Raw genomic sequence first — 115,343 nt, 5'->3', positions numbered from 1 at the left:
AGGGCTTAATTTGTCCTATTCCCCTCACATAAAAGTCAATTGACGTTAATTCTAAATAGTCATCTTCCTCAACATTAGCTTTTGTATTAAGCCTTTCTTCACCAGTATTTCCGACAAAATACCATGCTGTTACTCCTTCAAAAACCATTTTATACTTTTTTTCATATCCATTATCTATTGTTTTCAACTCAAAACTAATTTTATTTTTCAAGATATCAAATTCATATCTTTCAATAACTGCAGCCCATAGTTCATTGAGTAAATCGGATAATCTATCCGCCATATTATCACTTTCCTTTATATGCTTTTATCATTATATCAATCAGTTTTAATGCGTCATCGGTTATATCAATATGTGTATGGCTTATATCATTGGATATTTTACCATCAATACTAAATCTAAAATATGGTTCATTTCGCCCCCAGAACCTGCTTCCATGACCCTTACTATAATAGATTTATCACCATTTGGCATTTCAACTTTATAACCTTTACCTTTAAATATCTATCCTATAAGATACATTTTTAATAAGTTGCCCATTTTTTAAATGTCCTTTACAAAGTGTACACTTTAAATGTGCCTCTATCGGTTTTAAGCGTTATCTCAAAATTTGTTCAATAGCACTTTCTAATCAATTACATAAGACACGGTCACAGGCGCTTTGTTCGAACTTCCCATTGTGACAACCCGTCCCTGAAAATGACCGCTTTCATATATTTTTAACAGTTCTGTATAAAAACCAACCCCAGTGTATGTGCTATAAGAATACTCCATCATTGACGAGAGTAACTTTATTCCTTGCTAGCTCTAGCCGTTTATCATAAATCCTACAGTAACCATTCCGTTTACGTTGGTCGCTTCTACCAAAATATCGCGTTGTATCAAAGTGTGTCATATTCCTCCGTACGTCTATCGGTATCACCACTATATTTTCCAAGCCTGTTTGTATATCATACGCTACATCACAGCTCACAAATTCTACTCGGCTTGCCCGCTTCCCTATCATCTCTAGTATTTCTCTGAAATGTGAGTAATGCTCAGGCCTTGTTTCAATCCTTAGGGTAGGTATGTAAGTGACCTTCTGTTTCTCTAAAGTTTTTAAAATATAGATGAATGTATACATCGTCACTTTTCCGCATGTGCAGTTCATAGCTATATGTTCCACTATAAATCTTCATTTTCACTTTATATTTCTGCACTCCCACCATAAAAACACGTAAAAATGCTGAATGTGGTACATCCTTATAATCTATAACAAATTTATCTATTGAAATCTCTATTTCCATCGCCTGTTCTTCCCCTTGTATGCTAGTACTTGTATAAAATTTAACACTTAGTACACTAATTAAATAAGCGCAATCTTTTCAATTTACGTATTTAAACATGCAAAAAAGCACTTGTCGCCTGTTATAGACAATCAAGTGCTTTAAGTTTATAAATTTTATAAGTTTATTAATCTTTGCAAGTTTTATAAGTTTTTTTAAAATTGACGTATGACATCTTTTTTACCACATGGCAAATGTAACGTTTAAACCCTTTAGCTTGTTTAATTTCTTGTGTTTCGTCCCTATGACATCCATAAGTGGTCCCTTGTAAGTAAAATGTCATCTCGCCAATTCTCGCTCGTATTGCTTAATTGTTAAAATAGCACTCCTTGATGGTCTAGCCTTCATGGGTTATTAATTCAAATTCAAGGATATCTTTAACTGTACACAATTAAAAAACTATTTATATCCTTGTTTATCGCCAAGAGATTGTCATTTTCGATAGTTTGTAGTTATTCCATATCATACTTCACTTAACTTAAAAATTTCATTTCGCCCAGTTCTCCCAGATGTAAAATAAAACACCATGATAGTACTGCCTGTGTAAACTCTCATTATGAATTACAGCTAGTAAATAAGTATCTTATAATTAAGAAGTTTCTACTACTGACAACACTTCAAAGCTTGCACAGAAAAACTTAATAATGTTATTCTCATAATCTTCTACTAAATATTTTTTTGGTAATTCAAAACCTTTATCTTTCAAATTATTAATTCTAAAGCCTGTTATTTGATTATAACTATTTCCAAATCCTAATAAATCTAAAGTAGTAACATCATTAAACTTCATTTTCAAAATAAACTTCCGACTATCAACTTCTAATAAAAAGCTAATTTCTAAAAATGAAACTTGATCATAATAAGAATTGTATCCAATAAAATAATGGAAATCAGTAATAAATTTAACATCAGTTGATTTGAAATTAGGAATTTTATTTTCTAACTCTGTTCCTTCATACCACTCATTTATCATTTCTCTTTCTCCTCAAAAAAATTATACCTGAATTCCTTACCCTTTTCAGAGTATCCAGGATCGTCAAATTTACGTTCATGTAAATGTGGGACGGAATGGTCTAGTGGCATACTATGGTCCGCATGATCTACCCGATAATGTTGTCTACCGAAGTCATCATAAATAACAGTGGATTTTTCTTCTTTTCCCTTATAATCTCTGTAATGCTCTATTTTTGAACCTGGCGTTGCATTATCGGGTGCTTTCCTTTGCCAATATTCATCAGGTACAAATGGCTCTTTTGCAAAGTCATCACCTTTACCCGTACCCTATGTTGTAATCTTAAAATCCACTAATAAAAAAACAATCTATCTTAAACCTTTTTAAACTACTTCTTCCTCTTTTATTATCGGTAATTCATAGGCTGTTTTGTGCTTCATCATGCCGTAAATAATGTTTACAAGCGTTCTCATGATACAAACTAATGCTTGTCCCTTTGTTTTGCCTTCTTTTAGCTTCCGTTGATAATATGCATGGAATACTGGGTTCCTTGGCAGCTTACTTCCTTTTGCCACTTGTACTTGCTGTACAGCTAAGTTGTAAAATAAAGCGTGTAGCGCCCGATTTCCCTGCTTGCTTTTTTGTTCCCTTCCTTTCCCACCAGAGCCAAAGTAAATCTAGAAAAAGAGGTGTTTTTATGTCTTCCACTATTCGTTTACGTCTTAATGAAATTTTAATCGAAAAACAAATAAGTCGTCGGCAACTTGCCAAGCAAGCATCCTTGCGTCCTAATACTGTCAACGATTTATGTACACAGCCTATACAACGTCTGCATATAAGCACCCTTTCAGCTTTGTGTGACACATTACATGTCTCTATCCAAGACCTACTTGTATTAGAGATGAACGATTAAATGACTCCAAGTACAGCCGAACAAGGTTCTTCTATCAATCTTTTCCACTCCACCCTTACTAATTCATCAAAGTCCAATCGATACTGGTGCGTAAGGGTCTTTTTTATTTCTCTCCGTATGTATTGCGTATACATATCTATTCCATCTCGCATGCTAACTATCCGTTCTTGTTGTTTTTTCTTCAATGCTTCCCAATCTATGACCACTGCCGCAAAATAATGTTCATTCTGTTTTGGTGGCCGTCTTATTAAATCTTTAAGCAATATTTTCTCATTTATCTTGTACACAATTTCTATTCGGCTTAATTCATGTGTCAAATAACCCCCTTTATTCCTTGCTAGCTCCAGCCGTTTATCATAAATCCTACAGTAACCATTCTGTTTACGTTGGTCGCCTCTACCAAAATAGCGAGTTGTATCAAAGTGTGTCATAACCCTTCGTGCATCTGTCGGTATTACCACTATATTTTCCAAACCCGTTCGTATATCATACGCTACATCACAGCTCACAAATTCTACTCGGCTTGCCCGCTTGCCTATCATCTCTAGTATTTCTCTGAAATGTGAGTAATGCTCTGGCCTTGTTTCAATCCTTAGGGTATGTAAGTGACCTTCTGTTTCTCTAAAGTTTTTAAAATACATATGAATATATACATCGTCACTTTTCCGCATGTGCAATTCATAGCTATATGTTCCACTATAAATCTTCATTTTCACTTGATATTTCTTCACCCCCAACATATAAACACGTAAAAATGCTGAATGTGGTACATCCTTATAATCTATAACGAACTTATCTATCGAAACCTCTATTTCCATCGTATTTTCTTCCCCTTGTATGCAAGTACTTGTATAAAATTTAATACTTAGTACACTAATTAAATAATCGTAATCCGTATTTAAACATGCAAAAAAAAAGCACTTGTCGCCTGTTATAGACATCAAGTGCTTTAAGTTTATAAATTTTCTAAGTTTAATAATATTCGCAAGTTTTATAAGTTAGTTTAGTATTGACAGTATGACATCTTTTATACTACTTGGCAAGTGTAACGTTTAAACCCTTTAGCTTGTTTAATCTCGTGTGTTGTTACTAATACCATCCATAAAGTGGCCCTTGTAAGTAAAATGTCATCTCGCCTATTCTCGCTCTTATTGCTTTATTGTTAAAATAGCACTTCTTGATGGCCTAGCCTTCATGAGTTATTAATTCAAATACAAGGATATCTTTAACTGTACACAATTAAAAAACTATTTATATCCTTGTTTATCGCCACGAGCTTTGTCATTATCGTTTATTTAGTCACTTTTCCATACAAAACTATCTCCTGCATGTAAAATGTCATCTCGCCTAATTCTCACACTTTTCTTTCTAGCCAATGTTTACATAGTACTCCTTGATGGCCCAGCCTTTATGAACTCTTGAATCAAATGTCAGATTATTTTTTAACCACAAACTTCTTTGAGTTAAGAAAAAACCTTGAAAGGCATTATGCCAATCAAGGTTTATATACTATCAAATAATATTTTGACGTTTAAAATCAACTAAATCAGGATCTAATTCCACTAGTCTATTTTCAAAGTCATCCCATCCATTTTCCTTAATAAATTTAGCTTCATCGAATGTGATTGGAAATAACCATGTTTGAATGATTGGTAAATCACCATCTACCTTAAATGCTTGAAATGTTTCAGGAAAATATACAGGAATCGAAGCATATAAAGCTTCAAAACTAGAGTGTTCAAACAACTTTCCATACGGACCTATTACATCACCTCTAAGATAGGCAACGTTATTATTAATCGCTTGTAATCCCACATGTTGCAGAATACCAGGTATATTCTTATCTCCAAAGTTAGCGTACGAAACAAATATTAACTCCTGTCTAATTTCTTTCTTTGAAATGGGAGAAACTAAATTCTGTTTACTTAATCCTAAAGTTGAATAAGTTACTGTTCCAGCAAACGGTCCCTTTTTATACTTTACAATTTGAAAAGGAAGTTTATTACCTTCAGAATCTTTATCCCATCCATATTCAATTTCACCGAGATGACCCTCTAAAAATTCAATATAATTATGCATTATTTTTTATCCCTCCTATTTCCTCCACTTCTATTACAACTAGGACACTCAAGTCTTGTTCCTTTCTGGTAGTTATCTAAAACTTCTTTTCTTGTAACGTTAGCAGGAAATTCTCTATTTTTCCATGCGGGGGTATGATCAATGTCCCAATCCGCTTGTCTACTTGGTTTCTTACCTCTCTGGCCTGCTGGTAATGCCCCCCATTCAAATTGAAGAGGATTAAAACCAGAAAAACCTTGAATAGTATCACTTTTGATGGTGTCACTATTCAAGGTTCAATATTATAGGATCGAATAAGCAAATATTTTAGTAAACAAAACCCTTAAAAGGACAATCAATCACCGATTAAACATTAAACGTTTAACTTATTAATGTGTATCCGTTCCTAACGGCATATTCATTAATTTTTGTATTTAAATCATCCCTATATATTGAAGTACAACATGAAATCTCCCTATGTCCATCATTAGAAAATATATACTCTAAGTAAATAAAAAAATTAAGTGAATCTATTTTTTTTATTATAAATTCATTTGCTTCAAATTCACCATTTCTAACATGTGGTGAATTAATAAAATCATAAATTTCTTCGTACATCTCTTGATCAGAAATCTCTATATCTAAAAATTTTTTTATTACATCCATATAGTTTCCTCCTTATTTTACTGAAATAACCGGAATACAGCTACCCTAGCACCATTATTATTCAACCAAAAAATAGTAGTACAAACCTAATCTTGGTTTGTACTACTATTTTTTTAGTTTGATAATCTGTCAAATTAAGTGCATATTTCAAGAAAATTCAATTGTGGAAACTACTCGGGACAAATATCTAAAATATCAAAAAACAAAGCATGTTCCACTGTAACTTGCGAACCAAAAAATGTAATTTCCTTACTAAACTCTAATTCACTAACTACTTCATTCATTTCCCTAAAGGATAATTGAGTAAATTCCTTTTCAATAAAATAGTTTTTGATTAATAATTCTAGATCTGCTTGTATATAGTTATATGGTTGAGTATCAAAACCATCCAGTGTGGGGTTAATACCATTCACATCTTTATTCACAACTTCAAACTCATGGTGTAGATAAAATACAGGAGCAATTTTAGAAATCATCAATCTACTATTATATATAACTTCAAATTCCCCCTTAACATATTTTTCATACTCAAAAATTATAGTAGATGACGGCCATATTTCTCCATTGTTCATTTCAGTAATTGAAATGTTATTATTTTCAATAAAGTCCTCTACTTCCTCAGGTAAAAAGAAAACTTTTTGACATTTAGAAAGATATTCAGATAAATCTTTTTTTCTATAGTACTTATCAATAGTTTTAGTAATTAAATCGTTCATTCCATTTCTCTCCTTATTTTACCTTCAAATCGTGACCACCAGATTTATCAGCTGGTTTAGTAGGATTTAAGTTAAAATCTACTTCTCCTTGATGTTTTCCCTTTTTGTTAACTACCTCAAATCTACCATGTTGTGTGTCTAAAGCATAGTAATTTCCTGTTTTATTATCATAATAAACAGTTCTACCGCCGTTTAGTTTGGTTAATTTAGAATCTTTCTTCCACCCCCGCTGATTTGCTATATCAATCGCAGTTGTTTTTATTAATGCTACTTTTTCATTAACATTCATATGATTAATATTTTTCTCAAAGGAAGCTACATCAAATTCACCCGTACCCTTATCAAGCAACTTCTTCGAATACTCTCCAACTTCTTGAATCTCTTTCTGAGTGTGGTGGGTTTTCTCCACCTTGTTTGCGTTATTGGCAAGATCACGAGCAGCTTCTAGACCTTTTTCCATATCTTTAAGGGCTTCCATACCTTTTTTTACTTTTCCAGCCTTACCAAAAGGGCTGATAAGTGAAAGAGTTGCTTCATTTTGTTCTCGGAGCGTAGAGTTTGGATTTCCGTATTTGACAATATCTTCGAATAGTAAAGCGTAAGCTATATTAGCACCTATTACTGTAAATGGAGCTAGACCATCTGGATTTACTGTTGACGGAACACTTAAGACTTTACGCAAGTCTGCAAGTGTTGTTTTGGGCTCTCCATCATGCACTGAATATGTTTTCGGTGCAGGACATGAATTTTTTAAATTGGTATACCTCGCTCGCGAATTTTCGACTTTCTGTCCAGTAATCATGTCTTTTCCAGTGGCCATTTCATATAGAGACTTAATATTTCCAAAAACAGGAATGTAATTTAATCCCATAGAAACTAGTTTAAGATTTTGAGCTGTTTCATTCTTTTTGATTTGTTTGACAGCAGCTTTGGTCGCATTGCTGGCCTTTTTAGTAGCCACATTAACATCATTTTTCTTTGCTTGTACTATTGTTTTCGTTGCAGTTTTAACCGTCTGAACAGCTGCCTTTGTTGCGGTTTTAACCGCCTTCACAGTTGTTTTTGCTGCAGTTTTAACCGCTTTTACAGTTGTTTTCGCTGCGGTTTTAACCGCCTTAACGGTTGTTTTTGCTGCCTTTTTAACTGCCTTAACCGTTGTTTTTACTGCCTTTTTAACTGCCTTAACAGCCGTTTTCACTGCCTTTTTAACTGTCTTTACAACTTTTTTAACATACTTCTTGGCCTTTTTAACTGCTTTTTTCACAGCCTTTTTAAACCTTTTGACCAGTTTGCTCTTGGATAAATTATTTTTTAGCTTCCTGGCTTTTGTCAAGACCTTGCCTAATTTTTTCTTGAGCTTTTTCTTCGCTTTTTTTAAGGCTTTCTTTAGTTTCTTTTTGGCCTTTTTGAGTTTCTTTTTAACGGACTTAGCCGCTTTTTTTACTTTCTTAACAACAGGGATACTGCCAAGGAAACTGCCAACTGCTCCGAAGAATCCTTTACCCTTCTTCGCCATTAAGCATCACCCCCACCAATAGGGATCATGCCCATGACGTCTAGTGCGGAGTCAAGGTCAGCGCCTTCTCCCGATGTATTAGACACGGTTACAGGTGCTTTGTTCGAGCCTTCCATTGTGACAACCTGTCCCTGAATATCGGTGATTCCATCAAAAACGAGACTGCTGGAGCCACATGTTAAGCGCATGGATTCTGTTGCGCTCATGGAGATGCTTTTACCTGCAAAAGTGATCATATCATTGGCTGTTAGTGTAAGCGGATGCTTACTATGTACTTCTACCCCGTTTCCCTGATCCAACTTTAGGAAAACGGCGCCTTCCTGTGCAGTAAATGTGACAGCTTGTGGGTCTAGCTTGATGTCCTTGCCTTTTGGCGTACCCCAGTAGGACGTTTTCGGATCGGCTGTTTTTGGATTCGAGTCGCCGCCCTTTCGTACACTGTGGCGGACAACGGCTGCTTCCTCACGGTGTGTCGGGAAGGCAAGATGAACGCTATCGCCTTCTTCTGGCGGGCTGTAAAAGCCACTATGTCCTTCTGCTGTATAAGGAGTAGCAAGTGAGAACCATGTGGCTTCTTCCTTTTTTTGTGCCTCATCAATGGATAGGTGCAGGCGTACTTGATCCTTTTTGACCTCTAATACCTTTCCCTCAATCGCTATGCCTGACAGTGAAGGAATGTTTAGTCTTTCATGACGAATACCTGCCTTGGACAGTAGATGATATTCATATGTAAGGACACCTTGTTGCATGCGTGCTATCGACTTGGCCACAACTAGCTTCTTGTTTTGGAGTTGGACACGGTCACCGAGTGCTAATGTTTTTTTGGACTCGATGACATAGGATACTGTATCATGCTCCTCCATTGGTCGCTCAATGTCATTTTGCAGCGTATGTAAATACTTGGAGCGATCTTTGGTGATTGTATAGCTAGTAACTGACAGCTTTTCTAGTCGCCCTTCTGGGAGACCGAACCATAGCTTAGGCTTATCAGCATCTACTGCTGGTACAAGCACTGTTCTAAAATGAGAGGCCATACGCTTTAGAAATTGCCAGTCCGTCTCCCTATATTGTAATATAAATTGCTTTAGAGGAGTAGCCTTTGAAGCAGTGTCAATAACATCGGAGCCTGGATAGTTAGCAAGTACTTTCTTGAGCATGGCATTATACGTCATCTTGTCGTGCTGGAAAGAGCGAACATTGCGTTTACAATCCAAGGTAAATGTAGATGACACCGCTTCTAGCTCAATTTGATACACGCCTCTCACCATACGAACGGCCATTTCGGATACTTGCCCCTTAAAAAGCGGTCGTACACGCTGTCCATTGCGTTTTTGATAGAGCTCTATTCGATCTGAACTGCTGGCAATCTGCATACAGCGATCTTTCTTCTCCTCTGGGATGAATCCCGTAATTGATAACCTTGCATGGTCATTCACAGTTTGGGTCAAGCTGAGATCATGCAACGTCTGAACCTCATAGGGAGATACGAGCTCAAGCTCTCCGTATCCAATCACTTCCTCATACGTGTTCACATGAATACCCTTCTTTCCTCAGTGGATAATGGCTTATTCTTGACCATCATCTTCTACCTTTATCGTCCCGCAATATATGCACATATTAGTAGATTGGTTGATAAGCGCGGGAGAATTCTCAATCAACTGATCGGACTTTCCGTTAATCCATGGCATTGTGACTACTGGTGTACACGGCATCGGTTTCAAGACACCATTATTAGCCGCGGTTGCAGCTGCCACAGTAGGATTAGATAATGTTTGACATAAACCAAAGGGCTGAATATTGACATAGGGCTTATAATCCATCGTGTTCATCTTTGCCTTGTCTTTTGTATAAACGCCGTGGCTTACAGGCATTTTTAATATGCTTGTCTGATCGCCTTGCGAGCACGATAATTTAGCACCAGCAACTACATAACTGCGCTGCTCATCGCCTTTTGTCTGCATTTCATCTGCCATTGAAAACCACCCTTTCTATAAAAAAAGTCCATTCACGTCGTTTCACACACTCGAAAATGAAGGATCTCGTTCCATTTGCCTTCCGTTTGCACTTTGCGTAATCGAATACCTCGAAATGATCGGCGCAATATACTTTCTGCTAACTCAATATTGACAATGATGTAATCCTCTTTAATACCTTCAATTTGAAAGAAGGTGTATGGTGCGGCTAAAGTCTCATCAATAACGAGCTTTTTCAGCGTTCCATCTAGATTGAATTCGGTTTGTGCTGAAAGACAGGCCACTTTTGGCGGAATGGAGAGCCAATATAACGTCTGTTTTAATTTCGGCATATCTACGAGAACAACTGCTTTAAATGGTAAGTGCGGCTCATATTTTTCCACTAACTGCTTCACTGGATCAGCTAAAAGAGCAATGGGCTTTTCGATAAAATCGATATAGACATTTTCACTTTTATCTAAAACAGGAAATTGACGCTCGAGCTCATCTAGCTCCGCCATTCTTTCCACTGTTAATAGTTCTTTTTTTATTACTTTCGATAGTCCAACTGGTTCTACAGCATTCGAGATACGCTCATCCTGAGATAGAATAAAATAGTTCATCTTTTAATCTCCTTTTTCACGACATCTATTTCCAAATGACACTCGCTATTTGGAATGGATCTAGCTTCAGATGCTCTCGTGCTTCCTTCGAGAACACAGCTTTTTCTAAATTGGCGCCTTCAAAACGGGCATTCTTGACGTTAGCGCCGATAAAGCAAGCACCTCGTAAATTAGCTAGCTCAAAATCAGCTCCCTCTAAATTAGCATCAGTAAAGCGCACTGAGAGATAGCCTGGCATTTCCCACTTTTGTCGATCAGTTAGTCCGCCTGCACCCTGAGCTTGTTGGAAGTTAGCACCTTGCAATTGACTATTGCTAAAATCTGCTTCATGAATCGTACTGAAGCTTAAATCAGCGTCCATTAGTTTACTATTCCTAAGATTGGCGCCAATGAGTAAGCAATTACGCATTTGACTCTGTGCTAAATTTGTTTTCTGGAAAAAGGCATATTGAATATCTAAGTCTTCATAGTTGCCACCAGAAAGATTTAAGTTGCTAAATACTTCATATGCATATTCATCCTCTAATTTTTGAGCTAGCCAATCCTTAATTTCTTCGATATCCTTCGAGGAGAAATCCTCGCTATAGACAACTTCATTGACATCCAGAAATTCACCTATACGAATTTCTACAGCAGCATCACGATCAAGTGATAAATATTCGGGGCATCTAATAATGTCTGGCAATGCATATCTAGCAAGGCTAATAACATATTGATGGAAATGAGTCGCTTCCTTTAGCTTAATTTGTTCAATATCCGCTTGGGTAATTGCTCCCATGAATGTTTTGCTGTATATATATATTTCCTCAACGAATTGCTCTAAAAAGCTCAGAGCCCAGCTTGCATCATAGGTAGTTAGAATAGGTCGCATGTCAAAGAACCATTCCTCATCTGTCCCCTCCACTAAATAGTGATGACGCCCCTCCAGTAGCTCTGTACGCAGCATAGAAAACGTGATATGTCCTATTGGACCTTTTTGTTGAAGAGATTGTTGCTCATGCAGCTGACGACAAATGGTTTGAAAGGATTTTCTAAATTCCTCAGCAAGCTCATCCTTTGAGGCTTGGAAAAAATCCTCTAATGCCAAGAGATGTTTCAACCGTCTTTTCTCTACTTCCGTTTCATAAAAATGCTGTAAAATTTCCTCTGCTTGCATATGTGTCTCCTTCTTTCTCTTCATTAAGAAACCCATCTATAGGGCTATTAATTGGCCTTTACTTCTTTCCCGAAAATTTGCACACTGCCATCCATCGTTATTTTACTTTCCTTGCATTTTAGTGAAATTTCTTCCTCTGCAGACAAAAGAATTTTCTTGCTTGCATTGACTGAAATATCTGCCTCGGAAATTAGTTTAATTTCCTTTTTACTAAAAATTTCAATACCGCTCGCTTCATTTAAACGGATAAAAATATCGTTATCCTGTGCTGTAATAACTATTTCCGTTGGACTCATTTTAATTTCTTTGCCAAAGGCTGTTCTGTAATATTTCGTCGAAGGATCATCTAGTTTATTGGTTGCGCTGCTGTCTGAATTTTTTCGAATTGAACTGCTAGCGATTCCCTCTTCTTCACGATAAGAAGGGAAATATACATGAACAAAGTCGTTAATTTCAGGCATACAATACCAGCCACTATGCCCTTCAGCTGTATAAGGCGTTGCATAAAGGAACCAATGCGCCTTCCCTTTATCCTGTTTTTCATCAATATTTAGATGGACCTTAATATGATCCTTGGCAACCTCTAACACTTTACCTTCAAGAGAGACACCAGAAATTTCATCGTTGAATACTTCTCTTTTGTTCATGCCATTCTTCGTTGAAAGTGTATAATGATGCTTTAGTAAGCCATCCTTCACCGACATATATGCTTCACAAACATAGAGTGTATATTTCTGGAAGGTTACGTAGTCGCCTATGGCAAGTACCTTATCGGTTTCTACTTCATAGTACAAAAAGTCATGCTCTCCCATACCACCATTGCCATTCTCTGTATAGACAAGATAGTCTGCTAGTTTTTTTCTTGTCGTATAATGATAGTCTTCTAGCTTTCCTTTTACTTTGCCGGCAGGGACACCAAAATGGAACTTTGGCTTATCGAAGGTAGCAGCAGGAACTAGTCCAGTGTTATAGCGGGAGGCAAGACGTTTTAAAAATTCCCAATCAGTTTCTCGGTACTGTAGAGTAAACTTGCCTAATTTTCCTCCCTTTGTAGCCTCATCGATCACATCGAGACCAGGGTAAAAGGGACTCAATTGTTTGAATAGAGATGAATAGGTCATCTCTTTATCCTGATAGGAGCGATTTTTCTTCTTAATATCGAGGAAGTAGGTATTGGAGGCAGCTTCGACTTCGATGTAGTAAATCCCCCGAATTGTATGTACCTTGACACCTAAGATAACCCCCTTAAATAATGGGGTAGGTGCACCTAAATGATCGAGTTGATTCACTTCGATTGCTGAATAGGATTCTGTCATTTCGACGTACTGATCCCGAACTTCCTCAGGAACAATACCCGTAAAACGTAATGTCGCGTGCTCATTCATTTTCTTTGTGAGTGTAAGCTCTTGAATGCTCACAAGCTTAAATGGCGATATTTGGATATTGTGATAAGCAGTTACTATTCCACTCATCGTAATACGCCCCCTTCCCTTCCGTTAGAAGCGAATTTCATTGTTTTCATCATCGCTCTAGCGATAGGACGCCAAATCTCAGTATCTTCCTCCGTACAATTGAACGTACCGATAAGCGCTTTCCCATCAATCGATACAAAGAACATTAAATTAAAAATCTCACCATCAATAGCAGGTGTAATGACCTCAATAAAGCCAACTGTTTTGTCATCTATTTGGATCACATCTGTATCAAACCATTCTGCTGCAGGCTGAGCTTGCTCTAGAACTTCAATCATATTTTCCTGAAACTCAGCTACACCTTCATCAGGTAAAGAATGTGATGTCTTGTTGAAGGCTAGATTGATAGTAGATGATTCATCCGTATAAATAATGTTTGGTCTTCGTTCTGAAGGGTATTTTAATGAGGCTAACTGAGCTGGCATAATTGAAAATATTTTCGGCATTCGGAACGAAATTTTCCCATCCAGGACATGCTGATCAATGACTGGCACTTCCTGCTCGTCTATATTGACAAAGTCCTTGTAAAGATCAATTGCTTCGAGTTCAGACTGTTCCTCCTGTAAAGGCTCCTCAGGCGGCGCTTGCTCCTCTTTTAAAGCTGCTTCCTTTTGAGCTAATTCATGTTGTTCCTGCTCTCGCATTTCATTTCTAAGAGCAATAATTTGTTCATCTAAATATTTCAACCCATTCACCTTCCATTTCTTGAACGTTCTTCATCTGCAGACCATCAGCTAGTCAACAATCATGCGCTTTGGTCGCCCTTGGCTATGCCCTGTCATACGACCACCGCGCTTTGATTCCAATAAAATACGGTTCAAGTATTTATGAATTTGACTATTAGAAAATGTTTGGTAGTCTAGCTCTAGCCGATTGCAAATATAAAAATCAATCGCATCTCGTTGTACCCGCTCCTGATTTATGCACTCTAAAGCAAAAGCTATATCATACGGATTCGCTGGGCGATTTTTTAACAGCTCTCGTGCAAAATAGCGCAAAATGATTGGATGGTATGTGCTTTTTTGAAAACCTGCATACTGACTGTGAAGATAATTAACCGTATTGTATTCAGTCGCAATATCGGAAAAATCAATATACTCCGAGCGCAGTTTTGCACCCGGTTTTAATTTAAAGCGCGCCAACTCTAGCTCATTATTTGCAAGTTCTAATGAATCATCTAGGTCTATTTCTGTCGTGAGGTTTCTAAAATCTAATTCATTCACTTCTTCAGTAAATCGTACTTTTAGAATCGTTTCGCTTCCTGTTGCCTCATAAGGAAGCTCATAGCTACTATGTAACATATAGAGCTTTCCGTTATGCTTGATAATGCCTTTCGCTATAATGAGGCTTGTATCTGCTACGATAATATTGGCACCAGCAATAATGCCATTTGAATAATCTTGGAAATATAAATCTAAAAATTCTCTTGGGTAATCCCGCAAATTTTCCAGCATTTCTCGCTTTAAAATTCGGCCCTTTTGAAAATGTGGATATTGATTGGCAAACAAGCTGTCACCCACCTCTTTTCTTGTTTTTCACTGATCAATTATGCCTCGGCATAATTGTAACTATCGCTTTGCTTTCGCGCAGATAAACATTGCGTCAGAAATCGCCTTTGTGCTTAGGCCTGCATGAGGGCCGACAAGATGTCGTCATTTCGGTAATGCCTCAAGACATGGCGTTTTTACCGATGCAGGTCAGCTAGCCGTTATCGCATTTTTAGGCAAATATCCTCTGGAAATCCAATGACTTCTCAGAGATACCTGATTATTTTCGGGGTTTACCCGATCACTTCTCAGGGGTACCTGATCACTTTCGCAGCTTACCCCATTACTTCTTAGAGTTACCTGATCACTTTCGGAGCTTACCCGATCACTTCTTAGAGTTACCTGATCACTTTCGGGACTTACCCGATCACTTCTCAGGGGTACCTGATCACTTTCGGGGTTTACCCGATCATTTAATAAATCCTTTTAATCCGTCGAACGTGTTACTTTAATCCATCAAAGAAATCTAGCTCAGACAAATCGGTTTCGAAGGCAAAGAATTCCTTGTTCCCGATAAACAGCTGCTCGTCTTTTCTTGCTACTGGAACTACATGGAAGCCCCAATTATCTTCGCCTGCAAAGACGAAGAACTTCACTTCTCCATTCATGATGGAATCCGTCTCGTCTTGCGGAATTTTATCTTGATAGTGCATGGCGATATTTTCATAAAGAACAGGCGCATAATCCTCCTGACGATTAAAGTAAGTGTATTTATACGATGTGTGATTGTCGCTACCCGTTAAGTAAAACTCCACCTCTTTTACACCCCATGGGCGAGAAATCGTACCGTGTATTTGATTCAGTCTTTCTAAGCTACTAATAAGTAATTTTTCCTGACGATTATGTGTAAAGGCACTGACAGCATAAGGCACGACAGGCGCATGGTTCGTCACTTCTGTTTCAATCATGCCGATTTTCTTAGCATTTAAATAACGAAGTGCTCCCCTTAAACAAGCAAGCTTTAACTCTGGGACTTTACCGATATTTTCAGCCTTTTGTCTAAATTCAATGCTGCGTCCTGGTACAAATTCCTTTAAAGCCTCGCGAAATGCGTCTATTTTACAGGACTGTCCCGTTAATTTAATGATAGAATAGTCACTCAGTATGCCAGTCTCATAAAATTCCTCTAAAAATTCTCGTACAATATCATAAATATCAGCCTTAATGAGATGATTGATTTCTTTTATGTTGAAGAAGACATTTGGGAAGTCATAAACTTCCTTAAATTGATTATTTTCTACTAACGATAGACACCAGCGATCTACTGCTGTCACATTTAAATCACTATCGTGCTGCATATCGCTATCCGCATAAAAACGACTTCTTAAAATACCTGTTTTACGGAAAAATTCCTTCTTCATCTCTTCCGCCATTTCCCATAAGAAATAATAATTATTGCGGACACGGAGATACTCATCACGTGTTCGATTTTCATATTCCTTAAAGCGTGTAGGGATAATTGATTCGGCATCTAAAAAGGCTTTTTCGAATTGCTCATACACTGCTTCTACGCCATGGTCGTCTACATATCGATAAATATCCTTACCTGGAATATCTATTAATGCATCGATATCATAATCATTTTTTCCTCGACTATAATAGTTGGCAAAGACGATTTTCATAAATTGGAAAATACGATAGGTAATATTGTTGCCGCCAAAATTCGTATCCCCGTTTTCATAGGTAGTATGAATATCAATTTTGTAAGAAATATTTCCGTCCTCTATTCGAAACTTACAGGAGGAAAGGTCTGTTGTTCCGCCTCCACAGTCGATGACAAGTGCTTTATATTCCTTGCCATCTAAAAAGCTATTATTCTCTATTTGATTGGCGATTGTATTATAAAGAACGGACATCCCTTCATCGAGGGCATGCTCAGTTTCGATTTGGTATTCAGGTAAAATCGCACGAAACATATCTAAAAATTGTGTTTTCAGCTTAACAGGGCTGGAGATATGTAAATGCTTGAAGCGACATTTAAATTGATGCTCCGCCATTCGAATAATATAAAGCATAAACTCTCTTAAAATTTGACTCCGTGGAACAAGTGCAGTATTCCCGTTGGCATCCATCACTTCTTCCAACTTGGCATAATTACTAACCCATCGTTTAATACCTTGGAATTTCGTCGCCAAAGATGTATAGCTATTTTTTTTCATCATTTTTAACGCTTCATAGCCGTAGTGATAGCTAACTTGGTCTGCATTTGAGCAATCTGCTACAGTCATGACCGTTGGTACTACTTCTATCCATTCGTTTTGATGAAGTGGATCTGGAAATTGTACAAAATTGATGCTATTTAGCTGAATTCTGTTATTTAATAAATCATGACTACAAGGAGAGGTTACATAATCACTCTCTAAATAGACACCAGCCGTAGTATTTGTTGTTCCAAAATCAATGGCAAGAATGGCATTGGTTGTTTCCAGCTGTTTAATCTCTAAATCTGGTATTGGAACCTTATAGTAATGAAGATTTGTTGGCGGAAGTGGGGTTTCCTGATAGTAAGTCTTATAGATATACTCGGAATCTTGTTTTCTTAAAAAAATAAAGCTGTAGTTTTTATTATTTGTCTTCCGAATACCAATTGCTTGATCAGCTGCGAAATAATATTGATTTGGAACTTCGTCGTCTTTAAGGATATTAAGAATGCCGCAAAGATCTAGCTGCTCATTTACTAGCAGTACATTGGATTCAACAAGAAAACCGCCTGTTTCTACGAAATACTGATCCGGTTTATCAATCTTCATCCCACTATATAAGCTCATTTTGGCAGGAATTTTAATGTCACCATTGTCAGTCATCGGCGTTTTTAAATACTCCTGCATGGCCGCTTCTACTCGTTCAAAGCCCCCATCCTTTTTTTCTCTAATAAGAGGGTTTTCTTCAGAGCCACGATATCTTAAAATCTTGTCGATTAACTCATCTCTAGTCAGTGTATTAATAAGGCCCGTCACAAGCTTTTCCTTATAGCAAATATTTCTAAGCTGGAAGGTTGTCATTTCCATTAATTCCACTCGTGTATAGGTCATATATTTCTTATCTGTATTACGCTTATTGGCATACAGCTTATATGAATAATTAGTTGTCATTGGAATACCTCCTCTGCCCTATTTAGTAAAGAGCTATTCGATCTAGCTTCATTGTTTCCTCTGCATCAATAATGCCAAAGTGATATTGCCAATAAACTTCCATATGAAAGCCTATTGGCAGAAAAATTTCTCGTACAAGCTGTACCTTTCGCTGATTCTGTTCTGTCTGCTTCTGACGTATGTATAAAAGCAGCTCATCCTGCTCCTCCGATTTCACATAAATAATGCAATTTTTAAAGAGTCTTTTCAGCGTATCCTTTAATAAGTAAATTTCTTCACCTGTCTGATAAAGCCTTAGCATGTTAAGCGCAACTATTTCTTGCTCCTTTTTCGTAAAGACATGAATATCATCACGTACCAATTTTCCAAATACATTGGCTTCGATTTCTCTTAAGATAAAGCGAATATAGAACTCTCGTTTATTCATGCCCTGCATTCGATCAATTTCAGCTAAAAAATGCAATAAGGTATCTAAAAGGTAATCCCTAGACTCAATATCTGAAGTATTATCAGGGTGGAAAAGATTATTAAAAATTCCGTAATAGCGATAATACGGATTTACTTCAACATGCTGTTCAATATCCTGTGCATTTAATAGTTGTGGACTAAGTTCCATATAAGGTGAATAGGTTTCGGCAAGATGAAAATGTATATCCTTTTTAGAAAGGCCTTCATCCTCAGCCTTAATGAGCAAATCCCAAATATAGTTCATAGCCAAACACCTACACATTCATATTCGAAGAAATGTCGTTGCACTTCTGATACGAGAAAGCTCAAAATATCGTTTGCAATAAAGTTTCTCTCCTCATTCGCCTTAAACTTTAGTAGCATCGTTTTTTTAGAATTATTTTCTCCTATCATTTCTGTTAAGAAAGTGTTCGCAGAATGAGTAAAGCTTGTTCCAGAATAGGAGTCCACTATTTCGACATCTACAAGCTCAAAGCTGTCAGCTGCCTCGAAGGAATTAATCATACGAGTAATTTCGCCCTTCGTTTTAACATTGGCCGTATACTTGTTAGCGAATTTGTGTATAAAATGCTCAATTCTTCTATTTGATACAAGCTCGTAATTTAATTTCCCTATTTTCTCATCTTCCATTTTTGCAATTTTTATTAGCTGCCAAACCCCTGACTTATCCCGGGGTGAGACAATTGTTAATTCATTGTCTGAACGTTTAACGTAACGAACATTATCCTCATCGGCCTCTACAAGGTAGCCATGCTCGTTGCCGATTTTACGTATAGAGAGGACATGCTCATAATTTACCTTATCGATTGCAGGAATGGGAAAACCGACATTTTTGACCTCATGGCGTTCAATATTCCATAGTGGAACCATATTCAGTCGTTTTTCTTGCTCATACTCCTCTAAGTCAACAATTATTTCTGTAATTTCGACATCCTCATTTAAAGGCGGGCAATTTACTAAATTTACATTAAAAAATTTATAGACAAACGGGTGATTAATGGTTTTCCATGGCAAACCATTTACTTGGAAAAGCGGATATAGCTTGTTAATCTCTTGTAAATAGTCAGTATTCTGCGAAAGACTGACTTTAATTTCTACTTGTCCTTCTGTCGTTACTAGCTTTCCATTAAAGAATCGCTGCCCAGCAAGTAATTGTTGGATTTTTATGGAGTCACATTCTAGAAATAATGTGAACAGTTCAACTGATTCATTGTTTTTAAACGCTTCAAGCATTTTTTTAAAATTAATTAATTTACTTTCTAAATCAGCTGGCCGCATTGGGAATAAGCATTCATGAATAGGGTCAACATCCTCCTTAGAACTTAACGTCACATAAATATCAAACCTATTTTCGACATCATCTATTTCGTTGAAAATGCGTTCCTCAAGCTTTTTGTTCATTTCATCCTGATAGTCGATTAAATTTACAAAAACGCCACTGACAATATCCTTTAGCAGTTGACGTTGCTCTAAATCCTCTATTTTTCGTAACCGTTCAATCATGAGCTCTTTCATCAATTTATTTTCCCTCTTTCATCACTTCAGCATCAGATGGCTCATTGGCAGCTGTCCCTTCATTCGGAGGCGGTTCTGCATTATCAGCAGCTTGTGCTTGGGGAGGAGGATTTAATTTATCATTGGCGTTCATAACCTTTCGCTCAAGACCTAAAACCTTCGACAGCAGTTCTGTCTCCTGATAAATTTCCTGTGCAAGTGTATAATATTCAATTGCTTTCCCGAACTCTTGGCGTGCATAGCTCTGATCTCCGCTTTTTTCTAAGCCTTCAGCCCTTAATTCCTTCTGGGCCTTTTTCAATTCAGCAATTTTAGCCTCTGTGTCTTCTATTTTTGTCTTTATTTCAGGTTCGCCAGTAAAGGCTATTGTCAGGGCTTTTTTTCTTGCCTTTTGATACGTTTCAAGAGCTCCATTGTAATCCTCTGCCTCAAATCGAAAATCTCCATCTTTCACAGCTTCAGCAATTTGTACAATGGTATCCATATTAGCGATTCTTTGTTCAACTACTTCTTTCCCAAAGTCTTTAATAAGCTTTCCTTCTTTTTTAGCCTTTTCATATGACTCCAGGGCATCGTTAAATTTACCTTCTTCCGCAAATTTATCTCCACTGATAATTAAATCGGTAACTCTTAATTTTTTAGCTAGTAAATTTCTATGTATTGGGTCCTTCAATTTTTTTGCCGCATTTCTGCCCTCACTATATTCCAGCAGTGCCTTATCATAAGTCCCATCTTGAAAATAAAGGTTTCCGCTCTTTTCATGATCTTTCATCTCGACGGTTAATTCAGCCATTTTTTTGGCTTGCTTTGCCTGATAAAAAATCGTGCCTCCACCTACGACTAAAGCTAGGACTAAAGCAGCAGCAATCATTTTGATGTATTTCATTTTTTTCTTATTTGTTTCCTGATACACCTTGTTAGCAAATATAGCTGCGATTGTGTAATTATTGACAACTTTCTTTTGCCTACTTAACAGTACCTCTTCTAATAGATCAATGTATTTCTCAGGCTCTTTAGCATCTTCCAACGCATCTGCCATTTCAATTTCATTGACATCCTCCCAAAAGCCGGCTGTACAAAGCACTAGTACATCGTCATCCATTAACTTCATTTTCTTTGAAACAAAAGGCTGAAAATCTTTTGGTTTGCCAAGATAATTTAGTAAATTGGTTCTTTCCTCGTGCTGACTTATATCGAGTGAACGGTTCCTAGTATTCACTATCTCTTGCGCTAAGCTTTGATCAGTGCTTTTAAACGATAAAGTACCATTACGAAAATGATACAATCTCGAATTTCCTGCAACTGCCACAATCATCTTTGAGTAATCTGATACGACAATGACAATACTAGCCTTCAATCTCACCCTTAAGCTTTGAGCTTGAAGTATATCTTGTGCATTTTTCAAATACTTTTTAATACTTCTTCTAGACATGGATGGCTTTTCCATGAATTTCTCTAAAATTGCCTTCACGGCAAGCTCCGCACTACTTATTTCCTGATCAGAATCTAACCCTTTTACAGCTACCCAGCAGGCTACATCATCCAGCTCTGTATAGGCAAAGTAATCTTTATTTTGCAAAAATGAGCCCGCTTCGGATAAAAAGCTTGTTTTAAAGTTGCTATTTTCCTTTCTCATGATTACTCCTCCTTATTTACTGACTCATTTAAAGACGACAAGTAAAATGATTACCATGTTTTTTCTAGAATAACGATGGTTGCATTATCTTGATTTTTTAAGCGTTTTTGTTCAACGGCTTTTATCATGTCTTGAGCAATATCATAGGGAGTAGCTTGCTGAGAGAGAATTTTCTCCATTTCAACCTCTGTTAAAGTATCATAGACTCCATCACTAAATAGACATACCTTGTCCCCTCTATTTAGCTGAATCGGACTTTTTCCTATATCCATATTTTTAAAGCCTTCATACCCTAAATAATTGATAAGTCTCTTTTTCAAAGGATTTTCCTGCACCTCAAGCTGAGATATTTCACCAGATATATATCGCTCAGTTAAAACTGATTCAAAAATATGCTTTTGATTGATCGCCTTAAATTCTCCATTTCGAAAAATGGTTATAACACTATCTCCAACAGCTCCCCAGTGAAGAAATCCGTTATCATCAATAACGGCTGCCACTAAAGTAGTACCACCGTTCGAGCCATTTAGATTTTCGACAATCATTTGATTACTTGCAATTGCAGCCTCCTTAAAAAATTTTTCTAGAGTATTTAGACCGCTAAGCTTTTTAAATTCTTCTATAAATGTATTGACAGCGACCGTGCTTGCCATCCTACCGTTTGCTAAACCACTGATACCATCTGCCAGGACAGCAATTGTCCCATCTTTCGTTTCAGCTGTAGAGAAGTAATCATCTTGCTCATCGCGTCTGCCAATTGTTTGACCATTCCCGATTTCTATTTTGTTTTTTTCATTTTGTTGCGCAAGCATGTTTCTAATGATTAATAAGGCAACTAGTACAACGATAAAAACAAGCGCAATTATGTATGGCAGTAGTTTCGGATCCATTTGTCATCATTCCTCACTATTGTTGTTTTCCCATTCAAAATGAACACCACATAAGGGAATAAAGAGAAACATACTTCTACCTAACTGAATAACATCATATGCCGCTAGCTCTGTTGGCGTATAAACCGCTTCATTGTTCAGATAAGCTAAGCCTGATGCATCACCTGGCAGTAGATAAAAGTTTCTTTTTTTAGGATCATATACAATAACTGCATGATTACGCTGAGAAATCGAATTATCTCCAACAATACGAATGTGCATATCCTCAGCTCTACCAATAAAGTTTTTTTCCGATAAAATTCGATAGTCTCGACCCATTTGAGGCCCTTCAATACAAACTAACCATCCCGTTACCGGATCAATGCCGTCCATTTCTCCGAGATATGGCATTGTTTTATCATCAAGCTCTGCTACAGCTGTTTGCTGACTGCTTGGTCTTTGCTCCTGTTCCACCATTACATTGCAATATGGACAAACATTTCTGTGTCTTCTTGAACTAAACATGTGACCATTCGTACATCTAATCAAACTCATTTTCGCTATCCCCCGTCTAAGTTACGAATTTACTTGTCTCTATTTCACTAAAATTCGCGTATTTGCTATGTATATCGTGTCTCCGTTACCAATTGGGTAAGGGTTTTCGTGTTGTATTCTATTTTTAACGCGCTTATGAGCTTTTTTTATACCAACACCATTTACCGAATCAATATCCTCTATGTACCATACGCCAGAAACATTGTTTAATACGGCATGTTCATAGTTAATAAGCGATTCATATTCTGTACCGCTTAAATCGATATCTGCCTTATTGTCAGCTGAACTTTTACCAATAAGTAATGATGTTTGGTCATCTATTTCCCATTCATCTATTTCAGCTCCTCGATCATTGAGGAGAACTAATTTTCGAATTTTCTTGTTTGTCACATCGTAATTTTTATCTCTTGCATCATACATAACAGCGCCATAAACAATTGCTAGTATGACCAACATAAGTCCAATAATTGTTTTCAAAATAAAATCCTGATTCATGACAAATACATAAAGAATGAAAAAGAAGGCGATTGTGACAATAATGATATCTATAACTTTTATAATCATTTGTTTTTTTGCGTTTTCAGTGTATGTATCCATTGAATTTTGACCATACATGGTATCACACTCCTTCATACTAGCTATGGCTTAGTTTTACTTGCTAAAAAAACGTTCAAATAAATCAGTTGTATCTAGTGGATTCTTCTTTGCATTCTTGTTAAGAGTAGATCCCGTTTCCTTTGTTTTAGGGTTAAAACCAAAAAAATGTTCAAAGTTCTTTTCAATATTGTTCATATTGAAATCTGGCTTTTTTTCAGTAGACTGTTGGCGTGTAGACTGTTTTTCATAATTCTGTCCATTACTCCAACTTTGACCAGCTCCATCTAGTCGAGCATCATATGCCTCTCTAGAAGCTTGATCCTTCAGTACTTTGTATGCCTCTGTCACTTCTAAAAAAATCTTTTCAGATTCTTTGTTTCCACCGCTCACGTCTGGATGATGTTTTTTTGATAGTTTTCGATAAGCGAGTTTTATTTGTGCTTGCGTGGCGTCTCTACTGACACCTAAAGTTTCATAATGCGTTTTCATGTTTTCATCCCCAGTATTAGGATTATTCAAAATTATCTAAGGAACTATGAAAGTCCCTTAGATAATGTGGAGTGCTATCAAGCAGCAATCTTAGACAGCGTAGCCGCCTTCGATTTTCGCCAAGTCTGTTTTGTCTTTCTTTTGCTTAATGTATAAGTAAAATTCACCAATACCTTCTGTGTCACCATATTTTTCTGTATAGTCAACAACGAAAGCATTTGGGAAGTGAATTTTTCTTACTACTTGATCAGCAGAAATAACTTCTAATGTTACTTTACGGTAACAGTCAGCCTTTTCAGCTGGTACTAGTGACCATAAACCTAATTTCATCGTATCATCAGAATTGTCACCGTCTGTTGCAGTAAGGATTTTACCTCTTATTTTTAAAGTTGCACCTACATCTGTAGAACGTGCGTTAGAGTCATTTGGAGTATCTGTTTCATACTCAACAGCCATAATGCTGTCTAACCCTAGTTCAATTGCTTCTGATCCTTCTACTTTTAATACAAAACCCATTTTTCGTACCTCCTAATATTTGTTGAATCGTCCAATGAATTGCTTTAGATGAAATTTATAACTAGCTGTATACATTCCTCCATGCCCAATGTAAATACATTAAGCATGTAGAAATATGTAATTGTTTCATCTCGCAATTTATGGAAGATTCTATTTATGTTAAAAGATTTATGAATAAATCTTAAACATACCACTTAAAAAGTTTTTGATTGTATGTTTAAACTTGTTAGGCCTTAACAGCACTGCTTGCCTTTGTAATCATAACTTCAAGGTTCTTCACATTACCGTTAAACACTAGGTCAATCTGACATGTGCTTGTTTTTTCATCGATAATGTAGCCGATGTCATCTCCATCTTGAATAATAGAGTTTACATAGCCTTTGTCATTAACCCATTTGCTTTTTTGGCTACTTGGATTATTACTAAAGAATCGAACGATATTTTCATGCTTAAAGTCACCAGATTGGAATCGTAAAATTCTTTCAATATACGTACTAACTTGTGTTTTGTAGATTGAATCGAATCCATCTTCTTCCATCGCTAGACTTCTAGCTTTGTACACTGTAATACGTTTAATATCTTTATCTTGAAGCTGTACATTCTCTGAAGAGAATACAAAGCCAAAGCTTCTGCTGTTAATAGCATCTTTAATATTATTAGTAAATCCAGAGATTTCTTTCGCCATTGTTGTAACGGCTCTAAGCGAGTTATCACCAGCTTCGATATCGAATCGTACACCTGGATAATTTCTCTGAACATTTCTAAATGAGTCTTTCAAATATTCTGGACATTGATATGCTGAAACAATACCTGCCGCTACATAGCTAGCACCAACGTAAACGCCATCTATCCAAAGCTTTAAAATATCCTCTTTTTCTTTAGATAATCGCGCTCCGTTTTCTGTTGTCTGCATTCTTGTATCAATGATTACACCTGATTTATCTTTAGGAATAATAGTGAAGTTCGGTAAACATGGTATCGCAAACTCACTATAATCTTTTCGAACAAGCACTGAGCATTTATCGATCAGGCGATCAATACCTGCTGTTGCAATTCCATTGAATGTTGTTTCTTCTTCTGCCATAAAGTTGAAGAAAATCTGTATTTTATAATCTTTCACAGTATCAAGAAGGATGGATAACGATTCCATTGTATTGCCGTCTTGCTTGGCAACCTTATCGTTCCCTTTAAATCTAGCTCTGCTTACTTTCATTTTTCCAGAAGCCTCTAGTTCTAGTGCAGGGACAATTCCGTACCATACCGTATCTGTAAAGTCATTTTTGGAGTTAACAGTGTTTAAATATGTGCGTAATCGTGGTAGATTATTACTTTTAACGAGCATATCTAACTTTGTGTTTGTTACAAGTAACGAGGGCTGCATACCTTTGTTTTTAGTTGCATACTGATCGAAGTACATTTTTACACCTAATAGTTTTTCAACTAACGGCTTCACTGTTTTTACAAATTCATCCTTAGCATCCTTATAGAATTCTAAGTATGTATTGTAGTTTTGTACCTCTGTCTCTACATCAAATTCAGCTCTTACAGCTGGCAAAGGAGAAAAAGTTCTTACAACTAAATCTTTCACATAAGAAGATGGTGTTTCTGTAATCGCTTCATAGTCCTCTTCGAAAACTGTGCTTAAACCATAGTTACTATTTTCCTCAATAACCATCAGTTCCGAGCTATTATTTTGTGGTGCCTCAATGATTTTTAATTCACCATTGTCACCAATAGAAAGTGTTCCTATTTGTAATTTTTCGGATTCATCTTCATCCTGATTAGCACCTAACAATAGTCTTGTTTTAATATCTTCAATTGCTAAAGGAAGCATCGCCATGACATTATTGTAATTTCTACTTGCCACTTCAAACATCAGGTTTAGCTTGTCTCCCGTATCCAATTTTTTTGGATCGCCTTCATCTAACTTGTCATATTCACCGTATAAATAATGGATTTCTTTTCTGACTTGTCGAATGTCATCCATAACCTTTTTAGGAGAGATCATATCGAGCAAATTCTCAAACTTAAAATCAACATTCGCAATGCCCTGACTTCTTTTCGTATCGATGAGGGTAAATAGCATTTTTAAAAAATCATTATTTTGGTCAATTGCTATTTCAGAAATACAGTCATCTTGAATTCCTTCTGGTTTCTTTAATGTATACATAACCTTTTGGTTAGCGGCATTGTAGAATGAGTAAACCGTTGGAGAAAACTTGTCTAAAAATTCGTCAAAGCTTTTGACAAGAAGATATTCATTAATTTCTTTGATTTTTTCATCACTAAGGCTATCAATCCCTTTTACATCTCCAACAAGCGTAATTAAATCCATTTTTTCCGGATTAATTTCCTCAAAGAGCATGGTTCTGTTTGTTTGACTAATAATCTCCATTCAGTCGGCCGTATGATTATACAGCCATCCCTCCTTTTTGTAACGAATTTCGAGTAAGCATAATCATGTAGTGAGTAGCACATAAAATATGATAATCGCGCACAAATCAACCAATAGGATACTAAAAAGTAACAAAATGGTAATTACAGACAAAGAATCATTAACTGGACTATGTATGTAATTATGTATGCCTGTTACTTAATACTAGAATTCCTAATGGTTCTATAATTTCACATGCTTACTTCACTGATGACATTATGTATCACAAAGTAACTATACAATATCTAATTTTATTGTCAATATTTACATTGGTACATACTGTAAAACAAATGTATTTAACTGGGTTTATGGTAAAAAATATACACGGTAAAATTTATGACATTTTTATATAAATAAACATATTTATTTCTTTATTTTTACTAAAAAAACAGCTTATGGATTAAAAATAGATAGTCCATAAGCCGTTATTCAAAAATATGTTTCAAACTCAAAAAAGGTACTATAGAATTATATATCGAAAAATATAGTCATTTAGCATCAAAAGAATTAAAATATTTCTTTATCCTATTGACAATATTTTCAACTTCAACGACCAGTTCCATAAATTTAAGTGAAGAGCACCGTTTTTTTGCATGCACTGCCATACCCCACATAATAGTTCTAGAAAGAATAATACTCACTTTTCCATTATATTTTCTCACATTTTCAATTTTATCCTCGATTATACGTTTTGAGCTATCCAGCGGGATAATATCTGTTAAAGAAAAATAAAATGTTGCTGCTAAACTATAAATATCTGTATACACACCTTGCTCAGATACATTCGAATATTGCTCTAAAGGAGAATACCCTGGGCTTGTAAATATTTGATAATTCTCAGCAGTTTTATAAAAAATAGCCGAACCAAAATCTAGTAAATATGGACTACCTTCAGAATCTATCATAATATTACTTGGTTTAATATCACGATGAAGTATGCCTTTTTTATGTAAATAGCTTAAAGCACCAATTAGAGGAAGGAATATACTCGTGTACAAATGGTCCCTTTCATTAATAGGAAAATCCTTTAAGTATTGATCTAATAACGTTCCCTCATAATACTCCATCACGATATAAATCGACTCATTTTCTTCAAAGTGGTCAATATATTTGACGATATTACGATGATTTATTTGCCGCATAATTAACGCTTCATTTAGAAAAATAGCTTTTAAATCCTCAAACTTCTGCTTTGTTGAAGGCAAACGATTAACGACTGTTTTATTATCTAAATCCCGTAAAGCGATGTCATTTGGAAAGAACTCTTTAATAATTAGCTGATTCCCTTCATGAATATTCTCCGCGATATAAACAAATGACAATTTACTAGTAGCAACAACTTCTTTTATTTTATATGTATCATTCAAAACACTGTTTGCTGGTAAGCTCAATTCAACTTGAATCGCTTGCATTTTTAATTTATCAGCCCTTTCAACACATGAATTACGAACAATTTGTTACATTTTCAACGCAAAATTTTATGATTATTTTAACTAAAGTACAAATTAATGTAAGTATATCAATATACACCCTTTTGTTAAATAGTTTCTTATAGGGGGGCTGGGGGGCTGGGGGGCTGGGGACTGCATTGCATGGTGGGGTTTGGCATAATGTGGTGGGGTTTATTTGGTTTTTTCTGGCATTTCGATGGTTCTATCCGGCGCTTTGATGGTTCTATCCACCTTTTTGCCGGTTCTATCCATCTTTTTGATGGTCCTATCCATCTTTTTATTTTCTTTCCGTCGCTTGGATCTTTCCTTCCGTCGCTTCCGACTTTCTTTCCGTCGCTTGGGCTCTTCTTTCCGTCGCCCGGTCTTCTTTCCGTCACCTTGGCTCTTCTTTCCGTCGCTCTCGGCTTTCTATCCGTCGCCTTGACCTTTCTTTCCGTCGCTTCGGCTCTTCTTTCCGTCGCTCTGACTTCTATCCATAACCTTGGCTCTTTTTTCCCTCGACTTGTGGGCTATCCACGTCTTTGGCTTCACTATCCACGACTTTGGCTTCACTATCCACGACTTTGACGGTTCTATCCACGTTTTTGGTGGTTCTATCCACGACTTTGATGATTCTATCCGTCGCTTTGACCTTTCTTTCCGTCGCCTCGGCTCTTCTTTCCGTCGCTCTGACTTTTATCCGTCACCTTGGCTCTTTCTTCCGTCGCTTCGAACTTTCTTTCCGTCGCCCGGTCTTCTTTCCGTCGCTTTGGCTCTTTCTTCCGTCGCTTCCGACTTTCTTTCCGTCGCTTTGGCTCGTCTTTCCGTCGCCTGGTCTTCTTTCCGTCACCTTGGCTCTTTCTTCCGTCGCTTCCGACTTTCTTTCCGTCGCTTGGATCTTTCCTTCCGTCGCTTCGAACTTTCTTTCCGTCGCCCGGTCTTCTATCCGTCACCTTGGCTCTTTCTTCCGTCGCTTCCGACTTTCTTTCCGTCGCTTGGATCTTTCCTTCCGTCGCTTCGGCTCTTCTTTCCGTCGCTTGGTCTTCCTTCCGTCACTTCGGCTCTTCTTTCCGTTGCTCTGACTTCTATCCGTCACCTTGGCTCTTTCTTCCGTCGCTTCCGACTTTCTTTCCGTCGCTTGGATCTTTCCTTCCGTCGCTTCGAACTTTCTTTCCGTCGCCCGGTCTTCTTTCCGTCGCTTTGGCTCTTTCTTCCGTCGCTTCCGACTTTCTTTCCGTCGCTTGGGCTCGTCTTTCCGTCGCCTGGTCTTCTTTCCGTCACATTGGCTCTTTCTTCCGTCGCTTCCGACATTTCTTTCCGTCGCTTTTGACTTTCCTTCCGTCGCTTTTGACTTTCCTTCCGTCACTTTTGACTTTCCTTCCATCGCTTCGGCTCTTCTTTCCGTCGCCCTGACTTCTATCCGTCACCTTGGCTCTTCTTCCCATCGCTCTATTTTCTTTCCATCACATTGCTAATGTCTAACAAAAAAGAATAAAAAAAGGCGTCCAACAAGTACTAAAGTACTCATTGTACGCCTTATAGCAGTTAATTATGCTTTTTGATAGCGAAGCACAGGTGTACGAGCAGCGCGTGTTTCATCTAGGCGAGTTACGACTGTTGTATGTGGTGCTTCTTGTACGATTGATGGATTTTCTTCTGCTTCTTTTGCAATTTGGATCATTTTATCGCAGAATGCATCTAATGTTTCTTTAGATTCTGTTTCTGTTGGCTCGATCATTAATGCTTCTTCCACATTTAATGGGAAGTAAGTTGTTGGTGGATGGTAGCCAAAGTCTAACAGACGTTTTGCGATATCTAAAGTACGAACGCCAAGTTTCTTTTGACGACGACCTGATAATACAAATTCATGTTTACAATGACGGTTATATGGTAAATCATAGAATGGCTCTAAGCGACGCATCATATAGTTTGCGTTTAGTACAGCATATTCTGTTACAGCTTTTAAGCCATCTGGACCCATTGTACGGATATAAGTGTATGCACGTACGTTGATACCAAAGTTACCGTAGTAAGGTTTAACACGTCCGATTGATTGTGGACGGTCGTAATCGAAATGGTATGTTCCTTCTTCTGTTCTTACTAAAACTGGTTTTGGAAGGAATGGAATTAAATCTGCTTTTACACCTACTGGACCTGAACCTGGGCCACCGCCACCGTGAGGACCTGTAAATGTTTTGTGTAAATTTAAGTGCACGCAGTCAAAGCCCATATCACCAGGACGTGCTTTACTCATAACCGCGTTTAAGTTTGCACCGTCATAGTATACTTTACCGCCAACAGAGTGAATAAGCTCTGCCATTTCGATAATATTTTCTTCAAATAGACCAAGTGTATTTGGATTTGTTAGCATTAATGCAGCTGTATCAGAACCAACTACTTTGCGCAAATCTTCAATATCTACTAAACCATTATCATCTGATTTAACAGTGATAGTTTCAAAGCCTGCAACAGTTGCTGATGCTGGGTTAGTACCGTGAGCAGAGTCAGGAACGATAACTTTATTACGATGGCCTTCACCATTTGCTTCATGGAATGCACGAATCATCATTAATGCTGTCCATTCACCATGAGCGCCCGCCGCTGGTTGTAATGTCACTTCATCCATACCTGTAATTTCAACTAATGAAGTTTGTAGATCGTAAAGAAGCTCCATCGCACCTTGAGCTGTTGATTCATCCTGTAATGGGTGAACATTTGCAAAACCAGAAAGTCGTGCAACAGCCTCGTTAATTTTAGGATTATATTTCATCGTACAAGAACCAAGAGGGTAGAAGCCAGAGTCTACTCCGTGGTTTCGACGAGAAAGTGCTGTATAGTGACGCATAATATCAAGCTCAGATACCTCTGGTAACTCCGCTGCTTCCGCGCGTACTAAGTTTGCTGGAAGTAAATCTGCAAGATCAACCTCTGGTACATCAAGTGCTTCTAAGCTGTAACCTACGCGACCTTCTTTTGAAATTTCAAAAATGAGTGTTTGATTTTCGTTATTCATTAAGAGCCCCCATTTCTGCAACAAGTGCATCAATTTCTTCCTTCGTGCGTAATTCTGTTACTGCGATTAGCACGTGATTTTTAAGAGAGTCATATGTTTGACCTAAAGGATAACCACCGATGATACCTTTTTCAATTAAGCCTTTATTAATTTCTTTCACACATTTATTTGTCTTCACAACGATTTCGTTAAAGTGTGCACCTTGGAATACTACTGTGAAGCCTGCCGCTTCAAAGGCATTTTTAGCATAGCGAGTTTTCGCGATATTTTGCATAGCCATTTCACGAACGCCTTGCTTACCTAAAGCAGTCATTGCTACAGATGCAGCAAGTGCAAGAAGCGCTTGGTTCGAACAAATATTAGATGTTGCTTTATCACGACGGATATGTTGTTCACGCGCTTGTAACGTTAAAACATAACCACGACGACCTTCACCGTCTACTGTTTCACCAACAAGACGACCTGGAACTTTACGCATTAGTTTCGTTGTTACTGCAAAGAAACCACAGTGTGGACCACCGAATGCTTCAGAAATACCGAAAACCTGTGCGTCCCCTACACAAATATCAGCACCTAGCTTACCAGGAGGTGTTAAAACCCCTAGTGAAAGTGGGTTTGAAGATACTACAAATAAACTTTTTGCTTCATGTGCAATATCGCCAATTACTTGTAAGTCCTCAATTTGACCAAAGAAGTTAGGATACTGTGTAATAACAGCTGCCGTATTGTCATCAATTAGTTCTTTTAAAGCTTCTACATCTGTCACACCATCTTTATGTGGAACGGTAACAATTTCAATGGATTGACCGTATGCATATGTAGCAACGACATCGCGATACTCAGGATGAACCGCCTCAGATACTATAATTTTCTTACGTCTTGTATGTCCAGCTGCAAGCATACCAGCTTCAGCTAATGCTGTTCCTCCATCATACATAGAAGAGTTTGCAAGATCCATACCTGTAAGCTCTGCAATCATCGTTTGGAATTCAAAAATTGCTTGTAATTCCCCTTGTGAAATTTCTGGTTGATAAGGAGTATACGCTGTGTAAAACTCCGAACGAGAAATAACGTGATCCACGATAATTGGTTTATAGTGGTTGTATACGCCTGCACCTAAAAACGATACGTTAGCATTTGTATCTTTGTTTTTCGCAGCAAGTGCCGTTAATTCTTTTAATAAAGCTGATTCAGATTTTGCTTCTTTAATATCATATAGGCCTTTAAAACGTACTTTTTCTGGAATATCCTCAAATAACTCATCAACTGAGGATACGCCAATTACGTCTAACATTTCTTGTTTATCTTGCTCCGTCATTGGTAAATAACGATGTTTCATAAATGTAGGTCCCTCTTTTCAACTTTTATTTTGAACGCTTGTAAAACGGTGTTTCAACTGTTACTACCTTTAAGTGCTTACCACGAATTTCGATTTCCAATTCAGTTCCGATAGTTGTGAATTGACTGTCAATTAATGCGTGACCAACATTACGTTTAGAGGAAGGAAGCTGAGTACCTGTTGTCACTTCACCGATTTCCTTACCATCCTTAAACACTTTATAGCCATGACGAGGAATTCCTTTATCGATCATTTCAATACCTACAATTTTACGTGACAGTCCATTTTCTTTTTGTGCCACTAATGCATCATGACCATTAAAATCCTCTTTATTTAATTTCACAGCAAAACCAATACCAGCCTCAAGAGGTGAAATTGTCGCTGATAGCTCTTGCCCGTATAATGGAAGACCCGCTTCAAAGCGAAGTGTATCACGGCAACCTAAACCTGCTGGAACTACGCCCTTGTCTTTTCCAGCCTCTAAAATTTCATTCCATAACGCTTTAATATCTTCTGGAGAGCCGTATAGTTCAAAACCATCTTCTCCTGTGTAACCACTACGAGATACTAATGCTTTATGACCAGCAACTTCAACATCTGCTTGGAATCGGAAGTATTTAATCGTTTTTAAATCAGTGTCTGTTAATGTTTGAAGAACCTCTTCTGCTAATGGACCTTGAAGGGCAATTTGTGCATATGCATCTGATTGATTGTCGATAGTCACATCATATTGATGTTGATTTTCCATCATCCAATCATAATCTTTTTCAATATTTGCCGCATTTACGCACAATAAATAATGATTGTCTGCTAATTTATACGTTAATAAATCATCGACAACTCCACCATCTTCATAGCACATTGCATTATATTGCGCTTGACCAACTGCAATTTTTGAAATATCATTTGTCAAAAGATTTTGTAAAAAATCTAGTGAATTAGGCCCAGTTACTAAAATTTCACCCATATGTGATACATCAAATAAGCCAGCACGATTACGTACTGCATCATGCTCTTCTTTAATAGAAGAAAATTGCACAGGTAATTCCCATCCACCGAAGTCGATTGTTTTACCACCATACTTTGCATATTCTTCAAATAGAGGTGTACGTTTTAATTCACTCGTCATTATTTTTGCCCCCTTATTGTTAGTTACATTTTTACTGGTAGTAGTTCGTCTGCTTTTTATTAGTACAATCATGCTTCCCCTGTTTGTTCATTCAAAAAAGGAATAGGAACTAACAACATTAGGCAAAACATTCAGACATAAAAAAAGACAGACGAACCCCTTTTCGGGATTCTCTGTCCTTAAACCTGAAAGTTACACCAGACTGGCTCGCATTACTACAATGCCAATCAGCCGGCTTTCCCCTTTGGTGGCTGTAGTACTACAGCTCTCTCCAGAGTTGCGTCTTGTACGAGTCCTTTTACCTGAGAGATTCATAACATTTTGTTATTTGCTCCTTCGGTGACGTCTACACGTGCTCTCCCCGCACAATCATCCGCCCAAGATTCATCTTGGTACTATTTAGTATTCAATGAACATTTAGTTACTTATTTGTCTATATCCTAACATTAAATGCATTGAAAAGGCAATCATTTTTTAATTTATATTAAAACACGAACATTATTTTATATTATTTTAATCATTGTTCGCCTTTCAACCTTTTAACTTGGAATACTAAATACTCAAGAATTTGGCGGAGTGTTCTGCCCTCTGTTAACACTTGTATATGTCCAGTCTCACGATAGAATCTTCTTCTGTAATGATACAGCTTCTCTAACTCCTCTTTCGTTGAACTCTGTACAATTGGTCTGTTCGGATCATGCTGTATTCGTTTGTATATATCTTCGAATGTCGCATCTAAAAAAAACACGAGCCCACTGCGTCTCATTATTTTTCGATTTTCAGCATTGATTGCAACTCCACCACCTGTTGAAATAATACAAGCTTCGTCTCTGAATTTTTTCAAAAATTCTGTTTCTATTTCTCGAAAACGTGCTTCCCCGTATTTTTCAAATATCTGTGGAATTGTCATTCCCTGCTGCCGAACAATCTCATGATCCATATCATAATATGGCATCTTTAATAAATAGCTTAAACGTCTTCCTAACGCACTTTTGCCGGAGCCCATAAAACCAACTAAATATATTTTTCGCATTCGAATCACCTTCTTATAACTACGATTCTACACTGTCTGACAAAATTTGTCCTAATAAATTTATCGTAGCTCGAATATTCAGCTTTTCTAGGTCATCATATGTTCGAAACTGAATCTCATAAGACGTACAATACGTAAGAACAAAAGTAGTTACAAAAAATAATAATGCAATTGCGATTAAAAAAATAGCCCCTCTGTCATTTTTCAATAACTGGAACATAGAAAGTTCGCTCCTTTTTGATACCACTTGGAAGTTCAACAGCTATTGTTAACATATCTTTTTCATATTGGAACTGACATTTATTAATACCAATTAGCATTGGTACATGACCACCATTTACTTGATCACGAATTAAATTGCTATAACAATCGATATTATGAATGGTATCTGCTTCCTGGAATGTTATTCTCTTTTGATCTTGTCGAATCGTTAATGAAGAAATATCCTTTAAATACATATTCAAATCATAAACAAAAAGCTCCCACTTTGATTGTTCATCAGATAGTACCGTTGTTTTCATTTCTGCAAACCAAAGCATTATGAACACAACAAGATGCGCAATAAGCACAAAAACAACTAATTGAAACAATGCTTCTAATAAAGTATAACCTCGCTCATTCATCTACTACACCTGTCAGTTGTATACATTTTTTGCGTAATTCTCGCGTATTTAGAAAACTTACACATATCCCATGTCCATTCATAGACCATTGATAATCTACATTTTCAATGGTTTTAGTGCCTTCCGTTTGCTGTAAATTGCGAAAACGCTTTAAGCCTTCATAGGCAGTTTCAGCTGCGATGACTTCTAACTTCTTGTTATAAAGAGTCGATTTCATCGTGTAGCTGATCGGTATTAATGTTGTGCATAATAACATAACAATAACTACTGATAAAATTGTTTCTACAAATGAATAACCGGATTCATTCAACTCTCGACCTCCCTCGTCCTAACGTAATCACAATTTTTTTAGTGCCTTTAGGCGTTTTAAAATAAACAGTCCCTGGAGTCATGACGTTTCCATTGAAATTGTATATAATCGTATAAATTGAACTTGAAGAAGGTATGAGCTCAACCCCTTTCGGAAAAGGTCGTTCAAATAATTCTGTAAAAATATCCTTTTTAATGATGTATCTCTTTGATGAGCTCTCAAATTTTATCGAGATATATTCCCCTTGTTGCATACTATAAGTTTGGATATATTGAATATCTAATTGAATTTGTGTAAAAAACTGCTCAAGTTCCCTAGTTTCCGCTGCTTTTAACGAATACTTTACGACAATCGTTGACAAACAAATAACGATAAACAATACAAAGAGCATTTCGACAAACGTATAACCCCGCTCACTTTTTACAGCATCCATCAGCTACCAGATCTAGTATCAGAAGAGGTCTTCGCCAATCGTACCTCGCCGTCATTAGTGATCATAATCTCTTCTTTATTAGGACACGTCGTTTCATTCTTTTTCAAATATCCTTTTGCTACCAAATCTTCAATTGTTGGATATTCCATAAAATCTACACGATATGCCTCGACCTGCCCCTGCACCATGGAAATATACGCTTTACACCCCTTCTCATCGACGGTGGCAAAATGTTTCGTAACATTTGGGATTGTTATTAAAATTAATATAGAAATAATTAGTAGAACGATAAGCATTTCGATTAATGTAAAACCATATTGCTGCTTTATCCGTTTCATTATTATCCTCCTATACTAGTTCAATCATGTGATATATCGGCAATAATAAACTTACATATGCGGCAACTATGCACATTGCAATAATGATAAAAAAGGTTGGTTGCACAAAAGCAAGGATTTTATACAATAGTTGCTCTTGCTTTTCAGTCAATAATTCGCTGTATAGTACCAGCTCTTTTCCTAAATAGCCACTTTGCTCTCCATGTTCAACAAATGTCGAGAAATCCTTCTGCCAAACTGTCATCAAATGAACAGCTTGTGTCAGCGTATCACCATAAACAACACGCTCCTTTATACATCTTGCCAGATATTGTAGGAAAGGTTGGAGTCGCTGTTCCTCTAAAATTTGTAAACTCGCCTGTAAAGAAAATCCACTTTGGAGTAGACTTCCTAAATAAGCGGCAAATTGTCTCGTCAAAGACATTCGTATATAAATCCGAATTAATGGCGTTTTTAGGATAATATTTAGCCGGTGAGCAATCGGACGTCGTTTGAGATAAAGGTGAAAAATCAAAATACTACAAATTACTGCTATGCTTACGACAATTAAAGCATCTGGCAAATGCAATAATACTTTTGATAAAGCAATGCTTGTCTCCTCTGTGCCAGTAGTTCGACTTGTCACCATTTTTTCTATATTAGGAAAAAATATGGTGCGAAACACTAAAAACAACAGCATCAAAAATAAAATGAGTACTACTGGATATAAGAGTAGCTTCATTAATTTTTTCTTCGTCGATTCACTTAAGGTCATTTGCTTTGCCACACCTTTTAACGTCTCGATCATATGCCCATTGTTTTCGGCAATTGTAATAGCTACTAAATGCTGCTTTGGAATTTGCAATGCTTCGAAAACTCCTGAAACTCCGACACCTTGTCTCAGCTTTTCAGTGACTAGCTTTTGCATCTCTTCATGCGCTTCAATATGATGAGGTAATAGAATAGAAATAGCCTGTGAGAATAAATAACCTTCCTGCATTAACACGCTTAATCGACTAAAAAAATGAGCTTGCTCCCTTACTCGCCATATTGTTGCCTTCTTGTAATCTAATCGAATTCTTTCAATAAACTTTTGTATTCGCATAGATCTGACTCTCTACCAATTCTTTTTGACCTGCAAGCGTTAAATTATGCGGTAGCTCAAAGTTAGTTTTTTCCATAATTGCATTGATGGCCATTTGAAGATGTACATCACTTAATATTTCAAACAATGCACGGCGTTCTTCCTGGACTGTTGGTGATTGGAAAAGTGTTTGAGCAACAATGCCTACTACAGTTTGACGAAGTTCTTCTACTGGAATACCTAAGTCAATAAATCGATAAAGGCAGTTTATCGAATCTTTCGCATGAATACTTGTTAACACTAAATGACCTGTTAAAGATGCCTCGATTGCAATTTTTGCAGTCTCCTTATCACGTATTTCACCAATCATAATAACATCAGGTGAGTGACGTAAAATAGCCTTTAAGCCTGTAGCGTATGTAACGCCAGCTCGTTCGTTTACTTGAATCTGTAAAAGATTAGCCTGATTATTTTCCACAGGGTCCTCTAAGGAAATGACATGTCGATTTAGCTCTGTCGAACAGTAATGGATAAGAGAATATAAAGATGTTGATTTACCAGAGCCAGTTGCACCTGTGAAACAGAGGAGTCCCTGTCGATGTTTCACCAGTTCCATTAACATGTCTGCTACATATTTGGAATAAGATAAGGAAGTAAGTGGGAATGCATGATTTTGTAGAAGAAGCCGGATAATTAGGCTTTCTTTAAAAAATACTGAGGGAAGTGTCGAGACACGAAAGGCATATTGATCTTGTCCCATAGTTTTTTGGAAGGAGCCGCTTTGGGGTTTGCGTCGCTCACTAATATCTAATGCCGCTAAAAATTTATAAAAGGAAATCATTCGCTCTGCAAGCTCGTTTGGTAATTCACCAGCTTGGAGCAGCTTATCATATTTTCGAAAATAAATACGATATCGTACACTTTCTGGAACTAATAATAAATCTGATGCACCGAAATGATAGGCTTTTAGTAAAAGTTGCTCACATTTTTTCTCAACAACCGTTTCAAAATTTTGCATATTCGCACCCCTCTTCTGGTTCATTCGAATATGACCGCTCTATTCGTTATTTCCTAGTATAGATAGGAAACTAATACAAGAAAAGCCCTTTTCTTAAAAAAAAAATTTGCTATAAAATTTCCTGTCAAACTTGTTTTTTGCTATAAAAGTGTGGATAACATGCAAAAAACCACTAAATATGAACATAATCTTATGAAAATAGAAAACAAAAAATTTAAAAACATACTTTAAATAGTGATTTTAGGATTAGAAAAAACAGTATGTTTTATATTTCAAATGGAATACTGCTGACTCCCAACCCAATGGTAAAAAGTTTTTTACAGATAAAAAGACAAGGCACTCAGTTTATAATTGCCTTGTCTTCGTTTATATAGTTTAAAAATATTTCTTCTCTGCTCTTAAAAATTACTCTATAACTCTAATCACATAGGTTTTGATTGGAACCACCAACTACCAACTTCTGAAAAATTAATGTTCATAGTTTTGCCCAATATAGAAGCATTCACCGCCATATCTTGGTATCTGAATTTGTATTGATATGAATTTACAGAACCTGGATAACCTGTATAGAATTTATCCTTTGTTCTATATAAACCATAAGTAAAAGACCCTGACATAGTATTAAGTGCTATTGCAGATCCAAGTCCAATAAGGGTTAAAGCATCTTGAACTTTCGTTTCTATTAGCTTTTTAGGAAGCGTAACTCCTATCATTTTAGCTAAGACAACAGCTCCTGTGATTACAGCTACAATTTTCCCTACACTATCAACTGATTCCGAAAAAGAAATATTTCCTGGAGAAACAAATACAGGTTTATCACTAGGTGTAGCAAAAAGAGAGATCTGAGGTGATAAAGTTTCCTCTGAATCTATAACAAAATCAGGTTCATTTATTTCTAGATTCATTATTTTTCCATCTAGCAGTGCAAAACCATTCGATTGGTTAATAAGTAAAAGTATGTTCCTCTGCACCATTAGTTATAGTAGTTACAGTAACAGTATTGTCGGTATATTTAATATCTACATCAATATTAGTATCAGAATTAACTAAACTGAAATTATGTGTATTAGCAGTGGATGTCGAATTTTCTACATTAAATCCAGTATTATTTTCTACATCACTTTCTGCAGCATAAGAATTAGTAGGATTTATAAAACTAACTGGACCAGCAGCCAATAAGCTTGAACATAGTACACTGATCATTATTTTATTCGAAATTTTCAATTAATTCACCCCGGATTATTATTTTTCCATAACTACATTGTGAATAAAAGGGAGTTTATTTTTTTGAGTTTTTTAATATAAAGTAATATCTTGAGATTGTAAAAATAAAAACTATTTCAATTATCAACCACCACTGAAAACCAAAACCAGTATTTTCCGCCTTTAAAATATCAAAAATCCCCCAAATTAATAAGGTAGCTAGTACAAAAGCCAGAGTACATCTTGCAGCTTCTGGATAATAATTGTTGCTTTCATCTTTTTTTAATTCTTCTTTTTCATTATCTAAATTCAAATAATCATCTCCTTTCGTACTTTCATTCGTTAATACATTCAATAAAACTATAATTATCAATTCTAAGTGATTTCTAAGACTTTCTTGGCTAACTTTTCTTGCTATTAAATTACTTATCCCCGCTGATAAAATTATAAACTTCAAATCATCAAAATCGCCTGTTGCTTACATTAGTGCTCAACTACCGTTTCAAAATTTTGCATATTCGCACCCCTCTTCTGGTTCATTCGAATATGACCGCTCTATTCGTTATTTCCTAGTATAGATAGGAAACTATTACGAGAAAAGCCCTTTTCTTAAAATAAAAATTTGCTATAAAATATCCTGTCAAACTTGTTTTTTGCTATAAAAATGTGGATAACATGCAAAATTCCACTAAATATGAACATAATCTTATGAAAAAGTTAATATTTATGTCTAAAGGAACTGTATCTTTTTCAATAATGCAATATAATAGGATTAACATGATTTTTTTCCTACACTTGGTAAAAGAGTTAATATTCAAAAAATACGTAGAGGTGAAGCAAATGATCAATCCATTGAAAATTACTAGTACATTGGCTGATGAAACTAGATATTCTATTTATGAGTACATACTGCAAGAGAAGAAAACTGTTACGGTCCAAAATATCGCTGATAGATTTGGTATCCACCCAAATGTGGCCCGTTTACATTTAACAAAACTGACAGAAATTAATATAATTACAGCTGATTTTGCCAAAACTGGGAAAGGTGGTAGACCTGGGCGTGTTTATAAGGCCTCAGATAAAGGTGTAACATTATCGTTCCCAAGACGTGATGAAGATCGACTATTAAAATGGACAATCCAATTAATTAAAGAGTTCGGACCATCTGCATTAGAAAAGTGCAAGGACATTAGCTACCAAGACGGCTACCAACAAATGAAGAATTTTGTAAATGCTGAGTTACAATTAAACAATACCCTTTCCTTCGAACAAAAACTTCAGCTTTTAACTGACAATGCAGCATTAATTGGCTATATTCCGCAAGTACAACAAACAGAGCATGGTAAAAGTGTGACTTTCTCTATTTTTAATTGTCCATTCCAGGAGCAGCTTACTACTCATTCAGAAATTGTTTGTTCTCTACATGAATCCTATTTAAAGGGACAGATAGATGCGTTATATTCCAGCAATGAATTTGTACAAATTGATAGCATGATACATGATTGCGATTTATGTAAATATGAAATAAACGTGGCAGAAATTGATAGTTAATTTTTAAATATCCAATTCTTTGTCACAAAGAAGAAGAAGTTCCAGTTTACAGATACCTTTCATATCATTTATAATGAGTAAGAGATTATTGTGTCGTGGGCAAAAGGAGGGGAAATCTTCATGGATAATATGTATAAAGTTATGGCATTCTGGACAGGTATTTTTGCAGTCATGTTCTACCTTGGTGGTATGAACGAAGTATCGCTATTATTCGTAGGTAATACAGGTTTATTCTTATTATTAGGCTTCTTAAACCTTTCAGAACGTATGTACATGTACATTTTCGGAGCATATTTAACTGTGTTCTTTGCTGGCTTCACGTACTATACAACATTCATTCACGTACCTGGTGGCGGTCATTAATACAAAGAAAAACGCGTGTCTCACCGAAAGTGAGGCATGCTTTTTTTATGTAAATTTATTGACTAGGTGCATAATCGTTTATCAAGGAATAGAAAAAATCCCCTTTTGCAATGATTTGGTTAGATTTTGGTTTATGTTATCTAACTTTGCAAGGGGGATTTTTGTATTTTATGAAGCTAATTTAGATTTTAATTCAACACGAAGCTCTTTAAGTTGATTGGAGTTGATGTTGGGCGACTCCTTAGGGATTAGCATCACAGACGGAGCGAGCAAAGCGAAGCGTCAGCGACATTGTTTTATCCGTGCGAAAGCAAAGCGCCAAGCAGGAACGGAAATCCACCCAAGCTTGATAGTTAACTATCAGCTATCATTAAAATCCATTTAAAAAAGGATTTGTCTCCATTTCTGTACCGACCGTTGTATAATTCCCATGACCAGGGTAGATAATAGTATCCTCAGGTAGTGTCAATAACTTATCATGAATGGATGTAAGTAATGTTTTTGTCGAGCCTCCAATTAAATCAGTACGACCTACACCTTGTTCAAATAGTGTATCTCCAACAATAGCAATGCCATCATTTTCAAATATATATGATATACTACCTGGTGAATGTCCTGGCGTAAAAATAGCTTTAAAATAAAAATCGCTTATTTCAAAAAGCTGTTCTTTTTTAATAATATTTTCTTCAGCTGGTGCATCAACAATATAATCTGGTAATGCTGCGTATTTACTAGAGCCATTTTTTGTTGGATCTCCTAGCCAACTCACTTCTTTTTCATGAATCCATAACGGAACATCAAAAGCCTTGCGGACAGCATCTACGGCACCGATATGGTCGAAATGTGCATGTGTTAAAAAAATGGCTAATGGCTTTAAATTGTTACTACGTATAGCCTTGATGATTCGATCTGCTTCTTCTCCTGGATCAAATATTAAGCATTCCTTATTTTTATTCGATACGATATAACAATTCGTTTGGACAGGTCCGAGCGAATAACTTCGTACGTTTATCATTGTTATCACCTCTATTTCAATTATACAGCCTTTGCCACAATTTGACGATAAATGTTCATAGTTTAATCTATTTTAGTTCTCGACAAAAACAGGTAGAACGTTTACAATTAAGGAGGAATATTGTTTACGACATTCATTTTCTGATGTCGAAAGGAGTGTCAATTTTTAATGAACTTATTAATGGTTATTTTTGGTCTTGTTGCAATTTTAGCTGTAGTTGGTACATTCCAAGCAATTAAAGAAAAGAACCTTTTAAGCGTTGTTTTCAACTTATTAAGTGCTGCAGTATTCGGTTGGTTCGTAATTATGACTGTTATTAATAGCGGATACCCACCAAAATTACACTAAAATTCAGACAGAAAAAAGAGCAGCCTCCATTACGGGGTTGCTCTTTTTCTATTGTTTATATATATTTCTTCTGGCACCATATCCAAAAAATATTTGAATGACATATCGTACTTTGAACGCTCTACAAGGTCGATGTCTGATATATCATAAATCGCTTTTAATAATAAATACTTAAACATACGAATTGGAGGAATGGCATTACGTCCATTGTCTAAACATTATTTTGTTTTTAACTCTTATAAAATGAATGAAAAATCAACAAGTTCATTTATTTGGCGAAGTATATTATCTTTTGGCACAACAATATCGTAGATTGCTAAATATGGACTTAAATTAAGGGTTTCTTGATTTGAAATCATTTGGAGCACCACCTGCACATTAATTCTTTTATTATAAAGGAAAGCGTGACTAAAATGATACATTGCGTTGTTTGGAGAAGCATCGCTCGACTTCTGCGGGAAAGCGAGACAGACGAGACCCCGCACGAAGCGAAGCGTAGGAGGAGGCTCGGCGCTCGCCCGCGGAAAGCGAGCGGAATGCTTCGGAAAACAACAGTAGAGTCACAGTGCCAAATGAAAAAGCGAGGTATTCAACGATTAAATCGTTGAATACCTCGCAATGTGAGAAGATATAGACTTTTTCAGTGCCCTCCATTAAATGAGATCTCTCTTTTTGTTACTTGGCTGCCCCTTGCTTCAAGTTACCTGTTTTTTGGTCATAGAAGCGGAGTAAGTCACCGTTAATGATGGCATCTGAATTTTCAAGTTCTTTCGTAGCTCGGTCAGCATATGACTGACATGGCTCACCATCAATTTCTTCGCCAGTTGCTTTGTCATAGCAAGCTTCACCAGCATATACATATTTATCTGTTACAAAACGACCATCGCGGAAAATAACGAAGTCTTCATGCTCTGGTGAGAATAGGTCTGCACCAAGTTGCATATCTTTTGAAGTTTCAACGCCAAGAAGGTGTAGAATTGTCGGACGTAAATCCATTTGCCCAGAAATCTCTGTCATTTCTTTACCATCACCTGCTCCAGGGATATGGATGAATAAAGGTACTTCTTGTAGCAATGCATTATCAAATGGTGTAATGCCATCTTTTCCTAGATATTGAGCCATCGCTTTGTTGTGGTTTTCTGAAATACCGTAATGGTCACCATACATTACAATAATAGAATTATCATATACACCTTGATCTTTTAAACTTTGGAAGAAGTCTTTAAGCGCTTCATCCATATATCGAACTGTTTGGAAATAACGATTTAATGTACCTGAGTTTGAAGTATATTCAGGAATCATTATATCATCTGGATCCAATGTGAATGGATAGTGGTTCGTTAAAGTAATTAGTCGAGAATAGAACGGCTGTGGCATATCTTTCATTAACGCTGCAGATTGCTCTACGAATGGGACATCTTTCATACCCCAGTTAACAGCTTGCCCTTCGCCAATCTTATATGAATCTATATCATAGAATTTATTAATGTGTAATGATTGATACATCATGTCACGGTTCCAGAATGATTTATTATTCGGGTGCATGACATTTGTAAAGTAGCCATTATCACCAAGACGCTCAGCCATAGAGTTATACGTATTTCCACCATGTGTGAAGAATACCGCACCTCGACCTAAGCCGAACAATGAGTTTTCTAAAATAAATTCTGAGTCAGAAGTTTTCCCTAATCCAGTTTGGTGATAGAAGTTACTGAAATAATACGTATCTTTATCTTTTGTTAAAGAGTTTAAGAATGGTGTAATTTCATGACCATCCATTTGGTTATTAATCACAAAGTTCTGTAAAGACTCCATTGATACAACAATCAAATTACGACCCTTGTATTTACCAAACATTTCAGGGTTGATTGCTGCTTGATTTGAACGAATATAGTTGTTCACTTCTACTAATTCACTGCCATCCGCTAATGCACGTTGAGCAGAAGATTTTGATTGAATATAAATGTCATACAAATGATAGTTATAAGTACCTATGTTTTTCACAAGTAATTCACGGTCAAAGCTACGTGTTAACAATTGTGGGCGCTCTGTTTCAGCTAATCCTAAGTTTAAGAACGACACAGCAATCGCTAATACGAAGTACGCGCGACGGAATTCCACGTTTACTTTTACTGCATCTTTCATTTTAGGCACATATTTATTAGCTAAAATTAGAATAAGTACGTCAACGAAATATAATAAATCCCAAGGGCTAACAATCGCTGCTACTGAAGTTCCTAAATCACCAAAGTTACTTGTTTGGAATAATACCGGTAACGTAATAAAGTCGTTGTAGAAACGATAGAACGCTACATTCCCGTATAATACAACTGACAAAATAACACTGATAGTAATAATATAACGATTTCTAACTTTTGGCGATTTAAAGAATAACGATATACCATAAGCAAATAGCACGAAACTTAATGGATTAATAAACAAAATAAATTGTTGCATCGCATTTTCGATTTTCATCTCAAAGCTTGTGTGATAAACAATGACCGTTTTTATCCAAGTTGCTACAATTGCTAGTATCATAAATGAATGTTTAGGCCACTTTATTGATTTCATCCCTAACATCCTCCCTACTTTCTTACAAAAAAATAATAATTTTTAACAATTTGTTACTGAAACAAAATATATCTTAATCCATTTTTTACAGATAATCAATAGATATATTTATGGAAAAACTGCGCTCCTCGTTCGTTTATGCGCCTGATAGTAATATATACGTTTCTGTTTGTAAAAAGTTTCGTAAAAAATAAAACAGTGGAGAACCACTGTTTTTTTAAGAATATTACATACATGTTACATTATGTTTACAATACCACAAATGAATTATATTTAAAACATTACTGATTATTTTCTTTCATGCGAAGCTTTGTTGTTTCTTGTCGAATTAGTAATAATGCCATTTGATAATCTTTAATATCTAGTACATTCGCTTTATACAACTCACGAATTTCATCCTCCATTAACATCAAATCTCCAATGGGATCTCGTGTGTAAATATAAGTGCCATATGTTTTCAATAGTTCATAAATATCTAACATTTTGTCCATTTTAGTTCGCTCCTCGTTGCGTTACACAGTCAATACGTTTTGTCGGTGTCACAATGATATCTACTGGGCAGTCGTGTGCTTCTATAGGTACGCGTTCATATAGCTGTTCATTAAATAGTAAAGACATGAGCTTACCCTTCTTGTAGTTTAATACATAGCGATCATAATAACCACCGCCATAGCCTATTCGATATCCGAACTTATCAAAAACAACTCCTGGAACAAGTATGACATCCAATTCATTTGCGTCAACAAACTCACACATTTCTGGAATTGGCTCACGCAAATGCATATAAACAGTTTCTAGCTGGGCAAACGATTCAATGGCATAAAATAACATTTCTCTTGTTTTTGGGTTACATTTAGGTACAGCGACTTTTTTACCAAGTTGCCATAGTTCTTCAATTAGTTGAATTGTGTCGACTTCTGGCTTATTGGAAATGGTAATGCCTATTGTAGTTGCTTCTATTATATATGGTTCCTGTAGCACTTTTTTAACTACAGCATTTGATTGATTGTGGTAAGCTACTTCGCTCATTGTGGCAAGAGCTTCCTTTACTCTGTTCCGTAAAGTTGTTTTTTCCATGCTAAGCTACCTCCTATTAAATTTCTCCTTGGCGTAATTGCCGCTGCCGCTTCGCTTTCGCGCAGATAAATTACCACAGGATGTGACGTTCTTAGACTGAGTTCCTCTATTTCAGTTGGTGTTCGGTTACCCACTAAAAGAAACCTCATCCTCATTCATCTCTCAACCTTCAGAGCTAACAGTCTTCAGTATCTGTCGCTACAGAAAAAAATTGCTGAATGAAGATAAAATGTAGAAAGCCAAAACCACAAGTGGTTTTGGCTTAATGAGCGATTACTTAGTTTCACGGTGAAGAGTGTATTTCTTCTCGCGAGAGCAATATTTTTTAAGTTCAAGACGCTCTGGATTGTTACGCTTGTTCTTTTTAGAAATGTAGTTACGTTCGCCGCAATCTGTGCAAGCTAAAGTAATGTTTACGCGCATTATTAACCCTCCCACTCTATATCAAGAATTAAAATTTTGAGCATGATTTATACGACTAACCCATTATAACATAAAATAAAAAAAAATCTACCTTCATTTCATATTAAGTTTGCATATGGTAAAATACCTTATAATTACATACTTAATGAGGTGAAACTATTGGATTTATCCATCATACTTATGATTGTCGGAATTCTCCTAATTGTTGTTTCGTTCTTTTTCAAAAACAGCTCGAAAAAGGTCGAACAAGATGTAGAGGAGCTATCCATCTCTATTTTTCAAGAGACAAATAATTTAAAACGACGTATAAAAATTGTTGAGGAAGAGCTGTTATTAGAGCCAGAGTTTCAGGTTAAATCGGCACAAAATAACGCTATACCAAATCCAAAGGTCCAACAAGTCATGCAAGCTGTTCAACAGGCTGCTCAGGCATCGAAAACAGGACAAGCTGCTCCAAAAACGAAACCTATACATCAAATTATTGTAAGTCAGGTGCTTGAACTAAATAAGCAGGGTCTTTCAGTTGCAGATATAAGTATTCGTTCAAATTTAACTGAAGAGCAAGTTCGCCAAGTGATTGCAAACGGAGGTCGGTAATTCATGAATAAGTCCGCTATCCGTGCATTCGGCATTGCACTTTTTCTTGTAGGTGCATTGTTAGCTTTAGCTGCTCGTTTTGATCTCAATATCGGTCTTCCAACTAAAGCTTCCACAAATACAGAACATGTAGATGAGTTGCAAAAGAAGCTCGAACAAGCTAATAAAGAAATTGCATTGTTAAAGGAACAAGCTAAGCAAGCCCCAAGGGAAGCTAATCAAAAGACAGATACACCTAAAACAACGACTAAAGACACTCATAAATCCGCAGATGTACAGGCAAATGCGACAACAATGACACTTCAAATTTACAGCGGTATTACACCATATATTGTGGCGCAAAAGCTTGAAGATGGTGGCATTATTGACAATAGTGTTGAAATGGAACTTTTACTTGCTAACCCCAAATACTCTAGAAGCTTACAAATTGGCTCCTACGAGGTCAATACTTCGATGTCTCTAGAGGAAATTGCAAAATTGATTACAGGGAAAAAGCAATAACACTATCATCCTATTGATTGGAAAATATCTCATATAAAAAAGTCTGTCATCAAAAATCCAACTACTGATTTTCGATGACAGACTTTTTAATTTATGAAATTTGTTCTAAGAAAGCACGCATCATTATACTGCCCTCTTGTGTCCCAATGGATTCTGGATGAAATTGCAGCCCAAAAAGTGGGTATTCCTTATGTTGAATTGCCATAATTTCACCATCATCATTGGACTTTGCTAAAATATTAAAATTCTCATGTAACGTGCTTTGCTCAATAACGAGGGAATGATAGCGCATTACTTCGATTTTACCGTCTAACTGAGCAAATAAGCCTGTTTTTTCATATTGAATCGTCGATAATTTTCCATGCATTATATTTTTAGCTTGAACGATACTCCCCCCAAAAGCCTGCCCTATCGATTGGTGTCCAAGACAAATGCCTAAAATCGGAAATTTCTTATATAGCTCTTTAACAACATCCACTGTTATTCCTGCCTCAATTGGCGTACCAGGGCCGGGTGATAAAATAATGGCTTCAGGTTGTATTTTCTTAATGTCTTCAATTGTTATTTCATCATTACGTACTACTTTTACATTTTTCCCAAGCATTCGTATTTGCTGAAATAAATTATATGTGAATGAATCATAGTTATCGATCAGTAAAATCATTTTTTCACCTCCAATAACGCACGCGCCTTATTTAGCGTTTCCTCATATTCAGACAAAGGCACAGAATCGTAAACAATACCAGCTCCTGCCTGAACATGGGCACGATGATCCTTTATGATCATTGTCCGAATGGCGAGTGCTAAATCCATATCCCCTGTAGCGGAAATATAGCCTACTGCACCCGCATAGACACCTCGCTTCACAGGCTCGAGCTCATTGATAAGCTGCATAGCGCGTATTTTCGGCGCACCTGATACTGTGCCAGCAGGTAAGCAAGCTCGAAGAACGTCCAAAACATGTACATCATCGCGTAATTCGCCGATAACCTCTGATACAATATGCATAACATGCTTATATCGCTCAATATTCATATATTTTATAAGCTTCACTGAACCCACTTTGGCAATACGTCCAAGATCATTACGTCCTAAATCCACTAGCATACGATGTTCAGCAATTTCTTTTTCATCATTTAATAAACCTTCCGCGATCGCGTTATCCTGCTCCGCTGTTTTACCTCTAGGCTTCGTCCCTGCGATAGGATTTGTCGTTACCTTTCGATCCTTCACTTTAACGAGACTTTCAGGAGATGTACCTAAAATGGTATACGTACCAAAATCCATATAGAACATATATGGTGAAGGGTTAGAAGTACGTAATTGACGATACAAAGCGAAAGGATTACCTGTATATGGTGAAGTGAAGCGTTGTGATAAAACAATTTGGAATATATCCCCTTTACGAATATGCTGCTTTGCACGTTCAACCAGTGCCACAAAATTTTCTTTGGCGATCATTGGTCTGAAATCTAGCTTTCCAAACGTCGGTTCATCAAACGTTGTTCCAGTATAAAGCTGCTCTTTCATCGTAGAAATAGCCAATTCCATTTCTTCAAGAGAACGCCCTTCATCAAATAAATCGATTGCCGCTAATGTAATCTCTTGCTTTAAATGATCAAAAACGATAAATGTATCATAGAAAAAGATATGAACATCCGGCATTTCTAAATCATCCTGCAAGTATTCACCTATTTTTTCTGTATAAAATGCTGTTTCATAACCAAAGAACCCAATTGCTCCTCCAAAAAAGGCGAAAGGATACTGTGCCTTATGCAACGGCATAACTTGCTTTAATTTTACTAATACATTGTCGCTCGATTTTTCTGTTTCTCCGCCTTTAGTAAATGAATAACCATACTTATCACCAATCAGTTCTGCAATTGGGTTGACCGCAATAAACGAATAACGCCCACTTTCTTCATGCTTGGCAGATGATTCGAAAAGCATCTTATGCTCCCCTTTAATTGATTGATAAACAGAAATTGGCGTCATCATATCACCCTGTAATGCCTTCATGGCAAACTTCCTAAGCTCAACTGTCATACTCTCTCTCTCCTTTTCTATGCTCTGCTCTTCTACACCAAAATCTATTAATTATGCATTGGCGTTATGAACGCTGCTGTTTCTTTAGCACTTTTATAAACATCGCGTCTGGATTCATTCCGCCAAAACAAATAAAAAAAGGCCTTTCCATCACAAAAGGACGAAAAAGCCGTGGTGCCACCTTCATTGGTCTTCATCAATTATGCCCAGCATAATTACAATCAGCTGATGCTTGTATACCTGCTGAAAAAGTTAAAAGACCCTCTCTTTACCCTGTAACGTAGGCAAACGCTAATCCATACTTTATTCAGGATTAGAGCTCCGAAGTCCATTCACTATTTATTTGTACTAGTTTCCACCAACCACTAGCTCTCTATTACAAATAATAATAGCTACTACTCTTCATCAAAGCTGATTTCATGTATTCATTGTAAAGTAAAAAAACTAACAATTCAATTTATTTTTTATTACGAAGCCATTCATCTTCATCTGGATTTGCTAGTATAATATTTTGTTCTTGAAAGATTTGACGAATAGCAAATAAAATATCTTGTCGCACATTTAACATCTCTGCCGTATCGTTTGTTGCCACATAGAAACGCACTAGGACACGATAAGAGGTTGGATAAAACTCATCTATAAATACATGAATCATTTCTTTTTCAGTTTGAGCATGCAAATAAATTTCCTTCTGAATAGCACTTAAAGCACTTCGTAGTTTATCTTCTTCATTTTCAGCAGCTACAAATAAAAATTGCTCACATTTCCGTTTTTCTCGTTTCGATAAATTATAGATTGGTCGATTTACCAAATAGGAGTTAGGTACATAAACAAGCCCTTTATCTCCCGTTTGAATTAAAGTACTTCGAAGATTAATATCCTCGATAGTTCCTTCAATTTTTTGATCCTCTGTTGCTATCCAATCACCAATTTGGAAAGGGTTATCTAATGCTACAGACATTCCGCCAAAAACATGTGCTAGTGTATCTCGAATACCAAAGGCAATCGCTACACCAGTTAAGCCAATCCCTGTTAAAAAGCCATTCAAATTAAAATTCCAGAAAGAAGCAATCGTAAACATTGCTAATATCATAATAAGCACTTTTCCTATACGAAGAAAAAAAGGTAACAGGACATTTGGTTCCTCATCGTTATTCAACGGTAGTGGCTGCTTTGTATAAAAATTTAATACATCATATACGCCTTTGAAGGCAAAAAAGACCATAATAGACAATACAAAATTTTTAGTTGCTACATGTGTAAATAAAAAGATTTCTAATAATATTGATAAGCTAAGTACAATTACTGCAGACATAAATGCATAGCGAATCGCTTTATTAAATTGTGCGAGTACTGTTGCCTGAAAGTTACGCTGATGATCTCTCAAAAACGTAACAGTACGATTAATAATTTTCTTTATAACAAACTGCTGAAAAAGCCAACCAATTACACAAAGTGCAACGGCAATAATAATTTCCATCCACGTTGGGGTTGAAATATCAGGTAATAACCAATTCAATGAATTCAAATTTCATTCTCCTCTAACTACTATGTATATTCACAGAAAAGGAGCCAATCAACATTGACGATCAGCTCCGTTTTTATTGAATTGCATCATCCGCAAAAAAAGCCTTATTAGCAAACCAAAATTGTTGCTCATTAAAATTATGTTCATGCATAGCGATAACCGAAAATTCAGCATGGTACTTTCGCTTCATTTCTTCAAGCATAGCCTTCGCTTGCTTTCCGACAAGATGCTGCCCGTCGATTGGGGTGCCTTCTGTAAAAATAATAATATCCGCATCTGTACAATGTTGATTTTCTTGGAGCAAGCCCTTTACAAAATGGAGGACTGGCAAAAAGGCAGCTTCTCCCTTTGCCTTATAATCAATAAAATCCTTAAAATCGGATAAATTTAAATGCCCTTTTTCAAATTGAAAATGTACATGCACTTGACAATCATATGGAACGATATATAAATCTCGACGTTCACGGTGCGCGGTCATAAATAACGGTAAAATCATGCTTTTACAAAGCTCAGAATATGCCTCCATACCAGTTGTTTGCTCAAGACAAATAATAATTGGACCAGTTTCTTTTTTGTATTCATCAAACGAAACATATAGGATGTTTCCTTTTTTTATTGTTTGACGATTAAGCTTTCGTCGCCTAGCTACCTGCCTCTTTCGCTCATAATACAAGCGCTGCTCTTTTCCATTAGCCAATCGTTCGTTTTGCTCAATTGCTGGTATATTTTCATAAATTTCATGAATAATATCTGCCAATTCAAGTGCGAATGCTGCCATATTTCGTAATGCTTCACTTTTGTAAAAAAAATCAATAAAAAAATGTTGTTCCTTGTTACTTAATTCCTCTAGATGTAAGTTTTCATATAGAAAACGTAAAAAGTCACGTTGTTCTGACGTGAATTCCAGATCAAATTTCTTTATGAGTGATTCTACAGCGTCTTTCACGAAGCAGCACCTCCCAGCGCTTTTTTTCGGATAATGTCTATAGTATAACCAAAATAATTTTTTGACAATACAATAACATTTGTAGTATTTTGACGCTATTTTAATTAATAATGTTGCTGGTATTTAATAATGTCATGGAAAACTATATGCCTACAAAATTAAGTATTCTATTAAATAAAGTATGGTACTTCGGTAAAACGAGTGTTTGATTTCCGTTCCAGCTGGGCGCTTTGCCGCTGACGCTTCGCTTTCGCGCAGAGCAGAGCTTCCTAGGGGCGTCCGATGAGCCGCTTCACTCGCATTGCTCGCTCCAGGGTCTCATCTGTGACGCTGATCCCTAAGGAGTCGCCCAGCTTCCACTCCAATCAAACACTCCGCGTAGTATGTATATCCTGGAATTTTATTCTAATTCATAGTGTTAAAACACAACTTCAGCTATGTTTTTATATGCGAAAGCGGAGCGGTAGCAAACGCCATAGGAAAGCGAGTAGCATGGAACAATCCTCATTTAAAGCAACACCATATTTACAATAATCTCCTTAACGGTTTGTTTTTTAACAATATGAAAAAAGAGCCTATTATTGGCTCTTCTCTGATTTGCAGATTAATATTACATCTAATTGAATTAAGCTGTATTATGATTTAATCGTGAATCTTAAACAATCAGTATTTTGTAGGAGTGTTGAAATCGTCTCTCTTTTTTACTGTGAGATTTTTTTATATAGAAGATAATGGAACATACTCCTTTATAACCAGATCTTTTTTGTTTGTTAATCATAGTCATCATAATATTTTGTTTCAGCTTATCCGCTCATACTAATGATGAGGAGCTGTTGATTTTTCACGGAGAGTGGCGACTCCTGCGGGATGAGCTTGCGCTGAAAGCCCCGCAGGAACGTAGTGACGAGGAGATTGATCAATTATGCCTCGGCATAATTGCGTCCGGAATCGGCTTTGTGCCTGCACAAAGAACTCCTTTCCGATTCCGTGACATCCGCCGGAGGCTTTAATAACTTTCAGCGGGTGTCCAAACACCTGCTGAAAGTTATTAAAGCCAAGCCCGCGGAAAGCGCCAACTCGGAGTGAAAATCAACCTTTGTTGGATAAACACTTTATTCTTATGTCGACAAACAGAAAAGAGCCTATAATTGGCTCTTCCCTTACTAATTATTTAATTCATAATGTTTACCTTTAACTAAATAAAATAAGTGTTCAGCAATATTTGTTGCATGGTCAGCTGAGCGCTCTAAATATCGGCAAACAAAGGATAAGTGTGTGATTTGAGAAATATGTGCTGGATTTTCAGCACCTGCGCGCAACAATAATGTTATTGTCGCTCCGTATAAATCATCCACGTAATCATCTAGCTCAGCAATTTCCTTAGCATGAACAGTATCTTCCTCTGTAAAAGCTTTGATAATACTCTCTAGCATCTCTACAGTCTTGTTACACATCGTTTGCAAATTTGTTGTAGGAAAGACAAGCGGTTCTTTGCCAATTCGAATTGTCTCTTTAGCAATATTAACTGCATAGTCCCCTACTCTTTCCATATCAGATGCCGCTTTGACAAGCACCATGAGACGACGTAAATCAGTAGCTACAGGCTGCTGCTTAGCAATCATTAAAATAACATGGTCATTGATTTCTTCTTCAAGACGATTGATGATTAAATCGTCCTCAAGAATCTTTAAGGATGTCTCTAAATCCTGATTTATTAATGCTTCAAATGCTAATTTAAGAGCATTGATACTACTATTGGCAATCTTGATAAATTGTTCTTGGACCTCTTTTAATTCCTTTTCAAAACGTTCACGTACTACCATCTAATCTCCTCCTTACCCGAAACGACCTGAAATATAATCTTCAGTGCGTTGATCTGCTGGTGTTTGGAAGATAACGTCTGTTTTATCGTACTCAACTACCTCTCCACTCAGGAAAAATGCTGTACGATCAGAAATTCGCGCCGCTTGTTGCATATTATGTGTCACGATAATAATTGAATAATCTTTTTTCAGCTCTTGTACAAGTTCCTCGACTTTTAATGTAGAAATCGGATCAAGTGCAGATGTTGGCTCATCCATTAAAATAACATCTGGTTCAATCGCTAAACAGCGAGCAATACAGATTCGTTGTTGTTGACCACCTGATAAACCGTATGCATTTTGATTTAGGCGATCTTTTACTTCATCCCAAATTGCCGCACCGCGTAAAGATTTTTCAACGATTTCATCAAGAATCTTCTTATTCTTTATGCCGTGGATACGTGGACCATATGCAATATTATCGTAAATAGACTTCGGGAATGGGTTTGGCTTTTGGAATACCATACCTACACGAGTGCGTAATTCCTCAACAGTATAGCTTTTATCTAGAATATTGCGCTCACGATATACTATTTCACCTGATGTTCGAACACTTGGTACAAGCTCTACCATTCTGTTTAGAGTTTTTAAATAAGTAGATTTCCCACAGCCTGAAGGGCCAATTATAGCCGTTACTTCATTTTCGTAGATGCTTAAATTGATGTCTTTTAAACCATGATGATCACCGTACCATAAATTTAAATTACGTGTATCATATACTACTTTTTTGGCAACATCCGCAGATGGCTTTATAGCCGTATGAATCGATTTGACAATTGATTTTTCCTCTTTTATACCCAGTACCATAAGGTCACCTCATTAATAACGTTTTTGGAATTTATTTCGAATAAAGATGGCAATAGAGTTCATCAGTAAAAGCACTGTCATAAGAACTAAAATACCGGCTGCCGCTACATATTGAAATGCCTCTTGCGGACGTTTTGCCCAATCGTAAATCTGCATCGGTAAAGCTGTGAACTGGCTCAATAAACCATTAGGTAAAAACTGTAAAATAACAGGGATACCAATAACAACAAGTGGTGCTGTTTCACCTATCGCACGAGACATCGCTAATATACTTCCTGTTAAAATCCCAGGAATGGCTGCCGGTAGCACAACATGCAATATCGTTTGCCACTTTGTCGCGCCCATACCGTAAGAAGCTTCGCGTTGTTCGTTCGGTACAGCACGAATAGCTTCCTGTGCCGCAACAATGATCACTGGTAAAATTAATAAACTCATTGTTAAACCAGCTGCTAAAACACTTTTCCCTAGTCCCAGCATTCGAACAAAAATTGTTAAACCAAGTAAACCAAAAACAATGGAAGGCACACCTGCTAAGTTAGAAATATTCATACGAATAAAGTCATTTAGTCTATTTTTCTTTGCATATTCCTCTAAGTAGATCGCAGTCCCGACACCTATGATAATTGATACTGGAGCAACAACCGCCATCAGCCAAAGTGAACCTATTAAAGCTGCCTTAATACCTGCTTTATCTGCAAATCGTGAAGCAAAATTTGTTAAAAAATCGATTGTTAAATAATCGACACCTTGTGTAATTATTCGATAAAGCAAAATAGCTAGTGACACTAATGCAAAGGTCGTTGCTAAGAAGAATAATGACTTCCAAACTTTATTAAACGTAATACGCTTTGTCATTCGTTTCATGACGACCGTGTCATCAATATAGCGCATGCTAGTAAACCTCCCTGAAGCGTTTAGAAATATATTGAGCAAGTAAATTCATCACTAAAGTAAAGATAAATAATGTGAATCCTACTGAATAAATCGAATAATAAATTGTCGTACCATAGCCAGCATCGCCTGTTGCGACTTGTACAATATACGCAGTCATCGTTTGAATCGAGTCCGTCACATCTAAATCGAATTTAGGTGTAGATCCACCTGCAAGTGATACGATCATAGTTTCTCCAATTGCCCGGGAAATGGCGAGAACAACCGAAGCGATAATGCCCGATAATGCAGCTGGTAATACTACTTTTATAGCTACTTCAAATTTTGTTGCTCCTAGAGCTAAAGCTCCTTCACGCATACTGTTTGGGACAGATGACATCGCGTCCTCAGAAAGTGATGTAATCATTGGTAGAATCATAATACCTACAACAATCCCCGGACTAAGTGCATTAAAAAGTTTCAGCCCTGGAATAATTTGCTGTAACATCGGCGTGACAAATGTTAATGCGAAGAAGCCATAAACGATCGTTGGTACACCTGCTAACACCTCTAAAATAGGCTTAACCGTACGTCTTATTTTTTCGCTTGCATATTCACTTAAATAGATTGCAGAAGCAATGCCAAATGGTACTGCTACAACAACTGCAATAAGTGTGACTTTCAATGTTCCAGCGATTAAAGGTAATATCCCAAATAACGGTTCCTTCCCTGAAAACGGTAGCCACTGTGTACCAAATAGGAAATCCGTAATCGAAACACGTTTAAAGAATTCAAACGTTTCAAAAATAAGGGTGAAAACAATGCCAAATGTCGTCAATATAGAGATAAGTGCCGCAGAAAATAATAGGGTTGGCATTGCTTTTTCCACTATTTTCTTTGTTTTTTTATTGCGCGAATTTGCAATTAATTGCTGCACAGATGATGTCTTGTTTTCTTTTTGAGAAACCATTGGGTGCTCCTTTCAAATAAGAGAGGGAAAGAGCATACATCTCTTTCCCTCCATGCATGTCTACTTATTTTAAGCCTTCTAAAGTTTTTAAAGCTTCACTATATTTATCTTCTGGTAGACTGACATAACCTACTGCTTCTGCCATATCTCCTGCGTGCTCAAGTGTATATTTGACAAAGTCATATGCCGCTTCATTATCTTTCATAGCACTATTTTTCACATATACAAATAGTGGTCGTGAAAGCGGTGCGTATTCACCAGATTCAATTGTTTTATTTGTTGGCTCAACACCATTTATATTTACAATGCCTAATTTATCTTTATTTTCTAGGTAGTAAGCGTAGCCAAAGAAGCCGATTGCGTTTTTGTCACCCGCTACACCTTGAACTAGCATGTTATCATCCTCTGATAATGTTGCTGTTTTTGCTAGATCAGCGCCGTCTAAAATAACTTCATCAAAGTAATCGTACGTCCCTGAGTCAGTACCTGGTGAGTAATACACGATTTTTTCATCTGGCCAAGATGGATCGATATCAGACCATTTTTTCTCTTTACCATCTTCAACCCAAATTTTCTTTAATTGTTCAACTGTTAAATCCTTCGCCCAATCGTTTTCAGGATTCACGACTACTGATAAACCGTCATATGCTATAGGAAGCTCTGTAAAAGCAATTCCTGCTTTCTCTAGTTTTGCTTTCTCTTCATCTTTTACTGGACGAGATGCATTTGAAAAGTCTGTCTCACCTGCGATGAATTTTTCAAAACCACCACCAGTACCAGAAACACCTACCGATACTTTGACATTCGGTTGAGTCCCTGCATACTCTTCAACTACTGCCTCAATAATTGGTGCAACAGTTGATGAACCATCTCCAGAAACAGCTCCTTGAAGTTTTTTGTCAGCAGCATCTTGTCCTGAACTCGCCGGTGCATTTGTTTCTGTGTTGTTACCTTTTTGTGCAGATTCGCTACCACATGCACCAAGCATTAATGCTGAACCCATTACCGCTGTCATCGTTAAGTACTTCCACTTTTTCATCTCATTTGCCTCCGTCACTAACATTTTTATAGTTGTTTGTCTTACAATCTTTACTATAATGACTAAATGTTGAAGTCGTATAAACAGTTCGTAAAAGAGACGTAAAGGAATGTAATGCTTTGTAAATGATTGTAAAGATGAATTTACAATTGAATCAATTTTCCACAGGATGTAAAGTTCTTAGCCAGAGTTCCTCGATTTCAGTTAGTAATTGAGCATCCACTAAAAATGGGCATTTCCACAATCATCTCACTATCTTAAGAGAAGAAAGTCTTCTTTGGAATGAAGATAAAACTTGCTTCCCTTTGGAAAAATGCTATAATATGCAATTGTGTCAGGAAATAATCTAAGAGGAGTTTGACTTTGTGATAAAGCATGCAAAAGTACAAAATGCCGATTACTTTAAAACGTATTTAACACTTGTTATGGAAAATCGGGAATATACTTTACAGGAAGCCGTTGATTTTATGGTAGAGTCTTATTTCTGTAATAATATAGAGCTTTATGGATTAAAACCGAAACAACAATTTGAAAAAGCTATTCAACAATTATCTGTATAATAAGTCTTTTATAAAATAATAAAACACGGTATGAAAATGTTGATCTTTCATACCGTGTTTTTTCGCAGATATTCAATAATAACTCTGAAACTGTAAAAAAACCGCTAGGCATAGAAATGCACTAGCGGTTTTTCTTATTCTTGCTCATCTTCACTAATTTTGTCTTCTGTAATAGCTGGTAAAATTGGTTGTTTTACATTACTATCAGTCACTTTTTCAGCGTTATATTTTGCTTTCAACTCAAAATATTTATCTACAGATTCTCTAGCAATAACATTATTATTAGTTAAATGTGCACCTGTGTTAGTCGTTGCCCATGGAATGACAACAGCATAGGCAATTTCAGGATTTTCATAAGGAGCAAAACCAACATGAGTAAAGGTAAGTGTATCCGTACCATAATACTCTTTTAAATCTCCATAATATACTACCTGAGCCGTTCCTGTTTTACCTGCTGCTGTATAAGGTGCATTGGCAAATGCACCTCGCGCAGTACCTTGCGCACCTGTATAAACTCGGCGTAACCCTTTTTTCACATAATCAATTTCTTCTGTAGGATTATCGATTCGATTTAAAATTGTTGGCCCTATTTCAGTCACTAATGGACCTAACTGTTTCCCATCTTTTGATGGTTCACGTACCTCTTTCACAACATGCGGCTTAATACGATAACCACCGTTTGCCACTGTTGAAATATATTGTGCTAATTGTAAAGGCGTATACGTATCATATTGTCCAATCGCTAAGTCGAGTGTTTTACCACCCATTGTTGGACCAGATGGACCCGCTACTCCACTAACTTCATTCGGCAAGTCAATACCTGTTTTTACACCTAAGCCAAATTGTGCATAATTTTTACGCATTTTAGGGAATGTATCATCTTTTAAACGAAGTGGCATCTTATAGCTATACGGTGTTCCATTAATAAGCATTGCAATTTTAAACATATAAACATTTGACGAACGTTCTAGAGCCGTTAAGTCATCCATCTGAATATAACCACCTCGGTTAAAAATAGAGGTTTTTGCTTTTGTTCCAGCTAATTCAATAGGTTCATCCACCATTGTGGTACCCATTGAAACAACACCTTGATTATAACCAGTAAGGAGAGTTGCTGCCTTAACTGCAGAACCTGCCTCATAAGCTGTTGTAAAGGTACCATATGAATAATCGACCACTTCATATTTCCCTGTTTCAGGATTTTTCACAATCTTTTTACCGACCATTGATAAAACATCGCCTGTATTTGGGTCCATCATAACTAAAAAGGCACGATCAAGTAAATACGAACCACCTTGGGATTTTAATTTAAGCAATTCTCGCTCGACAATTTTTTCTGTTTCTAATTGTAGCTCACTATCAATTGTAAGTTTTAAATCTTTACCTGGCTCACCTTCAAAGGTAGTAACGGTATCGACTACCTGCCCTTTTTTATTCGTAATATTTTTAACAACTGATTTTTGTCCTTGCAGTAAATCTTCATATTGTGCTTCTATATAACTTTCACCAACACGGTCATTTCGTGAATAATCACGAGCTAAATAATAATTCAGCTTTTCTTTTGGAATCCCTTTTGTTGGTACTGTTGTACGTCCTAAAATACCAAGTGTTGATAATTTTAAACGCTTCCAGTCAGTTGTTGTGTTCACTCCTGGTAGTTGAGTTAAACGCTCAGAGACACGTGCAAATTCATCCGCAGACACATTTTCACTCTTAATAATTTGAGGTGATAAATTGTACCCTGATACCATCTCTCGATAGATTGCTAATACTTCTAAGTCTTTTTCTGTCAATTGCAATAATTCTTCGTTTGTAATTCGTTCACGAACAAGCTTATCTATCTGTGCATTGATTTGACTTGTCTGTACATTTTCTTGGGTTTTAATTTTCTTTTGTTCTGCTGCTGTTACTTTTTTATAGGCAGCATCATGGTTTTTTATAATCCAAAAATCTTGTTTGTCACGTAATGTGACACGGTTTGTTGGCTGCTCAATCAATTTTGCCAGCTTTTCGGCTATGTCTAACATTTCCTCTGTTGTTGTCGCCGGCATTTTCGTATACGTAATAGCGTTTTCTGGTTGGTTATCCACTAAAATACGCCCGTATCGATCATACATTCGTCCCCTTGGCACACTTGTATTGACAGCTACCTCCTCTTTACGCTCTAAATCGCGTACATAATCTTCCCCTTTTACGATTTGCATATAGCCAAGCCTAAAAATTAGCATTGAAAATACGAGAAATATAGCAAAGAAAAGGACATTCATACGAAATGTTAAATTAGAGTGATGTTTTGCTTTAACACTCGTCGCGCGATTTTTTCCCGGTGCTTTGCGCATATGTATTCCCCTCCTCATCTAATTACAATTTAAATACACGATATTTAGTATACCATTCGAAGGTACGACAGGAAAGCATGCACTTGAGAATTTCTGCTTGAAAACATCATTTATTTGACGGCACTTTAAGATGAAAAGTTGCTGTTTTTTTATCGATTGTTTGAAAAATAGTTTTTATATTTAATATTGGAGGGTGAGCTACAATGTGAAGCTTCTTCACCAAACGTTCTGGCGATTGCTTCTCCCTTTCTACATTCACCTTAAATTGTATTGGATACAACAAACATTGTAGCATCCAAAAAAAAGACAGCAAAAAAGGCTATGCCTTGGCGAGTAATCACCTTTGACATAGCCTTCTAATAAACATTGATTATTTTGCAGCTTGGAATTTAGCTTCAACTACATCCCAGTTTACTACGTTCCAGAATGCACCGATGTAATCTGGACGACGGTTTTGGTAGTTTAAGTAGTATGCATGCTCCCAAACGTCTAAACCTAGCACTGGAGTTTTACCTTCCATAACTGGAGAGTCTTGGTTTGGAGTAGATGTAACAGCAACTGAGTCACCATCAACGATTAACCAAGCCCAACCTGAACCGAAGCGAGTTGTAGCAGCTTTAGCAAATTCTTCTTTGAATGCATCGAAAGAACCGAATTTAGCATCGATTGCTTTTGCAACTTCGCCAACTGGAGTTTTTGAACCGCCTGGAGCGATTACTTCCCAGAATAATGTGTGGTTTGCATGTCCGCCACCGTTGTTACGTACAGCAGTTTGTTTGTCAGCTGGAAGAGCATCAATGTTTGCGATAAGATCATTAATATCTTTTTCAGCAAATTCAGTGCCTTCTACTGCTGCGTTTAAGTTTGTTACATAAGTATTGTGGTGTTTAGAATGGTGAATTTCCATTGTTTTTGCATCGATATGTGGTTCTAATGCGTCATAAGCGTAAGTTAATTGTGGTAATTCAAAAGCCATTGTTAAGTTCCTCCCTAAAGTAAAGAAATAATTAATACATTCTTAGATTATCAAAATTGGTCAAACCATTCAACGAAAAATACTTCAAATTAAAGATTTCAGCCTTTTGACTGAAAAAACAGTACGTTTACTATCCTACCCTATTGTTTTGTCAATTATGCCTCGGCATAATTGCGTCCAGGAATCGACCAAAGGCTTTAAAAACTATATGGAATAAATCATATCGCTATAAAGAACACCACAATCATGACGATTTGAATTACTGCTTTTGCAAGTGTTGATGTTAAGAAGCCAACGAGAGAGCCAACACCGCTTTTCACAGCCTCTCCAAATGTACGACGCTCTACAATTAACTCTCCAATCACAGCTCCTAAAAATGGGCCGACTAATATACCTACAACCGGAATAACGAACGGACCAATTAATAAACCAATGGTACTGCCCCACATACCAGCATTTGAACCACCAAATTTTTTAATACCAAAGGCATTTGCTACAGAATCAGCAACAAATAAAATGACAACAAATATAATTTCAGTCGCCCAGAACCACCAGCTTAGCTCCTCAAATGAAAAAAATAATCCATATACTATAAAACCACCGATTAAAAAAATCACACCTGGAATTATCGGGTATACCAATCCTACAAATGAAATGATAAAGCAGGCAATCACTAAGATCCAGCCAACAACTTCCATAAAAATTCTCTCCTTTTGTCGTGTATCAGGTTAGTTAACTTAGAAGAAGCTAATCTATTCTATTGACGTGAGCTGAGCCACATCCTCCGCTACAATTTGCTCTAAATTAACAAAGAAATCCTTATCCTACTCAACCAGCCTGATCTTGCATCACCTTTCATACGGATTCACAAAGCGAAAAGTTTCGTTGATTTAATGTCGAATCCCTAAAATTGAGTCAGCTATATTTACAGCATGATCTCCTATACGCTCTAAATTGCTAACGATATCCGTATAGACGATTCCCGCCGCTCCATTACATTCATTTGTATTTAAGCGCGCAATATGCTTTTGTCTTAGCTTATCTTCCATATTATCTATCAAGCTTTCGAGCTCAGTTACTTCCTGCGCCAAGCTCAAACTAGCTGTATCTAGAGCTGCTATACTCTTTCGTACAGCTTCAATCGCCAAGCTAAACATGCCTATTAAATCCTGTCGAGCTGACTTGCTTAAACTTACCTCATGATGATCTTTATATTGTAAAAGCTCTAAAATATTTTCAAAATGATCGCCAATACGTTCAATGTCTCGTACATTTGTTAGCAGTGTATGGTGTCTTACTGAGTCTGCTCGAGAAAGTGGTTGCTTAGACACCATCACTAAATAATTCGTGATTTCCTTGTCTAAATGATTGAGCGCTACTTCTAATTGTAAAACTGTAGGAATATGTGCACTTTCACCTGTTTTCATATACAAAAATGTTTCTTCTAAACCATGAAGTGCATGTTCCCCCATACGTAACACTTCTTCTTTCGCTTGCCCAAGTGCAATCGCTGGAGAAGAATCAATGAATGATGGGTCTAAATGCTTCGTTGTCACATTAATATTTCCATCATGCCCAGGTACTAGCTTCGTGACAAGTGCAGCCAATCCTCCGATAAATGGCAGCTGAATCATCATGTTAATCACGTTAAATGAGCCATGCGCTATCGCTATTTGCATTTTCGCTTCTAAATGGAATAGCCCACTAATCCACTGAACGTAATGCATAAAGGGTATAAAGAACACCATAAAAATGATCGTACCTATAATATTAAATAGCACATGGGCTGCAGCCGCACGTTTAGCATATATAGAAGCACCAAGTGATGCTAAAACTGCAGTAATGGTCGTTCCTATATTTTCACCAAATAAAATAGGCAAAGCGCTATCTAAGCCAATTAAATGCTCAGCATATAAGCCCTGTAGCACACCAACTGTAGCTGTTGAGCTTTGGACAAGCAATGTAAAAATTGTCCCAAGAAAAATCCCTACAATGGGCTGATCCCTTAGATGAATCGTTAATGATGTTAGGTCCGCTAATTGATGAAGTGACTGCATGCTTGCACTCATTAGCTCTAATCCTAAAAATAATCCACCGAAGCCAAATATTATTTGTCCGATATACTGATACGCCGCTTTCCTAAAGAAAAATAATAACCCAGCACCAATCGCCAATAAAGGATAAAAATATATACCGATATTAATACCAATAATAAAGGCGGTTATGGTCGTCCCAATATTTGCCCCCATAATGACACCGATTGCTTGACGTAATGTTAAAAAACCTGCACTCACTAGCCCAACCGTAATCACCGTTGTTGCAGAGCTCGACTGGATACAAATCGTTACAATTATTCCCACTAGCACGCCCATTAAAGGGTTTGTTGTAAAACGATTCAACCATTCCCGCAGTCGATCATCTGCTGATTTTTGAAGCCCATCCCCCATAAATTTAATAGAAAATAAAAAGACTCCTAAACCACCTAAAAATTGAAACAGTATGCTTTGCCAATCTATTGTCAATTGTATTCGCTCCAATTCCTACATCTCTACTTCTCTATTCCTAATCTTTAAATGATAGTTTAAAAAAAGTAAAGAAAACCTTTAACTTCTTTACACAATATTAACATTTCATTAACGTATTCTCAGTAATTATTACTAATTTCATATCTTGTCAAAGTTGAACATGGTAGAATAGCGATTGGAGGAGATATGCTTATGAAACACTCACAACTATTTATCGATAGCTTAATTCATCCAAAAAAACTTGCTGCCTATCGTTTATTACCTATCGGAAAAGTCATTCAATATACCTTTCTTCTAATTACTGTTGTTACAGTTTTCTCTTTTGGTCGTTTTACGGCCGGATTGTCTGTTGATACACTTGATATGAATAGTTTAAATGGTATTACTGAATACATAGAAGGCGTTAAATGGGTATTGTATCCCGTGACATTCATTATGCTTTTTGTTTTTACAACGATGCTTATTTTTACACAAATTGCACTATATGCCTTAGCAGGTCTACTGATTTTAAATGTCATGAAGCGTCGTGGAGAATACCGTCACATTTGGAGAACTACGACATTTGCCATGACTTGGGCAATTCTAATAAGTATGCTATCGGATTATTTACCGATTAACAGTACAATTATCTCTGTTTTTTCTTTATTTTTAACTGTGACTCTACTAATCGTAGCCCTCACAAAATATCCAAAACAACCAATCACAAAATAATATGCATGATTCCCCTCTCTTCTAAATATAGTGTTAGAAAAGGAGGGGATTTTTTGCGTGCTTTAGTGTTAACAGCTATCATTATTATTTTTGCTTTTGTTGTGAAAGTAGATTTAACAGAAGGTTCATTACAATTTGCTGCCATTAATCCGAAAAATACTGAAAACGCCCTTTGTGAGAAGCAGCGAGAGCCAAATTATATCACTGTACAGACTATTCAAGGCGATACCATCCACAGTTTATTTGCACTTCATCCTGCCAAAGTACCAATGACCTTTCCTGAACGTTTACAACTATTTTACGAATTAAATCCACACTTACAATTACAGGCGCTTGTTCCTGGTGAAAATATTAAGCTTCCACTGTCATTTGAATTTGAAAACACATGTGGAAAATGAAAAGTTAGCGTTTCTTCCTTGTCCTTATTTTCTTACACTGCTAAAATAAATGTCAGTGACGGTCGAAAGTATGGCCCGAAAAGGAGAGAAAGTTAATGAGTGAAATTTGTCACCGTACAAATACACGTCCCGTGCGTGTCGGTAATTTAACAATTGGTGGTAGTAATGAATTATTCATTCAAAGTATGTGTACAACAAAAACACATGATGTCGAAGCAACAGTAGCAGAAATTCTTCGTCTTGAGGAAGCAGGCTGTCAAATAGTTCGCGTAGCAGTACCAGATGAGCGTGCAGCTGATGCGATTGCTGAAATCAAAAAACGTATCAATATTCCATTAGTAGCTGATATTCACTTTGACTATAAATTAGCTTTAAAAGCAATTGAAAATGGTATCGATAAAGTTCGTATTAACCCAGGTAATATTGGGCGCAAGGAAAAAGTAGAAGCTGTTGTTAATGCAGCTAAGGCTAAAGGTATTCCAATCCGTATCGGGGTAAACGCTGGTTCATTAGAGCGTCATATTTTAGAAAAATATGGTTACCCTACTGCAGACGGTATGGTAGAATCTGCCCTTCACCATATTAAAATTTTGGAAGACCTGGACTTCCACGATATTATCGTGTCGATGAAGGCATCAGACGTAAATCTAGCGATTGAGGCCTACGAGAAAGCGGCTAAAGCCTTTGATTATCCACTACATTTAGGAATTACTGAATCAGGCACATTATTTGCGGGTACAGTAAAATCAGCGGCTGGCCTTGGCGCGATTCTATCAAAAGGTATTGGTAATACGCTACGTATTTCACTTTCAGCAGACCCTGTTGAAGAAGTTAAAGTAGCACGTGAGCTATTAAAATCATTCGGTCTTGCTTCTAATATGGCAACACTTATTTCTTGTCCTACATGTGGTCGTATCGAAATTGATTTAATTTCAATTGCCAATGAAGTAGAAGAATATATTTCTAAACTTAATGTACCGTTAAAAGTAGCTGTTCTTGGTTGTGCGGTAAACGGTCCTGGCGAAGCACGTGAAGCCGATATCGGTATTGCTGGTGCTCGTGGTGAAGGTTTACTATTTATGAAGGGCAAAACAGTACGTAAAGTGCCTGAAGAAACAATGGTAGAAGAGTTGAAAAAAGAAATCGATAAATTAGCAGCTGAAATGGCAGAAAAGCGTGCGGCTGAAGAAGCAGAAAAAGCGAACGCCTAAGGAGGTGCTAGCATGAAAAAGCCCCGCTTTGGTATTGATATCGATGGAACAGTGACATGTCCTAGTACACTCATTCCACATATCAATAAACAATACAATGTAAATATTACACTCGACGATGTGTGTGAATATGATTTTTTATCAGCATTTCCCCACCCTGTTGATCGTGTAGCATTTAATACATGGTTTAAAGAAAATGAGCCATTTATGTATGAAGTTTCTGAAGCAGCTAAGGATGCAAAAGATATTTTAAATACGTGGAAAGAAAACTACGAACTTTATTACATCTCTGCTCGTGGTGAGAATGTATCAGATGTTACGCTAAATTGGTTTAAATCACAGTCTATCCCTTATGATCATATCGAGCTCATTGGTAGTCACGATAAGATTTCCGTAGCAAAAAAACATGGTGTTGAGGCATTCTTTGAAGATAAGCATGATAATGCGGTCATGCTTGCGGAGGAATTAAAAATACCGGTCGTATTATTTGACACTCCGTATAATCGTCTTGCTGTTCCGGACAATGTAGTACGAGTTTATAACTGGCAAGAAGCCAACCAATTTATCACAAACTATTTTAAATAAATCAAGGGTCGTGTTCATGCATTGAACACGACTCTTGATTTTTTATATCTCAAGTATCCCTCGCAACCAACGCTCCACAAAACTTTCAAAAGTAATACCATAATTTTCATAAACAGCATGGTACACAAAATAAGTTCCTAATCGCTCAAGTAATTCATCATTAATTTTCATCACAAACCGCTCCCTTTCTTCGGATATTTATCTAAATTTTCAGATACTTAAACTTTCATTTTTCGAACATTCTAGTGGAGGTCGTATCGTTGCAAAACCGTCACAATCTGCCGCCTTCATGCCCTTTCTTCGTAGTTTTCTTTTCGTTAATATAGTAGTAACAATTTGCAATACTGGAGGGACTACTTGTGAGATGGATGACAAAGGTAGCTTGTATAACATGTCTTTCCGCGCTGCTAGCTGGCTGTGGTGATCGATTATCTGAAATTAAAGAAGCGGCTTCAGGCATAAATTCAGCAGCAGAAACTGCAGCCAGTGCAGTTGGTCGTGATGTACATGCTATACGAGCAATTGCCATTAACTATAAAGATACATCTTTTACGGTTAATGACCTGTTTAAAACTATTTTACGTGACGTACGCTGGGATTATGACGCTGAAAAAAGTGAGCTTCATGTGAGAGGTACATGGCAAGCACCACTATTTTCTGAGCAACCGTGGGATGATACGATGAAAAAACAACTAGCAGAAACAGGTGTAGTAAAGGTTACGTGCACTATTAAGAACAATAAAATTGATAGCGCTCTCACAAACGTAACACTAATTTTTAATGATGAAACGATTGTAGAAATGACTGGCGAAGATGCACTTCATCACCTATATGATACATATTTACAAAAAGAAACTTCGTAGTTTTCTATTTTTAAAAATTTATATAAAGTATAGCTCTTCTGCAAAAATGAGGTTGATTTCCGTTCCAGGCTGCGGGCCTTGTTAACACTACGCTTTCGCACAGACAAGACCCTGTTTTTAAATTACAATGCCTAAAGATACTTTTTAAGCGAAGTAGTTGATTGGAGTGGCGACTGGAAGACAAAATAAAGGATTCGCATACAGTTTTGTGTGCGAATCTTTTTTGCTCTTTGACAGGTGTATGTGGATAATAATTAAAAGTTGGGTGATAAATCGTAAAAGTTAGTCGATAAAATTCAAAAGTGTGCTATCGTGCCGAGTATTGTTTAACATAACAATTTTACTCGCTTATTATTTTTTCAAGAACATATAGCTTTTCTAACATTTCAGTTGTTATGAAAGCTATTTTATGTTCATTCACAAATAGCCCCCTCCCCCAAAAGAAATCTTACAATTTCGAAATATTGGACTCTCTTATTTGAAACCGACCCAGCCAGCAAGTTATAATCAAAGTATCACGTGATGGTTTGGAGGTGTTTGCATTGGGACAGAGAGATTAAAAATTGGCGAGCTTGCAGAAAAAACAGGCATTACAAAAAGAACAATCGATTATTATACAAACATTGGCTTATTAGAAGCAGAACGTTCTGCATCCAATTATCGCTACTATGGCCCTGCAATGATTGAACGACTTCATTTTATTGAGCAACGCAAACAGCAAGGTCTTTCACTCGTAGATATACAACACGAACTAAACATCACACCGCATGAAGAAATCGATGTACAAATGCTACGTTTAAAAATGCAAAACTTAGAGCAAGATGTAACTTTTCTCCTTGAACAAATAAACAAACAAGACAATAAAGATATTGAAAAGATTAAAAAAAATGTTTCTCCCGAAAGCATTGCACTTTTGCAATCTTTACTTTTACTTATTCATAATTAGGAGGTGACGTTCTGTTCATACAGAACGACTATTTGGAGACCATACTCAACTTATCGATTTTTACCATTTTATTAGCTTTAACTGGCTTTTTCGTGGCAACGGAATTCGCTATTGTAAAAGTACGTTCCTCAAGACTTGACCAATTAATTGCGGAAGGTAATAAAAGAGCCATTTCTGCAAAGTATGTTGTCAATCATTTAGACGAGTACTTATCTGCCTGTCAGCTTGGTATTACTGTAACAGCGCTTGGTATAGGGATGGTCGGCGAAAAAACCTTTGAATTTATGCTACATCCTCTTTTTAACTTGATTGGCATTTCAGATAGATATATGACGATTTTTACAATTGGTAGTGCTTTTGCCCTTGCAACATTTTTACATGTTGTAGTCGGTGAGTTGGCACCAAAAACTGCTGCGATTCAAAAGGCTGAAACGATTACACTCCGTTTTGCCAAACCCATTATGCTGTTCTATAAAGTGATGTATCCATTTATCTGGTTCTTGAACGGCTCAGCTCGAGTATTAGTTGGCCTTTTCGGTATGAAGCCTGCTTCAGAGCATGAGTTATCACATACTGAGGAAGAACTACGATTACTGCTATCTGAAAGCTTTGAAAGTGGTGAAATCAATAAAACAGAGCTAAAGTTTGTGAATAATGTCTTTGAATTCGATGAACGTATTGCTCGTGAAATTATGGTTCCTCGAACAGAGATTGTTGGAATTGAAAAAAATGAATCTTTTACAAATATGATTCATTTTATCGCCGCTGAAAAATATACTCGTTATCCTGTTTATGATGGTGATCGTGATAATATTTTGGGCTTTATCAACGTCAAGGAATTGTTTACACACGGTTTACTTAAGCAACTTACAGACGATTCATTAATCCTTGAGGATTTCATTAATCCTGTTATACGAGTAATTGAAACAATTCCTATTCAAGAATTACTTGTACGTATGCAAAAAGAGCGAATTCATATGGCCATTTTAATGGATGAATATGGTGGGACATCAGGGCTTGTAACAGTTGAGGATATTTTAGAAGAAATAGTAGGTGAGATTCGCGATGAGTTCGACGATGATGAAATTGCGGAAATCCGAAAAGTAAGTGACAATCACTATATTTTAAATGCAAAAATGCTCATTGAAGATGTTGAAAAACTGTTAAATGTAACACTTGAAGCAGAAGAAGTCGAAACAATAGGTGGTTGGTTTTTAACTGTAAATAATGGCATTAGAGCAACTAAAAATATTGAGCTGGCCCCATATATTTTTAGTATTTATGAGCAGCAAGGGCATCGGATTCATTACATCGAAGTTCGTCCCCTTCGCAATATTTTACCAACTGTATTAGAAGCATAATCTGACTGATACTGTTTTCTTAATAACTTATAACAGTTTTAACTCCATTAGTTTCATTCAAATAGGTCCATTCTAGTGCTTCCGAATACTTTCTTAGTATTCCATTATTAGTCATATCCGTATATAATAGATATATGGATATGATTCTATTTTCAGGGGGCATTACATATGAAATTGTTTAAACTATATCATTCGGACGGTATTCATATCATTACTGACGTCAAAAAACACAAAACTAACATTGAATTAAAAACAATTACAGGTGAAGTATTATATATTATCGTAGTAACAGATGAAAACTACACGGTATACGATGATCGCTTTGCAGGTGCTTCAAAGCAATTAAATTCTGTAGAGGCATTTGATATTGATGGAAGCTTCCGTAGCTTAGATTTTGATAATATGCGTTCACTTTTCAAAGAGGCATTTACGAAACTATTACAAGAGATTGCTGAATGTGTCAATGAAAATGATGAGCTAGTTGATATCGATACACTACGTCATAAAGTAAGTGCTCAAATTAAAGGTATCCATTTCCGTGTTATTTCTGACACGAAAAAATACGAGTTTTAAATACTTAACAGACTGTCCAAGAGGTTGATTGCGGGACAGTCTGTTTTTCCGTTACAAATATTCAGTACTTTAGCCGTAATTTAACCGCAGTTTCCCGCGAAACAGAAAACATTCATGTATAATAGTATTTAACTATCTGAAAGAAAGGGTGTTTTGGATGAATCGTGAACAATTAATCACACTTATTTCAGAAAAACTGAAATTAATCCGTACTGAAAAAGATTTAACACAGGATCAGATGAGTGATTTACTAGGACTCTCTAAAAAAACACTTGTTCAAATTGAAAAAGGTCGTATTTATACTGGTTGGACTACTACGGTTGCAATTTGTGCATTATGCCGAGAAAGCTCAATTTTACAGCATGAGCTTGGCGGGGATCCACTTGAGGTTGTTGACTTAATCGCTAATAACGGCACATTACAACCTAAGGAAAAGACGATGGGTGGATACATATGGTGGAAAAATCTTAGCGAGTACAAAGGTTATCGTCTACAACAAAACGTCATTAGTCAGCATTTTCGAATTTTAGATACGAATAACTTTCGACTACTGTCAACATTCGACGAGTCAATAGCCAAGCAAGAATGGGAAAAGTTTCAAGAATAATCAATGTACTGTACTTGCACATAGCGTAGAAGCATTGCATCCAAATACTTCTACGCTATGTGCAAGTAGTATTAGAATCGGAAACTGCCAATGATGACGCTCTATTTGTATCTATATTCTCCATTTGTATTTGTTGACCACTCTCCCCTCTCCTAGCAATTACATTTATCTCACCGCCTATAAATGAATATAAATTCTCTCTCTTCTCTATTCCAACACTATAGACGAATGAATAATGAAATGGAGTAACTTTTTCATATGATACAGTGTAACTAGAAACCGATAGTATGGAATGATAACATTACAATCAAACTTTTGGTTAAAAGTTACATTAGTCGAAATTTGTAACACTATTCTCTATACTTAATAATAGCTTCTCTAATACTGGAAAGGATGCTCTTTTATGGATCGAATACTAGCAATTAGTGATATACATGGGGAATTAGAACTTTTTGAAGAATTATTATTAAAAGCAAATTATGACACTACACAAGATCAGCTATTTTTACTTGGCGATTATGTTGATCGAGGACCTGCATCTTGTGGAGTTTTAAACTTAGTTGGAGAATTGCATGCAAAAGGTGCACGTGTTCTATTAGGAAATCATGAAGCCATTATGCTAAAAGCCTGTCGCTCTGGCCATCCTAAGCCGTGGAATCATTGGGTGGAACTGTGTGGTGGCGAGGCAACACTTGCAAGCTATGGTTATCATTTAGACGACTTTAAGGAAGTCATCGAAAATGAGACATTACCTAGCTTTATTCAAACCTTACCAAAGCTCGAAGAACATTTACAGCTTATCGAAACCTTTGATACTTACATCGAATTAGAGGATGCAATTTTTGTACATGGCGGCGTTGTTCCAGGAGTAGCTTTGGCAGAAACGGATCCCATGCAATTTTTATGGATTCGTGAAGAGTTTCATGTAGGTTATCAAGGCGAGAAAACTGTAATCTTTGGCCATACACCTACCTATAGACTTCACCAAAATCAAACAGATTACAGTGTCTATTTTGGCGAAAATAATATCATTGGTATAGATGGTGGAGCTGTTTTTGGAGGTCAGTTATACGCATTAGAATGGCCAAGTCGTCAAATAATCTCTGTAGAAAAAGAAAAGCCAACAAGTGTAGAATAACCTGTTGGCTTTTCGTGCTTAATGAAGAAAAAAGATTTAATACAATTTAAAAATTACACCTACTAAAGAGTACACAATAACCGTTGTAAATAAAATTGTCATATGGATAAGTGAGAAAACAAACATTTTTGTCGCCCACTTTATTTGATCTTTATTACTGTGATAACCGTAAATACTCATAACAAGCCAAGCAATGCTTAGCAATAGTGCAACAAGCATAATGCCAACACTTAAAGTGCCAAATAAGAGGCTTGATAAGATTAATAAGATTAAATAAAAGTTCGTTTGATAATAAGTACGTCGCATCCCTTTTACAACTGGAAGCATTGGAACACTGGCTGCTTCGTAATCAGCATGCTTACGAATGGCAATGGCATAGAAATGGGGCATCTGCCAAATGACCATAACCAAAAATAGGCCAAGAATTGCAGGATGTGTAATATCAGTAGAAACAGCGGCCCAACCAATTAAAGCTGGAATCGCACCTCCAATACTCCCAATTTCCGTATTATAAATCGTACGTCGTTTTGTCCACATTGTATAGGGTACTACATATAAAAACACCCCTAAGAGACCAAATGCTGCAGCTAATGGTGATGCAAGTGCCAATACAGCTACTCCTATAATAAGCATGGCAAAAGCTAAAGTTAACGCTGATTTAGCGGACATTTCACCAGTTACGGTTGGTCGACTTTGCGTACGTGGCATTATAGCATCAATGTCGCGGTCATACACATTATTAAATGCTCCGGCAGCACCAATAACAAGTGCAGAACCAATTGTTGCGAAAATGATCTCAGGTATATTCTCTACAAAAGTCATTTTATTTTTGTACATACCTAGCGTTAAACCAGCCCACATAGGAATTAAATTGGATTTAATGATTCCTGTTTTTACTGTCTGCGCTAATATAGAAGAGCGTGAGGACTTCTCCAACGATTTCTTGGAAGAATGTGGTTTATGCTCCGTTTTTAGATTTTGTTCCATCATCTTAATTCCTTTTCTCTCTTAATTTCTAAACGCTTTACCATTAGAAAGCGACAAATTTCGCATTAGACATTTCAAATTATTATTCTACCTCTTTTAGATAGAGTCTGTCTCAATGTTCACATAAAGTACATGATTTTCTTACTCTTTATATTCTACATAATGAAAATAGAGATACACGTTCATTCACAACATCTTCTATGATACCACCGACTGACGTGAATTTGAACCTAATTGGCTTGATTCTTTGCATATTACTATTCAAGTAAAACAATCTACTCTATACTAAGGTGTATGTTTTAACTATATGAAGGAGTGTCTATCACGTGAAATACGGATTTATCGGCCTTGGAAATATGACAACGGCCATTATTAAAGGAATGTGTAAAAGCAGAGATTTTGATCCTACTTTTATTTATGGCTATAATCGTACCAAAGCCAAAACAACAAAATTAGCAACCTCTTACGGTATTCAAGCCGCAAGTTCTATTGAAGATATTATGTCAAATTGTGACGTCATTATCCTCGGTGTCAAACCCCAAATGTTACCAGATGTTTTACCAGAGGTGAAAAAGCATTTACAAGACAACCATGTCATTGTTTCCATTGCCGCAGGTAAAAATATTTCATATTTTCAAGGTTATCTATCTGAAGCTACCCCTATTGTTCGTGTAATGCCAAACATTAATGCGATTATTGGTGCCTCCACAAGCTGCTTTACAGCGAGTGAACCAGTCTCTGATATCCAGCTACAGCATGTCGTTTCACTGTTTGAAACAGTTGGCACAATAATCGAGGTACCTGAACATTTATTTTCCATATTTACAACGATTGGTGGTGCTTCACCAGCATTCACTTATATGTATATTGACGCTTTAGCACGTGCTGCTGTACGTGAAGGGATGCCAAAAAGCATGGCGCTTGATATTGCGGCAAATGCAGTACTCGGCAGTGCAAAAATGATTATACAATCACAAGAACATCCCTGGGCACTAGTAGATCAGGTATGCTCACCAGGAGGGACAACTATTCAAGGTGTATCCTCATTACAAAGTAATCATTTTGAAACAACGATTCATGATGCAGTAGCTGCAGTGACTAACAAAGATCGAAGCTTATCAAAATAGCGCTTGATTGATCTACTAAATAAAATGAAAGCCGAGACATCATTCCTGTCTCGGCTTTTCATTTTATTGAATATTATCTTGTAATTCCTGTGCTAAAAATGCAGTTAAATCACGTAAATTTTCCGGTGTAACACCGTGACCGTCTGGATACTGTTTAAATGTCACAGTAGCTCCAAATTGCTCAAATATTTCTTTACTTTCAACGCCCCATTGCGACGGGATGACATAATCATAATCACCATGAGAAATAAATGCATGTAAGTGATTGATTGGGCGAATTGCATATTCCTCTGTTACGAATTTCGGCGTGTAGCCACTTAATGCTACTATTCCTGTAATTAAATTACCCATTGCAAAAGCAAGTGACTGTGCCAAAACTGCTCCTTGACTAAATCCAAGCATGTACACTTTATGTGGATCAATTTGATATTCATCAATTGCCTCTAGTACAAATCGTTGTAAAGCAACTAACACTTTATCGAAAACTTCACGGTCTGGTTTACCGATATCTTGGATTGTGAAAAAAGCATATCCAGGCTTTTGCGTAATAGGTCCACGTAAACTAAAGATATGACATTGCTCTTTAAAGTCCTGCACTAATTGTGGTAAATCATCTTCATTGCTTCCCATTCCATGCAATAAAAAAATCGCTGGATATTTTCTATTTGGATCCATATTCGTTGGTTGTGTATGTTTAAATGTAAATGGTGTATTCATTAAAAAATTCCTTTCAGGTGAACTTAGTGTCACCTTATTATACTGCAAAAAATATCTAGACAAAAACAAGATTGCTTCGTTATCATAAATAGTTTTGGGGCATACGATAAGACCCTAGGAACACAATGTTTTTAGTTTTTATGTACGAAAGCATAATCATAGAACATATGCTTTTAGCCTTTGTTCTTCTATCGGCTCGCTCAAGGTACTGCGATCGACTTATATACATGGCGTAAAACAAATATTATCTCAGCTTTTGGGAATGAGCCAAACTATATTAATTTTGTCTTATTAATAAGCCCATCAGTATGATAAGCAATATAACCGTTAATTATGCGAATCGTTTCTTGCGGATCTGCGTTAAATAGTACTTTTGACTGCTCTGGTGTTGAAACAAGTACCGTTAATAAATCTACACGCATTGAATTTCCAGCAGAACTATATGCATAATCGTAAACAATATCTTCCTCAGTCACATTGTTTGTCTCATACTGCTTATGAAACAATTCTTTAGCGGCATCCATTTGTTCCGCGACCTGCTGACGAATTCGCATTTGATGCATCAATAGCTCTTCTTCTAGTGCAGTGGTCTTTAACCACTCCTTCTTTTCGAGCATCTTCAAAAATTCTTTTTCCCAAACTTGCTCATTTTCAGTAAAATACAGCATATTCATCATTAACATATCCCAAAAATCGATTTGGGATTGAGCTGATTTACGCTGTATCTCTAACGTCTCTTTAAAGTGCTCCTCAACCTTTGTAATATCCATATTGCGCACTAAATGATTACATACATTTTCAATAAATTTATTTGCCACTTCTTGTGCCATGAAAAAACCCGTCCTTTTTCTCTACAAATCAGTTTCTCACTATCATACCATGATTGTAGAATATAAAGAAACGGTTAACGTTTAGGTCTACAATCATGGTTTTCATAGATTTACATAGCTAACAAAAAACATCCTCGTCATAAGATTAAACAAGGATGTTTTATGAACACGTTATACTTCAGAAGTAGTAATTGATTCTAAAATAGACTTTGCATTATTGTGAAGCGTTTGGTAATTCTCTTGTAATATATGTGGAGGTACAGGTTTGCTGAATAAAAAGCCCTGTACAGTATCACATTTGCTTTCTATTAGATATGATAGCTGTTCTATCTCTTCTATCCCTTCTGCAACTACCTTTAACTTTAGATGCTTTGCCATAGAGAGAATCATGTCAACTAATGCCTTATCTGTAGAGTTCGATTGTATTTTCTGAACGAAAGACCGATCGATTTTTAAACAATCTATAGGAAAATCCTTCAAATAAGATAATGACGAATAGCCTGTTCCAAAATCATCTACAGCGATCGTAATCCCAAGCGCCTTTAATTTGTGTAAAACCGTCGTCATATGATCAATATTGATGGTCATACTTTCTGTTATCTCTAGCTGTAAATATTTTGGCTCTAATTGAGTTTTCTCAAGAACATCGTGAATTACTTCAACTAAATTTTGCTGAAAAAGTTGACCTAATGACAGATTGACTGCCACTTTAATTGTTGGCAATCCAACTGCTTCCCAACTCTTTACTTGTTTACAGGCTGTTTCTAGTACCCATTGTCCTATAGGTATAATTAATCCAGATTCCTCAGCAATTGGAATGAAGACTCCCGGCGAAATCCACCCCTTTTTTGGATGCTGCCATCTAACTAAAGCCTCTACCGACTTAATTTGACCCGTATGTAAATCTAGTTGTGGTTGATATTCTAAAAAAAGCTCTTGATTCTCTAATGCATCATGTAAATCAGTTTCTAATAAAAGTCGTTCAGTCATTTCATTAGATATTGAAGACTCATAGAACCTAATGCGTGTTGGCGTTTTCTGTGCTTCATGCATAGCATAAAATGCAAATCTAATAAGTTCCTCTTCCCTATAAGAATCAGTTGGAAATAAAGCAATACCAATATTTAATTGACTATTGAGAGAAAAATGTTGTACTTGAAATGATTCTTCCATGACAAGTTGGAGCTTTTGACTTAGCTGCGTCAATTGATGGGTATCACTCACCTCATCAATATAAACGACAAAATAATCTTCTCTTATTAAGCATAGTAAATATTTTTCTGGTAAAATATTTTTCAATCTTTGCGCGATTAGACTTATCATTTGGTCTGCATATGTACTACCTAAAGACGCTTTAATAGCAGCAATTCTTTCTATACCGATAGCAATAATTGCCTTTCGGGATTTAGATATGTATAAATCTTTTTTTAATGATTCCACTAAAAAACGTTCATTTGGTAAATTCGTAATCTCATTATGGTAAGCCATATGATGCATCTTTTCACGAGATTTTTCTAAATGCTCTTGTGTATCAACTAACTGCTGAAAAGGTTTTTCGATAGATGAAAAATAAATAGCTCTAAATAAAAGATAAGATGACCCTAACTCAAACATATGTCCTATAAAGTTTTTAATATCAGAAACATCTTGATACATGGTATAAAGAAAATCACTCATTATTAAATAAATCGAACTACATAATAATAAAAATATAATTTTAGGTGCTTTTTTAAAATTTTTAAGCAATAAAACCATAATCACCATTTGAAGAGCTACAGCTGTATATTGTAAAGTATTTTTTAAAACAGTAGGACCTTCACCTTCTATCATAAGAGATGGCAATATAGGCGTTGGGGCATAGATAACGACAAAACAGCCAGTGATTATTACAAACGGCAAGCTATAAATAAACCAACGATAAATCGATCTTATTTCCTTTTCCTTTATAAAAAAAATAATGAGAAAACCAATCGATAATAGTAATCGACAAAACATGTAAAACCAAGTTGATGCATACGGAGTACTTTCAGTAATGAAAAATGGCATTCCTTTATAGGAAAGTGCGTGAATCATTTCTAATAAGCTAATCGTTAAAAATAATGACCCAGCATAGAGGACTCTATTCGATAAAATATAAGGCGTAATTAACCATGTCTGAATCGAAATAGACATTGTCACTACAGTAATAAGCATTTCTATCATTAAATGAAGCGTTACATAATTGTTCTTTCCAAATATCCAATAAAATTTATCACTACCCAAACCAATTACGATTAATAACATCAGTGATAATAGGATAAATTGAATGCCCTGCTTCACAAATGAAAAATCTTCATTAAATTTCCACATCATAACACCCCTTCTTAATCTCTAAATAATCTCCTTCCATACATTGTTCCATTGACGCATTTAGTATAATTATACTATAAAATTATCACCAAGAACCAACTTTTCAACCAAACAAGAATAAAAAAATAGGACTAAATATTAAAATAAAGTAATACTTTAATCAGTAGGAGGGGTTCTTCATCCTACACAAATTATTAATCTTCACTAATCAGGCTTTTTCGAGATAAAAAGTATTACTACAAAAAACATGTGCTGAATGAAAATAAAAAAGATGCCTCAGCTTTTGAGACATCTTCTATCTACTATGAAAATACATAGCTATCCATATTATCTATTGTATTTTGGATAGCATCTTTTAATGAACGCTGATGTTCGCCACAATCAGCTATTGCCTCTTCTAATGTAATCGCAGCATTTGCCATAAACGGTGCCAATTGCAAATCCTTTGCTAATTGAATAAGAACGAGTGCTTTATTCCATTTCCAGCGGGCATTTTGGGGATCTAAGTTAATAGCTTGCTCTAAGTAGCCAAGTGCATCAAATGGCATCCACCCAAAGCGATGCATCGTTTGACCAGTGATGCCCCAATATAATGCCTTGTTAGGATTTTCTTTTACTGCTTGTCTAAAACAATGGACACTCTCATTGTAATGATGTGCATACAAAAAAAGTTCACCCTGTGTAAAAAATGAATGTGCCTTTTCATTTGGAGTACCTATTGCCGCTATATCCTCTAGTTCTTTAATTCGCTCTGAAAACTCTGTTTCATCTTTTATCGCACGAATCTCGACAACGGCATCCGATTCAGGATAGCTTTCATCTGCTCGTTCTCCATGTTGGGTTTCCACAGACAGCGTTGGTTTTGGATAGTTAGCAAAATCATACTCTTCTAGTAATTTTATATATTTATCGGCTAACGCTTTCTCATTTTCATTTGTTACTTGCTTAGCCTCCTCATAGCACTTCATTAGCTCGCCATTATAAAAATAATCATCCATCGTCATTCAATATTCCTCCAATGTACAACTTTTCAGTATATTTAGTATACACTACAAAAATCAATTATGGCTCGGCATAATTTCGTCGGAGGCTTTAGGCCAACAAAAAAAGACTGATCAAAAATAACTTTTGATACAGTCTTAACTTAACTTAACTTAACTTAACTTATTTTTTTAATACTTCTTTATTTAAAAACGTACGTAAATCTTCCTCTGATAAAGCACCTACAAAACGTTGAACCTCTTTACCACCTTCAAAGTGAATAAAAGTTGGTGTCGCTTCAATATTGTATTTACTCCATAAATCTTCGTATTCATAAACATTTATTTGGGCAACATCAACACCAAGCTTCTTAGCAATTGGCATTAACTTAGGTGTAAAAGCCTTACAGTGCACACATACTGGACTGAAGAAATAAGCATTTACATCTTCACCGGCCGCTATTTTTTTTTCAAGCTCGTCGGGTAACATAATGTTCTGATAATTTTTGTCATCTAATTGATCAATTGTTTCTTGTTTCAGTTCTTTGTCGCCATAAGGATTATTTGCACTTGATAATTTACTTTTGTTCGAGACATTCGTAAGCACAATAATTGCCACAAATAACAAAACAATAACTGAGCCAATAATTAGTAGTTTTTTCATGGGAATGTGTTCCTCCTTTTTTACACCAAAAAACCCTAGTTTTAGTGTATTCGCGATTGATTATAAATTGTTTTTAAAACCTAGTAAACTAATTAGTCTTTAAAATCAAGTTTTTCCATAATTCAAACATAATTTTGGCCCAATTTTGGGAACATACATATATAATGCTTAATACGAATGTGGAGTGATTAATATTAAACACACTATCCGAAATATTTTTCAAATTTATAAAAGTGATATCCATAATATCTTAACAAACTGGGTAGTTGCTGTCATTATTGGTGGGCTTATTTTTTTACCTTCTCTTTATGCGTGGCTCAATATTTATGCCTCTATGGATCCTTATGCGCATACAGCTAACATGAAAATTGCTATTGTCAATGAAGACACAGGAGCGAATGTTAGAGGAGAAGATATTAATGTCGGTAACGAAGTAGTAGACAATTTAAGTACCAATCAAAACTTTACTTGGGAATTTGCCTCTCATGAACAAGCCATTGATAATTTAAAAAACGGTAACTATTTTGCAGTTATTGTTGTCCCTAGTGATTTTTCTCAAAAACTGACCTCCATACTAACAAATGTTCCTACTAAAGCGCATATCGATTATTATGTAAATGAAAAAATAAATCCTATCGCACCCAAAATTACAAGTAAAGGTGCAAGCGGACTGACGCAACAAGTTTCTAGTGAGTTTATCTCAACTGTTAGCGGAACACTTTTTTCTATTTTTAATACTGTCGGTGTTGAGATGGAAAAGGAAATTCCAGATTTTAAGAAATTCGAAAATTACATTTTTACAATCGAACATAATCTCCCAGATATCGGAACGTTTTTAGCAAAAACCGCTAAAGGTGGCAAAGAAGCTGAGACATTATTGAACCACACGATTACCCAAGTTCCTGAAGTTGAAAAATTAACAAATGATGGTCTAACAACTATCAACTCAGGCTTAAAATTAATTAATGAAGCTGATACATTGTTCAACCAGTTGTCCCCTATCATAAAAAAAGATCTAGAAACTGTGCAAAATATTGCACAACGATTTACAGATATAATAGGGAAAATACAAAATGCTAATGTGGATTCAACTACCCTTGCACAAATAAAGGATACAATTAAAAATCAACTGGATGCATCCCGTGATAAAGTAAACTCTAGCATCCAAACACTTGAAGCACTTCAAAAATTAACACAAGCTGATGCTTCGACACGTAAACAGCTTGAAAACAAAGTGCAAAACATCCTGACTGCGCTGCAGCAAAGCAATTCTGAAGATGTTAAGTCGTTGCTAGCTAATAAAAAAATTATTGAACAACTTGAAGCTATACGTGGAGATTTAAAGGAAAATCCTAGTTTAACCGATTATTCCTTAAGCTCTCTAACAGCACTAAATCAACTAAATACTTTATTAACGGACGCATCAACTAAAGTACAGCAGTTAAATAATATTGATGTCGAGACGATAAAAAAAGATCTTGCAGATGTTCAAAATGTTGCGCAAAATGCTTCTAACAATCTTCATCAATTCCTTACTCATTATAACGATAACCTAGAGCCACAAATTCATACGACCTTGTCTTCTGCTAAAAATACGTTAACAAATGCATCAACCATGCTAACGAATGTAAAAAGTGTACTGCCTAAAGCAACCGATCGTTTAACAAATGCTAAAAGTATGTTAGCAACAGCTAATAAGACAATTGGTACAGTACAATCAGATTTCCCTGCTTTAAGTACAAAAATTAAGGCTCTTGCAGACAAGCTAAGAAAATTAGAAAGTGAAGCTGACATTTCAGAAATCGTTCAATTATTGAAAAACGACGTTAACGCTGAGCGAGACTTCTTTGAGGAGCCTATTAAGCTTGAGGAACATAGAATGTTTCCAATTGCTAATTACGGAACAGCTATGACACCGTTTTACACTGTGCTTTCCGTTTGGGTTGGTTGTTTATTATTAATTTCTCTTTTATCTGTAGATATTCACGACAATAATCAATATAGTATTCGCCAAATATACTTTGGACGTTTATTAACATTTGCAACTTTTTCATTTATTCAAACGCTCATTATTACAATAGGAGATATTGTTCTATTAGATGGATCAATTAGTGTTCCTTATTTCTTTATTCCATTTGGGCTATTTATCAGTTTAGTGTTCATTACCGTTGTCTATACGCTAGTATCCGTATTCGGAAATGTTGGAAAAGCTTTAGCCATTGTCATGTTAGTACTGCAAATTGCAGGTTCCGGTGGCACATATCCTGTAGAATTACTACCAAAGTTTTTCCAAATGATAAATCCATTTCTTCCTTTCACTTATGCAATTGGAATGATGCGAGAGGCAGTTGGTGGTATTATTTGGTCAAAGGTCTGGGTTGATCTTGCCTTTTTATCTTTCTTCTGGCTCATTTTCATTCTATTTGGTTTCTTCTTGAAAAAATTACTGAGTGAGAAAATGGAACTTTTAATGAACAAAACACGCGGATTGGATATATTTCATTAATTTTCACTTGCGCTTCCTGTAAATGTTTAAGTCGACGATGTTATAATGGAAGTATTGTAAACATATAGGAGGCGCTTTTGTTGAAAAAACTACTATCTATTTTCGCTTTGTCGTTATTAGTGTTAAGTGCTTGTGGTGAAGATAAACAGGCTGTTGAAAAAACTCAGAATGCCGCGCAAAAAGAAGCTTCACATGAAGAACATGGACATGCTTCTGGAGATATTCAGGAAAAAACTGCATCTGCTGATGTTTTACCTTCGTTTTTAGATAATAAATCAGAAGATATTCGTTTAGTATATCAAATTGCTGGACAGTCTACAGAAATTCTAGAGTGGATGCCATGCTATTGTGGATGTGGCGAATCAGTTGGCCATAAAAGCAATTTAAACTGCTTTATTGAGGAAAAGCGTGAAGATGGCACAATTGTCTGGGATGACCATGGTACTCGTTGCCTTACTTGCCTAGAAATTGCTGTACAGTCTGCAAAAATGCATAAAGATGGTAAGAGCCTGAAAGAAATTCGTCAAACGATTGATAACACATATAAAGAAGGATACGCAAAACCAACACCGACTGATATGCCTGCTTAATAACAAAAAACTCATCGATAATGAACTGCGCCCCAATTTTTAGACATCTAACAATTGGAGGTGCAGTTCAGATAAGATGAGTTTTTTCATGTCGTTGAAAAATATGATGTCAATGAAATTAAGCGTCATTTTAAATAAGTAGGGCTTTTCAGCAAAACGAAGAGTTCTTCATCCAGCCTCTACTCCAATCAACAAACACCTCAAAATTCACAAACATCAACTTAACCTTTTTGTAGTCTTTTGTTATTTAACGAGTTGTAGCACCGTTTTAAAATGTGGATGATCTGCACGTTGTAATAACTCGTATAAAATCATCTCCACACTTGTCGGTAATATTCCAAGCTCCTTCATTTTCTCAAGCCCTATCTCTTTATTGGCTTTTGTACGAGAGGACACCGCATCTGCAACAACTTCAACCTCAAAGCCTTGTTCTTTTAGCTGTCGAGCTGTTTGGTAGACACAAATATGTGTTTCGATACCTGTCACGATAAATTGAGAACGACCACTTGCCTTCAATGCATCTACAAATTCTTGCTCCTGGCAAGCACTAAATGCCATTTTAGCAATAGCTTGCCCTTGAAGATGCTGAGCGATATCTAATGCAGTCCCACCTAAACGACTAGGATTTTGTTCAAGCCATAAAATAGGTACCTCCAATGCTTGCATAGCTTGTACCAGCTTGGCCACATTTGCAATCATCTCTTCACTTTCATCAACAATTGTCGCTAACTTCCCTTGTACGTCAACGACAACTAAACATGCTTCTTCTATTGTAAACATTTAAAACACCCCTTCTATCCGTTTTCACCATTCATTATACCGAAAGTTACTTGTTTATGTGATAGGTTTTGTCCATCCAACTTAATCAGTACTAGAAGAGCAGTCAATGTTAGCTGCTTTTTTTGTGTTCATTTCTCTCTACCTAACTATCCCTTCCCTCTGTAATAATCTATACCTTATAGGAGCTTAGACTACAACCGTAGATAGCGTCTTTCTGGAGTGGAATGCGCAAGCGAGCATATATTAGAATGGAGAAATTCCACTTGAACAAACACGAACATTTTATAATTCCACTGATTAAGCAACATGTAAATCACGAAATATTAACTCATAAATGTACAACAATATTTCCATTTGTTCGTATTTAAACTCGAAAAGCTGTTATGAAAATTTCCTCAATTGTGTACATTTTGTTGCGAGCCTGTCATTATTCTTCTTGAATAGTGAGAATTTTATTTTTTCTCTTGAAAATTAAGTTATAATCCAGTAAAGTGCTTTTATCCCGCTTTAACGTTCAGTATATTTCTCAATCTATGATCGTAAAAGCTTGATAGATTCAACAACTAATTAGTAGGGACGTATAACCCCTATGACTAAAGTTAACCTTATAAAACCAAACAAGGAGTGTACCACTTTGACACATCGTGCATACAATTTTAACGCAGGCCCATCTGCCCTACCACTAGAAGTATTAGAAAAAGCCCAACAACAATTAGTAAACTTCCGTGACTCAGGTATGTCTATTATGGAAATGAGCCACCGCAGTGCCATTTTCGACGAAGTACATAATGAAGCAATTGCTTTATTGAAAAAGCTTTATGCTATCCCAGAAAACTATGAGGTTCTTTTCCTACAAGGTGGCGCTAGTCTACAATTTACAATGATACCGATGAACTTCCTACAGGCAGATCAAAAAGCAAGCTATGTATTGTCAGGTTCATGGTCAGAAAAAGCATTCAAAGAGGCTAAATTATTTGGTACGCCTGTAGAAGCTGCTAGTACAAAAGAAAATAAATACCGCAATATCCCAGCTTTAGCAGATATCCAATTCAATGAAGAGGATGCCTATTTGCATATCACTTCAAACAATACGATTTACGGTACTCAATGGAAAGAATTCCCTGAAACTGGAAATGTACCGTTAATTGCGGATATGTCTAGTGATATCCTTTCTAAACCAGTTGATGTAAGTAAATTTGGTCTAATTTATGCAGGTGCTCAAAAAAATCTTGGTCCATCTGGTGTAACAGTAGTCATTATTCGCAAAGATTTGCTAGAGAAAGCGAATAAAAATATTCCTACAATGCTAAAATATTCAACACACGCTGACAGCAACTCTTTATACAATACACCTCCAACTTTTGGTATCTATATGTTAGGTGAAGTTTTAAAATGGGTAGAATCAAAAGGTGGCGTTGCTGAAATTGCTAAGCATAATGAATTAAAAGCAAAAGTAATTTATGATGCTATTGACAATAGCAACGGATTCTATACAGGTCATGCAACACCTGAAAGCCGTTCTTTAATGAACATCACTTTCCGTGTTGCTGATGAAGAGCTTGAAAAACAATTCCTTACAGAAGCAAAGGCAGCAGGATTTGTTGGACTTAATGGACACCGTTCTGTAGGAGGCTGCCGTGCTTCTACTTATAACGCTGTACCGTTAGAGGCTTGTGAAGCACTACGTGACTTTATGGTAGAATTCCAACAAAAACATCAATAATAAAAATTAGACGAATGATATGTAATCATTCGTCTTTTTTATTATTTGCTAAAGAAAACAAATACCCATGAAGCAATACATACCTTCTATTCAGAATGAAAAAATCTTTTTAAATGCCTAGCGGACATATTACCCATCTCTTTTCATTCAAAAATCATAGATTATTAGAGTAATGCGCAATAATAGTCGGAGAAGACCTGTATACAATAAAATTAAAGCTACTCGATTACCACATAGTTACTATAAAAGGGGCAGCTCCAAGTTAATCTCCGTTGGAACTACCCCTTTCTTCAAATATTGTCATTTCAGATCTTACAAAGTTTCATGTTTACACTCTGGACATTTACCATAGATCTCAAATTTATGATTTTCAATTTCATAGTTCGGCAGCTTTTCTCCAAGCATTTCCATAGGGCAGAGATTTAGCTCCTTAACATTACCACAATCCATACAAATAAAATGATGGTGATGATGTTCAGACTCACAATGCATACGAAAATTTCGTTCCCCAGATAACTCAGTTTCCTCTAGTATTCCTAGCTTCACAAACGTTGCAAGGTTGCGATAAATCGTATCGAAACTCATACCCGGAAAATCTTTTTTCAAAACATCTAATAAATCTCGAGCAGTTAAATATTTATCTGTCGCCGCAAACATATCTAATATTAACTCCCGCTTATCTGTTTTTTTAAAGCCATTTTCTTTTAAAATTTCCCACGCTCTTGAAACATTCACTGCGCTACCTCCTCCCGATTTGCAGCTATTTTAAATACTATTTTCTTCACTAGTATTACAAGTAACAAAATTAAGATAGAAGTAACGACAATTGTACCACCGGGTGCTAAATTTAAATAAAAAGCACTGACTAAACCGATTAACACAGCCGTTTCGCCAAAAACAATTGCATAGATGATTGTTTGCTTAAAGCCCTTTGCAAGTCGCATTGCAGCAGCAACTGGTAACGTCATAAGTGATGATACAAGTAAAATACCAACGATGCGCATACTTGCAGCAATAACAAGCGCTGTAACGATCATAAATAAGAGATGAATCCAACGCGCAGGCAGACCGCTTGCTTTTGCATATTCCTCATCGAAAGATAAAACAAAAAGTTCTTTAAAAAATATAAACAAAAAGATAATGACAACAGCAGCAATTCCTATTACTACCCATAAATCCTGACGAGATACAGCTGACACCGAACCAAATAAATAGCTCATTAAATCCGTACTAAAGCCACTTGCAAGTGAGATAAATATAGCACTAATACCAATCCCACCTGACATAATAATTGGAATGGCAAGCTCTTCATAGTGCTTATATAAACGTCTAAGTCGCTCAATTAAAATCGAACCACTAACAGAGGCCAGTATGCCTAAGTAAATTGGATTTAGCATTGCCAAGGCTGTAACAGATTGACTGATATATAAGCTCCCCGCTATACCTGCCAGCGTTACATGTGACAAGGCATCAGCAATAAGCGAAAGCCTGCGAACGACAATAAAAACACCTAGTAGTGGTGCGATTATGCCAATTAAAAGCCCAGAGAAAAAGGCGTTTTGTAAAAATTCATAGTTAAAAATTGCTTCAATCATTTTGCCTTCTCCTTCTAGTGAATCTTTCTCACAGAATGGCCATACCAAGCATCAAGCGCATCATGAGAAATTGTATCAAATTCATTTTTGTAACCGTGGAAGTGTATTGTTTGATTTAAACATGCTACATGACTGATACGGTTCGACACTGTGTCAACATCGTGTGTAACAAGAATCATTGTAATTCCCTGTTCCCGATTCAATTTCGCCAGCATATCATAAAATGACTGCACATTCTCATGATCAATGCCGACAGTTGGTTCATCTAATATTAGTAGCTTTGGTTCACTAACTAATGCTCTTGCAATAAATACACGTTGCTGTTGCCCACCAGATAATTCACCGATATTACGATTCATAAATGCTTCCATTCCAACAGCTTTTAATGCTTCTAACACTTTTTCCTTCGCATCTCGTCCAGGTCTTTTAAATAATCCTAATTTTTTCGATAATCCACTTTTCACTACTTCTTGGACAGTTGCTGGAAACCCTGAATTGAAGGCATTAGATTTTTGTGACACATACCCTATCCATTCACGATGCTTAAAAGTTGAACTCGGTTCACCAAATAGCTTTATTTCTCCAGACATTGGTTTTAGTAACCCTAAAATAATTTTTAATAATGTAGATTTCCCTGAACCATTCGGACCAAGAAGTGCTAAAAAATCTCCCTCTTCTACACGGAAAGAGATATTTTTTAATACTTGAGTATAGTCATATTGAAATGACACGTTTTCAATGTCAATTAATGATTTTTTCATGTATAATCTCTTCTTTCTAATTCAAAATCATTACGATTTAACAAGTTGTAAGTATAAATGAAAGTACAGTATTTGTAAAGAAAATAAGATTGCTATTCTACTGGTTTCGATTGCAAGTTGTTATAGACATTGATTCTGACACATTAATGTGAAGCTTTTTCATAGGTGCCACGACGTTCACAAGAATGATTTTGTTTCAAAAAACTAAACAACTTTAAAGGAGGATTAGCTTTGAGTATTCAATTTTTACAGCAATTAACACATAGTAGTGATAAGGAAATTGTTGCGATTGCACGTGCTGAAGGATTTGAAATTACTAGTTCTGAAGTAAAAAAACTCCGGCCTTATTTGGAGCAATTCTCATTTTCATGGCTTTTTTTAGGTATTCCAAAAGATATTCTTGTAGAGGTTGAAGCTGTTTTAGGTAGAAAGCGTTCCAGACAATTGATTGCATTATTTACGAAATGATCATTTTCGCCTTGGTGTAATTGCGCTGTCGCTCAGAAAATATTTGCCGCTGCCGCTTTGCTTTCGCTACAAAAAACAAGTGTTGCTGTCGCTACAATTACTTTTGAATGAAGAAAAAAGTAGCCCGAAATCAGTCTTATGCTGATTTCGGGCTATTTATTCTATCCTCTTAGAGCATCGATTAACTCTGGTTTAAACTTTCCATTACGAAGCATTTCAATTTCATGTTTATAAGGAGCCGATTTTGATTTGGCATCACTATTTAATGCGACAAATGGTGTTTCTAGGATTTTAGGAATCTCCATTAATTGTGGATGATGTACAACATATTTTAATGCATCAAAGCCAATATGACCGAAGCCAATATTTTCGTGACGGTCTTTTCCTGCGCCACGAACGTTTTTTGAATCATTGATATGAAGGACTTTAATACGGTCAATACCTATCATTTTATCAAACTCATTTAAGACGCCATCAAAATCTTCTACAATATTATAACCAGCGTCATGAGTATGACATGTATCAAAGCATACTGAAAGACGTTCATTATGTGTTACACCATCTATAATTTTAGCAAGCTCTTCAAAGGAACGACCACATTCAGTTCCTTTCCCCGCCATTGTCTCTAATGCGATTTGTACAGGGAAATCCTGTGACAACACTTCGTTTAAACCTTCAATAATCTTGGCAATACCTGCGTCTGCTCCTGCACCTACATGGGCGCCTGGATGTAAAACAATTTGTGTTGCTTCCAACGCTGCTGTACGTTCGATTTCAGACTGTAAAAAATCTACACCTAGACGGAAAGTTTCAGGTTTTTCTGTGTTCGCAATATTTATAATGTATGGAGCATGGACAACAATATTTGTCATACCATGCTCTTTCATGTGTAGTAAACCATTCATAATATTAAGATCAGCAATTGCTTTACGACGAGTGTTTTGCGGTGCACCTGTATAAATCATAAAGGTATTTGCCCCATATGAAAGGGCCTCTTTACTTGATCCAAGCAGCATTTCTTTTCCGCTCATTGAAACATGTGATCCAAGTAGCATTTGAATGCCTCCTTATTTTTTACCGCGAGCTTTTAAACGACGTTCACGTTTTTTAATTTTTTCCATTTCCCATTTCATATTACGCTTGTAGCCTGGTTTTACTTTTTTCGGCTTACGCACTAATGACTTTGCTTTCGCATCGATTTCATTTTCATGCTTCACACGATTTTTACGTGCATGGCGCTCTTTTAGTTCAGACCATTCGCCATCTTTTACATCTTTTTGGACAAATGGAATGCCCATTTTTTCAACACGTACTACTGCATCCTCATCTGATGGCTCAAACAACGTAATAGCCGTTCCTTTATTCCCTGCACGCGCTGTACGTCCCACACGATGAATAAAGAACTCTAAGTCCTCTGGAATTTCGTAGTTAATGACATGTGAAATTCCTTGAATATCGATACCACGTGCTGCAAGGTCTGTTGCAACGATATATTGATAGTCCAATTCTCGAATTTGCTTCATCATCTTCTTACGATCACGTGGACTTAAGTCACCATGGATTTGACCACAGCGAATCCCATTTTCATTTAAGTAGCCAGCAACGTGCTCTGCTGTTTTACGTGTGTTAGTGAAAATTACAGCTAAAAATGGATTGATCCCTTCAATAACTTCCAACAAACGTTTGTTACGAGATTTAGAACGCACTGGGACAAGCACAAAGTCAATTCCTTCTGCGACCGGGCGTTTATCGTTCATATGGATATGAACAGGTGCTTCCATATATTTTTTTAAGAAAGGCTGAAGCTTTTCTGGAATTGTTGCTGAGAATACAAACATTTCAAGGTTTTCTGGCATTTGGGAAGCAAAACCATCGATTTCCTCTATAAAGCCCATATCGAAGGCTAAATCTGCCTCATCGACAACTAAAATTGGCGCCGTATGCACAAATAACGCTTGTTCTGAAACGAGATCACGAATACGTCCTGGCGTTCCGACAACAATTTGTGGTTGCGTTTTTAACTTATCAATGGAGCGTTGTTTGTCCGTACCTCCAATAAATAGTTTCGCTTGAATAGTTGTTCCTTCTATTAATTGATTTAATGCATCAAAAATTTGTTGTGCAAGCTCACGTGTAGGTGATGTAATAACAGCTTGTACTTCCTGCTTATCAGCATTAATTCGTTGCACAATCGGAATTAAAAAACTATGTGTTTTTCCCGTCCCTGTATGCGCTTGTCCGATTGCACTCTTTCCTTTTAATAATAGCGGAATGATTTCCTTTTGAATCGGCGTTGGTTCTGTAAAGCCAAGTTTTGCAATTGCGTCCTGCAAAAATGGCTGAAAATTATAATCAGTATATTTTGACATAATTCGTTCCTCCTAACATCTTTCCCATTGTATCATGATTCAACTTTTAGGTATATTAACGTCCCATTATCTAAAGCATGAACATAATTTTATATTTTTATCATGGCTGTAGCGAAGCCCTTATCAAAGTTACTCGAAATACTGTGAATATGCAATAAAAAAAAGCATTCAGACCTTTAGACAAACGCTACTCTTAATTGAATAAAGCTGTTTAGTAATGTAATCGTAGACCTCGACATTCCCATTTTGTGAGGAACGTCGAAATTGACTCGTTTTCTTCTAGGATGAGTTTCCAATATAATTTAGTCGATATTTACTAAGTATGTAAAAACTAATACTATTTTGATTCAGTTTGCTACTTATTATAATGATGAACTCATGGAGAGTGGCGACTCCTTCGGGATGAGCTTGCGCAAAAAACACTACTCGGAGTGAAATGAGGGCACTGAAAAACTTACGTTTTCATAAAAACGAACCTTTTTCAGATAAAAATAAGGCACTTCTTGTTCGATTTTGAACAGGAAGTGCTTTATTTCTGTCTCTATTCCTTATTCATTTTCGTTTAGTAGCTTTAATCTCCGTTTCAAATTGACAGCGAATCTCGTTGTAGCACCTTGAATTTCCATGCCAAATAGACCCGCAGTCGTTGCCGTATCGTACCCGTGTCCATTTTTTAATTCACTATGCTTCGCTTCTACTTTGTAGCGATTTGTAGCTAATTGCTTAAATGCTTCCGTATTTTGAAGTAGCACAACAATATCGTAGATCGCCATATATGGACTTAAATTAGGGGTTTCTTGATTTGAAATCATCGGGGGCACCACCTGCACATTGCATATTAATTCCTTTTATTATAAAGGAAAGCTTGACTAAAATAATAGTGTGATACATTGCGTTGTTTGGAGAAGCATCACTCGCCCGCGGAAAGCGAGCGGAATGCTTCGGAAAACAACAGTAGAGTCACAGTGCCAAATGAAAAATCGAGGTATTCAACGATTTAATCGTTGAATACCTCGCAATGTGAGAAAATATAGACTTTTTCAGTGCCCTCGAGTGAAATCAACCTTTGTTTTTTCGATACACACTTTATTTATATTTTGTCGAAAAGAAGAACAAGAATTAGTATATTTTATGGCAATTTATTGTTAACTAATGCCTTGTAAAATTTCCATATGTTACGATTAAAATGTAAGATACTAGAGGAGGTTGACTTATCATGAAAGCAGCAAGATGGTATAAAGCAAAAGACATCCGTGTAGAAAACATTGAAGAACCCGTAATTTCACCTGGAAAAGTAAAAATTAAAGTACATTGGACAGGGATTTGTGGTAGTGATTTACATGAATACGCAGCTGGCCCAATATTCATTCCAGTGGAACAACCTCACTATGTAAGTAAAGATATTGCACCAATTGTTATGGGACATGAGTTTTCTGGTGAAGTAGTAGAAATTGGCGACGGTGTTACAAAGGTACAAGTTGGAGATCCTGTAGTTGTAGAACCTATACTTGCATGTGGAGAATGTGCCGCTTGTAAAAAAGGGAAATACAATATTTGTAAGCACTTAGGCTTCCACGGTCTTTCTGGCGGTGGCGGAGGTTTCTCTGAATATACAATGGTAGATGAAAAAATGGTACACAAAATGCCAGAGGGTCTTTCCTTCGAACAAGGTGCACTTGTTGAACCAGCGGCAGTAGCATTACATTCAGTTCGTCAAAGTAAACTAAAAGCTGGCGATACAGCGGCTGTCTTTGGAACTGGGCCAATCGGTCTTCTTGTTATCGAGGCATTGCGTGCAGCTGGAGCAGCCGAAATTTACGCGGTAGAGCTTTCGGCAGAACGTGCAGCTAAAGCATTAGAGCTAGGCGCTACAGCAGTTATTAATCCTAAAGATGAGGATGCAGTAGCTCGTCTACATGAATTAACAAATGGTGGCGTAGATGTTGCATTTGAAGTAACTGGGGTTCCTGTAGTATTACAACAAGCTATTGATTCAACAACATTTGAAGGTGAAACAATTATCGTTTCTATTTGGGAAACTGAAGCTTCAATTCTGCCAAACAATATCGTACTGACAGAGCGTTCTGTGAAAGGGATTATTGCTTATCGCGATATTTTCCCAGCGGTTATGGAATTAATGAAACAAGGCTACTTCCCTGCCGAAAAACTTGTAACGAAACGAATTGCACTTGATGAAGTCGTAACAGAAGGCTTCGAGGTACTAATGAAAGAGCGAAACCATATTAAAATCCTTGTAAATTCACAAGCATAATTTATTTATATAAAGACAGGTAGAGAAAATAGCTTCTCTACCTGTTTTTCAATTTGTTGTTCCGCCTCTATTTCTCATCATCATAACGTAGGGTTGATTTCCGTTCCGACTGAGCACTTTCCCGGGTGCGTCCAGCCTCCACTCCAATCAACTTATATACAAGATAAATCTATAATAAATCTCACCCCACCTTTTAGAGACTAAACTATTTCTCCTCCATTTTTTTCATTATATCCAGATTGGCCATTAGTAAGTTCACTTTATTTTCTCCAAAAATCCCTAATGAACGCTTTTCGGTATTTGTTTCTATTATTTTTTCAATCTCATCCTTCGAAAGCCCACTTGCTTGGGCAATTCGTTCGATTTGTATTTCTGCAGCCTTCACACTAATATGTGGATCCAAACCTGAGCCTGAAGCGGTCATTAAATCAGCAGGTATGTCTTGTCGTTTTACCGATGGGTTTGCTAGTAGAAACTTCTCGATATCTGCTTCTATCCGTTTCTTCAATTCTGGATTGGATGGTGCATAGTTAAAAGTTCCAGAGCTAACACCACTATAGTTCACCTGACCATTTTCGTCTGGTATCGTATCCTCTTTTGTATAGACATTATAGTTAACAGAGGAGACTCGACCCCAGAAATATTGTGGTGCAGTAAAAGTTTGACCGATTAATTCTGAACCAACAGTTTCACCATCCGTTTCTATTAAACTACCATTTGCTTTATGATGAAATAACCCTTGAGCTAATGCAGTCACTGCAAATGGGTATATAAAACCACATAAAACGAACATTGTCATTGTAATGAGTAATGCTTGCTTTGAATTCTCAAAAAGTTTTCGCATGTCCTTCCTCCTATAACCCAAACGTATGGAATAGTGGTCCAACTAGTAAATCAATCAACTTAATGCCAATAAACGGAGCGATAATCCCACCTACTCCATAAACAAGTAAATTTTTATTTAATAATTTTGTAGCACTCATCGGCTTATACTTTACACCCTTCATTGCAATAGGTATTAATAGTGGTATAATCACTGCGTTAAAAATTAAAGCAGAAATAATCGCACTTGATGGAGAATTGAGATTCATAATGTTTAATGTACTCATCTCTGGTACAGCAACCATTAACATCGCTGGAATAATGGCAAAATACTTTGCGATATCATTTGCAATACTGAAAGTCGTTAACGCACCTCGCGTCATCAGCAACTGCTTTCCTATCTCTACAACTTCAATAATTTTAGTAGGATTTGAATCTAAATCGACCATGTTCGCAGCTTCCTTTGCTGCATTCGTTCCCGAATTCATGGCAAGACCTACGTTAGCTTGTGCTAATGCAGGAGCGTCATTTGTTCCGTCCCCTGTCATAGCTACTACTTTTCCTAGTGCCTGCTCATCTTTAATAACTTGAATTTTGTCTTCTGGCTTACTTTCTGCTATAAAGCTGTCCACCCCCGCTTCCTTTGCGATGGCCGCTGCAGTTAATGGATTATCGCCTGTACACATGATTGTTTTAATACCCATCGCTCGAAGCTGTTCAAAGCGATCCTTGAGTCCGGCCTTTACGACATCCTTTAAGTAAATGACACCTAAAATTTTATTGTTTATCGCTACTACTAGCGGTGTCCCGCCAACAGAAGATACTTGTTGAATCAGCTGTTCCAAATTTGTAGGAATGCTATGACCAGCGTTTATGCTCTCTTTTTTTATCGTATCATAGGCTCCTTTTCGAATTTTTGTTCCATCCTTCATATCCAAACCACTCATACGAGTCTGTGCGGTAAAGGGAATATGTTCACTTGACTTGATAATGTTTTCTTCATCGTCAGTTTTCACTCCTAATTCACAAGCAAGTGACAAAATAGACTTTCCTTCAGGTGTATCATCTGTTAAGGAACTAAGCCATGCAGCTTGCATTAAATCTTTACTTTCCACCCCTTTTACTGGGAGAAATTCAGCTGCCATGCGATTTCCATAAGTAATAGTTCCAGTTTTATCTAAAATTAATGTATCTACATCTCCACACGCCTCTACTGCTCTTCCAGACATCGCAATAACATTAAACTGAGTAACTCTATCCATTCCTGCAATACCAATTGCCGACAATAATCCACCAATTGTTGTGGGAATTAAACAAACTGTAAGTGCAATTAACGTTGCGATAGAAATTGGTACATTTAAATAAGTTGTCATTGGATAGAGCGTTACAACAACTAATAAGAAAATAATCGTTAAACTTACTAAAAGTGTATTGAGCGCTATCTCATTTGGTGTTTTTTTACGACTGGCTCCTTCGATGAGCGAGATCATTTTATCTAAAAATGATTCACCAGGCATCGAGGTAATTTCGATCATTAACCAATCACTCGTAACCGTTGTACCACCTGTCACTGATGAAAAATCTCCACCTCGCTCCTTTACAACAGGCGCAGATTCACCTGTTATCGCCGATTCATCTACCGTAGCGATTCCTTCAATGACTTCACCATCATTTGGAATAACCTCTCCTGCCTGAACTAAAACAATATCACCCTTTTTTAATTCATGTGCCTGTTTAAGTATTTCAGAGCCATCACTCAGTAAGACACGAGCCTGTGTAACTGTTTTAGTATTTTTTAACGTTTGAACCTGTGCCTTTCCTCGCCCTTCAGCAATCGACTCAGCAAAGTTAGCAAAAAGAATGGTTACAAAAAGAATGACAGCGACAATTGCATTATACAATCGATCATGTTCTCCTACTCCGCTACCAAACATATTCGGAAAGAGGGTTAATAGTAGGACAAACATAAACCCTACTTCTACTACAAACATAACGGGATTTTTCAACATATATATTGGACTAAATTTCTTTAAAGCATCTATGATTGAGCTTTTTAGCATATTGCCCGTAATCAAACCTTTTCTTACTGTTTCCATAGGTGTCTCTCCTTAATTAAAAATCATTTTCGCCTTGGCGTAATTGTAGCTGTCGCGCAGAAAACATTTGTATGCGCAGATAATCAATGCGTCCGGATTTTGAATTGTGTCCAGGCCTGCACGAGGGACGACACAATGTCGGTCATTTCGGTAATGCCACAGGACGTGGCGTTTTTACCGATGCAGGTCAGTTAGCCGTTTTCGCAGGATGCAAAGGTTTTAGGCTAACATCCTTTATTCATTCCTTTCAAAATCCGTGACATCCACCGGAGGCTCTTCAATCAGTAGGGATTTGGGTTCCCACTGAAAAGGAACCACATCCGCATTCATCTCACCACATTCAGAGGTGGGAATCTTAAGCTGAATGAAGATAAAGTTGTAAGTGCTCTGTAATTGGCCCAAGTGCTAATGCCGGTAAAAATGTTAGAGCACCAATCATTAAAACGATAGCAACAAGTAAAAATGTAAAAATAGTATTATCTGTTTTTAATGTTCCCACCGAATCACTGTGAAACATTTTTTTCGCTAGTAGAGACGCAATAGCTAGTTGAATAATAATCGTTAAATAACGTCCAAAGAACATTGCAAGCCCTGTTGTGACATTCCAAAATGTTGAGTTGTCAGCTAATCCTTCAAAACCTGAGCCATTATTTGCTGAGGCAGATGCAAATTCATATAGAACTTGAGATAAACCATGTGCCCCTGGATTCGTTATGGCTGCAACTCCTGACGGTGTTAGTACTGCAAGCGCTGAAAATAGCAAAATAATAGCAGGATGAATTAGAATGCAGAGTGCAATTAACTTCATTTCCTTCTCCTCAATTTTCTTACCTAAAAACTGTGGTGTTCGACCAATCATCAAACAGGCGATAAAAATTGTTAATAACACATACATCATCATGTTCATCAGGCCGACTCCCTTGCCTCCAAACACAACATTTAACATCATATTAAACATCGGTACAAGACCACCAAGCGGCGTTAATGTATCATGCATATTATTGACAGACCCAGTTGTAAAGGCAGTTGTCACTGTTGTAAATAACGCTGATTGCGCCACCCCAAAGCGCATCTCTTTTCCTTCCATACTTCCTAGCTCCTGTGTAATTCCGAGCTCACTAATGATCGGATTACCCGCTCTCTCCGCTACATATACAGTCACCAATCCAACTAGAAACAGCGCACTCATTGCTACAAAAATGGCTAGCCCTTGCTTTCCAAATATAGTTTTCTTTTTTCTATATACAACCATTAAACTAAATGCAACTACACAAGCACCTGGTAATAACATCATAGATAGCATTTCCACAATATTAGAAATGACCGTTGGATTTTCAAAAGGTGTTGTTGAATTTGCCCCATTAAAGCCACCACCATTTGTTCCTATATGCTTGATAGATTCAAGAGAAGCTACAGGCCCAAGTGCAATATCTTGTAGTTTACCTTCTATTGTTTGTACAGTTTTATTCGCACTCAAGGTTTGTGGTGAACCTTGAGAAACTAAAATAATGGCAACAACAATAGATATAGGCATTAACACACGTGTGATAACACGAACAAAATCCACAAAGAAATTACCAATAGTATCGGTTTTAGCAACAAGACGACGGCAGAACGCCATACAAGCGGCATAACCAGTAGCTGCAGATGTAAACATCATAAAGATAATGATTAGCATTTGTGATAAATAACTAAGTCCTGATTCGCCACTATAATGCTGAAGATTTGTATTCGTCATAAATGAAATTATGGTATTAAACGAAAGTGTTGCTTCCATATTGTCAATATCATTTGGGTTTAAAAACAACATAGCTTGAATTCGTAAAAGAACGTATCCAATAAACACCATAAAGGCGTTCGACAAAATTAACGAAAGCACATACTGCTTACCCGTCATATCTACTTGCTTAATGCCACATAACCTATAAATTATGGCATCAAATCTATCCATTATTGGATCAAGCCATGTTTTTTGTTGCATTGTCACCCGAAATAGATAGTGACCAGTTAAAATAACGATTGGTAATGAAATAATTAATACGATGGCGATTTGCCACATACCGCAATACCTCCTACAAGCCTATTAATAGTTTTCAGGATAAAGTAATGCATGCCCTAGATAGCCGAAAAGGAACACAAGTACAATCCCCATAATGATCCACATTTTTTATTCCCCCTTACTTTTCTTCGACAAGCTTGAAACACCAAGCTGTCAACGCATACAGACATGCAAAGCTTATGATAAGTAAGCCAATCATATAAAAGTCCATCAACCGAAACACCCCTTCTCTAATTTGGATGCTCTCATCATACTGACTTTCAAATTAATGTAGTGTTAGGAAATCGCTTTTCCTATTAAGAAACTATAAAGAGGAAAAATCTTAATACTTTCTTAATGGAAGATAGCGCTATAATACAAATGAGGTGAAAGAGGATGGAAAATACACGTCCAACCCCAGAGACGTTTTTAGCGAGGCTTCAGCAGGAAGAACAATTTATAGGGAAGCTAAAGATCTTTCTTGGTTATGCTGCTGGTGTAGGTAAAACTTATGCAATGTTAGATGCAGCACATCAAGCACAAAAACTTGGTAAAGATGTGGTAGTTGGCTATGTAGAACCACATCCTCGTCCAGATACGAAAGCTTTACTCGAGGGACTTGAGCAAATCCCCACGAAAAAAATAATTTATAAAGGGAAACCTTTTCAGGAATTAGATATTGATGAAGTACTAAAGCGCAAACCGGAAATTGTCATTATCGATGAATTGGCACATACGAATGTTCCAACAATGCGTCACAAGAAACGTTTTGGAGATGTAGAGGAATTACTTGCAAAGGGCATTCATGTCTATACAACCGTAAATATTCAACATATTGAAAGCCTACACGATATAGTTGAAGAAATAACTGGGATAAAAGTACGGGAGCGTATTCCAGATTATTTAATTGATCAAGCCGCACAAATAAAAATTGTCGATATTGAACCAGATGAGTTAATCCAGCGCCTACAAGAAGGCAAAATTTATGTAAAACAACAAGCTGAAAAAGCGTTACAATCTTTTTTTCGCAAACAAAATTTAGTATCACTTCGAGAAATTGCATTACGGAGAGCTGCAGATACGATTAACTATAAGCAGGTAAACAGCGACGAATCTATTAAGCATCATGTACAAATTGAAGAACATTTACTTGTTGGGATTAGTAGCTCTCCTACGAATGCCAAGGTTATTCGAACTACCGCACGATTAGCACAGGCATTACACGGGAAATTTACAGCTCTTTACGTTCAAAACGTACAGGAGCATGATAGGAATAACCCAAATTCTGAACGACTTCAGCAGCATATAAAGCTTGTTGAACAGCTTGGCGGTCATGTCGTAATTGTTCAGGAAGATGATGTAGCTGCTGCCCTTGCCAACTATGCACAAATTAGTGGTGTCACTAAATTAGTCATTGGTAGAACTAGCATGAGAAAAAAATGGTGGCTACCAAACACAAAAATTAGTGATCGACTCAACGAATATGTTCCGAATTTAGCCATACACATAGTCCCAGATCAAGAAAATGAACAATTCTACTTCCCTACTGTAAAAAATAAGCTGTCGTTTGAATGGCTTGACTTATTAAAAATGGCTATAGTGTTTGGCATAGTATCAGTTGTTGGGCTATATTTTTACACAATTGGTGTCAGTGACTCGAACATCATTACTATTTACATTTTAGGTATCTTAATTCTTGCCATTTGGTCATCAGGATGGATGATGAGCATTATTAGCTCCATCATAGCAGTACTGCTTTTTAATTATTTTTTTACAGAACCACGATTTTCATTTAACGCCTATCATCGCGACTATCCGATGACCTTTGTGATCATGTTCCTTTCCGGATTGATTACAAGTAGCTTAACGAAAAAAATAAAGGAGCAAACCATTGTAGCTGTTCGTAAATCTTATCGAATGGAGGTACTCCTTGATACAAATCGTAGGCTACAACATGCTAAGTCAATAGAAGAAATTATTACTGAAGGCATGTCACAAATCGTTAAATTAGTAGAAAAACCAGTAAAGTTTTTTGAGATAGAAAATAATTTAATTGCGAACTCTATTTTTTTCCGTACCGAGAGCATATCTAGTATTGAAAATACTAAGATAGCTTCCTTTTTTGAGAATCCGAATGAGCATGGTGTAGTAAGCTGGGTTATCAATAATAAGCATGTAGCAGGTGTCTCTACTGATATATTTCCTGAAGTGAATGCCTACTATTTACCGGTTATTTCAAATGGGAATGTTAAAGGTGTTATCGGTATTGCCCTATCAAAGCAATCACCATTACCTGCATTTGAGCGTAATATTTTGCATGCCATTATTAATGATTTTTCATTCGCACTTGATAAATGGTATTTACAAAAACTCAATGCAAAAGTAGCTAGAGAAGCTGAAATGGAACAAATGCGAGCAAACCTTTTGCGCGCAGTTTCTCATGATTTAAGAACACCGCTAACTGCTATTTCTGGTAATGCAGATATATTACTATCCAGTGCATCTCAAATACGAGAGGATGAAAAAAGTAGAATATACGAGGATATTTATAAAAATTCGAAATGGCTTGTGCAAATGGTTGAAAATTTACTTGCTGTGTCTAAGTTAGAAGATGGACAATTTGCAATGGAGATGCAATTGGAACTTGTAGAAGATATTATTCAAGAAGCACTAACGCATGTCGTTCGTCTAAACAATACACATGAAATATCCTATCATATTGAACCAGAATTTTTATTTGCTGAAATGGATGCGCGACTGATTATTCAAGTTCTAATTAATATTATTGATAATGCATTGACCTATACACCATCAGGTAGTGTTATTACTTTAACGGTCAAAGAATCTGAATGTTTCGTGCACTTTAGCATTTCTGATGATGGCCCTGGCATAGATGATGCAATAAAAACCAGCCTTTTTGAGCCATTTACTACCGGAAAAGTACAGCGTAGCGATAGTCGAAGAGGTTTAGGATTAGGCTTGGCTCTATGTCAAACTATTTTAAAATTACATGGTAGTGTAATAACAGTTTCAGATAATAAACCAAAAGGAACGGTTTTTAATTTCGCACTAAAAAAAGGAACCTTATCATCAAAAGTTGGGGATGACATTGGTTAAAAGGTGTGCCATCTATATGAGTTGGTTGAAGCGAAGACTGGGCTACCCCCGGTCGTAGCGGAAATCAGCCCCTCACGCTGGTGATGAACCAAAAAGGAGTAATGAAATTTGATAAGTAAACGAATTCTAGTAGTAGAAGACGATATAGCCATTGGCAATTTAATTAAAATGACATTAGCAACTCAACAGTATGAATACGACATTGCAAAAGATGGTAATAGCGCTCTACAAAAAGCTCTTGCCATGAATCCAGACGTTATTATTTTGGATTTAGGACTACCAGACATAGACGGTGTAGAGCTTATATCGAAAATTAGAAGCTGGACTCAAACCCCTATTATCGTAGTTAGTGCACGCGGCGAAGAGCACGATAAAATCAATGCTTTAGATGCCGGCGCAGACGATTATGTTACAAAGCCTTTCAGTGTTGAAGAGCTATTAGCCCGAATTCGAGTAGCTTTAAGAAGAATGTCGTTTGAGCATCAGCAAGAAAATGAACCTTCTGTCTTTGTAAATGGTCATTTACAAATAAACTATGCGGCAAATACAGTGTTTGTAAATGAAAAAGAAGTACATTTGACGCCTATTGAATATAAGCTCTTAGTTATTTTATCAAAGCATGTCGGCAAAGTTTTAACACATAATTTTATTTTAAAGGAAGTTTGGCACAACGCACTTCAATCGGATGTTCCAAGTTTAAGGGTTTTTATGGCTACTCTTCGAAAGAAAATAGAGAACAATCCAGCTAACCCAAAGTTAATCCAGACACATGTCCGTGTTGGATACAGAATGCTTCGTTGTCACGATGAGGAATAAGGTTTGATCTTACTTTAACTTTGCTATCCCAATATTACTTTCAACAGTAAACTTATTATTGATACACTAGATAAAAAATGATAAGATTTTACCGATAATGATTATCACTCACAAGAAAGTAGGTAGATCTTATGAACCTTCATGCGGTTCAATTGGGAGAAAAAGTTAAAGTAAAAGATCTACAGCAAATTGACTCTCTTTTATGTAAACGATTAAATGCTTTTGGAATAAAAGAAGGCTGTCAAGTTTGTATGGTCCAAAAAGGATGGTTTTCTGGAGCTTGCATTTTGGAATGCCAAGGTCAGAAAATCGGGCTTAGAAAAAAAGATTTAATGGATATAAAGGTCGAACAAGTATGAGTAGATTAGCTTTAATCGGAAACCCAAATATCGGTAAAACATCATTATTCAATACGTTGACAAATTCATATGAATACGTTGGCAATTGGAGCGGTGTAACCGTTGAAAAAAAAGTAGGACAAGTAAAAAAACTACAAAAGGAATTAATTGATTTACCTGGTGTCTATACGCTTAATCCTATTTCAAAAGATGAAAGTGTTGTTACTTCATTTTTACTTGAAGATCAAGTAGATGGAATTTTAAATATTATCGATGCCTCTAACTTCGAACGAAATATGCAATTAACAGTAGATATACTTGAACTTAGAAAGCCTGTTTTCATCTGTTTAAATATGATTGACGTAGCGAAAAAGAAAGGCCTTTCGATTGATGTCGAAAAATTACAGAGTTCTCTAGGAGTACCTGTTATTCCTATAAGCGCTCGTACTGGTAAAGGTGTTGAAGGTATTTATGCTGCTATTCAAGCCTCAGACCGTACTCAACAACGCTTTGCATTAACCTATGATGACCTAATTGAAGAAGGTATCTCAAAAATTGAAGCATTGTTACAGCATGTTCCTGAAGAACAAAGAAGATGGTGTACGATTCAATTTTTAATGGAAAATGAAGCCGTTGACGCTTATTTGAAAGAAAAGGAATACTTTGAAAAGCTAGCTGCAATACGAGATGCTTTAGAGAATAAAATTGGTGAACCATTAAATAAAGCTATTGCTAAAAAACGTGATTTATATATTTCTAACATCTATAGCGAAGTAATTATACAAGAGAAAAGTGAAACACAATGGTCAGAGAAAGTTGATAAAATTCTAACACATCCAATTTTAGGTGTTCCGATTTTCTTAGCGCTTATGTTTTTAATGTTTCAAGCAACGTTTGCATGGATCGGTACCCCACTTTCTGATTACTTAGATGGCATTGTAGGAGGCCCTCTTACAGATACTGTTACTCAAGGCATAGAAGCTATTGGTGCAGCTCCTTTTATTGTTCATTTAATATGTGATGGGATCATTGCAGGTGTTGGCGGTGTTTTAGTTTTCATTCCACAAATCTTTGTATTATTTTTCTTTATTTCTCTATTAGAAGATTCAGGGTATATGGCGAGAATTGCTGTTGTGATGGATCGCCTTATGGAATATTTCGGTTTAAACGGCAAAGCCTTTATTCCGATGATTGTAAGCTTCGGATGTAATGTTCCAGGTGTAATGGCTGCGAGAACAATTGAACAGCCAAGAGAACGACTATTAACAATTCTTGTTGCGCCGTTTATGAGTTGCTCAGCAAGGTTACCTGTATATGCTTTGTTCGGTGCAGCATTCTTTTCTGCACATCAATCGTTAGTAGTATTTTCCCTATATGTTATGGGTATTGTGGTAGCGCTTATTGTAACAAAAATATTATCAATGACAATTTTAAAAAATGAAACCTCTGTATTTTTTGTTGAGTTACCAGCCTATCATGTACCACAACTTAAAACACTTTGGCGTTCCACTTGGGAAAAAGGAAAAGGATTTTTCCGCAAAGCTGGTACTATTATCTTTGCTGGCTCCGTTATTATTTGGCTTCTTTCTTATTTAGGACCACATGGCGCTAACGTCAATATGGATGACAGCTTTTTAGCAATTATTGGGGGCGCTTTTGGTGTGTTGTTTATCCCACTTGGCTTTGGAACATGGCAAGCCGGTGCATCTCTTATTGCTGGATTCCTGGCAAAAGAAGTAATTGTTTCGACAATGGCGATTATTTATGGCGTAAGTGAAGGTGTCTTATCCTCAACGATGACAACACATTTTACTGCTTTAAGCGCTTATACATTCTTGGCCTTTGTTTTACTTTATATGCCTTGTTTAGCCACAGTAGGCGCAATAAAACGGGAAACACAGTCTGTGAAATGGACTTTATTTGCAACAATATATCCATTTGTTGTAGCCTATATTATTGCACTTATGATTTATGGTATCGGGAACTTATTCATGTGAGGTGTAGAGAATGACTTTATTGATTAATATCTTAATCGGTAGCATTATATTTGGCTATGCTGGTATTACCTTATATAAAAGCATTAAGAAACAGAAAAAGGGCAAATGCGCATCATGCTCATTACAGAAGAGTTGTTCCTCTAACGTCTGTGCCCCTCCTTCTAAACTGAAAGATATTTCCCACAAATAAATTTGTAGAAAATATAGCGAGGTAATTCCAAATGGAAAATTACATTGGAGACTACCTCGCTTTTTTGTGTACTTTTAAACATGGAGCGCTGTGTTCTAGAGCTAAAGTATATCAATTATGCCTCGGCATAATCACCGCTGCCGCTTCGCTTTCGCTACATTTCGAGCAGATAAACAAAAATAATTGCTGAAAGAAGTTAAAGAAATAAACCTTACAGGATATAGACAGATACATTTACAATCTCCCAAGTTATTTATTGCGCATTCGAACGCTAACTTACCCATCTGCATATCATACTTATAATCAGGTATGTCATCAATGTTAATTCACTATCGAAAGGAGATCGTTATGGTATTTAGACCACAGTTCCCGATGTATCCTGGTGGCATGAGAATGCCCATGCAAATGCCAATGCCAATGCAAATGCCGATGCAAATGCCCATGCAAATGCCAACACCTCCACAGATGTCACCACAGTCCTTTTTCCAGCCCGGAGGCTTCCCAAATCAGCCACGAATTCCCGGTGGCTTTCCTATGGCCAGTGGAATAGGATCATTTGGAGGACAAATGCCGTCAATGCAGGAACCTTCAAAAATCGGTTCATTTTTGCAGCAGGCGAATAACTTATTTAACTCAGCGAAAACATATACACCTTACATTCAGCAGGCAATGCCAATGGTAAAAAATATTCCGTCACTTTTAAAATTGTATAAAGGATTTCAAGGTCTTCCTGCTGCCGGAGCTGCCGCAGGGGCTGGAGCAGTAGCAGCTGAAGCAGCGGCTAGCAAAGGAGCAAGTTCTGCTAAAAGTAGAAAATCGTCTCGGCAAAATGGATCATTTACTCCTGCTGATCCACTTCCATCTAAACCGCGTATTTTCCAGCCGCCTATGTAGATGAAGGTTTCTTTGTATTCACCGTCCCTGTCCGTTATAATGTAGATAGGTAAGCTTGAAAGGAGTCACAACCATGCAAGTATTAAAAATTAATCCACGTGGCTATTGCTATGGTGTTGTTGATGCGATGGTTATCGCTCGAAACGCCGCACTCGATAAAACATTACCAAGACCTATCTACATTTTAGGTATGATTGTGCATAATAAACATGTCACGGATGCCTTTGAAGCAGATGGCATCATCACATTAGATGGCGAGAATCGTTTGGAAATTATTGAACAAGTTGAAACTGGCACTGTTATATTCACAGCGCATGGTGTTTCACCTGAAATTCGTGAAATTGCGAAGCGAAAAGGCTTAGTATCCATTGATGCTACATGTCCTGACGTAACAGTTACTCACGATTTAATTCGTGAAAAATCAGCAGATGGCTATGATATTATATATATCGGTAAAAAAGGCCACCCCGAGCCAGAGGGAGCAATTGGGGTTGCACCTGATCATGTGCATTTAGTGCAATCATCCTCGGATATTGATGCATTAAATTTAACGAATGATAAATTACTAGTTACGAATCAAACGACGATGAGTCAATGGGATGTCGCTCATTTAATGGATAGTTTAAAAGAGAAATTCCCACAAATTGAAGTGCATAAGGAGATTTGTTTGGCAACCCAGGTACGTCAAGAGGCAGTTGCTCAGCAAGCTGGGGAAACAGATTTACTTATTGTTGTTGGTGATCCAAAATCCAATAACTCGAATCGTTTAACGCAGGTGTCCGTTGAAATTGCAGGAACACCATCTTATCGAATTGCAGACGTTTCTGAGCTAAAAATCGAATGGTTAAAAGGAATTAATTCCGTCGCTGTTACAGCAGGTGCTTCTACGCCAACACCAATTGTCAAAGAGGTTATTTCATTCCTTGAGCAATTCGATGAAAATGATGAATCAACACATAACATTGAGCGTACAGTTACATTAGATAAAATTTTACCTAAAATTAAAACGCCAAAGCCTGTAGACAAAATTATGCCTTACTAAGAACAAATGCGCTAATGTGCTCGTTTACATCCGACAAGCGCTGGAGAGCCCAAAAGCAAAAGTAAACGCTCCACCACTTTTGCCCGAGGGATCGAAGCTACCTCGAGGTTGTACGCTTTAGCCTAGACGATAACTATGACTTTGGTTATCCACAACTTAAAAATCTAAAGTAGTAAAAAATCCTGATTGTCTATTTTGACGATCAGGATTTCCTTTTATTTACTGAAATAATAATTAACCGGACGACCAATGCCACCATAATGTACATCCATCGTAATTTCCTCTTGCTTCTCTAAATAATCTAAGTATCTTCTTGCTGTTACGCGTGCAATACCTACACCACTGGCTACTTCTTCTGCCGATGCTCCTTCTACAGATTGTAAATAGTGCACAACTTTCTCCAGTGTTGCACGATTAAAACCTTTAGGTAAACTTTTTTCTGACCGTATGACATTGGATTGCTGAACCTCATTATGTCCATCATGATAATGGAATAACTGATCAAGCTCCCCTTGTGTTAATTCACGCTCCGTTTGCATTTGCTTTTTGAAGCGCAAATAATTTTCAAGCGTACCTTGCACTCGTTCAAATGAAAAAGGTTTCATAATATAATCAAAGACGCCCAAATGCAGGACTTGTTTTACAGTTTCCATATCATTTGCAGCGGTTACCGTAATTACATCTACAGGTAACTTGAGTTCACGAATTTTTCGTAAGCTTGTCACTCCATCCTGCTCTGGCATGAAAATATCCATAAATACTAATTCTGGTTTAAGTTTTTGAATTTGAGCAATCCCTTCAACTCCATTTGAGGCTTGTCCAATTACTTCAAATCCAGCTATCTTTTCAATAAATTGGCGATTAACTTCTCGCACCATCGGATCGTCCTCAATTAATAAAACCTTTGTTTGTGTCACTGTTAGTCCTCCATACACTCTGTTCTATCTCTATATGTGCAAATATTTACTTAAGGAAGCTATCTAAGAGAGCGCCACTCTGTTCCCATAGAATATTCCGCCTCTATTCATATTACATTACTCATAGGATTGATCTCCATTACAACCAAGCGCTTTCTTAAGGACGTCAAATGAATCCTACAGAGTCGTTCAGTCTATACTCCAATCAAAAAACAAATATTATCATCAGATGATGAGCCTATTAAGTATAGTAAAAAGTTATTAAAAAGCTTGTTCCTTTATTCGGTTCACTTATGACTTCAATTTCTCCCTTTCCTTTTTGTACAATTTCTTTTATTAAAAAAAGTCCAATGCCACGACCTTTATTCTCTTTTGTTGAATATCCATTATCAAAAATATGAGCCTTTACTTCATTCGTCATGCCTATACCATTATCCGTTACTAAAATTGCTAGTACATCCTCATCCTCATCAACAGAAACATGGATAATTTTCTCTTCGATTTGTACATCCTTTAATGCATCAAAAGCATTTTCTATTAAGTTACCGAATAAAATAACGAAATCATGATGATCTAAATTGTTAGGAAAGGTTGTCAAGCGGCTTTCCCTGTCAATTTCCAGTAGAATTCCTTGTTCTTTTGCATAGGAGATTTTACTAAGCAATAGCCCGGAAATATTTTCATTTTTAATTCGTTCATTTAGAAAATTTGTAATTTCATCGTGTTCTTCTTTTACTTGCGTTAAGTAAGAAAGTGCTTGGTCATGATGTCCAAGCTGTAAAAGACCGGCAATTGTATGCAATTTGTTTTTATGTTCATGTGTTTGTACGCGTAATGCTTGTACAAATGCCTTAACACCTGTTAATTCCTCTGCAAGCTTTTTCACTTCTGTACGATCCTTAAACATGGCCACAGCTCCAACCGTTTTTCCATTAACTTGTATAGGAATACGATTACTCATAATACTGTGATCATTAATATAGAGCTCACGATTAAAAATGGGGTGATCTAGCTCCAAAATTTCCGGTAATCGTGTATCCGGTAATACAGTAAAAATTTTCTTCCCTATTAATGTTGAAGGTTGCTCGTGAACACCTAATATGTCACATGCCTTTTCATTAAATATTGTGATTGTCAAGTCATTATCAATGGCAATAATCCCTTCATGCATCGCGTTAAAGGTTTCAGTTCGTTCTACATACATTTTAGCAATTTCATGGGGCTCTAGCCCAAACATTTGCTTTTTCATATGAAGCCCTAATGTATGAGCCCCCCATGCACTAAAGAAAAGAGATAATAAAATAGTAATCATTAATTCTGTTTGAATAGATTGTAGTAACTCTGCTACAGTTAAAACACTATAGCCTACTACTACTACACCTATTTGTCTACCTCCTTTACTCATAATCGGGACGAATGCTCTTACCATATCTCCATGTTCACCATGTGCGATAGATGTATAATAATGCTCAGAAAACGCTGCGTTTAGATCACCTGACTGCGAGAATTGTCCAATCTCCTCTGTATTCGGATGTGAGTACTTGCGCCTTTGCATATCAAGTACAACAATATACTGCGCCCCATTTATATCACGTATTTCCTCCACTACAGGATTAATATGTTTCGTAGCCTCGTTAAAATTATTGTTTGCAATGTAAGTTTTTAGTTCAGGAAGCTGTGATACTGTTTTTGCTACAAGTAAAGCTTGGTTTCTAAGCTTATCTTTTTGTTCATTCATGACAAACCCTAGCAAAAATGTACCACCTATACTAAAGGAGAGCATGAGAATAAAAAAAGTCAGAGACATAATTTTTCTCTTCATCGATAATTTTTGAAATTTCAAGAAGTACGCCTCCCTCCTACTATATTTTACCTTACTCCATATGTTAGAATAACAAAAACATCAGAAAATACGAATAAATTGGGTGTAATTGATGAAAAAATTTATTATCGGAACAATAGTAAGTGTTTTATTGTTAACATTAGCAGTTGGTATTCAACAAGGCTTACTATTTGCTAAGCCTCTCCCCTATGACGATGAGCAACATGGCTTAGATACACAAATTACGATTCATTTAAGTCATGTTGTAGCTGAGAATACACCAAAAGGACAAGCGGCAAGTAAATTCGCCGAGCTTGTTGAGGAAAAAACGAATGGTAAGGTGAAGGTACACGTCTACCCAAACTCCTCCTTGTTTAATGATAAAAACGAGTTTCAGGCTTTGCAAAATGGAGAAGTAGAAATGATTATCCCTACTTTCTCAAAGATGACATCCTATATACCAAATTGGCAGGTTCTTGATTTACCTTACCTTTTTAATACGGATGATGAAGTGCATAAAGTACTTACAGGTTCGATTGGTGAACAATTGTTAAGTGAGCTTAAACCATTTCATATAAAAGGACTGGGTTTTTGGCATAATGGCTTTAAACATTTAACCTCTGTCGATCAACCTATTCATACATTTGAAGATTTAAAAGGCTTACGTATCCGTACAATGCCAAGTGAAACCCTTGAAAAGCAATTCGAGGCTGTTGGAGCTACACCAATCCCGACTTCCTTTAGCGAGGTTTTCACTGATTTAGAATCGAATACTATTGATGCTCAGGAAAATACAGCTTCCAATATTTATTCTAAAGGTTTCTATAAAGTGCAGAAACATATGACATTATCTAAGCATGGCATTTTAGGATATGCAGTTTTAATTAACGACAAGTTTTGGAAATCTCTACCTTCAGAAATCCAAAAACAGATTATGGAGGCTATGAAAGAAACAACAGACTGGCAATTTGAACAAGCTATAGAAATGAACGAAGAAGATTTGCAAAAACTTAAGCAGCAGGATAACTTTGAGATCTATACGATGAGCAATAAGGAACGCCATCGCTTTAAAGAAAAACTAGCACCTGTTTATGATTTTTATAGAAATAATGTACAAGAAAACGATGTTTTATCAGAAATCGAAAAAATTGTTTCCCCTTAAGTACTTCTTCACTGCTGGATCAATACTTTTGTTCATTAATGATTAAAATCCTCACTAGCGTGGGGATTTTTTCTTTTGTATTATAATAGATTCTAAATTTACAAAACTACTATAAAACAGCCACAAACCCTTGCTATCACTAATTTTATCAATTTACCAGTTGAAAATGAACAAAATGAACAATAGAAACTTTACGGTCATAAAAACTATTGTCGGAAAATTTCAGCTAAGATAACCTCATGAAAGCGTTCACATAATATTCATAAATAGTGTTAGGGGAGAACTTTATGCGTATAAATTTTAAAAATTTAACTGTACAAGTACTGATTGCTATTGTGCTAGGTATTATTGTAGGTGCTACGTTCCCAGAGTTCGGAGCGAAGTTGAAAATATTAGCTGATATTTTTATTAAATTAATTAAGATGTTAATAGCTCCTATCATTTTCTTAACAGTTGTTATTGGAATTGGTAGTATGGGCGATGTAAAAAAAGTTGGTAAAATTGGTGGGAAGGCATTAATCTATTTTGAAATTGTCTCTACTTTCGCACTAGCAATCGGCTTAATCGTTGTCAATATTGTACAACCCGGAAAAGGCTTTAATACAGCGGCTGCAAACGGTGCAGATGTTTCCCAATATACAGAGGCAGCTGCCGCTACGGAGCATGGTATTGGTGCATTTATTATGCAAATTATACCTGATAATGTTGTCGGAGCACTTGCAAATGGAGAGTTATTACCTGTTTTATTCTCAGCTGTTTTATTCGGTATAGCTGCTGCTGCTATTGGAGAACCAGCTAAACCAGTCATTAAATTTTTCGAACAAGTAGCAGATATATTCTTTAAAATTGTTAATATGGTCATGAAAGTTTCCCCGATTGGTGCATTTGGCGCTATGAGCTACACAATCGGAAACTTCGGTCTTAAATCACTAGGAAACTTAGGATTTTTAATGCTTTCCGTTTATATTACAATGTTTATCTTTATCGTAGTCATCATTGGTCTTATTACACGTTACTTTGGATTCAGTATCTTTAAGTTTATTAAATATATTAAAGATGAAATTTTTATCGTTATTGGGACATCATCATCAGAATCTGCCCTACCTTCGATGATGCGCAAATTAGAAAACTATGGTTGCTCTAAACAAGTCGTTGGTCTTGTCATTCCAACGGGGTACTCCTTTAACTTAGATGGTACGTCCATTTACTTATCTATGGCGGCTATTTTTATCGCACAAGCTTACGGAGTTGATTTAGATGTTTGGCATCAAATTACATTGCTTGCTATTTTAATGCTAACATCTAAAGGTGCGGCCGGTGTAACAGGCTCAGGTTTTATTACGCTCGCTGCAACATTAGCAGCATTCCCAATGATTCCAGTAGAAGGGATTGCCCTTTTAATCGGGGTTGACCGCTTTATGTCAGAGGCTCGTGCAGTTACCAACTTAATTGGTAATGGTGTAGCAACAGTTGTCGTTTCAAAAATGGAAAAAGAATTCGATCCAGAGCAGGAAAAACGTGCTCTAGCAGGAGAAGTCACACCTCAACAATAATATTAAAGGCTGTCCGATCGTGAAAATTTCACATTATCGGTCAGCCTTTTTTATTGATTGATTATGTCTCGTCATAATTGATCCCTTTGGATGTACCTCTTTACCTGTTTATCAAAATTTTTGTTTAAGATGAAACCTGAAGTAAAGCATCTCCGTATAGTAAGTAGATTGGAGGCTTTTTTATGACTACATTTACTCTTACATACCCAAAAGCTTTCGAAAGCTTTTCAAATATCCCTATTGTGAATGAACAAAATGAGACGGTTTGTGTGCTACAAAAGGTAGAACGTTCATCAGTAGGAAAAGTAATCAATGCTGTAATGCTAGTTGCTACACAACAGTCATTACCACATCGCTATGAAACACGAACTACTTTAGGAGCACCACTTTTTCAAGTGCAATCTACACTATTAACAAAGGGAGTTAGCCATCAGCTTATTATGCCAGATGGATCCATTTTACCGATACAAAGGAAGACGGTTCAACTACTTGAATCTTCCTACTCTTTTACAATGGATGGACTCGCTTTTCGCTTTGAAAAGGATTTTACCTCAACAGCCTATTTATATTGTAACGATGAAAAAATAGCAAGCGCTAGTAATATAGAAACTGAAATTGTGCGTACTGGTATATCTTTTAAACTTTTTAACTCTGACGATATGCTCTTTGTTGCTTTGCTAGCAACTTTGTATCAGGCATTATTCTCAATGAGTAATTAGGTAGGCTTATCATCATAGAGTGGGGTTGATTTCCGTTCCAGCTGGGCGCTTTGTTGTTGTTGCTGTCGCTTCGCTTTCGCACAGTTAAAACATTGTTGCTGTCGCTTCGCTTTCGCACAGTTAAAACATTGTTGCTGTCGCTTCGCTTTCGCACAGAGCAAAGCTTCCTGGTGGGCGTCTAGTCTCCACTCCAATCAATATATATACATAACATATGGTTTAATAAAGGTGATCACCGATTTTGGATGATGAACAATAAAACTCCTATTGCTAGGAGTTTTGATATTAAAAATTATTAAGTAACTTATTTATTGCTTCTACGACTACTGAAGGTGCATCATTTTGTTTGTAATGCGCACTATTTTCAACAATAATAAATTCACTTTGAGTGGAAATTTGTAATATTTCCTTTTGCATTTTATTCCACAGTTCTTGAGATTCTTTAGTATAGTGATGTTTATTACCTGCTGAAAGAACAATTAACGGTATGTTTAATTTTATCTGATTGTCTTTTAATTGTTTTAGGCTTTCCTTAAATTCTTTATAATTGCCTTAGTGTATAAATTGTTTTTTATAAGCCTCTTGAAATTCCCTTCTCATAGTTGGAAGGAATCTTTCTTGGTAATCCTCTGGAGTAGAATCAACTAACAACAATCCAGCAATGTCACTAGGATATTCACTCGCATATAATCTTGCGTTTACTCCGCCAAATGAATGACCTACAAATATATATGGAGGGGCTATTTCCAATTTAGTAAGAAGCTCTTTCAGTTCCTTCACCATTTCTCGACTTGTTCTAGGATTTGAACTTTTCTCACTTTTACCAAGTCCTGCTCTATCGTAAACTAACACTTCTGTAAATGCTGCAACATCAGAGACTATAGAAATCCACCCTTTAGAATAATCACCATATCCCGCATCCATAACCACAGTAGGTTTACCATTTTTTTTACCTATCAATTTGGCATACAATTTAAAATCGTTTATTGGTACAAACATTTCTTTAGACATATTATAGTTTCCTTTTTTATCTTAGACTTCATCGAATATTTAAGAACTGATATCTTAATAAAAGATCCGCCTTTTTTTATTTTCCAGTACTGCTAGAATCATTCAATATATTCCGGGACACGAAATATTTTCGCTTTGTTTTGACCATTTTACGTCGTCCTTCTAAAAAAGGAGTACACTAAAGAGGTAGAAATACTATACATTCGGAGGCATTTAAAATGGATACAAAAGCAGCAGATATTAAAAATTTAATGACGTTAGAATTACTTGTTCAAATTCTAGAAGAACGTGGTATTATGACAGATCGCGAATTAAAAGAACGTCTTACAAATAACGTTAAGCTTTCATCTATGGATGCAGATTTAAAAGAAAAAGTTATTGAAGAAATTAAACATTAATGGAATGAATGGCATTTTAAAAGGGGGCCGCTTCCTAGTTAAAAAAATACTATAAGCGGTTTCCTTTTTATATATGCACTTTTAGTTCCTTCACGTGTACAGCCGTTCCTGTAATCGAAATATTCAGTTTCCCCTCAACATTTTTCACGTGTACATGCACACGCCCATCTTTCTCAAGTTCCTGACCTTGTTCTACGGTAAGTGTTTTTGGCAATTGAGCTGCTCGATCGATATACTCTGCAAAATATGCCCCCATAACACCAGAGGCAGTACCTGTAGTTATATCTTCAATTGTTCCAGAATAAGGTGATGAAAAATGTCTTGCGTGCATATCTGCATTCTTATCAAATGCCTCTAAGCAAAAAGGATGGACGGATGCTTTTGGC

At 36.5% G+C, this 115,343-nt stretch carries 116 protein-coding genes, 5 pseudogenes, 1 riboswitch and 1 other annotated feature (2 of these 123 only partly in view); of the genes and pseudogenes, 35 read left to right on the top strand and 86 right to left on the bottom strand.

The window, feature by feature from the left end; translation table 11 throughout:
• From JNUCC51_RS20375 to JNUCC51_RS20360, 5 genes and pseudogenes are all read right to left on the bottom strand, one after another.
• Nucleotides 1-283: the 5' portion of a YxiG family protein gene (locus JNUCC51_RS20375; protein WP_337989504.1), read on the bottom strand. Its footprint begins 131 nt before the window's first position; the window shows 283 of its 414 coding nt (coding positions 1-283); it begins with the start codon at nucleotides 281-283; the stop codon falls past the left edge of the window.
• Nucleotides 284-1,050: 767 nt separating this feature from the next.
• Entirely contained in the window at nucleotides 1,051-1,287 is a 237-nt protein-coding gene (locus tag JNUCC51_RS20370) for a hypothetical protein (protein WP_337989503.1), read from the bottom strand.
• A 628-nt stretch (nucleotides 1,288-1,915) separates the two neighbouring features.
• Nucleotides 1,916-2,299 (bottom strand): hypothetical protein, encoded by a 384-nt coding sequence (locus JNUCC51_RS20365; protein ID WP_107924620.1) that lies wholly within the window; start codon nucleotides 2,297-2,299, stop codon nucleotides 1,916-1,918.
• Nucleotides 2,296-2,529 (bottom strand): annotated as a pseudogene (locus JNUCC51_RS24930) (hypothetical protein); the annotation flags it as partial. The gene JNUCC51_RS20365 and the pseudogene JNUCC51_RS24930, both read right to left, overlap by 4 nt.
• A gap of 132 nt (nucleotides 2,530-2,661) precedes the next feature.
• A pseudogene (locus tag JNUCC51_RS20360) lies at nucleotides 2,662-2,955 on the bottom strand (IS110 family RNA-guided transposase); the annotation flags it as partial.
• Nucleotides 2,956-2,975: 20 nt separating this feature from the next.
• Here JNUCC51_RS20360 and JNUCC51_RS20355 point away from each other — a divergent pair.
• Entirely contained in the window at nucleotides 2,976-3,191 is a 216-nt protein-coding gene (locus JNUCC51_RS20355; protein ID WP_337989502.1) for a helix-turn-helix domain-containing protein, read from the top strand.
• Here JNUCC51_RS20355 and JNUCC51_RS20350 read toward each other — a convergent pair.
• The 24 genes from JNUCC51_RS20350 to JNUCC51_RS20240 form a co-directional block, all read right to left on the bottom strand.
• Nucleotides 3,188-4,009, bottom strand: coding sequence for a replication initiation protein (locus JNUCC51_RS20350; protein ID WP_337989501.1), 822 nt, complete (start codon nucleotides 4,007-4,009; stop codon nucleotides 3,188-3,190). The genes JNUCC51_RS20355 and JNUCC51_RS20350 overlap by 4 nt on opposite strands.
• 694 nt (nucleotides 4,010-4,703) lie before the next feature.
• The gene (locus tag JNUCC51_RS20345; protein ID WP_337989500.1) at nucleotides 4,704-5,270 is read right to left on the bottom strand and encodes a suppressor of fused domain protein; all 567 of its coding nucleotides are present in this window, start codon (nucleotides 5,268-5,270) and stop codon (nucleotides 4,704-4,706) included.
• Nucleotides 5,270-5,542: a GH-E family nuclease gene (locus JNUCC51_RS24860; RefSeq protein ID WP_443136959.1), complete on the bottom strand. Its 273-nt coding sequence runs from the start codon at nucleotides 5,540-5,542 to the stop codon at nucleotides 5,270-5,272. Before JNUCC51_RS24860 ends, JNUCC51_RS20345 begins: the two co-directional genes overlap by 1 nt.
• Before the next feature lie 88 nt (nucleotides 5,543-5,630).
• Complete coding sequence (locus tag JNUCC51_RS20340) at nucleotides 5,631-5,915, bottom strand: hypothetical protein (RefSeq protein WP_337989499.1); 285 nt, start codon at nucleotides 5,913-5,915, stop codon at nucleotides 5,631-5,633.
• 170 nt (nucleotides 5,916-6,085) lie between these two features.
• Nucleotides 6,086-6,631 carry a hypothetical protein gene (locus JNUCC51_RS20335; protein WP_337989498.1) on the bottom strand — a complete coding sequence of 182 codons (546 nt, stop codon included), beginning with the start codon at nucleotides 6,629-6,631 and terminating at the stop codon, nucleotides 6,086-6,088.
• Between the two features lie 13 nt (nucleotides 6,632-6,644).
• Entirely contained in the window at nucleotides 6,645-8,147 is a 1,503-nt protein-coding gene (locus JNUCC51_RS20330; RefSeq protein ID WP_337989497.1) for a pre-toxin TG domain-containing protein, read from the bottom strand.
• The gene (locus JNUCC51_RS20325) at nucleotides 8,147-9,679 is read right to left on the bottom strand and encodes a contractile injection system protein, VgrG/Pvc8 family (protein ID WP_337989496.1); all 1,533 of its coding nucleotides are present in this window, start codon (nucleotides 9,677-9,679) and stop codon (nucleotides 8,147-8,149) included. The genes JNUCC51_RS20330 and JNUCC51_RS20325 overlap by 1 nt, the downstream gene beginning before the upstream one ends.
• A gap of 33 nt (nucleotides 9,680-9,712) precedes the next feature.
• Nucleotides 9,713-10,120 carry a DUF4280 domain-containing protein gene (locus tag JNUCC51_RS20320; RefSeq protein WP_337989495.1) on the bottom strand — a complete coding sequence of 136 codons (408 nt, stop codon included), beginning with the start codon at nucleotides 10,118-10,120 and terminating at the stop codon, nucleotides 9,713-9,715.
• A gap of 32 nt (nucleotides 10,121-10,152) precedes the next feature.
• The gene (locus JNUCC51_RS20315) at nucleotides 10,153-10,722 is read right to left on the bottom strand and encodes a serine protease (protein WP_337989494.1); all 570 of its coding nucleotides are present in this window, start codon (nucleotides 10,720-10,722) and stop codon (nucleotides 10,153-10,155) included.
• A 25-nt stretch (nucleotides 10,723-10,747) separates the two neighbouring features.
• Nucleotides 10,748-11,902 (bottom strand): pentapeptide repeat-containing protein, encoded by a 1,155-nt coding sequence (locus JNUCC51_RS20310; RefSeq protein WP_337989493.1) that lies wholly within the window; start codon nucleotides 11,900-11,902, stop codon nucleotides 10,748-10,750.
• Nucleotides 11,903-11,925: 23 nt separating this feature from the next.
• Nucleotides 11,926-13,350: a hypothetical protein gene (locus JNUCC51_RS20305; protein WP_337989492.1), complete on the bottom strand. Its 1,425-nt coding sequence runs from the start codon at nucleotides 13,348-13,350 to the stop codon at nucleotides 11,926-11,928.
• Complete coding sequence (locus tag JNUCC51_RS20300; RefSeq protein ID WP_337989491.1) at nucleotides 13,347-14,045, bottom strand: hypothetical protein; 699 nt, start codon at nucleotides 14,043-14,045, stop codon at nucleotides 13,347-13,349. Before JNUCC51_RS20300 ends, JNUCC51_RS20305 begins: the two co-directional genes overlap by 4 nt.
• 39 nt (nucleotides 14,046-14,084) lie before the next feature.
• Complete coding sequence (locus tag JNUCC51_RS20295; protein WP_337989490.1) at nucleotides 14,085-14,858, bottom strand: DNA and RNA helicase; 774 nt, start codon at nucleotides 14,856-14,858, stop codon at nucleotides 14,085-14,087.
• A gap of 482 nt (nucleotides 14,859-15,340) precedes the next feature.
• Nucleotides 15,341-17,989, bottom strand: a complete 2,649-nt coding sequence (locus JNUCC51_RS20290; RefSeq protein ID WP_337989489.1) for an acetate and sugar kinases/Hsc70/actin family protein — start codon at nucleotides 17,987-17,989, stop codon at nucleotides 15,341-15,343.
• A 22-nt stretch (nucleotides 17,990-18,011) separates the two neighbouring features.
• Complete coding sequence (locus JNUCC51_RS20285; RefSeq protein WP_337989488.1) at nucleotides 18,012-18,707, bottom strand: iron-dependent peroxidase; 696 nt, start codon at nucleotides 18,705-18,707, stop codon at nucleotides 18,012-18,014.
• The gene (locus JNUCC51_RS20280; RefSeq protein WP_337992269.1) at nucleotides 18,698-19,972 is read right to left on the bottom strand and encodes a normocyte-binding protein; all 1,275 of its coding nucleotides are present in this window, start codon (nucleotides 19,970-19,972) and stop codon (nucleotides 18,698-18,700) included. The genes JNUCC51_RS20285 and JNUCC51_RS20280 overlap by 10 nt, the downstream gene beginning before the upstream one ends.
• Before the next feature lie 4 nt (nucleotides 19,973-19,976).
• Nucleotides 19,977-21,608 carry a serine/threonine protein phosphatase gene (locus tag JNUCC51_RS20275; RefSeq protein WP_337989487.1) on the bottom strand — a complete coding sequence of 544 codons (1,632 nt, stop codon included), beginning with the start codon at nucleotides 21,606-21,608 and terminating at the stop codon, nucleotides 19,977-19,979.
• A 50-nt stretch (nucleotides 21,609-21,658) separates the two neighbouring features.
• Entirely contained in the window at nucleotides 21,659-22,498 is an 840-nt protein-coding gene (locus JNUCC51_RS20270) for a PP2C family protein-serine/threonine phosphatase (RefSeq protein WP_337989486.1), read from the bottom strand.
• A gap of 6 nt (nucleotides 22,499-22,504) precedes the next feature.
• Complete coding sequence (locus JNUCC51_RS20265; RefSeq protein ID WP_337989485.1) at nucleotides 22,505-23,032, bottom strand: FHA domain-containing protein; 528 nt, start codon at nucleotides 23,030-23,032, stop codon at nucleotides 22,505-22,507.
• A 39-nt stretch (nucleotides 23,033-23,071) separates the two neighbouring features.
• Nucleotides 23,072-23,647: an FHA domain-containing protein gene (locus JNUCC51_RS20260; RefSeq protein WP_337989484.1), complete on the bottom strand. Its 576-nt coding sequence runs from the start codon at nucleotides 23,645-23,647 to the stop codon at nucleotides 23,072-23,074.
• Between the two features lie 36 nt (nucleotides 23,648-23,683).
• Entirely contained in the window at nucleotides 23,684-24,118 is a 435-nt protein-coding gene (locus tag JNUCC51_RS20255) for a J domain-containing protein (protein WP_337989483.1), read from the bottom strand.
• 90 nt (nucleotides 24,119-24,208) lie between these two features.
• Nucleotides 24,209-24,634, bottom strand: a complete 426-nt coding sequence (locus JNUCC51_RS20250; protein ID WP_337989482.1) for a membrane-associated protease 1 — start codon at nucleotides 24,632-24,634, stop codon at nucleotides 24,209-24,211.
• Between the two features lie 226 nt (nucleotides 24,635-24,860).
• Nucleotides 24,861-27,029, bottom strand: coding sequence for a transcriptional regulator (locus JNUCC51_RS20245; RefSeq protein WP_337989481.1), 2,169 nt, complete (start codon nucleotides 27,027-27,029; stop codon nucleotides 24,861-24,863).
• Nucleotides 27,030-27,556: 527 nt separating this feature from the next.
• Entirely contained in the window at nucleotides 27,557-28,480 is a 924-nt protein-coding gene (locus tag JNUCC51_RS20240) for a serine/threonine protein kinase (RefSeq protein ID WP_337989480.1), read from the bottom strand.
• 198 nt (nucleotides 28,481-28,678) lie between these two features.
• On the opposite strand from JNUCC51_RS20240, the gene JNUCC51_RS20235 reads away from it, so the two are divergent.
• The gene (locus JNUCC51_RS20235; RefSeq protein WP_337989479.1) at nucleotides 28,679-29,086 is read left to right on the top strand and encodes a hypothetical protein; all 408 of its coding nucleotides are present in this window, start codon (nucleotides 28,679-28,681) and stop codon (nucleotides 29,084-29,086) included.
• Nucleotides 29,087-29,133: 47 nt separating this feature from the next.
• Here the strand turns inward: JNUCC51_RS20235 and JNUCC51_RS20230 are convergent, their stop codons facing one another.
• The 16 genes from JNUCC51_RS20230 to JNUCC51_RS20155 form a co-directional block, all read right to left on the bottom strand.
• Complete coding sequence (locus JNUCC51_RS20230) at nucleotides 29,134-29,451, bottom strand: hypothetical protein (RefSeq protein ID WP_337989478.1); 318 nt, start codon at nucleotides 29,449-29,451, stop codon at nucleotides 29,134-29,136.
• A complete protein-coding gene (locus JNUCC51_RS20225; RefSeq protein ID WP_337989477.1) occupies nucleotides 29,448-29,882 on the bottom strand; it encodes a hypothetical protein in 435 nt (144 codons plus the stop codon). Before JNUCC51_RS20225 ends, JNUCC51_RS20230 begins: the two co-directional genes overlap by 4 nt.
• A gap of 165 nt (nucleotides 29,883-30,047) precedes the next feature.
• Nucleotides 30,048-31,511, bottom strand: a complete 1,464-nt coding sequence (gcvPB, locus tag JNUCC51_RS20220) for an aminomethyl-transferring glycine dehydrogenase subunit GcvPB (protein WP_337989476.1) — start codon at nucleotides 31,509-31,511, stop codon at nucleotides 30,048-30,050.
• Nucleotides 31,504-32,850 (bottom strand): aminomethyl-transferring glycine dehydrogenase subunit GcvPA, encoded by a 1,347-nt coding sequence (gene gcvPA, locus JNUCC51_RS20215; protein ID WP_337989475.1) that lies wholly within the window; start codon nucleotides 32,848-32,850, stop codon nucleotides 31,504-31,506. The genes gcvPB and gcvPA overlap by 8 nt, the downstream gene beginning before the upstream one ends.
• Before the next feature lie 25 nt (nucleotides 32,851-32,875).
• Entirely contained in the window at nucleotides 32,876-33,979 is a 1,104-nt protein-coding gene (gene gcvT, locus JNUCC51_RS20210) for a glycine cleavage system aminomethyltransferase GcvT (protein ID WP_337989474.1), read from the bottom strand.
• 280 nt (nucleotides 33,980-34,259) lie between these two features.
• Nucleotides 34,260-34,352: riboswitch (glycine riboswitch) on the bottom strand.
• Nucleotides 34,353-34,496: 144 nt separating this feature from the next.
• Entirely contained in the window at nucleotides 34,497-35,012 is a 516-nt protein-coding gene (locus tag JNUCC51_RS20205; RefSeq protein ID WP_337989473.1) for a shikimate kinase, read from the bottom strand.
• Nucleotides 35,013-35,031: 19 nt separating this feature from the next.
• The gene (locus tag JNUCC51_RS20200; protein ID WP_049663996.1) at nucleotides 35,032-35,232 is read right to left on the bottom strand and encodes a hypothetical protein; all 201 of its coding nucleotides are present in this window, start codon (nucleotides 35,230-35,232) and stop codon (nucleotides 35,032-35,034) included.
• Nucleotides 35,210-35,635, bottom strand: coding sequence for a competence type IV pilus minor pilin ComGF (comGF, locus tag JNUCC51_RS20195; protein ID WP_337989472.1), 426 nt, complete (start codon nucleotides 35,633-35,635; stop codon nucleotides 35,210-35,212). The genes JNUCC51_RS20200 and comGF overlap by 23 nt, the downstream gene beginning before the upstream one ends.
• Nucleotides 35,628-35,945 (bottom strand): hypothetical protein, encoded by a 318-nt coding sequence (locus tag JNUCC51_RS20190; RefSeq protein WP_337989471.1) that lies wholly within the window; start codon nucleotides 35,943-35,945, stop codon nucleotides 35,628-35,630. The genes comGF and JNUCC51_RS20190 overlap by 8 nt, the downstream gene beginning before the upstream one ends.
• Entirely contained in the window at nucleotides 35,938-36,378 is a 441-nt protein-coding gene (gene comGD / locus JNUCC51_RS20185; protein WP_337989470.1) for a competence type IV pilus minor pilin ComGD, read from the bottom strand. The genes JNUCC51_RS20190 and comGD overlap by 8 nt, the downstream gene beginning before the upstream one ends.
• Complete coding sequence (comGC, locus tag JNUCC51_RS20180) at nucleotides 36,378-36,716, bottom strand: competence type IV pilus major pilin ComGC (protein ID WP_337989469.1); 339 nt, start codon at nucleotides 36,714-36,716, stop codon at nucleotides 36,378-36,380. Before comGC ends, comGD begins: the two co-directional genes overlap by 1 nt.
• A gap of 10 nt (nucleotides 36,717-36,726) precedes the next feature.
• The gene (gene comGB, locus JNUCC51_RS20175; protein ID WP_337989468.1) at nucleotides 36,727-37,800 is read right to left on the bottom strand and encodes a competence type IV pilus assembly protein ComGB; all 1,074 of its coding nucleotides are present in this window, start codon (nucleotides 37,798-37,800) and stop codon (nucleotides 36,727-36,729) included.
• Nucleotides 37,778-38,797, bottom strand: a complete 1,020-nt coding sequence (gene comGA / locus JNUCC51_RS20170) for a competence type IV pilus ATPase ComGA (RefSeq protein ID WP_337989467.1) — start codon at nucleotides 38,795-38,797, stop codon at nucleotides 37,778-37,780. Before comGA ends, comGB begins: the two co-directional genes overlap by 23 nt.
• Before the next feature lie 422 nt (nucleotides 38,798-39,219).
• Complete coding sequence (locus tag JNUCC51_RS20165; RefSeq protein WP_337989466.1) at nucleotides 39,220-39,702, bottom strand: hypothetical protein; 483 nt, start codon at nucleotides 39,700-39,702, stop codon at nucleotides 39,220-39,222.
• A gap of 37 nt (nucleotides 39,703-39,739) precedes the next feature.
• Entirely contained in the window at nucleotides 39,740-40,021 is a 282-nt protein-coding gene (locus JNUCC51_RS20160; RefSeq protein WP_337989465.1) for a hypothetical protein, read from the bottom strand.
• 55 nt (nucleotides 40,022-40,076) lie between these two features.
• Nucleotides 40,077-40,457 (bottom strand): hypothetical protein, encoded by a 381-nt coding sequence (locus tag JNUCC51_RS20155; RefSeq protein WP_337989464.1) that lies wholly within the window; start codon nucleotides 40,455-40,457, stop codon nucleotides 40,077-40,079.
• A gap of 383 nt (nucleotides 40,458-40,840) precedes the next feature.
• Here JNUCC51_RS20155 and JNUCC51_RS20150 point away from each other — a divergent pair, with 383 nt between their 5' ends.
• Together JNUCC51_RS20150 and JNUCC51_RS20145 are read left to right on the top strand one after the other, a co-directional pair.
• The gene (locus JNUCC51_RS20150) at nucleotides 40,841-41,551 is read left to right on the top strand and encodes a helix-turn-helix transcriptional regulator (protein ID WP_337989463.1); all 711 of its coding nucleotides are present in this window, start codon (nucleotides 40,841-40,843) and stop codon (nucleotides 41,549-41,551) included.
• A gap of 120 nt (nucleotides 41,552-41,671) precedes the next feature.
• On the top strand, nucleotides 41,672-41,914 hold the full coding sequence (locus JNUCC51_RS20145) for a DUF2626 family protein (protein ID WP_024361272.1): 243 nt from the start codon (nucleotides 41,672-41,674) through the stop codon (nucleotides 41,912-41,914).
• A 370-nt stretch (nucleotides 41,915-42,284) separates the two neighbouring features.
• On the opposite strand, the gene JNUCC51_RS20140 is transcribed toward JNUCC51_RS20145, so the two are convergent.
• Complete coding sequence (locus tag JNUCC51_RS20140) at nucleotides 42,285-42,929, bottom strand: MBL fold metallo-hydrolase (protein WP_337989462.1); 645 nt, start codon at nucleotides 42,927-42,929, stop codon at nucleotides 42,285-42,287.
• A gap of 168 nt (nucleotides 42,930-43,097) precedes the next feature.
• Between JNUCC51_RS20140 and JNUCC51_RS20135 the strand changes: the two genes are divergently transcribed.
• On the top strand, nucleotides 43,098-43,277 hold the full coding sequence (locus tag JNUCC51_RS20135) for a DUF2759 domain-containing protein (RefSeq protein ID WP_049663929.1): 180 nt from the start codon (nucleotides 43,098-43,100) through the stop codon (nucleotides 43,275-43,277).
• A 53-nt stretch (nucleotides 43,278-43,330) separates the two neighbouring features.
• On the opposite strand, the pseudogene JNUCC51_RS20130 reads toward JNUCC51_RS20135, so the two are convergent.
• The 5 genes and pseudogenes from JNUCC51_RS20130 to rpmG form a co-directional block, all read right to left on the bottom strand.
• Nucleotides 43,331-43,636 (bottom strand): annotated as a pseudogene (locus JNUCC51_RS20130) (transposase); the annotation flags it as partial.
• Between the two features lie 316 nt (nucleotides 43,637-43,952).
• A complete protein-coding gene (locus JNUCC51_RS20125) occupies nucleotides 43,953-45,848 on the bottom strand; it encodes an LTA synthase family protein (protein ID WP_337989461.1) in 1,896 nt (631 codons plus the stop codon).
• A gap of 281 nt (nucleotides 45,849-46,129) precedes the next feature.
• Entirely contained in the window at nucleotides 46,130-46,339 is a 210-nt protein-coding gene (locus JNUCC51_RS20120; protein WP_049663926.1) for a YqgQ family protein, read from the bottom strand.
• Between the two features lies 1 nt (nucleotide 46,340).
• Nucleotides 46,341-46,925 (bottom strand): 5-formyltetrahydrofolate cyclo-ligase, encoded by a 585-nt coding sequence (locus JNUCC51_RS20115; RefSeq protein WP_337989460.1) that lies wholly within the window; start codon nucleotides 46,923-46,925, stop codon nucleotides 46,341-46,343.
• A gap of 273 nt (nucleotides 46,926-47,198) precedes the next feature.
• Nucleotides 47,199-47,348 (bottom strand): 50S ribosomal protein L33, encoded by a 150-nt coding sequence (gene rpmG, locus JNUCC51_RS20110; protein ID WP_008408521.1) that lies wholly within the window; start codon nucleotides 47,346-47,348, stop codon nucleotides 47,199-47,201.
• A gap of 150 nt (nucleotides 47,349-47,498) precedes the next feature.
• Here rpmG and JNUCC51_RS20105 point away from each other — a divergent pair, with 150 nt between their 5' ends.
• Both JNUCC51_RS20105 and JNUCC51_RS20100 read left to right on the top strand, forming a co-directional pair.
• Nucleotides 47,499-47,945, top strand: a complete 447-nt coding sequence (locus JNUCC51_RS20105; protein ID WP_337989459.1) for a hypothetical protein — start codon at nucleotides 47,499-47,501, stop codon at nucleotides 47,943-47,945.
• 3 nt (nucleotides 47,946-47,948) lie between these two features.
• On the top strand, nucleotides 47,949-48,446 hold the full coding sequence (locus tag JNUCC51_RS20100) for a hypothetical protein (protein WP_337989458.1): 498 nt from the start codon (nucleotides 47,949-47,951) through the stop codon (nucleotides 48,444-48,446).
• A 91-nt stretch (nucleotides 48,447-48,537) separates the two neighbouring features.
• Here the strand turns inward: JNUCC51_RS20100 and JNUCC51_RS20095 are convergent, their stop codons facing one another.
• The 9 genes from JNUCC51_RS20095 to JNUCC51_RS20055 all read right to left on the bottom strand — a co-directional run bounded on the left by JNUCC51_RS20095 (nucleotide 48,538) and on the right by JNUCC51_RS20055 (nucleotide 58,514).
• Nucleotides 48,538-49,110 carry an anthranilate synthase component II gene (locus JNUCC51_RS20095; protein ID WP_337989457.1) on the bottom strand — a complete coding sequence of 191 codons (573 nt, stop codon included), beginning with the start codon at nucleotides 49,108-49,110 and terminating at the stop codon, nucleotides 48,538-48,540.
• A complete protein-coding gene (gene trpE, locus JNUCC51_RS20090; RefSeq protein ID WP_337989456.1) occupies nucleotides 49,107-50,492 on the bottom strand; it encodes an anthranilate synthase component I in 1,386 nt (461 codons plus the stop codon). The genes JNUCC51_RS20095 and trpE overlap by 4 nt, the downstream gene beginning before the upstream one ends.
• A 153-nt stretch (nucleotides 50,493-50,645) precedes the next feature.
• Nucleotides 50,646-50,910: a binding site (T-box leader), on the bottom strand.
• A 39-nt stretch (nucleotides 50,911-50,949) separates the two neighbouring features.
• The gene (locus JNUCC51_RS20085) at nucleotides 50,950-52,020 is read right to left on the bottom strand and encodes a mechanosensitive ion channel family protein (RefSeq protein WP_134018309.1); all 1,071 of its coding nucleotides are present in this window, start codon (nucleotides 52,018-52,020) and stop codon (nucleotides 50,950-50,952) included.
• A gap of 73 nt (nucleotides 52,021-52,093) precedes the next feature.
• Complete coding sequence (locus tag JNUCC51_RS20080) at nucleotides 52,094-52,966, bottom strand: vWA domain-containing protein (RefSeq protein ID WP_337989455.1); 873 nt, start codon at nucleotides 52,964-52,966, stop codon at nucleotides 52,094-52,096.
• A gap of 1,163 nt (nucleotides 52,967-54,129) precedes the next feature.
• Entirely contained in the window at nucleotides 54,130-54,789 is a 660-nt protein-coding gene (phoU, locus tag JNUCC51_RS20075) for a phosphate signaling complex protein PhoU (RefSeq protein ID WP_268639483.1), read from the bottom strand.
• A 12-nt stretch (nucleotides 54,790-54,801) separates the two neighbouring features.
• Complete coding sequence (pstB, locus tag JNUCC51_RS20070; protein ID WP_337989454.1) at nucleotides 54,802-55,635, bottom strand: phosphate ABC transporter ATP-binding protein PstB; 834 nt, start codon at nucleotides 55,633-55,635, stop codon at nucleotides 54,802-54,804.
• A 12-nt stretch (nucleotides 55,636-55,647) separates the two neighbouring features.
• On the bottom strand, nucleotides 55,648-56,526 hold the full coding sequence (pstA, locus tag JNUCC51_RS20065; RefSeq protein ID WP_337989453.1) for a phosphate ABC transporter permease PstA: 879 nt from the start codon (nucleotides 56,524-56,526) through the stop codon (nucleotides 55,648-55,650).
• Between the two features lies 1 nt (nucleotide 56,527).
• Nucleotides 56,528-57,475 (bottom strand): phosphate ABC transporter permease subunit PstC, encoded by a 948-nt coding sequence (gene pstC, locus JNUCC51_RS20060; protein ID WP_049663908.1) that lies wholly within the window; start codon nucleotides 57,473-57,475, stop codon nucleotides 56,528-56,530.
• Between the two features lie 64 nt (nucleotides 57,476-57,539).
• Complete coding sequence (locus JNUCC51_RS20055; RefSeq protein WP_337989452.1) at nucleotides 57,540-58,514, bottom strand: PstS family phosphate ABC transporter substrate-binding protein; 975 nt, start codon at nucleotides 58,512-58,514, stop codon at nucleotides 57,540-57,542.
• A 365-nt stretch (nucleotides 58,515-58,879) separates the two neighbouring features.
• On the opposite strand from JNUCC51_RS20055, the gene JNUCC51_RS20050 reads away from it, so the two are divergent.
• On the top strand, nucleotides 58,880-59,074 hold the full coding sequence (locus tag JNUCC51_RS20050) for a hypothetical protein (protein WP_337989451.1): 195 nt from the start codon (nucleotides 58,880-58,882) through the stop codon (nucleotides 59,072-59,074).
• Between the two features lie 134 nt (nucleotides 59,075-59,208).
• Here the strand turns inward: JNUCC51_RS20050 and JNUCC51_RS20045 are convergent, their stop codons facing one another.
• The 4 genes from JNUCC51_RS20045 to JNUCC51_RS20030 form a co-directional block, all read right to left on the bottom strand.
• Nucleotides 59,209-61,413 carry a penicillin-binding transpeptidase domain-containing protein gene (locus JNUCC51_RS20045; protein ID WP_337989450.1) on the bottom strand — a complete coding sequence of 735 codons (2,205 nt, stop codon included), beginning with the start codon at nucleotides 61,411-61,413 and terminating at the stop codon, nucleotides 59,209-59,211.
• Between the two features lie 370 nt (nucleotides 61,414-61,783).
• The gene (locus tag JNUCC51_RS20040; protein ID WP_337989449.1) at nucleotides 61,784-62,389 is read right to left on the bottom strand and encodes a superoxide dismutase; all 606 of its coding nucleotides are present in this window, start codon (nucleotides 62,387-62,389) and stop codon (nucleotides 61,784-61,786) included.
• 218 nt (nucleotides 62,390-62,607) lie between these two features.
• Nucleotides 62,608-63,087: a DUF456 domain-containing protein gene (locus tag JNUCC51_RS20035; protein ID WP_337989448.1), complete on the bottom strand. Its 480-nt coding sequence runs from the start codon at nucleotides 63,085-63,087 to the stop codon at nucleotides 62,608-62,610.
• A 192-nt stretch (nucleotides 63,088-63,279) separates the two neighbouring features.
• Nucleotides 63,280-64,911 carry a Na/Pi cotransporter family protein gene (locus JNUCC51_RS20030; protein WP_337989447.1) on the bottom strand — a complete coding sequence of 544 codons (1,632 nt, stop codon included), beginning with the start codon at nucleotides 64,909-64,911 and terminating at the stop codon, nucleotides 63,280-63,282.
• 195 nt (nucleotides 64,912-65,106) lie between these two features.
• Here JNUCC51_RS20030 and JNUCC51_RS20025 point away from each other — a divergent pair, with 195 nt between their 5' ends.
• The 4 genes from JNUCC51_RS20025 (at nucleotide 65,107) to JNUCC51_RS20010 (ending at nucleotide 67,819) form a co-directional block, all read left to right on the top strand.
• A complete protein-coding gene (locus JNUCC51_RS20025; RefSeq protein WP_337989446.1) occupies nucleotides 65,107-65,625 on the top strand; it encodes a DUF1189 family protein in 519 nt (172 codons plus the stop codon).
• A gap of 53 nt (nucleotides 65,626-65,678) precedes the next feature.
• Entirely contained in the window at nucleotides 65,679-66,023 is a 345-nt protein-coding gene (locus JNUCC51_RS20020) for a hypothetical protein (RefSeq protein WP_049663892.1), read from the top strand.
• A gap of 95 nt (nucleotides 66,024-66,118) precedes the next feature.
• Nucleotides 66,119-67,234, top strand: a complete 1,116-nt coding sequence (gene ispG, locus JNUCC51_RS20015) for a flavodoxin-dependent (E)-4-hydroxy-3-methylbut-2-enyl-diphosphate synthase (RefSeq protein WP_134018331.1) — start codon at nucleotides 66,119-66,121, stop codon at nucleotides 67,232-67,234.
• A gap of 12 nt (nucleotides 67,235-67,246) precedes the next feature.
• Nucleotides 67,247-67,819 (top strand): 5' nucleotidase, NT5C type, encoded by a 573-nt coding sequence (locus tag JNUCC51_RS20010; protein ID WP_337989445.1) that lies wholly within the window; start codon nucleotides 67,247-67,249, stop codon nucleotides 67,817-67,819.
• A 42-nt stretch (nucleotides 67,820-67,861) separates the two neighbouring features.
• On the opposite strand, the gene JNUCC51_RS20005 is transcribed toward JNUCC51_RS20010, so the two are convergent.
• Nucleotides 67,862-67,990, bottom strand: a complete 129-nt coding sequence (locus JNUCC51_RS20005; RefSeq protein WP_268639474.1) for a hypothetical protein — start codon at nucleotides 67,988-67,990, stop codon at nucleotides 67,862-67,864.
• 197 nt (nucleotides 67,991-68,187) lie between these two features.
• On the opposite strand from JNUCC51_RS20005, the gene JNUCC51_RS20000 reads away from it, so the two are divergent.
• The 6 genes from JNUCC51_RS20000 (at nucleotide 68,188) to JNUCC51_RS19975 (ending at nucleotide 73,307) form a co-directional block, all read left to right on the top strand.
• Complete coding sequence (locus JNUCC51_RS20000) at nucleotides 68,188-68,682, top strand: hypothetical protein (RefSeq protein WP_337992268.1); 495 nt, start codon at nucleotides 68,188-68,190, stop codon at nucleotides 68,680-68,682.
• 541 nt (nucleotides 68,683-69,223) lie between these two features.
• Nucleotides 69,224-69,628: a MerR family transcriptional regulator gene (locus tag JNUCC51_RS19995; protein WP_337992267.1), complete on the top strand. Its 405-nt coding sequence runs from the start codon at nucleotides 69,224-69,226 to the stop codon at nucleotides 69,626-69,628.
• 32 nt (nucleotides 69,629-69,660) lie between these two features.
• Complete coding sequence (locus tag JNUCC51_RS19990) at nucleotides 69,661-70,989, top strand: hemolysin family protein (RefSeq protein ID WP_337989444.1); 1,329 nt, start codon at nucleotides 69,661-69,663, stop codon at nucleotides 70,987-70,989.
• 168 nt (nucleotides 70,990-71,157) lie between these two features.
• Complete coding sequence (locus JNUCC51_RS19985; protein ID WP_100543228.1) at nucleotides 71,158-71,562, top strand: hypothetical protein; 405 nt, start codon at nucleotides 71,158-71,160, stop codon at nucleotides 71,560-71,562.
• A gap of 157 nt (nucleotides 71,563-71,719) precedes the next feature.
• Nucleotides 71,720-72,169 (top strand): helix-turn-helix transcriptional regulator, encoded by a 450-nt coding sequence (locus JNUCC51_RS19980; RefSeq protein WP_337989443.1) that lies wholly within the window; start codon nucleotides 71,720-71,722, stop codon nucleotides 72,167-72,169.
• A 403-nt stretch (nucleotides 72,170-72,572) separates the two neighbouring features.
• Nucleotides 72,573-73,307 carry a metallophosphoesterase gene (locus tag JNUCC51_RS19975; protein WP_337989442.1) on the top strand — a complete coding sequence of 245 codons (735 nt, stop codon included), beginning with the start codon at nucleotides 72,573-72,575 and terminating at the stop codon, nucleotides 73,305-73,307.
• A 36-nt stretch (nucleotides 73,308-73,343) separates the two neighbouring features.
• Here JNUCC51_RS19975 and cyoE read toward each other — a convergent pair whose 3' ends face one another.
• Complete coding sequence (gene cyoE, locus JNUCC51_RS19970; RefSeq protein WP_337989441.1) at nucleotides 73,344-74,294, bottom strand: heme o synthase; 951 nt, start codon at nucleotides 74,292-74,294, stop codon at nucleotides 73,344-73,346.
• A 326-nt stretch (nucleotides 74,295-74,620) separates the two neighbouring features.
• Between cyoE and proC the strand changes: the two genes are divergently transcribed.
• Complete coding sequence (gene proC, locus JNUCC51_RS19965) at nucleotides 74,621-75,421, top strand: pyrroline-5-carboxylate reductase (protein WP_337989440.1); 801 nt, start codon at nucleotides 74,621-74,623, stop codon at nucleotides 75,419-75,421.
• A gap of 63 nt (nucleotides 75,422-75,484) precedes the next feature.
• Here proC and JNUCC51_RS19960 read toward each other — a convergent pair whose 3' ends face one another.
• The 5 genes from JNUCC51_RS19960 to JNUCC51_RS19940 all read right to left on the bottom strand — a co-directional run bounded on the left by JNUCC51_RS19960 (nucleotide 75,485) and on the right by JNUCC51_RS19940 (nucleotide 80,961).
• A complete protein-coding gene (locus tag JNUCC51_RS19960) occupies nucleotides 75,485-76,138 on the bottom strand; it encodes an alpha/beta hydrolase (RefSeq protein ID WP_049663870.1) in 654 nt (217 codons plus the stop codon).
• 272 nt (nucleotides 76,139-76,410) lie between these two features.
• Nucleotides 76,411-76,968: a hypothetical protein gene (locus JNUCC51_RS19955; RefSeq protein ID WP_337989439.1), complete on the bottom strand. Its 558-nt coding sequence runs from the start codon at nucleotides 76,966-76,968 to the stop codon at nucleotides 76,411-76,413.
• A gap of 171 nt (nucleotides 76,969-77,139) precedes the next feature.
• A complete protein-coding gene (locus JNUCC51_RS19950) occupies nucleotides 77,140-79,320 on the bottom strand; it encodes a bifunctional diguanylate cyclase/phosphodiesterase (protein WP_337989438.1) in 2,181 nt (726 codons plus the stop codon).
• 299 nt (nucleotides 79,321-79,619) lie between these two features.
• On the bottom strand, nucleotides 79,620-80,321 hold the full coding sequence (locus tag JNUCC51_RS19945) for a tetratricopeptide repeat protein (RefSeq protein ID WP_337989437.1): 702 nt from the start codon (nucleotides 80,319-80,321) through the stop codon (nucleotides 79,620-79,622).
• Nucleotides 80,322-80,481: 160 nt separating this feature from the next.
• The gene (locus tag JNUCC51_RS19940; RefSeq protein WP_337989436.1) at nucleotides 80,482-80,961 is read right to left on the bottom strand and encodes a thioredoxin family protein; all 480 of its coding nucleotides are present in this window, start codon (nucleotides 80,959-80,961) and stop codon (nucleotides 80,482-80,484) included.
• Between the two features lie 184 nt (nucleotides 80,962-81,145).
• Between JNUCC51_RS19940 and JNUCC51_RS19935 the strand changes: the two genes are divergently transcribed.
• Nucleotides 81,146-83,467, top strand: coding sequence for a YhgE/Pip family protein (locus JNUCC51_RS19935; protein ID WP_337989435.1), 2,322 nt, complete (start codon nucleotides 81,146-81,148; stop codon nucleotides 83,465-83,467).
• Between the two features lie 80 nt (nucleotides 83,468-83,547).
• Nucleotides 83,548-84,057, top strand: coding sequence for a PCYCGC motif-containing (lipo)protein (locus JNUCC51_RS19930; protein ID WP_337989434.1), 510 nt, complete (start codon nucleotides 83,548-83,550; stop codon nucleotides 84,055-84,057).
• Nucleotides 84,058-84,300: 243 nt separating this feature from the next.
• On the opposite strand, the gene JNUCC51_RS19925 is transcribed toward JNUCC51_RS19930, so the two are convergent.
• Nucleotides 84,301-84,837: a hydrolase gene (locus tag JNUCC51_RS19925; protein WP_337989433.1), complete on the bottom strand. Its 537-nt coding sequence runs from the start codon at nucleotides 84,835-84,837 to the stop codon at nucleotides 84,301-84,303.
• A gap of 634 nt (nucleotides 84,838-85,471) precedes the next feature.
• On the opposite strand from JNUCC51_RS19925, the gene serC reads away from it, so the two are divergent.
• Entirely contained in the window at nucleotides 85,472-86,560 is a 1,089-nt protein-coding gene (gene serC, locus JNUCC51_RS19920) for a 3-phosphoserine/phosphohydroxythreonine transaminase (RefSeq protein WP_337989432.1), read from the top strand.
• Between the two features lie 312 nt (nucleotides 86,561-86,872).
• Here serC and JNUCC51_RS19915 read toward each other — a convergent pair whose 3' ends face one another.
• The 3 genes from JNUCC51_RS19915 to JNUCC51_RS19905 are packed head-to-tail and all read right to left on the bottom strand — an operon-like array spanning nucleotide 86,873 to nucleotide 88,916.
• Nucleotides 86,873-87,295, bottom strand: coding sequence for a Fur family transcriptional regulator (locus tag JNUCC51_RS19915; RefSeq protein WP_134018361.1), 423 nt, complete (start codon nucleotides 87,293-87,295; stop codon nucleotides 86,873-86,875).
• Nucleotides 87,292-88,155, bottom strand: coding sequence for a metal ABC transporter permease (locus tag JNUCC51_RS19910; RefSeq protein WP_337989431.1), 864 nt, complete (start codon nucleotides 88,153-88,155; stop codon nucleotides 87,292-87,294). The genes JNUCC51_RS19915 and JNUCC51_RS19910 overlap by 4 nt, the downstream gene beginning before the upstream one ends.
• A gap of 14 nt (nucleotides 88,156-88,169) precedes the next feature.
• A complete protein-coding gene (locus JNUCC51_RS19905; protein ID WP_337989430.1) occupies nucleotides 88,170-88,916 on the bottom strand; it encodes a metal ABC transporter ATP-binding protein in 747 nt (248 codons plus the stop codon).
• Between the two features lie 231 nt (nucleotides 88,917-89,147).
• Between JNUCC51_RS19905 and JNUCC51_RS19900 the strand changes: the two genes are divergently transcribed.
• On the top strand, nucleotides 89,148-89,384 hold the full coding sequence (locus JNUCC51_RS19900; RefSeq protein ID WP_049663851.1) for an endonuclease IV: 237 nt from the start codon (nucleotides 89,148-89,150) through the stop codon (nucleotides 89,382-89,384).
• A gap of 161 nt (nucleotides 89,385-89,545) precedes the next feature.
• Here the strand turns inward: JNUCC51_RS19900 and JNUCC51_RS19895 are convergent, their stop codons facing one another.
• The 3 genes and pseudogenes from JNUCC51_RS19895 to JNUCC51_RS19885 all read right to left on the bottom strand — a co-directional run.
• Entirely contained in the window at nucleotides 89,546-90,439 is an 894-nt protein-coding gene (locus JNUCC51_RS19895) for a deoxyribonuclease IV (RefSeq protein ID WP_337989429.1), read from the bottom strand.
• A 12-nt stretch (nucleotides 90,440-90,451) separates the two neighbouring features.
• Nucleotides 90,452-91,753, bottom strand: coding sequence for a DEAD/DEAH box helicase (locus tag JNUCC51_RS19890; protein ID WP_337989428.1), 1,302 nt, complete (start codon nucleotides 91,751-91,753; stop codon nucleotides 90,452-90,454).
• A gap of 548 nt (nucleotides 91,754-92,301) precedes the next feature.
• Nucleotides 92,302-92,496: pseudogene (locus JNUCC51_RS19885) on the bottom strand (transposase); the annotation flags it as partial.
• Between the two features lie 473 nt (nucleotides 92,497-92,969).
• On the opposite strand from JNUCC51_RS19885, the gene JNUCC51_RS19880 reads away from it, so the two are divergent.
• Entirely contained in the window at nucleotides 92,970-94,025 is a 1,056-nt protein-coding gene (locus JNUCC51_RS19880; protein ID WP_337989427.1) for a 2,3-butanediol dehydrogenase, read from the top strand.
• Between the two features lie 205 nt (nucleotides 94,026-94,230).
• On the opposite strand, the gene kdpC is transcribed toward JNUCC51_RS19880, so the two are convergent.
• From kdpC to kdpA, 3 genes are all read right to left on the bottom strand, one after another.
• Nucleotides 94,231-94,869 (bottom strand): potassium-transporting ATPase subunit KdpC, encoded by a 639-nt coding sequence (kdpC, locus tag JNUCC51_RS19875; RefSeq protein ID WP_337989426.1) that lies wholly within the window; start codon nucleotides 94,867-94,869, stop codon nucleotides 94,231-94,233.
• A 10-nt stretch (nucleotides 94,870-94,879) separates the two neighbouring features.
• Nucleotides 94,880-96,943, bottom strand: coding sequence for a potassium-transporting ATPase subunit KdpB (kdpB, locus tag JNUCC51_RS19870; RefSeq protein ID WP_337989425.1), 2,064 nt, complete (start codon nucleotides 96,941-96,943; stop codon nucleotides 94,880-94,882).
• 355 nt (nucleotides 96,944-97,298) lie between these two features.
• Nucleotides 97,299-99,002: a potassium-transporting ATPase subunit KdpA gene (gene kdpA / locus JNUCC51_RS19865; RefSeq protein WP_337989424.1), complete on the bottom strand. Its 1,704-nt coding sequence runs from the start codon at nucleotides 99,000-99,002 to the stop codon at nucleotides 97,299-97,301.
• A 375-nt stretch (nucleotides 99,003-99,377) separates the two neighbouring features.
• On the opposite strand from kdpA, the gene JNUCC51_RS19860 reads away from it, so the two are divergent.
• The 7 genes from JNUCC51_RS19860 (at nucleotide 99,378) to JNUCC51_RS19830 (ending at nucleotide 107,375) form a co-directional block, all read left to right on the top strand.
• Nucleotides 99,378-102,098: a sensor histidine kinase gene (locus tag JNUCC51_RS19860; RefSeq protein WP_337989423.1), complete on the top strand. Its 2,721-nt coding sequence runs from the start codon at nucleotides 99,378-99,380 to the stop codon at nucleotides 102,096-102,098.
• 111 nt (nucleotides 102,099-102,209) lie between these two features.
• Nucleotides 102,210-102,914 carry a response regulator transcription factor gene (locus tag JNUCC51_RS19855; RefSeq protein WP_100545994.1) on the top strand — a complete coding sequence of 235 codons (705 nt, stop codon included), beginning with the start codon at nucleotides 102,210-102,212 and terminating at the stop codon, nucleotides 102,912-102,914.
• 131 nt (nucleotides 102,915-103,045) lie between these two features.
• Nucleotides 103,046-103,273, top strand: a complete 228-nt coding sequence (locus JNUCC51_RS19850; RefSeq protein ID WP_049663835.1) for a FeoA family protein — start codon at nucleotides 103,046-103,048, stop codon at nucleotides 103,271-103,273.
• Entirely contained in the window at nucleotides 103,270-105,249 is a 1,980-nt protein-coding gene (feoB, locus tag JNUCC51_RS19845) for a ferrous iron transport protein B (protein ID WP_337989422.1), read from the top strand. The genes JNUCC51_RS19850 and feoB overlap by 4 nt, the downstream gene beginning before the upstream one ends.
• Before the next feature lie 10 nt (nucleotides 105,250-105,259).
• Entirely contained in the window at nucleotides 105,260-105,439 is a 180-nt protein-coding gene (locus JNUCC51_RS19840) for a FeoB-associated Cys-rich membrane protein (protein ID WP_337989421.1), read from the top strand.
• Nucleotides 105,440-105,787: 348 nt separating this feature from the next.
• On the top strand, nucleotides 105,788-106,333 hold the full coding sequence (gene vrrA, locus JNUCC51_RS19835) for a VrrA/YqfQ family protein (RefSeq protein ID WP_337989420.1): 546 nt from the start codon (nucleotides 105,788-105,790) through the stop codon (nucleotides 106,331-106,333).
• Between the two features lie 73 nt (nucleotides 106,334-106,406).
• Nucleotides 106,407-107,375 carry a 4-hydroxy-3-methylbut-2-enyl diphosphate reductase gene (locus tag JNUCC51_RS19830; protein WP_337989419.1) on the top strand — a complete coding sequence of 323 codons (969 nt, stop codon included), beginning with the start codon at nucleotides 106,407-106,409 and terminating at the stop codon, nucleotides 107,373-107,375.
• Nucleotides 107,376-107,590: 215 nt separating this feature from the next.
• Here JNUCC51_RS19830 and JNUCC51_RS19825 read toward each other — a convergent pair whose 3' ends face one another.
• Both JNUCC51_RS19825 and JNUCC51_RS19820 read right to left on the bottom strand, forming a co-directional pair.
• Entirely contained in the window at nucleotides 107,591-108,292 is a 702-nt protein-coding gene (locus JNUCC51_RS19825) for a response regulator (protein ID WP_100545988.1), read from the bottom strand.
• Nucleotides 108,293-108,533: 241 nt separating this feature from the next.
• Nucleotides 108,534-110,114, bottom strand: a complete 1,581-nt coding sequence (locus JNUCC51_RS19820; protein WP_443137012.1) for an ATP-binding protein — start codon at nucleotides 110,112-110,114, stop codon at nucleotides 108,534-108,536.
• 112 nt (nucleotides 110,115-110,226) lie between these two features.
• On the opposite strand from JNUCC51_RS19820, the gene JNUCC51_RS19815 reads away from it, so the two are divergent.
• The 3 genes from JNUCC51_RS19815 to JNUCC51_RS19805 all read left to right on the top strand — a co-directional run bounded on the left by JNUCC51_RS19815 (nucleotide 110,227) and on the right by JNUCC51_RS19805 (nucleotide 113,548).
• Complete coding sequence (locus JNUCC51_RS19815) at nucleotides 110,227-111,276, top strand: TRAP transporter substrate-binding protein (RefSeq protein ID WP_337989418.1); 1,050 nt, start codon at nucleotides 110,227-110,229, stop codon at nucleotides 111,274-111,276.
• 287 nt (nucleotides 111,277-111,563) lie between these two features.
• A complete protein-coding gene (locus JNUCC51_RS19810) occupies nucleotides 111,564-112,829 on the top strand; it encodes a dicarboxylate/amino acid:cation symporter (RefSeq protein WP_337989417.1) in 1,266 nt (421 codons plus the stop codon).
• Between the two features lie 182 nt (nucleotides 112,830-113,011).
• Nucleotides 113,012-113,548, top strand: a complete 537-nt coding sequence (locus tag JNUCC51_RS19805; protein ID WP_337989416.1) for a tubby C-terminal domain-like protein — start codon at nucleotides 113,012-113,014, stop codon at nucleotides 113,546-113,548.
• Here the strand turns inward: JNUCC51_RS19805 and JNUCC51_RS19800 are convergent.
• Both JNUCC51_RS19800 and JNUCC51_RS19795 read right to left on the bottom strand, forming a co-directional pair.
• Complete coding sequence (locus tag JNUCC51_RS19800; protein ID WP_337989415.1) at nucleotides 113,545-113,742, bottom strand: hypothetical protein; 198 nt, start codon at nucleotides 113,740-113,742, stop codon at nucleotides 113,545-113,547. The two genes, JNUCC51_RS19805 and JNUCC51_RS19800, sit on opposite strands and share 4 nt — an antisense overlap.
• 91 nt (nucleotides 113,743-113,833) lie before the next feature.
• A pseudogene (locus JNUCC51_RS19795) lies at nucleotides 113,834-114,559 on the bottom strand (alpha/beta fold hydrolase).
• A 218-nt stretch (nucleotides 114,560-114,777) separates the two neighbouring features.
• Here JNUCC51_RS19795 and JNUCC51_RS19790 point away from each other — a divergent pair.
• Nucleotides 114,778-114,957: a hypothetical protein gene (locus JNUCC51_RS19790; protein WP_337989414.1), complete on the top strand. Its 180-nt coding sequence runs from the start codon at nucleotides 114,778-114,780 to the stop codon at nucleotides 114,955-114,957.
• A gap of 67 nt (nucleotides 114,958-115,024) precedes the next feature.
• Here the strand turns inward: JNUCC51_RS19790 and JNUCC51_RS19785 are convergent, their stop codons facing one another.
• Nucleotides 115,025-115,343 carry the end of a PhzF family phenazine biosynthesis isomerase gene (locus tag JNUCC51_RS19785; RefSeq protein WP_337989413.1) on the bottom strand. It continues 572 nt past the right edge of the window, so 319 of the gene's 891 nt are visible here — the last part of the coding sequence; its start codon lies beyond the right edge, outside the window; its stop codon occupies nucleotides 115,025-115,027.

This window comes from Lysinibacillus sp. JNUCC 51 (assembly GCF_015999525.1).
GTDB classification, from domain to species: domain Bacteria; phylum Bacillota; class Bacilli; order Bacillales_A; family Planococcaceae; genus Lysinibacillus; species Lysinibacillus xylanilyticus.
Note: the sequence above shows the minus strand (reverse complement) of the source record. Positions and strands in the feature narration are given on the sequence as shown.

Excerpts from the sequence above, each read along its gene's own strand:
- JNUCC51_RS19895 (WP_337989429.1), bottom strand. The coding sequence starts at position 90,439 with ATGCTACTTGGATCACATGTTTCAATGAGCGGAAAAGAAATGCTGCTT.
- JNUCC51_RS20305 (WP_337989492.1), bottom strand. The coding sequence starts at position 13,350 with ATGAGTGGAATAGTAACTGCTTATCACAATATCCAAATATCGCCATTT.
- JNUCC51_RS20250 (WP_337989482.1), bottom strand. The coding sequence starts at position 24,634 with ATGGGTTTTGTATTAAAAGTAGAAGGATCAGAAGCAATTGAACTAGGG.
- JNUCC51_RS19850 (WP_049663835.1), top strand. The coding sequence starts at position 103,046 with ATGAACCTTCATGCGGTTCAATTGGGAGAAAAAGTTAAAGTAAAAGAT.
- JNUCC51_RS20315 (WP_337989494.1), bottom strand. The coding sequence starts at position 10,722 with ATGAACTATTTTATTCTATCTCAGGATGAGCGTATCTCGAATGCTGTA.
- JNUCC51_RS20035 (WP_337989448.1), bottom strand. The coding sequence starts at position 63,087 with ATGGAAGTTGTTGGCTGGATCTTAGTGATTGCCTGCTTTATCATTTCA.
- JNUCC51_RS20135 (WP_049663929.1), top strand. The coding sequence starts at position 43,098 with ATGAACTTATTAATGGTTATTTTTGGTCTTGTTGCAATTTTAGCTGTA.
- ispG (WP_134018331.1), top strand. The coding sequence starts at position 66,119 with ATGAGTGAAATTTGTCACCGTACAAATACACGTCCCGTGCGTGTCGGT.
- JNUCC51_RS20355 (WP_337989502.1), top strand. The coding sequence starts at position 2,976 with ATGTCTTCCACTATTCGTTTACGTCTTAATGAAATTTTAATCGAAAAA.
- JNUCC51_RS20275 (WP_337989487.1), bottom strand. The coding sequence starts at position 21,608 with ATGAGAAAGGAAAATAGCAACTTTAAAACAAGCTTTTTATCCGAAGCG.
- JNUCC51_RS20115 (WP_337989460.1), bottom strand. The coding sequence starts at position 46,925 with ATGGAAAAAACAACTTTACGGAACAGAGTAAAGGAAGCTCTTGCCACA.
- gcvPB (WP_337989476.1), bottom strand. The coding sequence starts at position 31,511 with ATGAATAACGAAAATCAAACACTCATTTTTGAAATTTCAAAAGAAGGT.
- JNUCC51_RS19910 (WP_337989431.1), bottom strand. The coding sequence starts at position 88,155 with ATGATTGAAGCAATTTTTAACTATGAATTTTTACAAAACGCCTTTTTC.
- JNUCC51_RS20205 (WP_337989473.1), bottom strand. The coding sequence starts at position 35,012 with ATGCGAAAAATATATTTAGTTGGTTTTATGGGCTCCGGCAAAAGTGCG.
- JNUCC51_RS19975 (WP_337989442.1), top strand. The coding sequence starts at position 72,573 with ATGGATCGAATACTAGCAATTAGTGATATACATGGGGAATTAGAACTT.
- JNUCC51_RS20100 (WP_337989458.1), top strand. The coding sequence starts at position 47,949 with ATGAATAAGTCCGCTATCCGTGCATTCGGCATTGCACTTTTTCTTGTA.
- pstA (WP_337989453.1), bottom strand. The coding sequence starts at position 56,526 with ATGCGCTATATTGATGACACGGTCGTCATGAAACGAATGACAAAGCGT.
- JNUCC51_RS20270 (WP_337989486.1), bottom strand. The coding sequence starts at position 22,498 with ATGGATCCGAAACTACTGCCATACATAATTGCGCTTGTTTTTATCGTT.
- feoB (WP_337989422.1), top strand. The coding sequence starts at position 103,270 with ATGAGTAGATTAGCTTTAATCGGAAACCCAAATATCGGTAAAACATCA.
- JNUCC51_RS19790 (WP_337989414.1), top strand. The coding sequence starts at position 114,778 with ATGGATACAAAAGCAGCAGATATTAAAAATTTAATGACGTTAGAATTA.
- JNUCC51_RS20125 (WP_337989461.1), bottom strand. The coding sequence starts at position 45,848 with ATGAAATCAATAAAGTGGCCTAAACATTCATTTATGATACTAGCAATT.
- JNUCC51_RS19840 (WP_337989421.1), top strand. The coding sequence starts at position 105,260 with ATGACTTTATTGATTAATATCTTAATCGGTAGCATTATATTTGGCTAT.
- JNUCC51_RS20350 (WP_337989501.1), bottom strand. The coding sequence starts at position 4,009 with ATGGAAATAGAGGTTTCGATAGATAAGTTCGTTATAGATTATAAGGAT.
- JNUCC51_RS19950 (WP_337989438.1), bottom strand. The coding sequence starts at position 79,320 with ATGATGTGGAAATTTAATGAAGATTTTTCATTTGTGAAGCAGGGCATT.
- JNUCC51_RS20225 (WP_337989477.1), bottom strand. The coding sequence starts at position 29,882 with ATGGAAGGAAAGTCAAAAGTGACGGAAGGAAAGTCAAAAGCGACGGAA.
- JNUCC51_RS19805 (WP_337989416.1), top strand. The coding sequence starts at position 113,012 with ATGACTACATTTACTCTTACATACCCAAAAGCTTTCGAAAGCTTTTCA.
- JNUCC51_RS19945 (WP_337989437.1), bottom strand. The coding sequence starts at position 80,321 with ATGACGATGGATGATTATTTTTATAATGGCGAGCTAATGAAGTGCTAT.
- JNUCC51_RS20330 (WP_337989497.1), bottom strand. The coding sequence starts at position 8,147 with ATGGCGAAGAAGGGTAAAGGATTCTTCGGAGCAGTTGGCAGTTTCCTT.
- rpmG (WP_008408521.1), bottom strand. The coding sequence starts at position 47,348 with ATGCGCGTAAACATTACTTTAGCTTGCACAGATTGCGGCGAACGTAAC.
- JNUCC51_RS20005 (WP_268639474.1), bottom strand. The coding sequence starts at position 67,990 with ATGAAAATTAATGATGAATTACTTGAGCGATTAGGAACTTATTTTGTG.
- JNUCC51_RS20235 (WP_337989479.1), top strand. The coding sequence starts at position 28,679 with ATGTGGTGGGGTTTATTTGGTTTTTTCTGGCATTTCGATGGTTCTATC.
- JNUCC51_RS20310 (WP_337989493.1), bottom strand. The coding sequence starts at position 11,902 with ATGAAGAGAAAGAAGGAGACACATATGCAAGCAGAGGAAATTTTACAG.
- JNUCC51_RS20165 (WP_337989466.1), bottom strand. The coding sequence starts at position 39,702 with ATGAATCTAGAAATAAATGAACCTGATTTTGTTATAGATTCAGAGGAA.
- JNUCC51_RS20150 (WP_337989463.1), top strand. The coding sequence starts at position 40,841 with ATGATCAATCCATTGAAAATTACTAGTACATTGGCTGATGAAACTAGA.
- comGF (WP_337989472.1), bottom strand. The coding sequence starts at position 35,635 with ATGAATGAGCGAGGTTATACTTTATTAGAAGCATTGTTTCAATTAGTT.
- JNUCC51_RS20265 (WP_337989485.1), bottom strand. The coding sequence starts at position 23,032 with ATGAGTTTGATTAGATGTACGAATGGTCACATGTTTAGTTCAAGAAGA.
- pstC (WP_049663908.1), bottom strand. The coding sequence starts at position 57,475 with ATGGTTTCTCAAAAAGAAAACAAGACATCATCTGTGCAGCAATTAATT.
- phoU (WP_268639483.1), bottom strand. The coding sequence starts at position 54,789 with ATGGTAGTACGTGAACGTTTTGAAAAGGAATTAAAAGAGGTCCAAGAA.
- JNUCC51_RS20140 (WP_337989462.1), bottom strand. The coding sequence starts at position 42,929 with ATGATAAACGTACGAAGTTATTCGCTCGGACCTGTCCAAACGAATTGT.
- vrrA (WP_337989420.1), top strand. The coding sequence starts at position 105,788 with ATGGTATTTAGACCACAGTTCCCGATGTATCCTGGTGGCATGAGAATG.
- JNUCC51_RS20345 (WP_337989500.1), bottom strand. The coding sequence starts at position 5,270 with ATGCATAATTATATTGAATTTTTAGAGGGTCATCTCGGTGAAATTGAA.
- JNUCC51_RS20000 (WP_337992268.1), top strand. The coding sequence starts at position 68,188 with ATGACAAAGGTAGCTTGTATAACATGTCTTTCCGCGCTGCTAGCTGGC.
- JNUCC51_RS20290 (WP_337989489.1), bottom strand. The coding sequence starts at position 17,989 with ATGACAACTAATTATTCATATAAGCTGTATGCCAATAAGCGTAATACA.
- JNUCC51_RS19815 (WP_337989418.1), top strand. The coding sequence starts at position 110,227 with ATGAAAAAATTTATTATCGGAACAATAGTAAGTGTTTTATTGTTAACA.
- pstB (WP_337989454.1), bottom strand. The coding sequence starts at position 55,635 with ATGGTACTGGGTATAAAAGAGGAAAAATCAATTGTCAAATCGATTCAT.
- JNUCC51_RS20055 (WP_337989452.1), bottom strand. The coding sequence starts at position 58,514 with ATGAAAAAGTGGAAGTACTTAACGATGACAGCGGTAATGGGTTCAGCA.
- comGB (WP_337989468.1), bottom strand. The coding sequence starts at position 37,800 with ATGCGAATACAAAAGTTTATTGAAAGAATTCGATTAGATTACAAGAAG.
- JNUCC51_RS20365 (WP_107924620.1), bottom strand. The coding sequence starts at position 2,299 with ATGATAAATGAGTGGTATGAAGGAACAGAGTTAGAAAATAAAATTCCT.
- JNUCC51_RS20120 (WP_049663926.1), bottom strand. The coding sequence starts at position 46,339 with ATGGACAAAATGTTAGATATTTATGAACTATTGAAAACATATGGCACT.
- JNUCC51_RS20145 (WP_024361272.1), top strand. The coding sequence starts at position 41,672 with ATGGATAATATGTATAAAGTTATGGCATTCTGGACAGGTATTTTTGCA.
- JNUCC51_RS19810 (WP_337989417.1), top strand. The coding sequence starts at position 111,564 with ATGCGTATAAATTTTAAAAATTTAACTGTACAAGTACTGATTGCTATT.
- JNUCC51_RS20280 (WP_337992269.1), bottom strand. The coding sequence starts at position 19,972 with ATGAAAGAGCTCATGATTGAACGGTTACGAAAAATAGAGGATTTAGAG.
- kdpC (WP_337989426.1), bottom strand. The coding sequence starts at position 94,869 with ATGCGAAAACTTTTTGAGAATTCAAAGCAAGCATTACTCATTACAATG.
- gcvPA (WP_337989475.1), bottom strand. The coding sequence starts at position 32,850 with ATGAAACATCGTTATTTACCAATGACGGAGCAAGATAAACAAGAAATG.
- trpE (WP_337989456.1), bottom strand. The coding sequence starts at position 50,492 with ATGACAGTTGAGCTTAGGAAGTTTGCCATGAAGGCATTACAGGGTGAT.
- comGD (WP_337989470.1), bottom strand. The coding sequence starts at position 36,378 with ATGGATGCTGTAAAAAGTGAGCGGGGTTATACGTTTGTCGAAATGCTC.
- JNUCC51_RS20320 (WP_337989495.1), bottom strand. The coding sequence starts at position 10,120 with ATGGCAGATGAAATGCAGACAAAAGGCGATGAGCAGCGCAGTTATGTA.
- JNUCC51_RS19955 (WP_337989439.1), bottom strand. The coding sequence starts at position 76,968 with ATGGCACAAGAAGTGGCAAATAAATTTATTGAAAATGTATGTAATCAT.
- JNUCC51_RS19830 (WP_337989419.1), top strand. The coding sequence starts at position 106,407 with ATGCAAGTATTAAAAATTAATCCACGTGGCTATTGCTATGGTGTTGTT.
- JNUCC51_RS19860 (WP_337989423.1), top strand. The coding sequence starts at position 99,378 with ATGGAAAATACACGTCCAACCCCAGAGACGTTTTTAGCGAGGCTTCAG.
- JNUCC51_RS19925 (WP_337989433.1), bottom strand. The coding sequence starts at position 84,837 with ATGTTTACAATAGAAGAAGCATGTTTAGTTGTCGTTGACGTACAAGGG.
- comGC (WP_337989469.1), bottom strand. The coding sequence starts at position 36,716 with ATGAAACGGATAAAGCAGCAATATGGTTTTACATTAATCGAAATGCTT.
- JNUCC51_RS20010 (WP_337989445.1), top strand. The coding sequence starts at position 67,247 with ATGAAAAAGCCCCGCTTTGGTATTGATATCGATGGAACAGTGACATGT.
- JNUCC51_RS20260 (WP_337989484.1), bottom strand. The coding sequence starts at position 23,647 with ATGTATGGTCAAAATTCAATGGATACATACACTGAAAACGCAAAAAAA.
- JNUCC51_RS20200 (WP_049663996.1), bottom strand. The coding sequence starts at position 35,232 with ATGTTCCAGTTATTGAAAAATGACAGAGGGGCTATTTTTTTAATCGCA.
- JNUCC51_RS19960 (WP_049663870.1), bottom strand. The coding sequence starts at position 76,138 with ATGAATACACCATTTACATTTAAACATACACAACCAACGAATATGGAT.
- JNUCC51_RS20370 (WP_337989503.1), bottom strand. The coding sequence starts at position 1,287 with ATGGAAATAGAGATTTCAATAGATAAATTTGTTATAGATTATAAGGAT.
- JNUCC51_RS20040 (WP_337989449.1), bottom strand. The coding sequence starts at position 62,389 with ATGGCTTTTGAATTACCACAATTAACTTACGCTTATGACGCATTAGAA.
- JNUCC51_RS19985 (WP_100543228.1), top strand. The coding sequence starts at position 71,158 with ATGAAATTGTTTAAACTATATCATTCGGACGGTATTCATATCATTACT.
- cyoE (WP_337989441.1), bottom strand. The coding sequence starts at position 74,294 with ATGGAACAAAATCTAAAAACGGAGCATAAACCACATTCTTCCAAGAAA.
- gcvT (WP_337989474.1), bottom strand. The coding sequence starts at position 33,979 with ATGACGAGTGAATTAAAACGTACACCTCTATTTGAAGAATATGCAAAG.
- comGA (WP_337989467.1), bottom strand. The coding sequence starts at position 38,797 with ATGCAAAATTTTGAAACGGTTGTTGAGAAAAAATGTGAGCAACTTTTA.
- JNUCC51_RS20340 (WP_337989499.1), bottom strand. The coding sequence starts at position 5,915 with ATGGATGTAATAAAAAAATTTTTAGATATAGAGATTTCTGATCAAGAG.
- JNUCC51_RS20045 (WP_337989450.1), bottom strand. The coding sequence starts at position 61,413 with ATGCGCAAAGCACCGGGAAAAAATCGCGCGACGAGTGTTAAAGCAAAA.
- kdpA (WP_337989424.1), bottom strand. The coding sequence starts at position 99,002 with ATGTGGCAAATCGCCATCGTATTAATTATTTCATTACCAATCGTTATT.
- JNUCC51_RS20095 (WP_337989457.1), bottom strand. The coding sequence starts at position 49,110 with ATGATTTTACTGATCGATAACTATGATTCATTCACATATAATTTATTT.
- JNUCC51_RS20240 (WP_337989480.1), bottom strand. The coding sequence starts at position 28,480 with ATGCAAGCGATTCAAGTTGAATTGAGCTTACCAGCAAACAGTGTTTTG.
- JNUCC51_RS19880 (WP_337989427.1), top strand. The coding sequence starts at position 92,970 with ATGAAAGCAGCAAGATGGTATAAAGCAAAAGACATCCGTGTAGAAAAC.
- JNUCC51_RS19905 (WP_337989430.1), bottom strand. The coding sequence starts at position 88,916 with ATGAAAAAATCATTAATTGACATTGAAAACGTGTCATTTCAATATGAC.
- JNUCC51_RS19820 (WP_443137012.1), bottom strand. The coding sequence starts at position 110,114 with ATGAAGAGAAAAATTATGTCTCTGACTTTTTTTATTCTCATGCTCTCC.
- JNUCC51_RS20255 (WP_337989483.1), bottom strand. The coding sequence starts at position 24,118 with ATGAAAACGCATTATGAAACTTTAGGTGTCAGTAGAGACGCCACGCAA.
- JNUCC51_RS19980 (WP_337989443.1), top strand. The coding sequence starts at position 71,720 with ATGAATCGTGAACAATTAATCACACTTATTTCAGAAAAACTGAAATTA.
- JNUCC51_RS19940 (WP_337989436.1), bottom strand. The coding sequence starts at position 80,961 with ATGAAAAAACTACTAATTATTGGCTCAGTTATTGTTTTGTTATTTGTG.
- JNUCC51_RS19890 (WP_337989428.1), bottom strand. The coding sequence starts at position 91,753 with ATGTCAAAATATACTGATTATAATTTTCAGCCATTTTTGCAGGACGCA.
- JNUCC51_RS20245 (WP_337989481.1), bottom strand. The coding sequence starts at position 27,029 with ATGGAGATTATTAGTCAAACAAACAGAACCATGCTCTTTGAGGAAATT.
- JNUCC51_RS20025 (WP_337989446.1), top strand. The coding sequence starts at position 65,107 with ATGAAACACTCACAACTATTTATCGATAGCTTAATTCATCCAAAAAAA.
- kdpB (WP_337989425.1), bottom strand. The coding sequence starts at position 96,943 with ATGGAAACAGTAAGAAAAGGTTTGATTACGGGCAATATGCTAAAAAGC.
- JNUCC51_RS20335 (WP_337989498.1), bottom strand. The coding sequence starts at position 6,631 with ATGAACGATTTAATTACTAAAACTATTGATAAGTACTATAGAAAAAAA.